This window comes from Microvirga guangxiensis (genome assembly GCF_900102135.1).
In the GTDB taxonomy this organism is placed as follows: Bacteria; Pseudomonadota; Alphaproteobacteria; order Rhizobiales; family Beijerinckiaceae; genus Microvirga; species Microvirga guangxiensis.
On the sequence record NZ_FMVJ01000005.1, the window covers coordinates 1 to 115,343 of the forward strand.

The 115,343-nt window shown below is 63.1% G+C and carries 97 protein-coding genes, 1 tRNA gene and 2 pseudogenes (1 of these 100 running past the window's edge); 41 read left to right on the forward strand and 59 right to left on the reverse strand.

What is annotated here, in order from left to right; genetic code table 11:
• The 10 genes from BLP10_RS08915 to BLP10_RS08960 form a co-directional block, all read right to left on the reverse strand.
• Nucleotides 1-497, reverse strand: a 497-nt coding sequence (locus tag BLP10_RS08915) for a YHS domain-containing protein (RefSeq protein WP_139165451.1), incomplete at its 3' end; no start/stop codon positions are given.
• A gap of 63 nt (nt 498-560) precedes the next feature.
• Nucleotides 561-2,843 (reverse strand): DUF3141 domain-containing protein, encoded by a 2,283-nt coding sequence (locus BLP10_RS08920; protein ID WP_091133555.1) that lies wholly within the window; start codon nt 2,841-2,843, stop codon nt 561-563.
• Nucleotides 2,844-2,889: 46 nt separating this feature from the next.
• The gene (locus BLP10_RS23935) at nt 2,890-3,597 is read right to left on the reverse strand and encodes a copper-binding protein (RefSeq protein WP_091133557.1); all 708 of its coding nucleotides are present in this window, start codon (nt 3,595-3,597) and stop codon (nt 2,890-2,892) included.
• Between the two features lie 79 nt (nt 3,598-3,676).
• A complete protein-coding gene (locus tag BLP10_RS08930; RefSeq protein WP_091133559.1) occupies nt 3,677-3,967 on the reverse strand; it encodes a copper-binding protein in 291 nt (96 codons plus the stop codon).
• Between the two features lie 44 nt (nt 3,968-4,011).
• Nucleotides 4,012-4,503: a cupredoxin domain-containing protein gene (locus BLP10_RS08935; RefSeq protein ID WP_091133561.1), complete on the reverse strand. Its 492-nt coding sequence runs from the start codon at nt 4,501-4,503 to the stop codon at nt 4,012-4,014.
• Nucleotides 4,504-4,538: 35 nt separating this feature from the next.
• A complete protein-coding gene (locus BLP10_RS08940) occupies nt 4,539-5,951 on the reverse strand; it encodes a multicopper oxidase family protein (RefSeq protein WP_091133563.1) in 1,413 nt (470 codons plus the stop codon).
• Between the two features lie 18 nt (nt 5,952-5,969).
• Nucleotides 5,970-7,478, reverse strand: coding sequence for a TolC family protein (locus BLP10_RS08945; protein WP_091133565.1), 1,509 nt, complete (start codon nt 7,476-7,478; stop codon nt 5,970-5,972).
• A gap of 3 nt (nt 7,479-7,481) precedes the next feature.
• Entirely contained in the window at nt 7,482-7,739 is a 258-nt protein-coding gene (locus BLP10_RS08950; protein WP_091134251.1) for a hypothetical protein, read from the reverse strand.
• 201 nt (nt 7,740-7,940) lie between these two features.
• Nucleotides 7,941-8,348 (reverse strand): hypothetical protein, encoded by a 408-nt coding sequence (locus tag BLP10_RS08955; RefSeq protein WP_139165452.1) that lies wholly within the window; start codon nt 8,346-8,348, stop codon nt 7,941-7,943.
• Between the two features lie 106 nt (nt 8,349-8,454).
• Complete coding sequence (locus BLP10_RS08960) at nt 8,455-8,718, reverse strand: heavy-metal-associated domain-containing protein (RefSeq protein WP_091133569.1); 264 nt, start codon at nt 8,716-8,718, stop codon at nt 8,455-8,457.
• Nucleotides 8,719-8,856: 138 nt separating this feature from the next.
• Between BLP10_RS08960 and BLP10_RS08965 the strand changes: the two genes are divergently transcribed.
• Nucleotides 8,857-9,135, forward strand: a complete 279-nt coding sequence (locus BLP10_RS08965; protein ID WP_091133570.1) for a metal/formaldehyde-sensitive transcriptional repressor — start codon at nt 8,857-8,859, stop codon at nt 9,133-9,135.
• A 94-nt stretch (nt 9,136-9,229) separates the two neighbouring features.
• On the opposite strand, the gene BLP10_RS08970 is transcribed toward BLP10_RS08965, so the two are convergent.
• A complete protein-coding gene (locus BLP10_RS08970) occupies nt 9,230-9,826 on the reverse strand; it encodes a TetR/AcrR family transcriptional regulator (protein WP_091133572.1) in 597 nt (198 codons plus the stop codon).
• 78 nt (nt 9,827-9,904) lie between these two features.
• Between BLP10_RS08970 and BLP10_RS08975 the strand changes: the two genes are divergently transcribed.
• The 3 genes from BLP10_RS08975 to BLP10_RS08985 all read left to right on the forward strand — a co-directional run bounded on the left by BLP10_RS08975 (nt 9,905) and on the right by BLP10_RS08985 (nt 13,313).
• Nucleotides 9,905-11,095 (forward strand): thiolase family protein, encoded by a 1,191-nt coding sequence (locus tag BLP10_RS08975; protein WP_091133574.1) that lies wholly within the window; start codon nt 9,905-9,907, stop codon nt 11,093-11,095.
• 30 nt (nt 11,096-11,125) lie between these two features.
• The gene (gene fabF, locus BLP10_RS08980; protein WP_091133576.1) at nt 11,126-12,391 is read left to right on the forward strand and encodes a beta-ketoacyl-ACP synthase II; all 1,266 of its coding nucleotides are present in this window, start codon (nt 11,126-11,128) and stop codon (nt 12,389-12,391) included.
• A gap of 283 nt (nt 12,392-12,674) precedes the next feature.
• Entirely contained in the window at nt 12,675-13,313 is a 639-nt protein-coding gene (locus BLP10_RS08985; RefSeq protein WP_091133577.1) for a class I SAM-dependent methyltransferase, read from the forward strand.
• A gap of 93 nt (nt 13,314-13,406) precedes the next feature.
• Here the strand turns inward: BLP10_RS08985 and BLP10_RS08990 are convergent, their stop codons facing one another.
• The 5 genes from BLP10_RS08990 to BLP10_RS09010 form a co-directional block, all read right to left on the reverse strand.
• Nucleotides 13,407-14,780, reverse strand: a complete 1,374-nt coding sequence (locus BLP10_RS08990) for an adenylate/guanylate cyclase domain-containing protein (RefSeq protein WP_091133579.1) — start codon at nt 14,778-14,780, stop codon at nt 13,407-13,409.
• A 63-nt stretch (nt 14,781-14,843) separates the two neighbouring features.
• On the reverse strand, nt 14,844-15,332 hold the full coding sequence (gene cueR, locus BLP10_RS08995; protein ID WP_091133581.1) for a Cu(I)-responsive transcriptional regulator: 489 nt from the start codon (nt 15,330-15,332) through the stop codon (nt 14,844-14,846).
• Between the two features lie 33 nt (nt 15,333-15,365).
• The gene (locus BLP10_RS09000; protein ID WP_091134253.1) at nt 15,366-15,626 is read right to left on the reverse strand and encodes a glutaredoxin family protein; all 261 of its coding nucleotides are present in this window, start codon (nt 15,624-15,626) and stop codon (nt 15,366-15,368) included.
• Between the two features lie 55 nt (nt 15,627-15,681).
• Entirely contained in the window at nt 15,682-18,222 is a 2,541-nt protein-coding gene (locus BLP10_RS09005; RefSeq protein WP_091133583.1) for a heavy metal translocating P-type ATPase, read from the reverse strand.
• Between the two features lie 217 nt (nt 18,223-18,439).
• Complete coding sequence (locus BLP10_RS09010; protein ID WP_091133584.1) at nt 18,440-19,333, reverse strand: DMT family transporter; 894 nt, start codon at nt 19,331-19,333, stop codon at nt 18,440-18,442.
• A 90-nt stretch (nt 19,334-19,423) separates the two neighbouring features.
• On the opposite strand from BLP10_RS09010, the gene BLP10_RS09015 reads away from it, so the two are divergent.
• Nucleotides 19,424-20,344 (forward strand): LysR substrate-binding domain-containing protein, encoded by a 921-nt coding sequence (locus BLP10_RS09015; RefSeq protein WP_091133587.1) that lies wholly within the window; start codon nt 19,424-19,426, stop codon nt 20,342-20,344.
• Nucleotides 20,345-20,435: 91 nt separating this feature from the next.
• Here BLP10_RS09015 and copM read toward each other — a convergent pair whose 3' ends face one another.
• Both copM and BLP10_RS09025 read right to left on the reverse strand, forming a co-directional pair.
• A complete protein-coding gene (gene copM / locus BLP10_RS09020; protein ID WP_091133588.1) occupies nt 20,436-20,828 on the reverse strand; it encodes a CopM family metallochaperone in 393 nt (130 codons plus the stop codon).
• Between the two features lie 14 nt (nt 20,829-20,842).
• Nucleotides 20,843-21,037: a heavy-metal-associated domain-containing protein gene (locus tag BLP10_RS09025; protein WP_091133590.1), complete on the reverse strand. Its 195-nt coding sequence runs from the start codon at nt 21,035-21,037 to the stop codon at nt 20,843-20,845.
• A 122-nt stretch (nt 21,038-21,159) separates the two neighbouring features.
• Between BLP10_RS09025 and BLP10_RS23510 the strand changes: the two are divergent.
• Together BLP10_RS23510 and BLP10_RS23840 are read left to right on the forward strand one after the other, a co-directional pair.
• Nucleotides 21,160-21,378, forward strand: a pseudogene (locus tag BLP10_RS23510) (hypothetical protein); the annotation flags it as partial.
• Between the two features lie 36 nt (nt 21,379-21,414).
• A complete protein-coding gene (locus BLP10_RS23840; RefSeq protein ID WP_280141095.1) occupies nt 21,415-21,540 on the forward strand; it encodes a hypothetical protein in 126 nt (41 codons plus the stop codon).
• On the opposite strand, the gene BLP10_RS09035 is transcribed toward BLP10_RS23840, so the two are convergent.
• The 4 genes from BLP10_RS09035 to BLP10_RS09050 all read right to left on the reverse strand — a co-directional run bounded on the left by BLP10_RS09035 (nt 21,537) and on the right by BLP10_RS09050 (nt 27,538).
• Nucleotides 21,537-22,556 carry a 2Fe-2S iron-sulfur cluster-binding protein gene (locus BLP10_RS09035; protein ID WP_091133592.1) on the reverse strand — a complete coding sequence of 340 codons (1,020 nt, stop codon included), beginning with the start codon at nt 22,554-22,556 and terminating at the stop codon, nt 21,537-21,539. The two genes, BLP10_RS23840 and BLP10_RS09035, sit on opposite strands and share 4 nt — an antisense overlap.
• 10 nt (nt 22,557-22,566) lie before the next feature.
• Nucleotides 22,567-22,806 carry a glutaredoxin domain-containing protein gene (locus BLP10_RS09040; RefSeq protein WP_091133593.1) on the reverse strand — a complete coding sequence of 80 codons (240 nt, stop codon included), beginning with the start codon at nt 22,804-22,806 and terminating at the stop codon, nt 22,567-22,569.
• 416 nt (nt 22,807-23,222) lie between these two features.
• Nucleotides 23,223-26,375, reverse strand: a complete 3,153-nt coding sequence (locus tag BLP10_RS09045; RefSeq protein WP_091133595.1) for an efflux RND transporter permease subunit — start codon at nt 26,373-26,375, stop codon at nt 23,223-23,225.
• The gene (locus BLP10_RS09050) at nt 26,372-27,538 is read right to left on the reverse strand and encodes an efflux RND transporter periplasmic adaptor subunit (RefSeq protein ID WP_175493846.1); all 1,167 of its coding nucleotides are present in this window, start codon (nt 27,536-27,538) and stop codon (nt 26,372-26,374) included. Before BLP10_RS09050 ends, BLP10_RS09045 begins: the two co-directional genes overlap by 4 nt.
• 151 nt (nt 27,539-27,689) lie before the next feature.
• Here BLP10_RS09050 and BLP10_RS23145 point away from each other — a divergent pair, with 151 nt between their 5' ends.
• From BLP10_RS23145 to BLP10_RS09075, 4 genes and pseudogenes are all read left to right on the forward strand, one after another.
• Nucleotides 27,690-27,845, forward strand: a complete 156-nt coding sequence (locus tag BLP10_RS23145) for a cyclic nucleotide-binding domain-containing protein (RefSeq protein ID WP_175493847.1) — start codon at nt 27,690-27,692, stop codon at nt 27,843-27,845.
• A 446-nt stretch (nt 27,846-28,291) separates the two neighbouring features.
• Nucleotides 28,292-28,753 carry a DUF411 domain-containing protein gene (locus tag BLP10_RS09065; RefSeq protein WP_091133601.1) on the forward strand — a complete coding sequence of 154 codons (462 nt, stop codon included), beginning with the start codon at nt 28,292-28,294 and terminating at the stop codon, nt 28,751-28,753.
• A 41-nt stretch (nt 28,754-28,794) separates the two neighbouring features.
• Nucleotides 28,795-29,408: pseudogene (locus BLP10_RS09070) on the forward strand (class I SAM-dependent methyltransferase).
• Nucleotides 29,409-29,531: 123 nt separating this feature from the next.
• Nucleotides 29,532-29,999 (forward strand): EF-hand domain-containing protein, encoded by a 468-nt coding sequence (locus tag BLP10_RS09075; RefSeq protein ID WP_091133603.1) that lies wholly within the window; start codon nt 29,532-29,534, stop codon nt 29,997-29,999.
• A 63-nt stretch (nt 30,000-30,062) separates the two neighbouring features.
• Here the strand turns inward: BLP10_RS09075 and arsH are convergent, their stop codons facing one another.
• The 5 genes from arsH to BLP10_RS09100 are packed head-to-tail and all read right to left on the reverse strand — an operon-like array spanning nt 30,063 to nt 33,207.
• Nucleotides 30,063-30,830, reverse strand: coding sequence for an arsenical resistance protein ArsH (gene arsH, locus BLP10_RS09080; protein ID WP_175493848.1), 768 nt, complete (start codon nt 30,828-30,830; stop codon nt 30,063-30,065).
• Nucleotides 30,790-31,869: an ACR3 family arsenite efflux transporter gene (gene arsB / locus BLP10_RS09085; protein WP_091133605.1), complete on the reverse strand. Its 1,080-nt coding sequence runs from the start codon at nt 31,867-31,869 to the stop codon at nt 30,790-30,792. Before arsB ends, arsH begins: the two co-directional genes overlap by 41 nt.
• A gap of 10 nt (nt 31,870-31,879) precedes the next feature.
• A complete protein-coding gene (gene arsC / locus BLP10_RS09090; protein WP_091133606.1) occupies nt 31,880-32,305 on the reverse strand; it encodes an arsenate reductase (glutaredoxin) in 426 nt (141 codons plus the stop codon).
• A gap of 10 nt (nt 32,306-32,315) precedes the next feature.
• Entirely contained in the window at nt 32,316-32,858 is a 543-nt protein-coding gene (locus BLP10_RS09095) for an arsenate reductase ArsC (RefSeq protein WP_091133607.1), read from the reverse strand.
• Nucleotides 32,851-33,207 carry an ArsR/SmtB family transcription factor gene (locus BLP10_RS09100; protein ID WP_091133609.1) on the reverse strand — a complete coding sequence of 119 codons (357 nt, stop codon included), beginning with the start codon at nt 33,205-33,207 and terminating at the stop codon, nt 32,851-32,853. Before BLP10_RS09100 ends, BLP10_RS09095 begins: the two co-directional genes overlap by 8 nt.
• Before the next feature lie 295 nt (nt 33,208-33,502).
• Between BLP10_RS09100 and BLP10_RS09105 the strand changes: the two genes are divergently transcribed.
• The 3 genes from BLP10_RS09105 to BLP10_RS09115 all read left to right on the forward strand — a co-directional run bounded on the left by BLP10_RS09105 (nt 33,503) and on the right by BLP10_RS09115 (nt 44,135).
• Nucleotides 33,503-39,094: a DUF3320 domain-containing protein gene (locus BLP10_RS09105; RefSeq protein ID WP_091133611.1), complete on the forward strand. Its 5,592-nt coding sequence runs from the start codon at nt 33,503-33,505 to the stop codon at nt 39,092-39,094.
• Nucleotides 39,095-39,338: 244 nt separating this feature from the next.
• Entirely contained in the window at nt 39,339-40,610 is a 1,272-nt protein-coding gene (locus BLP10_RS09110) for a metallophosphoesterase family protein (protein WP_091133614.1), read from the forward strand.
• Nucleotides 40,611-40,613: 3 nt separating this feature from the next.
• A complete protein-coding gene (locus BLP10_RS09115) occupies nt 40,614-44,135 on the forward strand; it encodes an ATP-binding protein (protein WP_091133615.1) in 3,522 nt (1,173 codons plus the stop codon).
• 255 nt (nt 44,136-44,390) lie between these two features.
• Here BLP10_RS09115 and BLP10_RS09120 read toward each other — a convergent pair whose 3' ends face one another.
• On the reverse strand, nt 44,391-44,612 hold the full coding sequence (locus tag BLP10_RS09120) for a hypothetical protein (RefSeq protein WP_139165453.1): 222 nt from the start codon (nt 44,610-44,612) through the stop codon (nt 44,391-44,393).
• A 1,154-nt stretch (nt 44,613-45,766) separates the two neighbouring features.
• On the opposite strand from BLP10_RS09120, the gene BLP10_RS09130 reads away from it, so the two are divergent.
• Together BLP10_RS09130 and BLP10_RS09135 are read left to right on the forward strand one after the other, a co-directional pair.
• Entirely contained in the window at nt 45,767-47,416 is a 1,650-nt protein-coding gene (locus BLP10_RS09130) for an SIR2 family protein (RefSeq protein WP_175493849.1), read from the forward strand.
• Entirely contained in the window at nt 47,406-48,827 is a 1,422-nt protein-coding gene (locus BLP10_RS09135) for an argonaute/piwi family protein (protein WP_091133620.1), read from the forward strand. Before BLP10_RS09130 ends, BLP10_RS09135 begins: the two co-directional genes overlap by 11 nt.
• 295 nt (nt 48,828-49,122) lie before the next feature.
• Here BLP10_RS09135 and BLP10_RS09140 read toward each other — a convergent pair whose 3' ends face one another.
• Nucleotides 49,123-49,431, reverse strand: a complete 309-nt coding sequence (locus BLP10_RS09140) for a helix-turn-helix domain-containing protein (protein WP_091133622.1) — start codon at nt 49,429-49,431, stop codon at nt 49,123-49,125.
• A 151-nt stretch (nt 49,432-49,582) separates the two neighbouring features.
• Between BLP10_RS09140 and BLP10_RS09145 the strand changes: the two genes are divergently transcribed.
• The 9 genes from BLP10_RS09145 to BLP10_RS09185 all read left to right on the forward strand — a co-directional run bounded on the left by BLP10_RS09145 (nt 49,583) and on the right by BLP10_RS09185 (nt 63,016).
• Nucleotides 49,583-50,290: a hypothetical protein gene (locus tag BLP10_RS09145; RefSeq protein ID WP_091133624.1), complete on the forward strand. Its 708-nt coding sequence runs from the start codon at nt 49,583-49,585 to the stop codon at nt 50,288-50,290.
• 251 nt (nt 50,291-50,541) lie between these two features.
• Complete coding sequence (locus tag BLP10_RS23940; protein WP_091133625.1) at nt 50,542-50,883, forward strand: DUF6634 family protein; 342 nt, start codon at nt 50,542-50,544, stop codon at nt 50,881-50,883.
• Nucleotides 50,884-50,898: 15 nt separating this feature from the next.
• Entirely contained in the window at nt 50,899-52,488 is a 1,590-nt protein-coding gene (locus BLP10_RS09155) for an AAA family ATPase (protein ID WP_091133627.1), read from the forward strand.
• 387 nt (nt 52,489-52,875) lie between these two features.
• The gene (locus BLP10_RS09160; protein WP_139165455.1) at nt 52,876-53,253 is read left to right on the forward strand and encodes a hypothetical protein; all 378 of its coding nucleotides are present in this window, start codon (nt 52,876-52,878) and stop codon (nt 53,251-53,253) included.
• 640 nt (nt 53,254-53,893) lie between these two features.
• Nucleotides 53,894-55,324 (forward strand): tyrosine-type recombinase/integrase, encoded by a 1,431-nt coding sequence (locus tag BLP10_RS09165; RefSeq protein WP_091133631.1) that lies wholly within the window; start codon nt 53,894-53,896, stop codon nt 55,322-55,324.
• A 746-nt stretch (nt 55,325-56,070) separates the two neighbouring features.
• On the forward strand, nt 56,071-59,532 hold the full coding sequence (locus tag BLP10_RS09170) for a hypothetical protein (RefSeq protein ID WP_091133633.1): 3,462 nt from the start codon (nt 56,071-56,073) through the stop codon (nt 59,530-59,532).
• Nucleotides 59,533-59,619: 87 nt separating this feature from the next.
• Complete coding sequence (locus tag BLP10_RS09175; RefSeq protein ID WP_210183610.1) at nt 59,620-60,177, forward strand: hypothetical protein; 558 nt, start codon at nt 59,620-59,622, stop codon at nt 60,175-60,177.
• A 14-nt stretch (nt 60,178-60,191) separates the two neighbouring features.
• Nucleotides 60,192-60,722, forward strand: a complete 531-nt coding sequence (locus tag BLP10_RS09180; protein ID WP_091133637.1) for a hypothetical protein — start codon at nt 60,192-60,194, stop codon at nt 60,720-60,722.
• A 227-nt stretch (nt 60,723-60,949) separates the two neighbouring features.
• Entirely contained in the window at nt 60,950-63,016 is a 2,067-nt protein-coding gene (locus BLP10_RS09185) for an AAA family ATPase (protein WP_210183611.1), read from the forward strand.
• A gap of 239 nt (nt 63,017-63,255) precedes the next feature.
• Here BLP10_RS09185 and BLP10_RS09190 read toward each other — a convergent pair whose 3' ends face one another.
• From BLP10_RS09190 to BLP10_RS09205, 4 genes are all read right to left on the reverse strand, one after another.
• Complete coding sequence (locus tag BLP10_RS09190) at nt 63,256-65,280, reverse strand: AAA family ATPase (RefSeq protein WP_091134258.1); 2,025 nt, start codon at nt 65,278-65,280, stop codon at nt 63,256-63,258.
• Nucleotides 65,281-65,423: 143 nt separating this feature from the next.
• Nucleotides 65,424-66,428 carry a thioredoxin-disulfide reductase gene (gene trxB, locus BLP10_RS09195; RefSeq protein WP_091133640.1) on the reverse strand — a complete coding sequence of 335 codons (1,005 nt, stop codon included), beginning with the start codon at nt 66,426-66,428 and terminating at the stop codon, nt 65,424-65,426.
• Between the two features lie 43 nt (nt 66,429-66,471).
• Entirely contained in the window at nt 66,472-67,407 is a 936-nt protein-coding gene (gene trxB / locus BLP10_RS09200; protein ID WP_091133642.1) for a thioredoxin-disulfide reductase, read from the reverse strand.
• 27 nt (nt 67,408-67,434) lie between these two features.
• Complete coding sequence (locus BLP10_RS09205; protein ID WP_091133644.1) at nt 67,435-68,436, reverse strand: mitochondrial fission ELM1 family protein; 1,002 nt, start codon at nt 68,434-68,436, stop codon at nt 67,435-67,437.
• A gap of 119 nt (nt 68,437-68,555) precedes the next feature.
• On the opposite strand from BLP10_RS09205, the gene BLP10_RS09210 reads away from it, so the two are divergent.
• A complete protein-coding gene (locus BLP10_RS09210) occupies nt 68,556-69,086 on the forward strand; it encodes an Lrp/AsnC family transcriptional regulator (protein ID WP_425286944.1) in 531 nt (176 codons plus the stop codon).
• An 11-nt stretch (nt 69,087-69,097) separates the two neighbouring features.
• Here the strand turns inward: BLP10_RS09210 and BLP10_RS09215 are convergent, their stop codons facing one another.
• The 3 genes from BLP10_RS09215 to carB all read right to left on the reverse strand — a co-directional run bounded on the left by BLP10_RS09215 (nt 69,098) and on the right by carB (nt 73,692).
• The gene (locus BLP10_RS09215; RefSeq protein ID WP_091133646.1) at nt 69,098-69,619 is read right to left on the reverse strand and encodes a hypothetical protein; all 522 of its coding nucleotides are present in this window, start codon (nt 69,617-69,619) and stop codon (nt 69,098-69,100) included.
• Nucleotides 69,620-69,637: 18 nt separating this feature from the next.
• The gene (gene greA / locus BLP10_RS09220) at nt 69,638-70,114 is read right to left on the reverse strand and encodes a transcription elongation factor GreA (protein WP_091133648.1); all 477 of its coding nucleotides are present in this window, start codon (nt 70,112-70,114) and stop codon (nt 69,638-69,640) included.
• A 107-nt stretch (nt 70,115-70,221) separates the two neighbouring features.
• Nucleotides 70,222-73,692 (reverse strand): carbamoyl-phosphate synthase large subunit, encoded by a 3,471-nt coding sequence (gene carB / locus BLP10_RS09225; protein WP_091133650.1) that lies wholly within the window; start codon nt 73,690-73,692, stop codon nt 70,222-70,224.
• A 190-nt stretch (nt 73,693-73,882) separates the two neighbouring features.
• On the opposite strand from carB, the gene BLP10_RS09230 reads away from it, so the two are divergent.
• Nucleotides 73,883-74,704, forward strand: a complete 822-nt coding sequence (locus BLP10_RS09230; protein ID WP_091134263.1) for an SDR family NAD(P)-dependent oxidoreductase — start codon at nt 73,883-73,885, stop codon at nt 74,702-74,704.
• Nucleotides 74,701-75,096, forward strand: a complete 396-nt coding sequence (locus BLP10_RS09235; RefSeq protein ID WP_091133652.1) for a GtrA family protein — start codon at nt 74,701-74,703, stop codon at nt 75,094-75,096. The genes BLP10_RS09230 and BLP10_RS09235 overlap by 4 nt, the downstream gene beginning before the upstream one ends.
• Before the next feature lie 101 nt (nt 75,097-75,197).
• Here the strand turns inward: BLP10_RS09235 and BLP10_RS09240 are convergent, their stop codons facing one another.
• From BLP10_RS09240 to carA, 4 genes are all read right to left on the reverse strand, one after another.
• Nucleotides 75,198-75,893, reverse strand: coding sequence for a class I SAM-dependent methyltransferase (locus BLP10_RS09240; protein ID WP_091133654.1), 696 nt, complete (start codon nt 75,891-75,893; stop codon nt 75,198-75,200).
• Between the two features lie 41 nt (nt 75,894-75,934).
• Entirely contained in the window at nt 75,935-76,483 is a 549-nt protein-coding gene (locus BLP10_RS09245; protein ID WP_091133656.1) for a cupin domain-containing protein, read from the reverse strand.
• 79 nt (nt 76,484-76,562) lie between these two features.
• Nucleotides 76,563-76,937, reverse strand: coding sequence for a hypothetical protein (locus tag BLP10_RS09250; protein WP_091134265.1), 375 nt, complete (start codon nt 76,935-76,937; stop codon nt 76,563-76,565).
• 203 nt (nt 76,938-77,140) lie between these two features.
• Nucleotides 77,141-78,352 carry a glutamine-hydrolyzing carbamoyl-phosphate synthase small subunit gene (gene carA, locus BLP10_RS09255; protein WP_091134267.1) on the reverse strand — a complete coding sequence of 404 codons (1,212 nt, stop codon included), beginning with the start codon at nt 78,350-78,352 and terminating at the stop codon, nt 77,141-77,143.
• 143 nt (nt 78,353-78,495) lie between these two features.
• On the opposite strand from carA, the gene BLP10_RS09260 reads away from it, so the two are divergent.
• Nucleotides 78,496-78,954: a GatB/YqeY domain-containing protein gene (locus BLP10_RS09260; RefSeq protein WP_091134269.1), complete on the forward strand. Its 459-nt coding sequence runs from the start codon at nt 78,496-78,498 to the stop codon at nt 78,952-78,954.
• Nucleotides 78,955-79,256: 302 nt separating this feature from the next.
• On the opposite strand, the gene BLP10_RS22800 is transcribed toward BLP10_RS09260, so the two are convergent.
• The 3 genes from BLP10_RS22800 to BLP10_RS09275 form a co-directional block, all read right to left on the reverse strand.
• Nucleotides 79,257-79,547, reverse strand: coding sequence for a hypothetical protein (locus tag BLP10_RS22800; protein ID WP_139165456.1), 291 nt, complete (start codon nt 79,545-79,547; stop codon nt 79,257-79,259).
• A gap of 619 nt (nt 79,548-80,166) precedes the next feature.
• Nucleotides 80,167-80,676 (reverse strand): DUF421 domain-containing protein, encoded by a 510-nt coding sequence (locus BLP10_RS09270; RefSeq protein WP_091133659.1) that lies wholly within the window; start codon nt 80,674-80,676, stop codon nt 80,167-80,169.
• A complete protein-coding gene (locus BLP10_RS09275) occupies nt 80,666-81,994 on the reverse strand; it encodes a DUF2254 domain-containing protein (protein ID WP_175493851.1) in 1,329 nt (442 codons plus the stop codon). The genes BLP10_RS09270 and BLP10_RS09275 overlap by 11 nt, the downstream gene beginning before the upstream one ends.
• 543 nt (nt 81,995-82,537) lie before the next feature.
• Here BLP10_RS09275 and BLP10_RS09280 point away from each other — a divergent pair.
• Nucleotides 82,538-84,940, forward strand: coding sequence for a bifunctional diguanylate cyclase/phosphodiesterase (locus BLP10_RS09280; RefSeq protein WP_091133663.1), 2,403 nt, complete (start codon nt 82,538-82,540; stop codon nt 84,938-84,940).
• A 95-nt stretch (nt 84,941-85,035) separates the two neighbouring features.
• On the opposite strand, the gene BLP10_RS09285 is transcribed toward BLP10_RS09280, so the two are convergent.
• Nucleotides 85,036-85,512, reverse strand: a complete 477-nt coding sequence (locus BLP10_RS09285; protein WP_091133665.1) for a hypothetical protein — start codon at nt 85,510-85,512, stop codon at nt 85,036-85,038.
• A 289-nt stretch (nt 85,513-85,801) separates the two neighbouring features.
• Between BLP10_RS09285 and dnaG the strand changes: the two genes are divergently transcribed.
• The 3 genes from dnaG (at nt 85,802) to BLP10_RS09300 (ending at nt 90,400) form a co-directional block, all read left to right on the forward strand.
• Nucleotides 85,802-87,700 (forward strand): DNA primase, encoded by a 1,899-nt coding sequence (dnaG, locus tag BLP10_RS09290; RefSeq protein WP_091133667.1) that lies wholly within the window; start codon nt 85,802-85,804, stop codon nt 87,698-87,700.
• Between the two features lie 171 nt (nt 87,701-87,871).
• Complete coding sequence (gene rpoD / locus BLP10_RS09295) at nt 87,872-89,869, forward strand: RNA polymerase sigma factor RpoD (RefSeq protein WP_091133668.1); 1,998 nt, start codon at nt 87,872-87,874, stop codon at nt 89,867-89,869.
• Nucleotides 89,870-89,968: 99 nt separating this feature from the next.
• Nucleotides 89,969-90,400 carry a nucleotidyltransferase family protein gene (locus tag BLP10_RS09300; protein ID WP_091133670.1) on the forward strand — a complete coding sequence of 144 codons (432 nt, stop codon included), beginning with the start codon at nt 89,969-89,971 and terminating at the stop codon, nt 90,398-90,400.
• Here BLP10_RS09300 and BLP10_RS09305 read toward each other — a convergent pair.
• From BLP10_RS09305 to BLP10_RS23845, 3 genes are all read right to left on the reverse strand, one after another.
• The gene (locus tag BLP10_RS09305) at nt 90,363-91,619 is read right to left on the reverse strand and encodes an MgtC/SapB family protein (protein WP_091133672.1); all 1,257 of its coding nucleotides are present in this window, start codon (nt 91,617-91,619) and stop codon (nt 90,363-90,365) included. The two genes, BLP10_RS09300 and BLP10_RS09305, sit on opposite strands and share 38 nt — an antisense overlap.
• Before the next feature lie 137 nt (nt 91,620-91,756).
• Nucleotides 91,757-92,860 carry a serine hydrolase domain-containing protein gene (locus BLP10_RS09310; protein WP_091133674.1) on the reverse strand — a complete coding sequence of 368 codons (1,104 nt, stop codon included), beginning with the start codon at nt 92,858-92,860 and terminating at the stop codon, nt 91,757-91,759.
• A gap of 119 nt (nt 92,861-92,979) precedes the next feature.
• The gene (locus BLP10_RS23845; RefSeq protein WP_091133676.1) at nt 92,980-94,146 is read right to left on the reverse strand and encodes a CAP domain-containing protein; all 1,167 of its coding nucleotides are present in this window, start codon (nt 94,144-94,146) and stop codon (nt 92,980-92,982) included.
• Between the two features lie 238 nt (nt 94,147-94,384).
• Between BLP10_RS23845 and BLP10_RS09320 the strand changes: the two genes are divergently transcribed.
• Entirely contained in the window at nt 94,385-94,855 is a 471-nt protein-coding gene (locus tag BLP10_RS09320; protein ID WP_091133677.1) for a YkgJ family cysteine cluster protein, read from the forward strand.
• A 138-nt stretch (nt 94,856-94,993) separates the two neighbouring features.
• Nucleotides 94,994-96,214 (forward strand): MFS transporter, encoded by a 1,221-nt coding sequence (locus tag BLP10_RS09325; RefSeq protein ID WP_091133679.1) that lies wholly within the window; start codon nt 94,994-94,996, stop codon nt 96,212-96,214.
• A gap of 6 nt (nt 96,215-96,220) precedes the next feature.
• Here the strand turns inward: BLP10_RS09325 and BLP10_RS09330 are convergent, their stop codons facing one another.
• Nucleotides 96,221-97,309: a bifunctional transcriptional activator/DNA repair enzyme AdaA gene (locus BLP10_RS09330; protein ID WP_091133681.1), complete on the reverse strand. Its 1,089-nt coding sequence runs from the start codon at nt 97,307-97,309 to the stop codon at nt 96,221-96,223.
• 799 nt (nt 97,310-98,108) lie between these two features.
• On the opposite strand from BLP10_RS09330, the gene BLP10_RS09335 reads away from it, so the two are divergent.
• The gene (locus BLP10_RS09335; RefSeq protein WP_175493853.1) at nt 98,109-99,290 is read left to right on the forward strand and encodes an acyltransferase family protein; all 1,182 of its coding nucleotides are present in this window, start codon (nt 98,109-98,111) and stop codon (nt 99,288-99,290) included.
• Nucleotides 99,291-99,452: 162 nt separating this feature from the next.
• Here BLP10_RS09335 and BLP10_RS09340 read toward each other — a convergent pair whose 3' ends face one another.
• Nucleotides 99,453-100,073, reverse strand: coding sequence for a TIGR02466 family protein (locus tag BLP10_RS09340; protein ID WP_091133685.1), 621 nt, complete (start codon nt 100,071-100,073; stop codon nt 99,453-99,455).
• A gap of 167 nt (nt 100,074-100,240) precedes the next feature.
• Here BLP10_RS09340 and BLP10_RS09345 point away from each other — a divergent pair, with 167 nt between their 5' ends.
• Nucleotides 100,241-101,422, forward strand: a complete 1,182-nt coding sequence (locus BLP10_RS09345) for an adenylate/guanylate cyclase domain-containing protein (RefSeq protein WP_244510482.1) — start codon at nt 100,241-100,243, stop codon at nt 101,420-101,422.
• Here BLP10_RS09345 and BLP10_RS09350 read toward each other — a convergent pair.
• A complete protein-coding gene (locus BLP10_RS09350; RefSeq protein ID WP_091133689.1) occupies nt 101,410-102,396 on the reverse strand; it encodes a glutathione S-transferase family protein in 987 nt (328 codons plus the stop codon). The two genes, BLP10_RS09345 and BLP10_RS09350, sit on opposite strands and share 13 nt — an antisense overlap.
• A 339-nt stretch (nt 102,397-102,735) precedes the next feature.
• Between BLP10_RS09350 and BLP10_RS09355 the strand changes: the two genes are divergently transcribed.
• Nucleotides 102,736-104,577, forward strand: coding sequence for a heavy metal translocating P-type ATPase (locus BLP10_RS09355; RefSeq protein ID WP_091133691.1), 1,842 nt, complete (start codon nt 102,736-102,738; stop codon nt 104,575-104,577).
• A gap of 175 nt (nt 104,578-104,752) precedes the next feature.
• Nucleotides 104,753-104,828: transfer RNA gene (locus BLP10_RS09360), tRNA-Ile, on the forward strand.
• Nucleotides 104,829-105,339: 511 nt separating this feature from the next.
• On the opposite strand, the gene BLP10_RS09365 is transcribed toward BLP10_RS09360, so the two are convergent.
• Nucleotides 105,340-105,582, reverse strand: a complete 243-nt coding sequence (locus BLP10_RS09365) for a hypothetical protein (RefSeq protein WP_091133693.1) — start codon at nt 105,580-105,582, stop codon at nt 105,340-105,342.
• Nucleotides 105,579-106,322 carry a Crp/Fnr family transcriptional regulator gene (locus tag BLP10_RS09370; protein WP_091133695.1) on the reverse strand — a complete coding sequence of 248 codons (744 nt, stop codon included), beginning with the start codon at nt 106,320-106,322 and terminating at the stop codon, nt 105,579-105,581. Before BLP10_RS09370 ends, BLP10_RS09365 begins: the two co-directional genes overlap by 4 nt.
• 190 nt (nt 106,323-106,512) lie before the next feature.
• On the opposite strand from BLP10_RS09370, the gene BLP10_RS09375 reads away from it, so the two are divergent.
• Nucleotides 106,513-106,773: a DUF6894 family protein gene (locus BLP10_RS09375; RefSeq protein WP_139165457.1), complete on the forward strand. Its 261-nt coding sequence runs from the start codon at nt 106,513-106,515 to the stop codon at nt 106,771-106,773.
• Nucleotides 106,774-106,977: 204 nt separating this feature from the next.
• On the opposite strand, the gene BLP10_RS09380 is transcribed toward BLP10_RS09375, so the two are convergent.
• Nucleotides 106,978-107,580, reverse strand: coding sequence for a PAS domain-containing protein (locus BLP10_RS09380; RefSeq protein ID WP_175493854.1), 603 nt, complete (start codon nt 107,578-107,580; stop codon nt 106,978-106,980).
• A 168-nt stretch (nt 107,581-107,748) separates the two neighbouring features.
• On the reverse strand, nt 107,749-108,321 hold the full coding sequence (locus tag BLP10_RS09385; protein WP_091133701.1) for a peroxidase-related enzyme: 573 nt from the start codon (nt 108,319-108,321) through the stop codon (nt 107,749-107,751).
• Nucleotides 108,322-108,426: 105 nt separating this feature from the next.
• On the opposite strand from BLP10_RS09385, the gene BLP10_RS09390 reads away from it, so the two are divergent.
• The gene (locus tag BLP10_RS09390; RefSeq protein ID WP_091133703.1) at nt 108,427-109,227 is read left to right on the forward strand and encodes an enoyl-CoA hydratase; all 801 of its coding nucleotides are present in this window, start codon (nt 108,427-108,429) and stop codon (nt 109,225-109,227) included.
• Between the two features lie 12 nt (nt 109,228-109,239).
• Here BLP10_RS09390 and BLP10_RS09395 read toward each other — a convergent pair whose 3' ends face one another.
• The 5 genes from BLP10_RS09395 to BLP10_RS09415 form a co-directional block, all read right to left on the reverse strand.
• Complete coding sequence (locus BLP10_RS09395; RefSeq protein WP_175493855.1) at nt 109,240-110,880, reverse strand: acyl-CoA synthetase; 1,641 nt, start codon at nt 110,878-110,880, stop codon at nt 109,240-109,242.
• Nucleotides 110,881-111,029: 149 nt separating this feature from the next.
• Nucleotides 111,030-112,259, reverse strand: a complete 1,230-nt coding sequence (locus BLP10_RS09400; RefSeq protein ID WP_091133707.1) for an ABC transporter substrate-binding protein — start codon at nt 112,257-112,259, stop codon at nt 111,030-111,032.
• A 139-nt stretch (nt 112,260-112,398) separates the two neighbouring features.
• Entirely contained in the window at nt 112,399-113,595 is a 1,197-nt protein-coding gene (gene uxuA / locus BLP10_RS09405) for a mannonate dehydratase (protein ID WP_091133709.1), read from the reverse strand.
• A gap of 63 nt (nt 113,596-113,658) precedes the next feature.
• Nucleotides 113,659-115,191 carry a UxaA family hydrolase gene (locus tag BLP10_RS09410; RefSeq protein ID WP_091133711.1) on the reverse strand — a complete coding sequence of 511 codons (1,533 nt, stop codon included), beginning with the start codon at nt 115,189-115,191 and terminating at the stop codon, nt 113,659-113,661.
• A gap of 31 nt (nt 115,192-115,222) precedes the next feature.
• Nucleotides 115,223-115,343, reverse strand: partial view of a GntR family transcriptional regulator gene (locus BLP10_RS09415; protein WP_091133713.1) — the final stretch only. Its footprint extends 608 nt past the window's final position; 121 of the gene's 729 nt are visible here — the last part of the coding sequence; its start codon lies beyond the right edge, outside the window; the stop codon is at nt 115,223-115,225.

A 115,343-nucleotide genomic window follows, 5' to 3' on the forward strand; every position in this document is an offset into this window, starting at 1 on the left:
AGGCCCGTCAGGTGCCCGCCCATCTCGAGGATAAACACGGGAAGGGTCAGGACCAAGCCGATCCAGAACCGGCGCGTCATGTCGACGAGCTCGTGACTGGGACCCGTCTCTGCGGTGGCAACGACGGGCTCGAGCGCCATGCCGCAGATCGGGCACGAGCCTGGGCCGACCTGGCGGATCTCGGGGTGCATCGGGCAGGTGTAGATCGTGCCCTCCGGCACGGCCTCCGCGTTTCGGGCGGTAGCTGGCTCGACGTATTTCGCGGGCTCGGCCATGAACTTCGATTGGCAGCCGGACGAGCAGAAATAGTACGGCTTGCCCTGGTACTGCGCCCGGTGGGTGGTCGTATGCGGATCGACCGTCATCCCGCAGACAGGATCCTTCACCGTCCCGGCATCCGTTGCGGGTTCATGGTGGTGATGACCGTGTCCGGCGTGGGTACCATGGTCATGACGGGCGTGGCCCTCATGGGTCTTGGCGGCTTGCTTGTCATTCATCGCGGCTCTCCGCATGCGTCTTGTCGAAAAACGTGAAACCTAGGCCTTCCCACGGTGGGAAGGTCAAGCTTCGGTGGGCTGGCGTTTCCTGCGTGGACGCTTCGCCTGGCGCGCTGCCGCCTCCCTGCCGGCATCCCGGTCCGGTGCAACCACGCCGGTCCCCTGATGCGCGGCCTCATCGAACACCGCCTTGATCTCGCGCAACCGTCCCGCCGCAGCGGCATCGAGCGGACCGCTGGCGGTCAGGATCCTGTCGATCGTCTCGGCCCACAGCCTGATGCCTCCCGCATCGGCCCGCGCCAGCAGGCGGGGCAGGGCGGCAATGGCCGCCTCCGGGTCCAGCCTGATGAGGTCAGCCTGCTTGTGGATCGCCTGCTTGAGTTCCGCCGCCGACAGGTCGGTCACGCCGAGGCAGTGCTTGCACAGGCGCTGGATGAGATTGAACCCGCGCTCGTCGACGGAGCCGCGCAGGCTGCCGACATAGGCGGTGGCGCGAATGCCGGCCTCGAGCAGGCCGCCCTCGGCGATCTCGTCCCGCAGGCGCTCGTCCTTCTCGGCCAGGAAGGCCTGGTGCTCCGGCGTCTCGCCCGGGTGTTGGCGGGGCTCCTTCGCGTCGGTCGCGTTCAGTCCCGCCCAGGCCTGCACCCAGGGCGAGCCGTAGACGGCATTGAACGTCTGTTCCTGGACGGCATCCCGCCACAGCCGCCATTGATCGAGGGACGCCTCGACCGTGCGCGAGATCATCTCCTGCGCCTGGAGGAAGGGATTGTCGGCGGAAGCCGGCTTGCGGCTTTCCCGCGCTTTCCGCGCCTCGCCCGCGACCCAGCCCATCCACGGATTGCGGTCCGAGGCCAGTTCGTAGGACAGGCGCAGCGGATGCAGCCGTTCGAGCCACTGCGCGGATTGCGGCGTGACCGCGGCGCGGACCCAGGGCTGCACGAAGGTGCGGTAGAGGCTGAGATTGACCTCCGAAACCCGGGCGACGGCCGCAAAGCGCCGGTCGCTCCCGGGATCGGGTTTGACGATCCGGCGAACATCGTCGAGATCCCGCCGCTCGAGCGACAGGACGTAATCGCCGAACGCCAGTTCCGGGTGGAGGGTTTGCGGTCCCTTCTCCTGGAGCCTTGCCTCGTAGATGCCGGACGGAAGGGCATCGATGAGCTCGATGTTCGTCGCGAATTCCTGGTGCTCCTTGCGGCCGACGCTGCCCGACACGAAGATCCCCAGGTGCCCGATGCTGTCATGGAGCGCGTAGATGATGGTCTGGTCGTGCGCCCGCACGTCGCCGTCATCGAGATAGAGGTCGGTGATCCAGCCCAGCGCCTGCGGCGGCGGCGAGATGTTGTCGCCCATCGAGCAGAAGCACAGGATCGGCGAGCGGATGTTGCGCAGGTCGATCCGCAGCCCGTCGGAGGTGACCAGTTCCGCCGTCGCCAGCCCGTTGCCGATGAACAGGTTGTCGACGATGTACTGGATCTCGACATCGTTCAGGAAGACATGGCCGCCCCAGTACTTCTCGAAGCCGAGGTAGCGCTCGCGTTCGGTGTCGACTTTCGAGAAGAGGTTGTACTGCTTGGTCCAGAGCGTGTTGGCCGGGTTGAGGTTCTCGAAGTTCTGGACCAGCCAGGCCCCGTCGAAGCGCCCCGCACCGAGGTCGCTGGTCAGGGCGGTGAGCCAACTGCCGCCGAGCAGCCCGCCGGCGTAGCGCATCGGGTTCCGGCCCGGCCAGCCGGCCCAATAGGAGAGGGGCGTTCCCGCGACGATGATCGGCCCGAACAGCTCGGGGCGGACGGCGGCCGTCATCAGGATCTGCCAGCCCGCCTGGCAGTTGCCGATCACGACAGGCTTGCCCTCGCTGGCCGGATGCAGGGCAATGACCTTCTCCAGGAAGGCGGCCTCGGCCCGCATGACGTCCTCGACCGTCTGGCCCGGCACCGGGTCGGAGAGGAACCCGATGAGGTAGCAGGCATGGCCGGCCCGCAGCGCCACCCCGATCTCGCTCTCGGCCTTGAAGCCGCCGATGCCGGGACCGTGCCCGGCGCGCGGATCGACCACGACGAAAGGCCGCTTGCGCCCATCGATCTCGACGCCTTCCGGCGGAACGATGCGGACCAGTCCATAATTGACGGGGCGCTTCAGGTCGCGACCGGACATGACCCGTTCGAACCGGAAGCTCAGGACGTTGGGCGTCTCCTCCGCCAGGTGGGCCAGATACTGGTTGCCGCGCTCGCGCATGACGTCGGCGTAGAGCAGGCTGCGCTGCCAGGCGTCCACGGCGTACTCGCTGACCGAGGCGACGGTTGCGAAGCCGAGGGGCTCGAACTTGAAGGGTTCCTGTGCAGGCATGTGTCACCTCCTTGCCAACGGTTCGGCCCCGGCTGGGACCCGGCCGCTACTTGCCCTTCTGGATCCTCACGACCGAGATCTGGCCGTTCACGCGGTCCGCCTGGAACTGCACCTTGTCACCGGCCTTCACGCCTTGGAGCAGGACGGGGTCCTGAACCCGGAACACCATGGTCATGGCATCCATGTCGAGGTTCGGGATTGGCCCATGGTCGATCGTGATCTTGCCCGCGCCCGTATCGACTTTCTCGACCGTCCCGGACACGGTGGGGAGGTTCGCCGCGGCAGGTTGGGCAGCGGCTTGCGCCGGAGCGGCGGCCTGGACCTGCGGGGCCGGGGCGGAAGCGCCCTTCTGGTCGAGCGGTCCCGATCCATGCGGCGGCTGGTCCGCCTTGGCGCGGTAGTCCGCCTGGCGGTTGCGGACCTGCCACTCCTTCAGTTCGTTGATCTGCTTCTGCTGCTCGTCGATGATTTTTTGCGCAACCCGGCGGAGTTGCTCGTCGGCGCCATGCTCGAGTTGCGTCCGCGCGAGGAAGATCAGGTCCTCGTGGTGGGCGATGAGCAGGGCCGCGAAGTCCTTGTCGGGGTCACCAACGAGCTTCATGTCCTTGAAGCGCTCGTCCATGACCTCGCGAACGCGCTCGTAGGCGGCGGGCGCCCCCTTGGCGGGCTGCGCCTGTGCAAGACGGTCCGGGCCAATGGCGGCGATGGCCAGCAGGGCCCCGACGGCGGTGAGGGTGGTGGTCAGGAGTTTCATGGCAGTCTCTCGCTGGACAGAGGGAGGGGCCGCCCCGCAACAGTGGGTCTCGGGCACATGTTGCGGGGCGGCTGGGGCGTTATTTGCCCTTCTTGATCGAGGTGACGGAGATCTGGCCGTTCACGCGGTCGGCGGTGAACTCGACCTTGTCCCCGGCTTTGACCTGCTTCAGCAGGGCGGGATCCTGGGCACGGAACACCATCGTCATGGAATCCATGTTCAGGTTGGGGATCGGACCGTGGTCGATGGTGATCTTGCCTGCGGATTCGTCGACCTTCTCGACGGTGCCGGACACGGACGGCAGGCTCTGCGCGAGGGCGGCGCCCGACAGGCTCAGGGCGGCGATCAGGCTGATGGCGAAACGCTTCATGGGAAACTCCTTTTCGTGGCTCGAAGGCGAGGGGATCGGGTCCGTCACTTGACGACGACGGTACCCTTCATGCCGGACTCGTAGTGGCCGGGGATCAGGCAGGCGAACTCGAAGGTGCCGGCCTTGGTGAAGCGCCAGACGATCTCGTTGGAGCCGTCCGGTGCGAGCCGCTTCCCGTTCGGGTCGTCGTGCTCCATGTCCGGGTTCTTCTCCATCTGGATCTTGTGCTTGGCGTTGTTCTCGATCGAGTCGAGCATGAACTCGTGGTCGACCTGGCCGGCGTTCCTGAGCACGAACTTCACCTGCTCGCCGCGCTTGATCTCGACCTTGTTGGGTTCGAACAGCATCTTGGCGTCGTCGGTCTCCTTCATGGTGACCTCGATGGTGCGGGCGACGGGCTTCTTCGGGTCGCCCGGCTCGCCGGCCGCGAACGACCTGTGGCTGTGACCGGCCTCGCCGGGGCCGGCCAGCGCCACGGCCGTCGAGAGTGCAAGGGCAGCAAGTGCCCCTGCGAGAGGTTTGACTGTACGAACCATCGTTGTTGCTCCTTTGGCATCGGTTCCTGTCGGGATCAGTGATTGCCGTGACCGCCAGCCGCGCGGACCGGGCGCTTGCGCGGGTCGATGGCGCGGAATTCCGCCGCCTTCACGCCGCTGTCGGGCGGGGACGCGCGGGCGGGCTCGGCGAGCTGCTCGCCCGTCCACTCGTAGGCGACCGTGCCCTCCGGGTGCTTGTACCAGCCCGGATCCTTGTAATCGTCGGCCGCCAAGCCTGGCCGCACCTTCACGACCGAGAACATGCCGCCCATCTCGACGGGGCCGAACTGGGCGAAGCCCGTCATCATCGGCAGCGTGTTGTCGGGCAGCGGCATCTCCATCGAGCCCATCTCGCCCATGCCGGCACCGCCCATCGGCATGTAGCCCGGCGCGACCTTCTTGATGGCCGGGGCCGTCTTGTTCATGTTGACGCCGATGTAGGTCTTCACGTCATGGCCCATGGCGTTCATGGTGTGGTGCGACTTGTGGCAGTGGATCGCCCAGTCGCCGGGTGCATCGGCCACGAACTCGAAGGCACGCATCTGCCCGACCGCCACGTCGACCGAGACCTCCGGCCACGCCGCCCCTTCCGGCACCCAGCCGCCGTCGGTGCCCGTGACCTTGAAGTCGTAGCCGTGCATGTGGATCGGGTGGTTGGTCATGGTCAGGTTGCCGAACCGGACGCGGACCTTGTCGCCCTGGCGCACCACGAGCGGGTCGATGCCGGGGAAGACGCGCGAGTTCCAGCACCAGAGATTGAAGTCGAGCATCGTGTTGACCTTCGGCACGTAGCTTCCGGCCTCAATGTCGAAGGCGTTGAGCAGGAACACGAAGTCGCGGTCGACGCGGCGTTCGGCCGGGTCGCGCGGGTGCACGACGAAGAAGCCCATCATGCCCATTGCCATCTGGACCATCTCGTCGGAGTGCGGGTGGTACATGAAGGTGCCGGATTTCTGGCAGATGAACTCGTACACGAAGGTTTTGCCCGGCGGGATATGCGGTTGGGTGAGGCCACCGACCCCATCCATGCCGTTGGGCAGAAGCTGGCCGTGCCAGTGCACGGCCGTGTTCTCGGGCAGCCTGTTGGTGACGAAGATGCGCACCTTGTCGCCCTGCACGGCTTCGATGGTCGGACCCGGCGACTGGCCGTTGTAGCCCCACAGGTGGGCCTTCATGCCGGGCGCGAGCTCGCGCACGACGGGTTCGGCGACGAGATGGAACTCCTTCCAGGCGCCTTTCTGGCGCCACGGCAGCGTCCAGCCGTTGAGCGTCACGACGGGCTGGTAGTCCGGCCCGCTGGTCGGGTAGAGCGGCGGCTGCATGGTGGCCTCGGTCATGGTGGGCGCCTCGGGCAGGCCCGCGGCCTGCGTGCGCCCGCTGATCATGGAGGCGCCGGCGAGAGCCAGGCCCCCGGCGCCGAGGAAGTTCCTGCGCGATAGGTCGGTCATGTGGTCTCTCCGTTGTTGTCAGTGCGCGGCCGCGCCGCCGCCGGCGGCAGCAGCCACGGCCTCCCCGCCACCGCCTTCCGCACCGCCGCCGGCCCCGCCGCCCACGAGGGCGGCCTTGAGGTCCGTGGCGGCGACCCAGAAGTCGCGGCGGGCGTTGATGGCGTCGACGTTGCTGAGGATGCGGCCACGGGCGTCGAGGATGAGCTGGCTCACGTCGACGAGCATGCCGCTGTACTGGAGCAGGGCCTCGTCCTGGATGGTCTTCTGCAAGGGCAGGACGCGTCCCTGGTAGTGCCGGGCGAGGTCGAAGTTGCCGCGATAGCGGGCATACGCCTCCCGCGCCTCGGAGCGGACGTTGACGGCCCGCTCGGCCAGGCGGTTCGCGGCCGCCATGTAGGCTTCCTGCGCGCCGCGCGTCGCCGTGGCCCCGAAGTCGAAGATCGGGATGGTGAACTCCACCTCGAGGCCGCGACGGTTGATCTTCTCCTTCTCGACCTCGACCTCGCCGTGGTCCTCCGTGAAGGACTTCGTGCGCTCGTAGCTCGAGAGGCCGGCGAGCTCGATGTCGGTGACGTAGCGGGTGGCACTGGTCAGGCCGTACTGTCCCGCGACCGCGTTCAGGTCATGGCGCAGTGCCTGAAGGTCGACGCGGCTCTCCAGGGCACGGCGCTCGATGTCCCTGGCAGTCGCGATGCGGGCCGGGAGCGGCGGCAGGGAGTTCGGCAGGCGGAAGTCGACGTCCCGTCCCCAGACGCCGAGCTGCCGGATCAGGCGTTCGCGCTCGACCTTCTGATCGATCCGGGCGCGGGCGAGCTGGGCCCCGAGTTCCTGGTAGAACGCGTGCTCGCGGGCCTGCTCGAGCTTGTTCAGGGCGCCGCTCTCGCCGAGCTGCTTGGTGAGTTCCGAGGCCGTCTCGGCGGTCGCCAGCGCCTGCTGCATGAAGGCGACCTGCTGGTTGGCGGCGATCGTGCGGTAGTATTGACGCCGGGTTTCCGCGGCCAGCCTCAGTACGGCCTCGGCGGTCCGGAACTGGGCCGCGCGGAAGCGCTGCTCGGCCACGGCCGCCCGGGCCGGCAAGGTGGCAAGCTCGAACAGCCCGATCAGGACCTGGCGTTCGATCTCCAGTTCCAGGCTGCCGCCAAGACGGGACAGGGCCACCGTCGGATTGGGCGGCAGCGTCGCCTGGACGTACTCGGCCTCGGAGATGCCGAGGTCGTTGAACGCGGCTTGCAGGCCCCGGTTCTTGAGCAGGGCAATCTGGACGGCGCTGTCCGGGGTCAGAGGACGCTTGAGCAGGGCCTCGGCCTGCTGCTGCGTCGCGAGGGCATCGGCCTCGCTGGCAACCTTCACGACGTCCTTGTCCAGCTCCGCGTAGGCGACCGTCCGGGCGGTCGACAGCCCGCCGTCGGCCGAGAACGAGACGCAGCCGCCCAGCATCAGGGCAGCGGCGACGCCCCCGAGCAGCCGCAGCCGGCGCGCAGGTCCCGCATGGTCATTGTGGGTCATCTTTGTGGTGTCCTTGCGCATGGGTCATCGGCCGCGTCGGGCGGCATCGTCGCTGTCGCCGCGTTCCGGATCGGCCCCGGGCGCGACGCGTCGGTTGAGCTCCCGCCAGTCGAGGGGATCGACGACGTCGTAGGCGCGCACGCCTGCCGTGACGGAGGAGTAGGCCGGCGGGCGGGTGCCCACGGCGGGATCCGCGGCCGCGACGAGGTAGGCGGGATGTTGGGTCGGCACGCAGGCAGCCAGGCCGAGGCCGAGCGCCGCCAGTGGAATCAGTTTCAGCATGGGATCCGTCTCCGGACGGACCTCCACGGCAGGATCGACGCGGTGATGACGGCGTGACGGGCGGCGTGTCCGCCCCTCGTCACGGGTCTGGCGTTCGATCATTGGCGCGGGAGGTTGACCGTCCTGGGTGTCAGGTCGGGCATGGCTGGCGGTGGCAGCAGCCATGCCGATGGGTGCGGGCGCAGATCGCCCGCTCCTGGGTCAGGCGGTTCGCGGTGGCCTGTCGGGTCCGCCCGGGACGATGCCTTCGACCTGCTGGTCGCCAACCACGGCAAGGACGGCCGCGGAGGCGCAGGGCACGTGAAGCACGGGAGCCGCAAGCGCCTGGACGGCGTGGCAGGCGCCCATGTTGCAGCAGTCCGTCCCTCCGCTGCCGTGATCTCCCGACGTGGGGTCGCCGCAGTCGTTCCGGGTCGAGGCATGATCGTGGGCCGACGCAGGCTCCACGTCGACCGCGCGCTCGTGCGAGTGCGTTGCGTGATCATGCCCGAGGACGGTCGCCGCCGACGCGGGACGCTCACCCGACGCAGCCGCATGCGGCGCGGAAATCACGAGGATTCCCGCGGTGACCGCAAGCAGGACAGCGATGATGAGGCCCACGAGCCGCAAGGGAAGTCTCCCGTCCGTCAGGATTGCATGTGTGTCACGATAGGTCTGCTTCGGCAAGGCGGTCCAGAAGGCGGCATGCCCTCCGGACCGCCTCGTCCGTGCCGCGTCAGGCCGCCTCGGAGGGCGTGTAGCCAGCCTCGGTGACGATGGCCTTCACCGCCGCCAGGTCGGCCGTGCCGCGGATCGACACGAGCCTCGAGGCGGGCTCCGCGTCGACCTGCGTTCCGGGCAGGGCCGCCTCGACGGCCTTCTTGATCGTGCCGGCGCAGTGTCCGCAGGTCATGTCCTCGACGCGCAGGGTCAGGCTGCCGTCCTTGGGCATCGTCGTCTGTCCGGCGTTTTCGGTTTGGTGGGTTGAGCATCCGCACATGTCTTGTCGCTCCTTTGCGATGGTGAGGATTCGGATGCTGCGGGTTCCAACGCTGGCAAGGTCAAGGGCAGTCTCGCACTTGCCGGCGTGCTATCTGCATGACATTCCCCCTACGTTATTCATTGCCGTACGGCGACCATGTCCCACACCAGCAGGGTCAAGGCGAAGCTGCTGGCGCGGGGGCGCCGGATCCGGGGCCAGGTCGAGGCGGTCGAGCGCGCCCTGGAGGCGGAGATCGGCTGCGCCGACGTGCTGATGCTCGTGGCCTCCGTGCGCGGGGCGGTCAACGGGCTGACCGCGGAGTTGACGGAGGAGCACATCCGCCATCATGTGGTCGCCCCAGACGATGAGCCGGATGCCGACCGTGCCTGTGGAACCCGGGAGCTGATCGACGTGGTCCGCACTTGCCTGAAATGAGCCGCGGCAAGCGATCCGCCATGGATAGCCTCCCTTCCTCGCCTGGGCTTTACCGGGTTGCGTTCCGGCGCCAACCGAAACATGCGGCTGTCATCTACGGCCCCTGACGGGCAAGGCGCAGAGCGGCATCCTGACCGGATTGCAAGATCGCATCCGAGAGAGATTTGTCCGTGGTGACCCGGGCCAGTTGCAGTGTCCCGATCATAAGACCAAAGATTGCATAAGCCGTTTCCCGCGCCTTCTCCTCCGGCAGGGAGGAGGTCAGCTCGGACGCGATGATCGCCACGATCCCGTCCGCCGCGCGGGCCATGACCTCGCGGGTCCTGGGATCGTTGCGAGCAACCTCCTGGGCGAGCGCCGCCACGGAGCAGCCGGCCTCCGGCCTGTCGCGATGGGCAGTTCTTAGGTACCGGCGGACGATGGTCTCCAACCCGTCCTTTCCCTGTTCCTTGGCGGCTTTTACTTCCTCTGCCCAGGTCTCACAGTTGCGCGCATGAGCTTCGGAGATGGCTTCGCGAACGAGGTCGTCTTTCGACTTGAAGTGCGCATAGAAGCCCCCGTGCGTGAGACCGGCATCGGCCATGAGGCCAGCAAGGCCCGTCGCCTCAATGCCCTTCGCTCGAAAGCGTGCAGCCGCCACATCCACCACCCGCTTCCGTGTCTGGTCCTTGTGTCCCTTCTCGTAACGCATGCTCGCACCTTTCCGCGGTTAAGCCTTTACATTATGAACACCATATTATATGTCAACCATCATATAAAGGAGGTGCCCATGTCGCCGAACGATCCAGTCGTCATCGTCTCCGCTGTCCGCACGCCGCTCGGGCGCTTCCAGGGCGGCCTCTCCGGCGTGCCGGCTCCTGCCCTTGGCAGCCACGTCATTCGGGCCGCGCTGAAGCACGCCCGGCTCGAGGCCGGGACGGTGAGCGAGGCGGTCATGGGCTGCGTGCTGTCGGCCGGGCAGGGGCAGGCCCCGGCGCGGCAGGCCGCCCGCCTGGCGGGGCTGCCGGATGCCGTCGGCGCCACGACCATCAACAAGGTGTGCGGCTCCGGCATGAAGGCGACCATGCTGGCGCACGATCTCATCCTGGCAGGCTCGGCCGAGATCGTGGTGTCGGGCGGCATGGAATCCATGTCCAACGCTCCGTACCTGTTGGCAAAGGCACGGAGCGGCTACAGGGCCGGGCACGGCCGACTCATCGACCACATGATGATGGATGGCCTGGAGGATGCCTATGAGGGTGGCAGGCCTATGGGCGATTTCGGAGAGGCGACAGCCGAGGCCTATCAGTTCAGCCGGGCTGATCAGGACGCCTACGCGGTCGAGACGCTCACCCGTGCCCGCAAGGCTATTGAGGAAGGCGCATTCGCGGGCGAAATCACGCCGGTGGTGGTCGCCGGAAGAACCGGAGACACCATTGTCGAGACGGATGAGAACCCGCTCAAGGTCTCGCCGGAGAAGATCCCATCGCTCAGGCCCGCGTTCCGGCCCGACGGCACCATCACGGCCGCAAGCTCCTCCGCCAATGCGGACGGAGCGGCGGCTCTCGTGCTGACCCGCCGCTCGATAGCGGAGCGCGAGGGCACCCCGATCCTGGCCGTGATCAAGGGACACGCCACCCATTCGCAGGATCCGGCCTGGTTCACCACGGCGCCGATCCCGGCGATCCGCAAGCTCCTCGACAAGGTGGGCTGGAGCATTGGGGATGTGGATCTGTTCGAGATCAACGAGGCGTTCGCGGTTGTGGCGATGGCGGCGCAGCGGGACCTCGGCATCCCGCGCGACGTGCTCAACGTGAATGGCGGCGCCTGCGCCCTTGGCCATCCCATCGGCGCCACCGGCGCCCGTCTGATCGTCACGCTGCTGTATGCGCTGGAGCGTCGGGGATTGTCGCGTGGAATCGCGTCCCTGTGCATCGGAGGCGGCGAGGCCACCGCCATTGCAGTAGAGCGTGTGGCTTGAATACAAGGCTGACATTCTGGAGATTTCGATATGCGTAGAGTGGTCGTGACAGGCATGGGGATGGTTTCGCCCCTTGGATCAGGGGTGGAGATCAACTGGAAACGACTGCTTGACGGACAATCTGGTATTCGCGCGTTGCCCGGCGAGATGGTCGCCGATCTTCCCGCCAAGATCGGTGGTGTCGTTCCTGACCGCATTCAGGACGAGGATGGTGGCTTCGATCCGGATCTCGTGGTTCCACCCAAGGATCAACGGAAGATGGATCGCTTCATCCTCTTTGCCCTTGCGGCCGCGCGGGAGGCCCTGTCGATGGCAGGGTGGCAGCCCGCGGATAAACAGGCCTTGGAGCGTACGGCCACAATCGTTGCTTCGGGGATCGGCGGTTTCCCGGCGATTGCCGACGCGGTGCGGACGGCGGATTCGCGCGGCGTAAGACGGCTCTCGCCGTTCACCGTTCCGTCCTTTCTTGCAAATCTCGCTGCCGGCCACATCACGATCAGGCATGGCTTCACGGGTCCCATCGGCACTCCTGTGACAGCCTGCGCTGCAAGCGTGCAGGCCATCGGTGATGGATTGCGCATGATTCTATCCGGAGAGGCGGACGTGGCCATCGGCGGCGGCGCGGAAGCATGCATCGATCGGGTGAGCCTCGGTGGCTTTTGTGCGGCGCGCGCCCTTTCAAGCTCGTTTAACGGCACGCCGGATCAGGCGTCTCGTCCCTTCGATAGGGACCGCGACGGCTTTGTCATGGGGGAGGGGGCAGGCATCCTGGTCATCGAGGAGCTGGAGCACGCGCTTGCACGTGGCGCACAGCCGATTGCTGAAGTCGTCGGTTATGGCACGACAGCAGATGCATACCACATGACGGCGGGCCCTGAGGATGGCAGAGGTGCCGCGCGTGCCATGGATCTGGCCCTCAAACGCGCGGGATTGAGCCCGATCGACATCCAGCATCTCAATGCCCATTCAACCTCAACGCCAGTCGGTGATCGGGGCGAGATTGCCGCCATCCAATCAACCTTTGGGCGGGATGGAACCGTGGCGGTCAGTGCGACAAAGTCGGCGACGGGCCACTTGCTGGGAGCAGCAGGTGGCGTGGAGGCTATCTTCACCGTTCTCGCGCTCCGGGACCAAGTCGTGCCGGCCACTCTCAATCTGGTGAATCCCGATGCACTCGCCGATGGGATCGACCTCGTGCGCGGGTCGGCCCGTCGCCAAGGGATTGAGCATGCCATGTCAAATGGGTTCGGGTTCGGGGGCGTCAACGCGAGCGTCGTGTTTCGGCGCCTGACGTGATCTGTGACATCCGAATAGGGTCGAGCTGACGCGGACATGGCCGTCGCTCACGTCACGCGACCATCGCCATTCCGACGCTTGTCATCCATGGGTCTGATGACCCGCTCATCCATCCGGCTTGTGGCCGGGACACTGCGGCTTCGATCCCGAAGGCGGACCCCATGCCGATCGGCGGAATGGGGTATGATCTGCCGCGTGCACTGGATCGCACGGTCATTGAACCCAACGGCGGGACGGCTCGGCGGTCATTGCCACTCGGGACGTTTGGGAGGAGACATCGATCATGAGCATGGCGGGCGACACCCATTTCTGGGATCGGATCTCACGAAAGTATGCCATGTCCGCCATTGCGGATCAGGCCGGCTATGAGCGTACGCTGGACCGAACCCGGGCCTTGCTGGGACCAAGTGACAGGGTGTTGGAACTGGGCTGCGGAACAGGAACGACAGCCCTTCGGCTCGCGGGCGCCGTTCGAGACTATCTTGCGACGGACCTGTCCGCCGGAATGATCGCGATCGCCAATGAGAAGCACGCCGCCGGCCTCGTCCCGACCCTTGCCTTCCGGATCGCGACCGTAGAGGCGCTTGCGCCTGACGCAGGACGGTTCAGCGTGGTTCTGGGATTCAACTATCTTCATTTGGTCCGTGATCTGCCCGGTACGCTGCGCCGCATCCACGCCTTGCTCGAACCGAGAGGACTGTTCATCTCCAAGACGCCCTGCCTGGGGCACATGAACCCGCTCATTCGGTCCGCCTTGTTGCCTGCGATGCGGGCCATCGGGAAGGCACCCTATGCGGGCGTCTTTCGGGCCGCGGACCTGAGCCAGCGAATCCGGGCTGCGGGATTCGATATCCTTGCCGCCGAAAGCCACGCCACGAAGGGCAATGACAATCGTCCTTACATCGTGGCCCGCAAGAGATGACAGGGGCGGCCGGTGCCGTGCGGGATCGACTGGCTTGCATCGGGTTCATTTCAGGTAGGTGCGGACCACCTCGATGAGCTCGGCGGCGCCCGCTTATGCGCGCCAGATCTCGATGGGGGCACTGCGGCCCCTCAAGGCCCGAGAACCGACGGAACGGAATGCATCGACGACGGACAGGTCGCCCGCCGCCGCCTCGCGGACTCTTGCCATGAAGGCCTCACTGGCGATGACCCCGCAGCCCAGCTCACGCGTGAGGCCCTGGAGCCGGCTGGCCGTGTTGACCGTGTCGCCCACCACCGTGAACGCCATCGAACGCTCCGAGCCGAGGTCGCCCATGACCACCGGGCCGTAGTGAAGGCCGATGCCGATCCCGATGGCGTCCTGGCCGCTGCGCGCACGCTCGTCGTTCCACCGCTCGACCTCGGCCAGCATGGCTTGGGCGCAGGACAGCGCCCGGACGGCGTCGTCCGACGCGGGATCGGGAACCCCGAACGTGACCAGGAGGGCATCGCCGATGAACTTCTCGAGCGTCCCGCCGTGCGCGAAGACGATCTCCTCCATCCGGGCATGGAACCCGCGCAGGAGTTGCATGACCTCCTCGGGAGCAAGCCGCTCGGACAGCGTCGTGAAGCCCTTGATGTCGGCGAAGAGCACGGCCACCTCCTGCCGCCGGTCCCCGCCGAACGGCTGGTCGGACCGGGCAAGCCGTTCCACGACCCGGGGCGAGAAGTAGCGTGCGAGGTTGGCTTGCCGACGCTCGGCGCTGGCTCGGGTGAGCGCCAGACGGCGTGAGCGTTGGACCGCCGCCGCGAGCGCCGCCGACACCAGGAGCAGCACGAGGGCCTCGGTGTACCACTGCCCGATATGCACGAAGGTGACATCGCGGAACGCCTCGACGGCGTTCGCGGCGAGGCTCCCGGACATGCTCGGGACGCCAATGCGAATCTCGGGGTCGAGGGCGGCAACGGCGAGGGGAATGGACCAGCCCAGCACCGCACAGACCCCGGACCACAGCAGCAGGAGGGGATCGAGGGCAAAGGCGCGCAGGGCCAGCAGGAATACGAACCAGAGCACCAGGCCGCCCTTGAGGGTCACGGTGACCGGGATCGTGCCGTCGAGCCAGGGGTTGGGCAGGGCCAGGACGGCGCCGAGGATCACGCTGTCGAGCAGGGCGAACGCCATGGCGATGCCACGCGGATGGCGGTGTCGCTTCAGGATCGCGAACTCGGCCAGGCCGGAGGCGAGGACGCCTCCCACCGCCGCGAGGTTGAACACGGCGGCCCAGCCGACGTGGAGCAGGTCGTGCCCGAGCCAAACGAAGGCCACCGCGAGAAGCACGATGCGGACCTTGGCGGCAAGGCGCAGCCCTTCCTGCTCCTCGCGGCGCAGGGAGGCGGCCACGCGATCCGGCAGGGGCGCGGCTCCGAACGTGCCCAGGAAGGGCACCGCACTGGCGAGCTTGATCATACGGACGTCCTCACCTCGTTCGCCTCCAGGGTCATGGAGTCCCGGGCGACGTGAGGCAGCGTGCTAGTTGCGAACCCTCTTCGGCGCCGTGCCACGACGTGCCGAGCGAAGGCCGACCGTCCCGAACTGCGGCGACGAGTGGATGTCGATCGATCCCACCTCATGGCCGCTCTGAAGGCCCTCGATGATCGGGCACTCCGGCCGCTCGTTGCCGTGGCAATGCTTCGCGAGGTGCTTGAGCGTCGCGGCCATCTCCTGCAACTCGCGCGCCTTCCGCTCCAGGATCTCCACGTGCTCGAGCGCGATCCGCTTCACGTCCGTGCTGGCACGTTGCCGGTCCCGCCACAAGGTGACGAGTTCCGAGATCTGCTCGACCGAGAAGCCGAGGTCACGGGCCCGCCGGATGAAGCCGAGGGTGTTGACGTCGTTCTCGGAGTACACCCGGTACCCGGCTTCGGTGCGAACCGTCTTCGGGATCAGCCCGATCGACTCGTAGTAGCGGATCATCTTGGCCGAGACGCCCGAGGCGTCTGCTGCCTGTCCGATGTTCATGGTCTGCTTCTCCGTTCTTGCTTGAAATCTTGATCAGCCGATTGCGACGGGGGCAAGCGCCTCGGCAATGCGGGGCTTCTGCGATTGGAAGGTCCCATAGAAGACCTGGTCGCCGATGACGGTGATCGGTGCAACGCGTACCCCTGTGCGGGCCTTGGCCTCGGCCATGATCACCGGATCCGTCAGGTCACGTTCCTCGAAGGATAGTCCGAGGCGGGTCAGCCACGCCTTGAGGGCATGGCAGTCGGGGCAGGTCGGGGTCGTGTAGACGATGATGGTGGGCCGGGAGGGCATCGTTTCGCTCCATGGAAGAAAGCCGGGTCCGCCGTCGTTGGCGGACCCGGTCCGATCAGCGGGTGGCAAGGGCAGCAGGCGCTGCATCCAGGCCCGTTTCGAGGGCGTCATTCGTCATGGCAGGCTGGAATCCCCTCAGCCGCAGGGCATTGCCGAGGACGAACACGCTCGAGAGCGCCATGGCTCCGGCCGCCACGACCGGCGACAGCAGGGTGCCGTCGATCGGGTAGAGGACGCCGGCGGCCACGGGGATCAGCAGTACGTTGTAGGCGAAGGCCCAGAACAGGTTCTGCTTGATGTTGCGGATCGTGGCCTTCGACAGCGCGATGGCGTTCGCGACGCCGCGCAGGTCGCCGGACATGAGCACCACGTCGGCGCTCTCGATGGCGATGTCGGTGCCGGTGCCGATGGCGAGGCCGACATCCGCCTCGGCCAGGGCCGGGGCGTCGTTGATGCCGTCGCCGACGAAGGCCACCTGGCGGCCACCGTCGCGCAGCCGCTTCACGACCTCGACCTTGCCGTCCGGGAGGACCTCGGCCACGACCTGGTCGATGCCGACCTGGCGGGCGATGGCCTCTGCCGTGCGACGGTTGTCGCCCGTGATCATCGCCACCTTCAGGCCGAGGGCATGAAGGGCCGCAATCGCCTGAGGAGTCGAGGGCTTGATCGGGTCGGCGACCGCGATGATGGCCGCAAGCCGGCCGTCGACGGCGGCGTAGAGCGGGCTCTTGCCTTCGTCACCGAGCCGGGCCGCGGCTGCGGCGAAGTCCGCGACCGGATAACCGAGCCGCTGCATGTAGCGGTCGGCGCCGACCTCGATCCTTCGACCCTGAACCCCGGCGGAGACGCCGTATCCCGGGACCGCGTCGAACCCGTCCACGGGGGCAAGGCCCAGGCCACGAGCCTTGGCGGCCTCGACGATGGCTTCCGCGATCGGGTGCTCCGAGCGGGTCTCCACCGCCGCCACGAGACCAAGAACCTCCGCGTCGCTGAAGCCGGGAGCAACGATGAGGTCGGTGAGCTCGGGACGGCCCTTGGTGAGGGTTCCGGTCTTGTCGAGCGCCACCACCTCGACGCCCTTCAAGCTCTGGAGCGCCTCGCCCTTGCGGAAGAGCACGCCGAGCTCGGCGCCGCGACCCGTGCCGACCATGATCGAGGTCGGCGTGGCAAGGCCCATGGCGCACGGGCAGGCGATGATCAGCACGGCGACCGCATTGACGAGCGCGAAGGTCATGGCGGGCTCAGGGCCGAAGACCAGCCAGACCAGGAAGGTGAGGGCGGCCGCCGCCATGACGGCCGGCACGAACCACATGGTCACCTTGTCGACCAGGGCCTGGATCGGCAGCTTGGAGCCCTGCGCCTGCTCGACCATGCGGATGATCTGGGCCAGCACCGTGTCGGCCCCGACCTTGGTCGCCCGGAAGGTGAAGCTGCCGGTCTTGTTGATCGTGCCGCCGACGACGGCTGCGCCGGCCGCCTTCTGCACGGGAACGGGCTCGCCCGTGATCATCGACTCGTCGACGAAGGAGGAGCCCTCGGTCACCTCACCGTCGACCGGCACCTTCTCGCCGGGGCGAACCTGGACCAGGTCGCCTGCGCGAACCTGATCGAGCGGGACTTCGACCGTCTCCCCATTGCGGACGACGCGGGCCGTCTTGGCCTGCAAGCCCATCAGCCGCTTGATCGCCTCGGAGGTGCGGCCCTTGGCCTTGGCCTCAAGCGTGCGGCCGAGGAGGATCAGCGTGACGATCACCGCCGCAGCCTCGTAGTAGACGTTCACGGTGCCGGCGGGCAGGACCCAGGAGGCGAAGGTCGCCACCACCGAGTAGCCGTAGGCGGCGGCCGTGCCGAGTGCCACGAGGGAATTCATGTCGGGCGCAAGGCGCATCAGCGCCGGGATGCCCTTCCGGAAGAAGCGCAGGCCGGGGCCGAACAGGACCAGCGTCGTCAGGACGAACTGGAGGTACCAGCTCTCCCGGTGTCCGATCGTGTCCATGACCCATTCATGGACACCCGGGATGAGGTGAGAGCCCATCTCCAGGGCGAAGACGGGCAGGGTCAGGAGGGCTGCGAGACCAAGGGACCGCGTCAGGGCGCGGTACTCCCGCTGGCGGCCTTCGCGCTCGCGGTCGCCGACAGGCTCGTCGCCCACCCGGCGGGCCTCGTACCCGACGTTCCGGACGACCTCCTCGAGGACGGCCGGGGTCACCACGCCCGCCAGGTGGCGGATGGTGGCCTTCTCGGTTGCGAGGTTGACGGACGCCCCAAGCACCCCGGGGGCAGCCTTGAGGGCCTTCTCGACGCGGCCCACGCACGAGGCGCAGGTCATGCCCTCGATGGCAAGCTCCGTCGTGTCCTCGGGTACGGAGTAGCCTGCGGTCTCGACGGCCAGGGCTGCGCCGGCAGGATCCGCCGGTCCGCGGAAGGTGATCTCGGCACGCTCGGTCGCCAGGTTCACGTTCGCCGCCGTGACATGCGGCAGGCCCACCAGGACCTTCTCGACCCGTCCGACGCACGAGGCGCAGGTCATGCCCTCGATGGGCAGGGACAGGGTCTCCCCCGTGTTTTCCGTTCGCTTTGCAGTGCCGCTGGCCATCGCCGTTTCTCCTTGGTCATCTGACTTAGGAGAGGTGTAGTCCTTCCAACGATGGGAGGGTCAAGCGCCGAATGCAAGTCGGTGCGGACTTCGGATTCGGCGTTGCCTCCGACGGGCTTCGTGCATGAAGGGGAGGACTGAACGGATCGCGGGATGAGGCCTTCCGTCCCCTCAGGCAGCGGTGTTGAACGGAGCGGCGACGGCGCGCCGCTCCCTCCTATCGCCGCCAGTTGACGACCGCGACGCCGACCAGGGCGAAGGCACCGCCGATGGTACCGAGCAGGGTCGGCGTCTCCCCGAGCCAGGCGAAGCCGAGGAGAGTGGCGACGGGCGGCACGCAGTACATGAAGTTCGACGCCCGGCTCGCCGGCAGGCGCGACAGTGCGATGGACCAGGTGCCATAGGCGACGAGGCTCGGCACGAGCCCGAGGTAGATCGCGGCCTGAATGCCCGAAGGCGACGCGACTGCAAACTGCGAGGCGGCATTCGGCAGCCAGGGTGCGAGGACGAGGGCGCCGAGCACCATGTTCCAGGCCGAGACGGTCAATGGCTTGTGGCGGGCGAAGAGCGGCTTCTGCACCACGGTCGTCACCGAGTTGCAGAGGGCCGCGCCCAGGATGAGCAGTGCTCCGGTGTCGAGACGCATCCCGTCGCCCTCGCCAAAGGCGATCAGGCCGATACCCGCGAACGATAAGGCCGTCCCGGCCCAGGCGCGGGCACTGAAACGCTCGCCCAGCACGAGCATCGCAAGTCCGGCCGTCATGATCGGGTTCGTGTTGATGATGAAGCTCGCCGCCCCGGCCGAGACCGTCATCTCGCCCATGTTGAGCAACGCCGTATAGAGCGCCACGAAGAGGATCCCGCCTGCCGCCAGCCGGAGAAGGTCCGGCAGCGTCGGCCATGCCGGGCGCATGACGGCGAGGAAGAGCGCCGCCGGGATGGCCGCGATGGTGAACCGCAGGGATCCGAGCTCGACCGGGCCGAAGGACTCTAGCCCGGCGCGGATGGCCGGGAAGGCCGAGGCCCAGGCCAGGATCGTCACGACGACGGCGGCGGCGGTCACGCCGCCGATGGATCTGTGCCCGGAAGCCGGGGCGGCAGCGATGCTCATGGTGGTACCTCACGGAGGGAATGGCGAAGCTCGACATTCCCGTGAGGCGAGCTGATTGACAATCGAACAATTCGAGCATCACCTGTGAGCATGGATCACACCTCACCAGCCCTGCCACCGCTCGATGCCCTGCGCGCCTTCGAGGCCGCAGCCCGCCTCGGCAGCTTCTCGGCCGCCGCGAGCGACCTCCACCTCACGCATGGCGCCATCAGCCGGCAGGTGGCCAAACTCGAGCATTGGCTCGGCGAGAGGCTCTTCGACCGACGGGCCCGCGGCGTCGTGCTGACGCCCCAGGGGCAGCGCCTGCACCAGCGCACGAGCGAAGCTTTTGCGCTGATCGCCGACAGCTCCGACCGCTGGGTCGAGCGGCGCGGCGCGGCGATCGTACGCCTCACGACGATTCCTTCGATCAGCAGCTTGTGGCTGATGCCGCGCCTGAAGGCCTTTGAAAGCGGCAATCCGTCCCTGCGGATCGAGTTCGTGGTCGAGCATCGCAACACCGATCTCGAAGTGGAGGGTATCGATCTCGCCATCCGCTGCGGCCGCGGCAGCCTGCCGGGACGCGTTTCCGTGCGCTTGTTCGAGGAGCATTGCTTTCCGATCGCCTCGCCGGACCTGGCCGGTTCGCTCGGAACCGGGGCCCCGGAGCGGGTCCTGGAATACCCGCTCGTGCATGACTCGGACGCATCGGGATGGCGCGCCTGGTTTGCCGCCCAAGGAATGGACTACCGCCCCCGGCCCCAGGACCGCCGGTTCGAGGACTACAACCTCGTGCTCGATGCGGCAGCCCATGGTCTCGGTGTGGCACTGGCCCGTCCGCCGCTGGCCGGGGAGGCCCTGCGCAGCGGGCGCGTCGTTGCGGTTGATCGGCGGACGGCGCTCAATCCCGTCTCCTATTGGCTCGACAGACCCGCAAGCCGGTTGCGACCGTCCGCGGCGGAGCTGGCTCGAAGGATCATGGTGGAGGCGATGCTGTCCGATGCGATGGCAGAAACGTTCCTGAAAGCGTAGAGCCTCTCCGTACAGTGCCGGAAGCGTCCCTTGGCATCGCCGCCTGCCAAGATTCTCGCAATGAATGTATTCACGAACTGGGCCGCGCTGGCTACTTGCCGCGGTCGGCAAGCCACTTCTTCATCATCGCAATCTCACCTTCCTGGGCCTTGATCACCTCTTCGGCGAGTTTGCGGACCTCTGGATCATGGCCGTACTCGATCACGACTTTCGCCATGTCGATCGCGCCCTGATGGTGGGGGATCATGCCGCGCATGAAGTCGACGTCGGCATCGCCGGTGAACTCGACCATCATGCCCTTATGCATGCTGTCGTTGGCGACGATGTAGGCTTTCGTCGACGGGCTATCGGATGCCGGCATCGAATGGCCTGACATATCGTGATTTTGCATGGGATCATCCGTGTTCGTTTGGCCCTGTGCGGTCGCGAGGCCGGCGCTGACGGCGACCGAACCTGCGACGGGGATCAGGGCGAGCTTGTTCATGATGTCGATCGAGTTCAGTTCGTGGTTGCCGGATAGCCGGCTTCCTCGAGAACCCTTTGAAGGGCCGCCGAGGTGGCGGTCGTTTCGACCCTGACGGTGCGTGCGGCGGGATTGGTCTCGATCCTGGCGTCGGGATCGACCGACTGGATCGCCTTGGTGACGGATTGGGCGCACCCGCCGCAGGTCATGCCCTCGATTCTGAGTTCCATGGGGATTCTCCTTGGTTTCGGTTTCAAGACGCTCAAGGTCGGGCTTCCAACCGTCGCAAGGTCAAGGGGAGCGGGAAGGGAAAATTTGCTATTGACCTTCCCGTTGCCGGAGGCCGCGTGCTGGGCGGGCCGATCCCGCCCTCCTGATCCTCGACGAGCCGACCAACTATCCGGACATCGAGGCTGTCGAGGCGGGAGTTCGGGCATATGACGGCGCGCTTCCGATCGTCAGCCGCGATGAAGCATTCCTCGCGGCCATCGGGATCTCACGCAGGGTGGATTTCCGCAAATCGCACACGCGAGGTTCAAGACGCTGCGGCTTGCTCACTCTGGCCATGTGACATGCATCCCGGGCTCCCGTTGACCGGATGCCCGGGATGGATCTGATGGATGCCGGATGGCTGTTCGTTGAACTCGGCGTGGAACCTCCTGGCGCCTGCGACGGTGGCGTGGCCACGGGACCCAGCCGCTCCGGTGAACGTGCTACGGACGAGTGGCTCTAGGCCGCTGGCGCGAGTTCCGGGGTGAAGAACACGTCCGCATGCAGATCCCGCGATTGCAGCCCTCGCCGTTGCAGCACCTGGCCCGTCGCTTCCACCATTGCCGGCGGCCCTGCCACGTAGGCTTTCCAGCCATCAAGGTCGGTCAGGTCCGACGCGATCGCATCGGCGACAAGGCCCGTGCGATGTGCCGTGGGGGCATCGGGTTCCGACAGGACCGGAATGAAGGTCAGGTTCGGATGGGTGGAACTCAACGCCGTGAACCATTCGACGAGATAGAGGTCGCGTTCCGACCGCGCCCCGAAGTACACATGGATGGGCTGTTCCAGTCCGGCGACCGCGGCAGCCGCCACGATCGACTTGATCGGGGCCAGCCCGGAGCCTCCCGCCACGCAGAGGATCGGGCCCGCATACCGTTCGCGCAGGTAGGCGCTCCCGAAGGGACCTTCGACCTGAACGACGTCCCCGATCCTCAGGCCCGACGTCATGCGCGTGCTGGTGATGCCGTCCGGCACCCGCCGGACGAGGAACTCGAGGTGTTCCGGTCCCGGCAGGCTGGCCATGGAGTAGTCCCGCGGCGGCGCTCCGGGGAGCGTGATCCTGGCGTATTGCCCCGGCGAGTACGTGAAGGGACCTCCGCTTTCGACCGCAAGCCGAATGTGCCTGATGTCATGGGTGGCGGTCGATGTGGAGACGACCCGGCAGAGAAGGTTCCGACGCGGATGCTCCGGCGGCACCTCGTCCTGACCCGGCAGCAGGATCGATCCGCTCGTGCGGGGCACGGCCCTGCATGCGAGGATGTAGCCGTCCTGGCGCTCGGCGTCGGACAGGGCAAACCGCGTGTGTGCCAGCATCTCCACTTCGCCTTCGACCAGGCGCGTCTTGCATGCACCGCATCGTCCGGATCGGCAGCCGTGCGGATAGTCGATGCCGGAAGCGAGCGCGGCATCAAGGATCGTTTGGTCCGCCTGGACCTGGATGACACGGTTCGTGCCGTGAACGGACATGAGGTGAGCCATTCTGTCCTCCTCAGCCCAGAACCGTCATCGTGAGTGCTTCGAAGATGGCTCTCTTCTGCTCCCCGAGCGGACCGGAGATGGCGTGTCCATCCACGACGGTGAGTGGATCGGACCGACGGGTCCCCGTCGGGTACGACAGTCGCTGCTCGTCGAACGGGATCCCCATCTGCTTCAACCACCCCTTCAACGGGTTGCAGTCGGAGCATTCCGGGGTCGTGTAGAGTGTTACCGCTGAATTCATTCGTGTCATGACAGGTGTTCCTCCGATCTAAGGAAGGTGTGGGGCTTCCAACGCTGGCAGGGTCAAGGTGGATGAACGATTTCCTCTGCAAGGTACTGCATGCGGTGGTGCACGGCGGATGGATCGGTTCCCGGACGGCGCGGACGCGCAATGTCCCTGCTTCATGGGTCCGGGCTGAAAGCGACCTCAACCCGCCCCGGCTCGAGTGGCAGGCGCGCTTCGGTCGATGGTGGCCACTTGAGGAGATCCGGGTAGCGATCGAGTCCCACATTCCGATGGCGATCCTGAAGCGGACCGGCCTGCGGGAGGCGAGATCGAACCGCTGGAAGCGAAGACCGATCCGCTCTCCGCAGACCTACGGAGAGCGGTTGGGGTCCAACACATCGTTCCAGACGCTGCGCCGATGGGTGTGCACGTCGCGATCCCTAGGCCTCGAGCGGCGCGGAGGACGGCGCACGCGTCCGCCTGCCGCTCGTGATCACGTAGAACACGGGGGTGAGCACCAGGCCGAACAGCGTGACGCCGATCATCCCGAAGAAGACGGCGACACCCATCGCCTGGCGCATCTCCGCGCCTGCCCCGGTCGCGAGCACCAGGGGGACCACGCCCATGACGAAGGCGAGCGAGGTCATCAGGATCGGACGCAGGCGGAGGCGGGCCGCTTCGATCGCAGCCTCGACGGGCGTCAGCCCTTCGCCTTCCTTCGCACGGGCGAACTCGACGATCAGGATCGCGTTCTTCGCCGCGAGGCCGACGAGGACCAGCAGCCCGATCTGCGTGAACACGTTGTTGTCCCCACCGGTCCACCAGATGCCCGCGATCGCCGAGAGCAGCGCCATCGGGGCGATCAGCAGCACCGCGAGCGGCAGGGTGAAGCTGTTGTACTGCACCGCCAGGATCAGGTAGGCGAGCACCACGGCCAGCGGGAACACCCAGAGACCCGCATTGCCCGCAAGCTTCTCTTGCAGCGTCAGGTCGGTCCACTCGAAGCTCATGCCCGGGGGAAGCGTCTCCGCCGCGATCCTTTCCATGGCCGCCACGGCCTCACCGGAGCTGTATCCCGGGGCGGGCATGCCGCTCACGTCGGCCGCGGGATAGCCGTTGTAGCGGATCATGCGATCGGGCCCCGCGGCATCCCGCGCCGAGACGAACGTCGACAGCGGGACGGTCCTGCCCTCGCCATTGCGCGCATGGAGTCGCTCGATGGCACTGGCGTCGCCGCGGAAGGGTGCGTCCGCCTGGACGGTGACCCGGTACGTGCGGCCCTGAAGGTTGAAGTCGTTGACGTAAAGCGAGCCGAGGTAGACCTGGAGCGCCTCGAATGCGGCGTCGATGGGCACCCCGTGCGACTTCGCCTTCTCGCGATCGAGCTCGAGCGCGACCTGGGGAGCGTTCACGCCGAAGCTGGTCATGAGGCCCGTCACGCCGGACGTCTGTCCCGCCTTGGCCATCAGGGCCTGCGTTGCCTGCGCGAGAGCCTGGGTGCCGTGGCCCGCCCTGTCCTCGACGAGCATCTTGAAGCCGCCGGTCGGTCCGAGGCCCGGAACAGGCGGGGGCGGGAACACGCCCACGAAGCCATCTCGGATGCCGAAGAGTTTTGCCTGAAGCCGGCCGGCAATGGCCGTTGCCGCCAGCTCCGGTGTCTGGCGCACGTCGAACGGATCGAGCATCGCGAAGAACACGGCCGCGTTGGGCAGGTTCACGAAGCCGTTGATGGACAGACCCGGGAAGGCAACGACGCTCTCGACGCCGTCTTCGGCCAGCGCGAGCTCGGAGACCTTGCGTGTGACCTCGTCGGTACGGTCGAGCGACGCTCCGGCGGGAAGCTGGACGATGCCCACCAGGTAGTACTTGTCCTGGGAGGGCACGAACCCGGCCGGTACGGCCGAAAAGCCCACCCAGGTCGCTCCGAGCAAGGCACCGTAGACGATGACGACCAAGCTCCCGAAGCGCACGGCCCGCCGCGTCAGGCCGGCATACCCGGCGGACGCCGCATCGAAGCCGCGGTTGAACAGGCGGAAGAACCAGCCCAGCGCGGTGTCGAGAAGCCGGGTCGGGAGGTCCGGCCGGGCATGGTGATCCCTCAGGAGCAGGGCAGCCAATGCCGGGCTCAACGTCAGCGAGTTGACGGCCGACAGCACGGTCGAGACGGCGATCGTGAGCGCGAACTGGCTGTAGAACTCCCCGGTGAGGCCGGACAGGAAGGCCGTCGGGACGAAGACGGCCGCCAGCACGGACGTGATCGCGATGATCGGTCCGGTCACCTCGGCCATGGCCCTGTGGGCCGCCTCGCGCGGCGTGGCGCCGAGCCGCATATGACGCTCGACGTTCTCCACGACGACGATCGCATCGTCCACCACGATGCCGATGGACAGCACCAGGCCGAACAGGGACAGCGTGTTGAGCGACGAACCCATCAGGTGCATGACGGCGAACGTGCCGACCAGGGAGACCGGCACCGCCACGAGGGGGATGATCGCGGCCCGCCAGCTCTGGAGGAACACGACGACCACCAGCACGACGAGGAGGACGGCCTCCGCCAACGTCTTCAGCACGGCCTCGATCGATGCCCTGACGAAGATCGTGGGGTCGTACGCGATCCGGTGCTCGACGCCTGCCGGGAAGGTGCCGGCGAGCTCTGCCATCCTCGACCTCACGCCGGCCGTCGTGTCGAGCGCGTTGGCACCGGGCTGCTGCACGATCTGGATCCCGACGGCGGGCTTGCCGTCGAGCAGGCTGCGGAGGGAGTAGGCGTCCGCGCCGAGTTCGATGCGCGCGACTTCGCCGAGACGCGTCACCCGGCCGTCGGCCGTCGTGCGCACGACGATGTCGGCGAATTCCTGCTCGGTGACCAGGCGCCCCCGGGCGGAGAGCGTCACCTGGAGCGGAGCCGCCGCATGGGGCGGCGCACCGAGCGAGCCGGCCGCCACGTCCGCGTTCTGCTCCCGGATCGCCTCGACGACGTCGCCCGCCGTGAGGCCGCGGGAGGCAATCCTCTCGGGATCGAGCCAGACCCTCATGGAATACTCGCCGGCCCCCCAGACCACGACGTCGCCGACGCCGGGCAGCCGCCGCAGCTCATCGCGGATGTTGAGCGTGGCGTAGTTGGACATGAAGAGCGTGTCCCGGCTCGCATCCGGCGAGACGAGATGGACCACCATCAGCATGTCCGGCGAGGTCTTCTGGGTGACGACGCCGATCCGTTGCACGGTCTGCGGCAGCCGCGGGATGGCCCGCGTGACCCGGTTCTGGACCTGGATCTGGGCGGTGTCCGGGTCGACCCCGTGCTCGAAGGTGAGGGTCAGCGAAAGGCTGCCGTCGACCGTCGACTGCGACGACATGTAGACAAGGCCGTCGGTGCCGTTCAGCTCCTGCTCGATGGGAGACGCCACCGTCTCGGCAATGGTCTCGGGGCTCGCGCCCGGATAGCTGGCCCGGACCATGACGGTGGGTGGCGTCACCGCCGGATACTCGCTCAGCGGGAGCCCGCCGAGGCTCATCGCCCCCGCGAGCAAGATCAGGACGGACAGGACCGTCGCGACGATCGGACGGTCGATGAAGTACGATGGGAACCTCATGGCTTCCCTCCTTCGGCCGATGCCGTGACGGAGGCGACCGGAGACACCTTCATGCCGGGCCCCGCAAGGCCTTTCAGGATGACCCGCTCGTTCGGCGCGAGACCGGAGAGCACGACGCGCTTGCCCGGCTCGGGTGTCGCCCCGAGAACCACCGGCCGTGCCTCGACGGTGTTGTCGTTGCCGACCACAAGCACCATGCGCCCGCCCGCACCGGCGGCCACGGCGCGCTCGTCGACGAGCAGGACATCGCGGGGCTCGCCCAGGTCCAGGCGGACACGGGCGAACAGGCCCGGGGCAAGGCGCCCGTGCGGGTTCGGCAGGACCGCCCTGACCCGCACCGTTCCGGTGGTGCGATCGACCGTGTTGTCGACGAAGTCGACCTGGCCGCGATGGGGCCTGTCGGCGTCGGTGGTGAGGCCGACCGCAACCCCTAGCCTTTCCTGCCGGGCGCGGTCGGGCCGATCGGCCAGGAATCCCAGGTAACGCGCCTCGTCCACGTCGAACGTGACCTTCACCCGGTCGACCGCGACGATGCCGGCCAGCACCGTACCGCCCGTGGATGCCGCCACGACATGGTTGCCTCGCGTCAGGGCGGTTGCCCCGATCCGGCCGCTGATCGGCGCCCGGACCTCGGTGAACGTGAGATCGAGCTTCGCTGCCGCGGCGGCCGCTTCCGCCGCGGCGACCTCGGCCGCAAGCGTCCCCTCGTGGGCGACCGCGGCCTCGAGCGCATCGCGGGAGGCCGCCGCCCTTTCCATGAGCTCAGTGGTTCTGGCGCGGCGGCTCTGGGCCAGCTTCGACTGCTCCCTCTTCTGCCGGAGGGCCGCCTCGGCCTGCTCCAGGGCGATCCGGTACGGCCGCGGATCGATGCGGAAGAGAAGGTCGCCTTCCTTGACATGATCGCCGTCGCGGAATGCGACCTCGTCGATCACGCCACCCACGCGTGCCCTGATCCCGACCGTTTCGAAGGCCTCGATCCGGCCCAGGAACTCCGCGGTGTCCGTGAGTTTCCGCGTCTCCGGACTGACGACCTCGACCTGTGGCGCGGGAGGAGCCGCCTGAGCCGGAGCCGCGCCTGGCGAGGACGGTACGAGTTGCGGGGCGATGGCCACGGAAGCACCTGCCGCGCCAGCCCCGATCAGGGTAAGCCAGATTGACCTCATCACTGTCTCTCCATTGGAAGGCCCGCCCCAGACCAAATTCGGCGGCATCTGACGGAGAGTGTCGCGCTTCCAACGATTGGAGGGTCAAGCGCTTGTTTGCAGTGTTCCACGGAGGTCGATTGTCGATCCCAGGGTGGGTATGATGGGCCTCATGACCTCAGTCGATTGGATTCCCGAGAGCGTCCGTAAATCCGCTATCCGGCGGACGCTCGAACCTGGCGAGATGCTGTTCTGCCGGGAGGATCGGCCTGATGGGCTTTATCTGCTGGAGCGAGGCGAGATCCGGCTCTCCGGGCCAAGACGCTGACCATCCTGGTCGCGCTCGTGGCCCTGGCGGTCACCATCTGGCCGGCCCGCCAGCTCGGCTCGGAGGTCATGCAGCGCATCGCCGTTCCCATGACCGGGGCATTATCTCCTCGACCCTGCTGACCTTGATCGTGAGCCCGGCGATCTACGGACTGGCCAACGGCAGGGAACTGCCGCGTGAGGCGGAGGCCTCGCGTCCCGAGGAAGCGGCCGGTGCAACGGTGATCAAGCCTGCTGCGGAGTGACGACGTGAGGAGGACGCCATCATGCATGACTTGATGGGCGGGGGGATGATGTGGGGCATGGGCCTATTCGGGCTCGTAACCCTCGTCGTGGTGCTCCTGGCGAACGCCGCGCTCGTCAAATACGTTTTCTTCCGATGAGAAGTACCATGATCCACAAGCCCCGTTGCCGAACCCAGGAGACTCACATGAGCAACGCATTCGCATGGACCGGCGGGCCTTCGCGGCCGGACTGGCAGGGGCCGTCCTCGCGAGGCCCCTGCGCGCCAGCGAAGGATTGCCGAAGGTGGTGGTCACCAAGGATCCGAGCTGCGGCTGCTGCTCCGGGTGGGCCGACCACCTCAAGCAGGCCGGCTTCCCGGTCGAGATCGTCGAGACCGCCGAGATCAGCCGTGTGAAGACGCGCCTCGGCGTGCCGCGGGCGCTGGCGTCCTGCCATACGGGCGAGGTGGGCGGCTCCGTGATCGAGGGGCACGTACCGGCCGGATCGATCAAGCGCCTGCTCGCTGAGAAGCCGCAGGCGGTCGGGCTGGCCGTTCCCGGGATGCCCGTCGGATCGCCCGGCATGGAGGTCGAGGGCATCGAGGCCGACACCTACGAGGTGGTCCTGTTCGGGCCGGCGGGCCCGCGCACCTTTGCGCGCTACCGCGGTGCCCAGGAGGCCTGACGAATTCCAGGCTGCCGTGAAGGCAGCGCGGGAGAAGAGGGATGGGTTTCTACAACGACCTTGTGCTGCCCCGCCTGCTCGATCACGCGATGCGGAACGAGGAACTCGTCGGCTATCGTCGCCGGATCGTCGGGGCGGCCCAGGGCCGGGTGCTGGAGGTCGGCATCGGCTCGGGCTTGAACCTGCCGTTGTACGGCCCTGGCGTGACGGAGATCATCGGCCTTGACCCATCGGGCCCGCTCATCGGAATGGCATCGCGTCGGGCGGGAGTGCATGACCGGGCCGTGTCATTTCTGACGGCCTCGGCCGAGGCGATCCCGCTCGACACGGGCAGCGCGGACGCGGTCGTGACCACCTGGACTATGTGCTCGATCCCGGATGCCAGGGCGGCCCTGGCCGAGATGCGGCGGGTGCTCCGGCCCGGCGGTGATCTCCTGTTCGTCGAGCATGGCCGGGCGCCGGATCACTGGGTGGTCCGCTTTCAGGATTGGCTCACGCCCGTGTGCAGGCCGCTTGCCGGGGCTGTCATCTCAACCGGCCGATGGCGGATCTCATCATGGGGGCCGGGTTCAGGATGCAAGTCGTGCGGACGGGCTACGCGCCCGGGCCGAAGCCCTTCACCTTCCTCTACGAAGGGCGCGCGACAGGCGCCTGAGCGGATGCTGCCGGGAGGGCAGCGCAAGAAGAGGTCGAAGACCCGGTTGGTTGGGGGCGAAGCCGTACCACTGATGTCAGCGACGCGCTCCGTTGAGCGCCTGAAGACAAGGAGGAACCCACGATGTTGACCACACTGCCACGCACTGCCGCCTTGGCCATGATGATTGCCGCCAGCACGACGGCCGCGGCCACGGCGCAAACCCCCTCGACCGATACGCACCATCCTGGCATGACGCTCGCGCAGGCGATGCTGCCGTCCGGTACGATGGGATCGGGCATGATGGGCCAGAGCGAAGGGGCACAGCCCGCTCAGTCCACCATGCCGCCCGCTCAGTCGGGCATGATGTGCGGCATGATGCAGCCTGGGATGATGGGCCAAGGAATGCAGGGAATGAGGGGGCGCGGCATGATGGGCATGACCGGACCTGCGCCGATGAAGATCTTCTTTGCCATTGCCGATGCCAACGGCGACGGCGGGCTTTCCTTCGACGAGGTGACGGCCATCCACAAGCGGATCTTCGACCGAGTCGACGCCAACAAGGACGGCAGGGCGACGCCCGAGGAAATCCAGGCCTTCATGCGGGAGTAGCCCTTGTCAGGGCACGTTGCCGCGGCGACGGGGACGAAGACCGCCTCGCCGCCGCGGCGCGGCTTATTCGGCCGCCTTGACTTCTTGGCGCATGGCTTCCGCAGCAAGGCGCTTGGCTTCGTTCCCGGCGGCCTCCATGCGCTCGCTGTAGCGGTCGGTGAGGTAGTCGGAACGGTCGCGGGTCAACAGCGTGAACTTCACCAGTTCCTCCATCACGTCGACCACGCGGTCGTAGTAGGACGACGGCTTCATCCGCCCGGCCTCGTCGAACTCCTGGAATGCCTTGGCGACCGAGGACTGGTTCGGGATCGTCACCATCCGCATCCAGCGCCCGAGCACCCGCAGTTGGTTGACGGCGTTGAAGGACTGGGAGCCGCCGGATACCTGCATCACGGCCAGCGTACGCCCCTGCGTCGGACGGATTGACCCGACGGCCAACGGGATCCAGTCGATCTGCGCCTTCATCACCGCACTCATGGCGCCATGCCGTTCCGGGCTGCACCAGACTTGGCCCTCGGACCACAGGGAGAGCTCCCGCAGCTCCTGCACCTTGGGATGATCGCTGGCTGTTGCATCCGGTAGCGGCAGGCCGCGTGGATCGAAGACGCGGGTCTCGGCGCCGAAGTGCTTCAGCAACTGCTCCGCCTCGAGCGTCAGGAAGCGGCTGTAGGAGCGCTCCCGCAACGACCCATAGAGGAGGAGGATACGGGGAGCGTGCGTGGACACCCATCGCGGCTCGAGCTTGCCGAGATCTGGCACGTCGAGGGCGGAGAAGTCGACGTTGGGAAGATCACTCACCAGGCTGGACTCCCTGCTTCGGGGTGGCAGCATTCATCCTGTTCCGCACGGCGCCGCGCTCGTACCAGCCCTGGCTGCGGTTCACGATCCAGACGACCGACAGCATAACGGGCACCTCGATCAGCACGCCGACGACCGTCGCCAGCGCTGCGCCGGAGTTGAACCCGAACAGGGAGATCGCGGCGGCGACTGCGAGCTCGAAGAAATTCGAGGCGCCGATGAGGGCCGAGGGGCCGGCGACGCAGTGCTGCTCGCCCGCGACACGATTGAGCAGGTAGGCCAGTCCGGAGTTGAAATAGACCTGGATCAGGATCGGCACCGCCAGCATGGCGATGATCAGCGGCTGGGCCAGGATCTGCTCGCCCTGGAAGCCGAACAAAAGCACCAGGGTGGCGAGCAGGGACACCAACGACAGCGGTTGGAGGATTCGCAGGAGCCCCGTCAATGCGGCCTCGCCACCGCTGGCCAACAGGCGCGAGCGCAGGAACTGGGCCAGAACCACGGGGATGACGATGTAGAGCACGACCGAGAGCAGCAGGGTGTCCCACGGCACCGTGATCGCCGACAGGCCGAGCAGCAGGCCCACAATCGGGGCAAAAGCCACCACCATGATCACGTCGTTGAGCGCCACCTGCGACAGGGTGAAGTGCGGCTCGCCCTTCGTCAGGTGGCTCCACACGAACACCATCGCTGTGCAGGGTGCCGCCGCCAGGATGATCAGGCCGGCGATGTACGAGTTGATCTGGTCCGCGGGTAGGTAGGGCTTGAACACGTAGCCGATGAAGAGCCAGCCGAGCGCCGCCATCGAGAACGGCTTGACGGCCCAGTTGATGAACAGGGTCACGCCGATGCCGCGCCAGTGCTCGCGCACCCTCCCGAGCGAGGCGAAGTCGATCTTGATCAGCATCGGGATGATCATGAGCCAGATCAGGGCCGCCACGGGCAGGTTGACCTTGGCGACCTCAAGCGCGCCGACGGCCTGGAAGAACCCGGGGAAGACATGGCCGAGGGCAATGCCGGCCACGATGCACAGGGCGACCCAAAGGGTCAGGTAGCGTTCGAAGATGGACATGCTGAATCCTTCAGGCGGTCGCCACGCGGCTTCCGTGCTCGTCGACGACCCGCTCGCCGTCCTCCTTGACGAACTCGCCCTGCTGCTGCGGCAGGAGGTCGAGGACGGCCTCGGACGGACGGCACAGGCGCACGCCCTTGGGCGTGACGACGATCGGGCGGTTGATCAGGATCGGGTGGGCCATCATGGCGTCGAGGAGCTGGTCGTCGGTCAGGGACGGGTCGTCGAGGCCGAGTTCCCGGTACGGGGTGCCCTTACCGCGGACGACGTCGCGGACCGGGACGCCCATCCGGTCGATGAGCTGGCGCAACAGGAGCCGGGTCGGCGGCGTCTTCAGGTACTCGATGACGTGCGGCTCGATCCCAGCGTTGCGGATCATGGCCAGGGTGTTGCGGGACGTGCCGCAGTCCGGGTTGTGGTAGATGATGACGTCCATGGCGGTAACCTCAGGCCGAGCGGCGGTCGAAGGGGAGAACGGTGCCGGAGGTGGCGCCCTCGAGGCGGCCGATCTCCCGCAGGTGATGGGTCAGCGAGACCTGGTCAAGGCTGTGCATGGGGAGGGCCAGGAAGGCCGAAATGCGGTTCTTGAGGTATTTGGCAGCCTGCACGAAGGCGCGTTCCTTTTCGATGTCGGTGCCCGTGACGGCGGCGGGATCCTCAATGCCCCAATGGGCTGTTGCCGGGTGGCCCAGCCAGACCGGGCAGGCTTCGCCCGCGGCGCTGTCGCAGACGGTGAAGATGAAGTCCATCACGGGCGCATCCGGTCCGGCGAACTCGTCCCAGCTCTTGGAGCGGAACCCGTCGGTCGGGTAGCCGAGACTGTCGAGCACCTTCAGGGCGAACGGATTGACCGTGCCCTTCGGCTGGCTGCCTGCGGAGAAGGCGTTGAAGCGGCCCGCGCCGTCCTTGCGCAGGATGCCCTCGGCCAGGACCGAGCGGGCGGTGTTGCCCGTGCACAGGAACAGCACGTTGTAGGGACGGTCAGCCATCGAGGGTCTCCTTCGGAGGGCAGCAGGGGGCAAGGGCATCGATCAGGGGAGCGCACAGGTCCGGGTGCCCGCCGCAGCAGTCCTTGAGCAGGAAGGTGACGACCTCGCGCAGGCGATCCAGGTCAGCGCGGTAGATGATGGAGCGGCTGCGGCGTTCGGAACGGACCAGCCCCGCCCGGGAGAGAATGCCGAGATGGCTCGACATGGTGTTGTGGGGGACGGCCAGCTCCCGGGCGACGTCGCCGGCCGGCAACCCGTCAGGTTCGTGGTGCACCAGCAGACGGAACACGTCGAGGCGCGTGGACTGGGCCAAGGCCGCAAGGGCCAGGATAACGTTGTCAGGTTCCATATGTCGAGATATATGGACACATTGAATCTTGTCAAGTCAATGAATCCGGAAGGCTTTGTCGATCAGCCGCGGGGGAGGTCGCCGGTTCCACCCGCCGATAATGCCCTCAATGGTCGCGTGACGTAGCCTGCTAAGAGGTGGCGGCCGCCGGGGGGGATCCGGGGTGATACGGGGATGAACACGCAGTTCCGGTCTACTTTAGAAGGATTCCGCCCCAAATGCGCAGTCCCCCGGTTGAAGCGGGGCCTCAGTTGGGATTTAGTTCTGGCAATTCCATGTTGTATTGTGGCTCCCAATGTCAGTTGTAGAAGAGGTTTCGGTCTTCCAGAGCAATCTGCCTCTTGAGACGAAGCTTGATCGGGCGAGGATGGAACTCCTGGATCTCTCAGCCCGGAACCGCCTCCTGAACATCCCGCGGTTTTCCAAGAGTGCGAAGACGATCGAGATCGTCGACGAGAAAACCTCCGAGATCTTTCGTTTGTTGGTGCGTGAGGGGAAGGCCTTCACCTTTGTCCCTGGGCGGGAGGATCGCGACGGGGTCGAGGACGAGGATGTGACCTCGGTTGAGCTGACCCAGCCGGAAGAGACGGGTGAGGTCGACGAGCGTGGGGTCTCGCGGCGGCACGCCGATACGAGGCTTCAGACGCGGATGACGCCAAAGGGACTTCAGAAGCGGCTGCTTGATCTCTACTACGATGCGCGGACGCTGGAGGAGGAGCAGGGCGTCAACATCCTCTTCCTAGCGTTGGGAACGCTGAAGTGGATCGATCCCAACAACAAGGACAACATCCGGTACGCTCCTCTGATCCTCCTTCCGGTCAGCCTCGATCGCGGCACGGCAGGCGAGAAGTTCCGCTTGAGGTGGCGCCAGGAGGATCCGGCCTCGAACCTGTCCCTCGAAGCCTACCTCGATCGGGTGCACGCCCTGAAGCTCCCGGAGTTCGAGCCAGGGGACGACTTCGACCCGGCAGCGTACATGGCCGAGGTCGCCGACGCGGTGTCGACAAAGCAGGAATGGTCGGTCAACCCGGATGAAGCCGTCCTCGGCTTCTTTTCCTTTGCCAAGTTCCTGATGTACCGGGACCTCGATCCCGAAAACTGGCCGGCGGACGGCAAGCTGACGGAGCAGCCCCTCATCCGCGGCCTGCTTGCGGACGGGTTCTCGGCGCGCGATGAGTTGCTCTCCGAGGACGTGAACATCGATGCTCACATCCCACCATCGGAGATGTTGCACATCGTCGACAGCGATGGCTCTCAGACGTTGGCCGTCCACGACGTGCGCAAGGGCCGCAACCTCGTCATCCAGGGACCGCCCGGGACCGGCAAGTCACAGACCATCGCGAACGCAATTGCCTCTGCCGTCGCGGACGGAAAGACGGTGCTCTTCGTCGCGGAGAAGATGGCCGCCCTGGAGGTCGTGAAGCGCCGCCTCGACCAAGCCGGTGTCGGCGACGCCTGCCTAGAACTCCACAGCAACAAGGCAAACAAGCGAGCCCTCCTTGAGGAACTGCGACGGACATGGGACCTTGGCTCGCCCCGGGGCGAGTTCCCCGGGTCGCTGACTGGCAGGCTGGTCGAGGCCCGGGATGTCCTGAATGGGCACGCCGCTCGATTGCACCGTCGCCACGCTCCCTCAGGGCTCAGCCCGTACCAGGTCCTCGGGCATCTCGTACGCTTGAGACAGGCGGGCCAGCGTCCCGTCGATCTGACGTTGGACGAACCGACGAAGTGGTCGCCGGACGATCTTGGCGAGCGCCGCCGCATCCTGCACGAGCTGGTTCAACGGATCGAGGACATCGGGTTGCCCGCGCGCCATCCATGGAACGGGGTCGGTCTCGACATGATCCTCCCGACCACGCTCGAGCGGCTGGTTCCCAGGATCGAAGGATTGAAGGCGCGGGTCGAAGCATTGCGGGTCGAACTCGGCGAACTTGCCCACACGCTGGAGCATGCAGATCCCAGCACTTTCGACGACATCGTGCCGCTTCGCGACTTGGCGGATAGACTGGCAGCCGCGCCGAGCCTATCCGCCGACGCACTTGCAGCAGCGGTATGGGTCGAACACGCAGATCGAATTCGAGGACTCGTGGCCCTCGGCTTCGATTTCGAACGGCAGGCGAAAGAGCTTGCAGCGTTCGTCTCCGCCGAGGCCCTCCAGACCTCGGTCGACGGCCTGGAGGAGCAACTCGCATGGCTCCCGCACGATTTTCCGGCTGGCGCATTCGACAGGGTTCGCACGTTGGCGGATCTGTTGCCGCGCCTGCGGGCCGATGCGGAGCGGCTGAAGCGGGAATTGGGAGCGACGGGCGAGGTCGACACCTTTGCCGCCGTTTCGCGTCTCGTATCGATGGGCGAGCGGGTTGCCGCCGCGCCGGACGCCAGTCCAGAGGCCTTCGCAGCCGCCGTGTGGGATCAAGGTGTCGACCAGGCCGGGGACCTTGCCGAGGCCGTTGAGGTGCTTGAGACCGTTCGTTCCCAGGTCGGTGATCGTCTCCTCGACGCAGCGTGGAATACCGATGTCGCCGCCGCGCGGCAGGCGCTCGCGATGCACACCGGGCTGTTCCGATACCTCAATGGCGAGTGGCGCAAGGCGAGGGCGCTGGTCCGGACGATCATCCGGGCGCCGGACGTACCAGCATCGGAACTGGTCGAATTGCTCGACCAGCTCATGAAGGGACAGGCCGCCGCGAAAGCAATCAAGGATGGCGATGCATTCGGCCGGTCGGCCTTCGGCGCTGATTGGCGTGGCGAGCGGTCGGCGTCCGCACCCTTGGGCGCCCTCGTTGCATGGATGAGGACATTGCGCGGTCTCGGCGCCGAGCCGCGGCTGATCGCAGGCCGGCTTGCGGAGCGGTCCGAGGTGCGGGAGCGCGCGGCACAGCTTCGGCGGGTGCTCGATGAGATTTCGCCCCTGCTGAGGTCACTCTGGTCGGATCTCGGCTCGATCGCCTCGGCAGCCTTCGACGGTGCGGCATCGATCGAGCACGCGAACCTCGGGCTCGCAGATGGTCGTGCGCGGGCGCTCGTGGCGGCCGACGACCTGAGCCGGGAGGTTCTGCGCACCGTACCCGAGCGCTTGCCCGAGCGCCTCCAGCTAATCCACAGGCTGTTTGCCTGGCAGCAAGTGGCTCGCGCGGTCAACGAGCAGGGTGACCTGGGACAGTCCGCGTTCGGGGAGGCATGGAATGGGCTCCCATCTGACTGGGAAAACTTGTCAGCCGCCGTCGACTGGATCGTGCGCCACGGAACCTTGCGCTTCCTCGCGGCACGGCTCCCTGGCCGACAGGCAGTCGCCGAGCGGGCGCATCGCGCCCAGGCGGATGCGGACGGCATCGCCTCCGACATCCTGGAACTCTTCTCCACCTTGAAGACCGACTCGACCGCGCTGTTCGGGAGCGCCTCCGACGGTGCCGTGCCCCTGTCGGGCCTGTCGGAACGCCTCGGGCTATGGCTCGCGAACACCGAACAGCTTTCCAAATGGGTGTCGTACCGCGAGCGCGCTGACCGCGGCCACTCGTTAGGCCTCGGCAACATCATCGACCACCTTGCGGACGGCAGGCTCGAGACTGCCGCGGCACACGCGACCTTCGAGATGGCGTACTACGAGGCGATGCTGGCGGAATTCGTCACGAAGGAGCCGGATCTCGGACGGTTTGACGGCAATCTACATGGCCGGCTTGCCCGGGAGTTCGCGAACCTCGATCGGGAGCGCATCAAGGCGGCAAGCCTGGAGGTCGTGCGAGCCCATCATCGCCGGATACCTTCGCGTGACGGTGGCGTTGGCCCCGTCGGGGTGCTCCGGGCGGAGATGGCGCGGCGGCGCGGCCACATGCCCATCCGCCAACTCATGCAGAGGGCCGGGCCCGCGATCCAGGCATTGAAGCCTGTCTTGATGATGAGCCCACTCTCGGTGGCGCAATTCCTGACGCCCGGACGCATGGCGTTCGACCTCCTCGTCATGGACGAGGCCAGTCAGATCCAGCCCGTCGACGCGCTCGGCGCCATCGCACGTTGCCGGCAAGTCGTTGTCGTCGGTGACGAGCGGCAGCTTCCGCCGACCAAGTTCTTCTCGAAGATGACGGGGGGGCAAGCTGAGGATGATGACGACGAGGGCGCCCAAGTCGCGGACATCGAGAGCATCCTCGGCCTGTTCTCAGCTCGGGGCCTTCCGCAGCGCATGCTTCGCTGGCACTACCGTAGCCGGCATCAGTCCCTCATCGCGGTCTCAAACAGCCAGTTCTACGAGAACAAGCTATTCATCGTGCCCAGCCCCTACACCCAGGAAGCCGGCATGGGATTGCGGTTCCACCACGTTCCCAACGGTGTGTTTGACTCCGGAGGCGCCGGGACGAATGTCATTGAGGCTCGGACCGTCGCCGAGGCGATCATTCGGCACGCGAAGACCTACCCTGGACTCTCCCTTGGCGTCGCAACCTTCTCGGTTTCCCAGCGCCGAGCCATCCAGGACGAGCTTGAGGTTCTCAGACGCCTCAATCCGGACACTGAGGACTTCTTCCACGCTCACCCGAGCGAGCCGTTCTTCGTCAAGAACCTCGAAAACGTGCAGGGTGACGAGCGCGACGTGATCATGATCTCGGTTGGCTACGCCAAGAATGCCCAAGGCTACATGGCCATGCGCTTCGGCCCGCTCGGTGCCGACGGCGGCGAGCGTCGACTAAACGTGCTCATCAGCCGCGCAAAGCGGCGCTGCGAGGTGTTCTCCTCCATAACGGACGAGGACATCGACCTTGAGCGCGCGAAGGGCAAGGGCGTCTTCGCGTTCAAGCTCTTCCTGCATTATGCTCGTACGGGACGTCTCTCGGTTGCACAGGCGAGCGGGCGAGAGGCGGACAGCGTCTTTGAGGAGCAGGTGGCGAGCGCGCTCCAGGAACGCGGCTATCAAGTTCATCCTCAGGTCGGCATCGCGGGCTTCTTCATCGATCTCGCCATCGCGGATCCGGAGCGACCCGGCAGATACCTCATCGGCATCGAGTGCGACGGCGCAGCCTACCACAGCTCGAGGTCAGCCCGGGATCGTGACAGACTGCGCCAGGCGGTTCTGGAGGATCACGGATGGATCATTCACCGGATCTGGAGCACTGACTGGTTCCAGCGGCCGCAGGAGCAGTTGGAGCGCACCATTGCGGCAATCGAGGCGGCCAAGGCCGAACTGGACGAACGTATCGAACTCGGCGCCCATCGGCATCGGGCGGTACCTGTCGAAGTCGTGACAGTCGAGAGGGCGGACGTCACCGAAATCGGTCTCGTAGACGTTGTGGAGGACGGACTCTCCGAGCGGCTCTACATCGAAGCCACGCCTTCCCGACCCGGCACCTACGAATTGCACGAGACACCTGTTGGCGTCATGGCCAGCTTGGTCGAGCAGGTCGTCAAGGTGGAGACACCCGTCCACTTCGATGAGGTGGTCGCTCGACTGAGAGGCGCCTGGAACCTGCAACGAGCCGGAGGAAGGATCCAATCCGCTGTCGAGGAAGGCGTCAAGCTAGCCGTCTCAAGGGGACAGATCGAGCGGTCGGGACCGTTCCTGATCTTCCCGCAAGCAGAGACAAGACTTCGGGACCGACGCAACGTGATGTCCCTGGGTCTGCGCAAGCCGGAGATGATTCCGCCAGGCGAGATCGCCATCGGGGTTGTCCAGGTCGTGACCACGAACCTAGGGGCAACCGATGATGAGGTCGCCCTGAGCGTTTCGCGCCTTCTCGGCTTCAAGGCAACCAGCGCACAGCTCAGGGGTGTCATCAGCCAAGTGGTTGATGGTCTTCTAGCTGAGGGACGTCTGATCCGGGATGGGGCGATGTTGACCGTGGGAGCTTCCGCATCGGACGGAGTGGCTGCGAGAGCCGCCGAGAAATCGGTACGCGGGTAAGTATCATGCGGAAAGGATCAGCAGGATCGAGAGCACTGGCGCTGTTCGTTGCTTTCGTCGGGGGCGGCACCAGCACCTCCCGCTGCCCCGATCCGAGGATACTTCGACCTTTCGGGCCATAAGCGGATTGGCCGGCTGGGGTGTCAGATTGACTGGAGCCGTTTGATTCATCCGACTAATGCCGGGGGTGTGAACAATGGGGACAAGTAGTGGCCTAGGTTGCTCAGCGGAACATTGAACCGCCATGGTTGACTCCCCTTCGGAGCACCACGGGTCCAACGTGAATTTCTCGTTTCTGCATGCCGCCGACCTTCACCTCGGCAGTCCTCTGCTCGGCCTTTCAGTCAAGGATCCGGAGATTGCACGGCGCTTCGCCACCGCTAGCCGGGAGGCATTTCGTGCCCTGATCGACCGGGCGATCAGCGCGAAGGTAGCTTTCGCCGTGATTGCAGGGGACATCTACGACGGCGAGTGGAAAGACAACACTGTTGGCCTGTTCTTCAATCGGGAGATCTCCCGACTGACCCGCGAAGGCGTTCCCGTCTATATCATCAAGGGCAACCACGATGCGGAAAGCGTCGTCACCAAGACGGTGCCGAAACCCGACGGCGTGACGGTCTTCGGCACCCGGAAGGCGGAAACCCACCGCATCGAGCACCTAAAGGTCGCTGTTCACGGCTGGAGCTACGAGGACCGCGCGACCGCGGCCGACTTCAGCCTCAGCTACCCGGCTGCGGTGCCAGGCTGGTTCAACATCGGTGTCCTGCATTCCTCCTGCGAGGGAAAGTCGGCTCACGCCACGTACGCTCCGTGCTCAGTCCAGGAGTTGTCCTCACACGAGTACCAGTACTGGGCGCTCGGTCACATCCATGAGCACAAGGTGCTCAGCCGAGACCCCTGGATTGTCTACCCGGGGAACCTACAAGGCAGGAGCGTCCGTGAATGCGGAGCCAAGGGCGCTGTGATCGTGGAGGTCAGGGACGGCGAGGTCCGCGCAGTCGAACGGGCGATCGTGGACAGCGCTAGGTGGGCTGCCATCACTGTCGATGTTTCGAGCCTTACTACAGAAACCGAAGTTACGGCTGCCGTCCGCAAGGAAGCGGAAAGCACCATTGCTGACCTCGGCGAACGCCTTCTTGCCCTGCGCGTCACGCTCACGGGGGAAACGTCCCTGCATGACCGTCTGCGGGCTGCGGCCAGCACGTTGCGCGATGAGGTGCAGGCGGTGCTCCATCACGTCCACGAGGATACATGGCTTGAGAAGCTTGAGGTCCGGACCTCGGCTCCACTGGAACCGCAGGAGAGAGCATTGGGCGGTCTTGACCCGATCGCGATGCTCGCAGGCCTCACGGATGACATCGAACTGCGTCAGTCTGCCGGCGAGATTGTCGGCACGTTGCTGGAGAAGCTTCCACAGTCGTTCTCGGAGGTTCCGGAACTGAACGATATCGACATGCTGATGGCCGAAGCACGCAGCCTCGTCGTGGCACGCGCCACGGCGGGAAAGGCGGTATGATCGATGCGCCTGCGCAGCCTTGATCTCGAACGATATGGCTCCTTCACCAGCAAGCGCCTGACCTTCAAGACAGACGCACGCCTGCATGTGGTCTATGGGCCAAACGAGGCAGGCAAGAGCACGTGCCTGTCCGCGATTGCGGACCTGCTGTTCGGCTTCGAGAAGAGCACCGCCTTCGACTTCCTGCACGACAGCAAGGACCTTCGCATCGGAGCTACCTTGGCGCGGGAGGACGGCACTGCACTGACATTCCGGCGCCGTAAAGGATATAAGCGCACGCTCATCGACGAAAACGACAAGGACCTCTCAGACGATGCCCTCGTGCCGTTTCTTGGCGGCATTGGCCGTGAGGTTTTCCTGCGCGCCTTCGGACTGAATGCGGGGACGCTCCGCGCAAGCGCGAAGGAGTTAGGGAACAGTGACGGCGATCTTGCGACCGCGTTGTTTACCGCAGCTTCCGGCCTGCGTGGGTTCTCCGACCTTCGCGCCGACTTGGAGGCGGACGCCTCCAAAATATTCGCGCCCCGTGCCAGGGATCGCCGATTGCACCAGGTGCTGGCCCAATACGAAGCTGCCCGCAAGACGATTAGGGAGAGGGAGCTTCGCAGCAGCGACTACAAAGCCATCCTCTCGGAAATTGCCGTCGCCGAGGCGCGCTTGCACGAGATCAGTGAACTGAAAGCCTACGGCATTGCTGAAATGGCCCGGATCAAGCGGCTGAAGGCTGCGCAACCTCTCGTGCGGCTGATCGATGCCGAGATCGAACGGTTGGAAGGCTACAGGTCGCTCCCGCGGATCGGCGATGTTGCATTGCAGGAACTCGAAACGGCTCTTGACCACGATGTCGCGGCGACCCGCGACTTGGAGAAGTCACGGCTCGAAGAACGGGAAATCGAGCTGGAGCGTGATGGCATACGCGTCGACGACGGGCTTGTTGCCCAGTCGGCCAGGATTGACGGCCTGTATTCCCGCGTCGAGGCTTATCGTCTGGCGTTGCGCGATCGTCCGAGGGTGCAGGCAGAGGCAGCCGACCTGGAAGCGGATCTTGCCGATCTTGCCACCAGGCTCGGCTGCAATCCCGGGGAGGGCTTCGCTCAGAAGCGCCCAACCGATGCCGAGCTGGCTCGGGTCCAGGAACTCATGGACCAGGGGCGCTCCTTGCTGGAGCGGCTCGCCACCAGCCGAGACACTTTGGGTTCTGAGCAGGCCGCTCTCAAGGCTCATCTAGGCCGCCGCACCCAAGGTGATGCGCCGGTCGACCCAACCCCGTTTCGGAGCCGCCTGACCGCTCTCAAACCTGATCTCAAGAGGGTTGAGGGCGGCAGGGCAGCGGCTGAGACGATTGCTAGGGACATCCGCGCTCTCCGTGAAGAAGCGGCTCGTCTGAGGCCTTCGATTGGCGATTTGGAGGAACTTGCCGCCGTTCCGCTACCTCCCGCCGAGCTGATCGAGGGGTATCGCTCCGCTCTGGACGAACTCGCGGCCCGCTCGACGCAGGAAGTCGATCGGTTCAGGTCCTGCGAGGAAGGAATTGAACAACTCCGGACCCAACTCACCGCGCTCCGTCGCGAGGGGGCTGTGCCCACGCGGGAGCAACTGGATGCCGCGCGGACGCAGCGCGGGGAGGCATGGAGCCTGATCCGCTCCGCACTATTCGGCGAGAGGACACTCCAGCCAGAGGAAGTTGCCGAGGGCGTCTCCCGGTTTGAGCAGCTCGTATCCGGCGCCGATCGCCTAGCGGATGACATCGCCGCAGATGCCGAGCGGGTCTTTACGATAGCTGACCTCGACCGCAGGCTGAAGCAGGAGACCGCAAGGGGCGCCGAACTCGCCCGCTGTCTGGAAGAGGTCGAGCGCGCACGCACAGCCACGCTGGTCGAGTGGGAGGGGCTCTGGTCTTCCGTTGGCGTCGTTCCACTCGAGCCTAGGGACATGAAGTCCTGGTGCAGCGCGGTGGCCTCGCTCCTGGACCGGCGCGATGCCTTACGTGCAAGACAGGACGAGCAAACGGCTATCGAGGAGCAGGGTCGAACGTTGCTGGTGCCGCTGAAGGGCCTCGCGAACGAACTGCGGCTCGCCCCCTACGAGGGCGCAGATGTCTTGATCATGGCCCGGTATGTGGAGGAGGCGATCGAGGCCACAGCCAGGAACTGGACGGAGGCGCGAGAGGACGAAGCGCTCCTTGCGGAGGCCCGCAGGCGAATAGGCGATCTCCAGCAGGCTCAGGAGCAGGGCGAACGGGCTGTCGTGGAATGGCGCGCCCGCTTCGACGCGGCGGTTGCAGCTATGGGTTTGAAGCCAGGTGCATCGTTGATCGAAGCCGGGGCCGCAAGCACGGGATGGCAGCGGCTGCCCAGCCTTCAAAAGGAACTCGACAGCCTCCGCAAGCGCGTCCGTGGCATGGAACGGGATACGATCAACCCCTTCGAGACTGAGGCCCGGACGGTCGTCGCGGACCTGGCGCCGGATCTGACCTCTCTTCCACTCGATGGCGCGGTGAAGGAGCTCCATTCACGGGTCGGCGATGCGAAAAAAGCGAGAGTTCTCCAAGAGGACTTGGCCATGCGTCTCACCCGTGCGCGCGCCAAGGTTCGCACTGCTGCCGAGGTCCAAGAGCGCGCGCGGAAAGCGGTGGTGGATTCAGCATCTGCGATGGAACAGCCAGCCGATACGGACCTGAGGTCCCTGATTGCCAGCATCAGGACCCGTTCGGAGATCGAGGCCTCGCTCCGGGGGCTTCGCCGGCAGCTAGGCGCCGCCACGGAGCAGCACGACGAGATAGAGTTGCGGGGGGCGCTTGCCGATTTCGATCCTGATCGCGCCGAAGCCGAACTCATTCGGCTTGCCGAAGCCAACACCCAGCTAGATCAAGAGGGCAAGGAGGCCTACGCCGCCAGGGATCGGCACCAAACACGCTTGGCCGAGATCGAGGGGGGCGTCGGCGCCGAGGAGGCTCACCAGATGCGCCATGGTGCCGAGGTTCAGATCTCGGAGACCGCGAGAGAGTACCTGATCCACAAGCTGGGCTCGCTCCTGATCGGTGCTGCCCTTGCTCGGCACCGCGCGCAGAACCAGAGCCCGTTGATGACTAGAGCGGGTATCCTCTTCAACGCGCTGACCGGCGGAGCCTTCACGGGCCTGGAGCAGGCAATCGGCGACGATGACGCTCCTCGCCTCATTGCACGACGGGCTTCCGGCACGACACTCGCTACAAGTGAGATGAGCGAGGGGACCGTCGACCAGTTGTATCTCGCACTGCGTCTCGCCTACCTACAGGACTACGCATCGAGAGCCGAGGCTGTTCCCTTCATCGGTGACGACCTGTTCGCAACGTTTGACGATGAACGGGCAGGTCATGGTCTGGAGACCTTGGCCAGCTTCGGTCTCGTTGTGCAGCCGATCCTCTTCACCCACCATTCCCATATCGTTGAGATCGCACGCAGCCGACTTGGGGCGAAGGTCGACATTCTGGATCTCAGCGAGGTTCAGCTAGCCTCGCCGGAACGGCTCGCTCTCGCAGTCTGAGGAGCCGCAGGAAGATCAATTCAGCAGCAGTATCCCACGTGGGCCGATCGGGCGAAACTGGCGGGGCAGATGTCCCGCCAAATCCAGTTCGCCGGGAATCCAACGCTGAGGGCGCGGCGGCACCCCGGATGGGCGGGGCGACCCGACGGGCCATGCCCCGGACGATAACCGGACCTTCGTAGTGCCGGTTGATCTGCCTGACGCCCAATCGGGTACATGTCATCGCGCCCCTCGCTGGGCGTTCGAAGCAAGGTGTCAGTCTTGGTGGAAATGGATCACGTCGCCAATCAGGAACTCGGCAAGCCCATCGATCTCGTGCACAACACGATCGATCTGGCGGTACTCCGGGCTGCCGATCGGGAAGCCGGCCAGCGTCCGCGTGAGGAGATGCCGGGTCGGTCGCAGGGACTCCAATATCCTGCCGGCGACCTCCGGCGTCATGAGGCGCCGGGACTTTCTCGAACGACCGTAACGCATGGGACCACTTCCTCGAGAATCCTCATTGCTCAAGGCGATGATGGCGTGTTGACAACGGCGCCATTTCAGGAGGAGGGACCATCAGGTGAATTCACCATGGCTGGAACCAGTTTGGATCGGTCGTCATCGATCCGCCCGCGGACGTAACCGAACGACAGTGATGCAGCCAAGCGTTCGATCCGTTGCTCTTGGATAAAGTTTTCGGCGAGGAGGGCCCTGATGGCAGTTCGAGGATCCCCGCCGCAGGCCTCGATTACAGCGGTGACGTCCATCTCCATTATGTCCGTGTCACACGCGGGCTGAGTCTGATCGGTCATCATCACCTCCGTTGAGACGGGCGACGTTACTGATTCGCTCCTGGGAACGCCACAGGAATGTTCTCTATTTGTTCATGGGTTGTGGAATGTGGGGAAATCCTTTGGACGCCTTGAGCCTCTCCGTCCGACTTGCACAAAGGCTTGGCAGGGACGGCGATCAAGGTATTGGCTATGCGTGTCAGATACGGAGGCGTGGCTTCGGCCCTGTTACGAAACGCTCGGAAGTTGGCACAAACATTAAATCGACTGATTCTAGCATTTCTGCCGCCGTGCATGCGTGCCGCACGGGAAGAATTATACGGAGTTTATCCGAGTTTATCAGATTACGATAAACTCGGATAAACTCCGTATAACTGGCCTAGGCAGCTACTGCTTAGTGAGCAGCGCCAGCGTCTGCCCCCATTCGAGGGGCAGACGATGCGGTTTCGGCTTCCGCCCTTGTCTCGTTCGATTGGCATCCCCGTCACGATGATCTGGGTCAAGGTGGCCCCGACAGTATCTTCGCCTGGAACACTGCTGGAGACCTCAGGTCACAGCTCAGATGCGTGGTAGCACGGAGGCGGAAAGCTCTTTACCTGGGGGTGGTGCAAGAGTTGGCGAACTTACCTTGCACGCACGTAGGGCGCGCATCCGGAATCTGTGGGCCGTACGAATTTGGATCTTGTTTCGGAGCCGCATGCCGTTGAAGCTGTGCCGTTGTCGTTCAGATGCTCACGGAGCTTCAAAAGCCCCATGGAGGCCAGGGAAATAGAGTTCGAAGATCTGGTTTCGACATACACCGCTCGGCCTGGACACATGATGTGGTTCCTGGGAGCGGGTGCGTCACGGACCGCCGGAATGCCCACGGCCACCGACTTGGTCCGAGAGCTCAAGCTCCGCCAATATTGTCGCGAGGAAAATCAGGACCCGCATTCGCTCGACATGAACAGCCCCGCATTGCGTGAGCGCATCCAGAGCTACTTCGACAGCAAGGGAGCGCCGCCGGAGTACGACAATGCGGAGTATTCATACTTCTTCGAGTGCGCTTTCGGGGACGACTATGCGGCCCAACAGCGCTTCCTCCAGGAGAAGCTGAACCCGCAGCGGGTATCCCTCAACGTTGGACACCGAGTGCTTGGCGCCCTTATCGCGATAGGGGCGGCCAGGGTTGTCTTCACGACGAACTTCGACAACGTCGTCGAGGAGGCCGTCGCTTCGGTGTCGGGCAAGTCGCTGGTCCCATTCCACTTGGAGGGTTCCTACGCGGCGCTCGAAGCCCTGAACACCGAAGAGTTTCCGATTTACGCGAAGTTGCACGGGGACTTTCGATTCAAGAGCGTGAAGAACCTCTCGGCCGATCTGGTGTCGAATGACGAGCAGATCCAGCGATGCTTCCTCTCGGCGGCAAGCCGCTTCGGCATGGTCGTTTCCGGTTACAGTGGCAGGGACGCAAATGTCATGGCGATGCTCCGGCGCGCTCTGGATTATCCCAATGCCTTTCCCGCCGGCCTGTTCTGGACAGTGCCACGACGCTCAGATGCATCCGGCGAGGTGATAGGCCTGATTGATGAGGCCAAGGGCAAGGGCGTCCGTGCCGGGATCGTCGAAACGGGGACTTTCGATATCCTGATGTCGAGGATTTGGCGCCAGATCCCTGGCAAGACCCCGGAGCTCATAGCGAAGGTGCGTCCGACCTACGCACAGGCGGTCTCCATTCCATTGCCCATGCCGGGAGGGCAGTTCCCGATCCTGCGCACGAACGCCTTGCCGATCACGTCCCTGCCGACACAGTGCGGCCACATCGTGTGCCGCAAGGTCCCGACCTACGACGAGATTCGTTCGAGGCGGGGTGGGGACATCCCTATCTCGGCCTTCGCTATCGACGATGGCCTCCTTTATTGGGGCAGCCGATCCGAGGTCGAGACGTTCGTCCCCACGCAAACGATCGTAGAGCGAACGATCAAGAGGTTTCATGATCCCGTTGCGGCGATCAAGGACTCCATGGTCACCAAGGCTCTGTTCGAGGAAGCCTTGGCCAAGGCCCTCTGCACAACGAGACCCGTTGTCCTGAGAAAGAAAGGACGCGAGTTGTTTGCGGTCGCAAGCAACCGATCTCAGGATGCAGCGCCTCTTACCGCTCTCAGGAGGGCAATCGGCGGCCCCATCTTTGGAAATGTGCCAGGGCGAGCCGCTACGTGGTCCGAGGCCGTCTCCATCCGTCTCGAGGAGCGAAACGGCATGACGTGGCTCCTGCTCCGACCCGATATTTGGATCTCCCCGGTACCCAAGAGGGACGAGGCAAGGGAATTCATCCGGGCACGAAAACTCAGACGGTGGAACAGCCAAGCCAACGAGCTTTTGGACGCATGGATCAGGGTTCTGCTGGGAGAGGCCGGAGGAGGCGAGAATGTCACTGTGACGGCCTTCGCCAACGACGATCAGCCCGTGAGTTTTCGGATCAACACACGCACCGCTTACAGCGCCGGGAGGCGGACCGATGTCCGGTAAGCCATACGTCCTGCCGGCCCATACTATCCTGCCGGAACCCAAACTGCTGTTTTCATCGACACGGACCGATCTCCACCCGCTCAGGGGACTCACGGAGTTTGGTCCGTACAGCGCTGATCTCGGGTATCCCGAGATGGTGCGCCTAGCTTACTTCTGCCCGCCGGAGTTCACCCGCAAGCTCGATGGCCTGGTAGCCGAACTCAACGGCCGCGCAATGCCTCGGGAGGCAACCAATTACTATGTCGAGTATCCAGGGTTCGAGCGGACCTTTCGGGCGCGGCTCGTCCCGGCTTCGGAGACCCTGCGAATTCCCGCGCCTGGAGATTGCGCCCGGCTCGCAGAGGCTGGGGACGGCGATGGTCTCGCCCAGGCCATCATCCAGGCACTGGCGCCCCTGTCGAGAGTGCGAAGCTCTTTCGATGTGCTCCTGATCCATCTGCCGAAAGCCTGGAGCCACGCATTCGAGTACGAAGGATTCAACCTGCACGACATCATCAAGGCGCGGCTCGCTCCACGCAATATCCCGGTCCAGATCGTAAACGACGCGACCTGGGAGCGAAGATGTCGGGCTCAGGTCATGTGGGGCATCTCCGTTGCACTGTACGCGAAAGCGGGCGGAATCCCGTGGAAGCTCGCCGATCATGACCGTGACGAGGCCTACATCGGCCTGAGCTACGCGATCAAGAGGCACCGCGACGGACACGATTACGCCACGTGTTGCAGTCAGGTCTTTGATCCGGATGGGACCGGTTTCGAGTTCGTCGCCTTCGACGCGCGCGAGATCACAACCGATCGCAAGGGCAATCCCTTCCTGAGTTATGCCGAGATGCAGGCCGTTCTCTCCAAGAGTCTGCTCCTGTACCAGAACGGCCATCGTGGGCGAATACCACGCAAGCTCTTCATCCATAAGTCATCGCATTTCACCGACGACGAGATCCTTGGTGCGCACGATGCTTTCGGCGGGAGAACGGAACTCGAACTCATCCAGGTCGTGCGCAAGACGGGTTGGTACGGAATCAAGATCGAGGGGCCGCGTCACGGAGCGAAGGCTGCGCCCGCGGCGTATTCCGTGGATCGTGGCGTCTACCAGCCGGTAAGCCCGACGGAGTGCCTGCTCTGGACCCAGGGAAGCGTTGTCGGCGTGAATCCGTCGTCAAGCCATAAGCCGGTGTTCAAGGAGGCACCCCTCAAGCCGCTTCCGGACCCGATCCTCCTACGGCGCTTCTCAGGTGCGGGAGGATGGCATGATACCTGCGCGAGCATCCTGTCGCTCACCAAGGTCGACTGGAACAACAACACCCTCTACAAGACGCTGCCAGCGACCCTCGTCTATTCGAGCCTCTTCGCAAATGTGGTCAAGCACGCTCCCGATATCGTGGACGAGGTCTACGACTACCGCTTTTTCATGTAGGTTACATCGGTAGGCTGTGGCGCACTTTCGAAACCGCCGTCCGGCTAGCGATCATTTCAGAGCCTTCCGGATCTTCGATCGGTACGTGGAATCCTGAACCCAAGGTTTCGTTCTACCCAAGGTACACGACACTCCGGCTTAAACCGCCCAATGAGACCCGGCGAATGGCTCGGGCTTGGCAGGTCTGCGTGGCTCGTTCGCTTCGTAAGCGTACCGCAACCGTGCGACTTTGAGCAGATATCGGAAAATCGATCCGCACGAGGTAATGCATGGATCGACGCTTTGCAGCATGATCTCAGTCCGGCCTTGTCGCTTCAAGCGCCGCAGGCCTCGCCGGATCAGGTGGCAAGAGCACGCCACCTGCCGAATCCTTCGAGGCGCCGATGAACCGGACGCCCCGGGCCTCCAAGGCTCTCTGCACCGCATCTCGGGTACGGGTTTTACCCTCCATGCCCCTCTCAAGCCGATTGATCGACGCGCGGCCAACGCCTGATTCCTCGGCCAACTCCTCCTGAGTGATGCCGAGCATCAGCCGCGCCCCCTTCAAAAGCTTCCAAGACGTTGTCATGGCACGACATTGGCCGGGCCGTTCGTGCCGCGCCATCCCTTGTCAACAATTGATGCTGTTAGCATCGTGCGTGATGCGCGTAGCATCAAAATTGATAGATCTTTAAGCTGTGAATCCTTATGGTGCCCGTGCCGGCTGGACGTGGGACAGCACATTGATTCGGCCTCAAGGCAACGGAGTTTGAGGAATGGACATTTTCGTCTTTGTGGGCTCGACAGGTGCAGCGACACGCACGAGCTCAAGCATCATGCTCGCGGCAGGGGCGCGGGGGTTGGGGTTCGAGCCCCTCCACATCCAGGTGCTGGTCGAGGGAGGCCAGTCAGCCCTCGCCGATGTCAGGGAAGTGCCTTTTGCCACGGCCACGATCAAGGCCGAGCGCGGGGAGCGCATCACCGATCGCATTCGCGCACGCAGGCGGGGTCGACTGAGACGCTCCCCCGTGATCTTGGACATGCCTGCCCAGGATGTCCTTGAGACACTGCTGATGCTGAGCGGCATGCAGGCACGGCTCCTGGTGCCGATGCCCGAGTGGGCGCCCGATCCCGAGCGCGCGGTGCAGGACTACAAGAGGCTCCGGGATCACTGGGAACACTGGGACGAACTCAACAGGCAAGGCGGGCGTCAAGTGGTTCGAGATGCCGGGCAGCCGCTTGCATGGATCTTCCCGGTCGGCTGGCCGATGGTCATGGCACCCACTGATCTGACGACGCTCCTGCGGGACCGCGGCCTTCTACCGGGCAGCGATCCCCAATATCAAATCCTTTATCCGGGGCTGCCCAGCTTCGACGCCAGGGACTTGGAGTTCACCGACGCAGACGGTCGTTTTGCACTGACCGAGCGGCAGCTTGATGCATCAGCACGCATCGCGTGGCCCCTTTGCGGCGACCTCGACTGAGCGTGATAGCAAGCGGGGCACACCCAAGGTCCGGCCGCCGTACCAAACTGCCTGTCGCGGCGGGACTGGGCGGTCGCAAGCGCCGCGGCGCCGCCAGGAATACCCGCTTCATGCCGTGTGGACCACCCTCACGTCGGCACAGATGCTCCACCTCCCGGGATCTACGTCCGCCACCTGACAGTCGGGATTGCCACCGCGAAGACCAAGTGGGCCCAGTCCGATGCCGTTCAACTCCAAGGATAGAAGTTCCAATGATCGTAGTGACCAACAGCCAAGGCGTGAATGAAGCCTTGGTGTCCCACGAAATCGACCGCTTATTGCGCTTGGCTGCCGACCTTCAGTCTATCCGGGACGGCAGAGGCCCGACCGCGACAGATCTTCGGGGTGCACCGGTCCTTGGCAACTGGAGGCATCGGTTCAGGCCCGCGGCGTGCTTGGTCGGAGACGTGCGCCACCATCCGATGCTGCCCGGGATGGACCGCCCGATAGTCACCTCGGACATTTGGGTCTTGGCTCCTGACCGGGGATGGGCCCGCACCCTTTCGAGATGGTATCGGCTCGGCCGGCCGAGTGGCGTCAGTTCGACTTCGTGACGAAGGAGCACGTCCGTGGCCGTTGACGATACGCTCCGGGAGGTCCGGCGTGCCAGAAGGGTGCGCAGGCACTTCGAACGCCGCAAGGAGGCGGCAATCGCAGGCCTTCACTTGCCCACCGAGTACGAATTGCTCGCCGGGATGCCATTCCTCGGGAACGACATCCAGGAGGACATGCGGACTTTCGCGGAGAGATTACTGCCTCGGCTCCGAAGGAAGGTGGAGAACCTCCACTTCGAGGCGGTTGTGTACTGCCTGGAACAACTCACCGTCAGTGCCGGCTCGGACGAGGTGAAGGCGCTCGCAGATATTCTCGAGGTAGCTAGGACGAGCCTCCCAGATGGTGTCCGCTCTTGGCGGTTGCGGTGCCGGATTTATCTCGCGCATCTCGGCGACCATGGCGCAGCCACCGACCTCGCACGTGAGGCGCTCACCGCGGCGATCGGCTTGGAGCATTATCCCGATGACTGGGCAGCCGGCGTCACGATGATCACCGCAGCGCTGGGTTGGTTGGCCTATTCAGCATCCAATCCGGATTTCGCCCACTTGGGGACCGGTGCAAGGGTATCTTGCGGACGGAACCCTGCAAGAGCCGTGGACCGCACCGGGAGTTCGTTGATTGAACTTGTCGAAAACCAATCCCTGCTCGTTCGAGCGTCAGAGGCACTGGCAACAAGTGAAGTGCCTGTTGGAAACGGAGCCGGCGGAAAGCCGCAAGGTCACGGTCCAGAGCCCTCCTGCACAGCAGCGTCAGTGTCGGTAATTGTCTTCGACCATGTCGGGAATGCTAATACCGGGGAAGGGAAGAAGGTTGCTAAGGAACTCGAAGGACTTGCTGGAAAGGCTCTGCCCTTGGTGCCGGTCCCCGATCTCAAGGTGGCTCGCGCAGCGTTAAGGACGGAGTTCCCGTATGCGGCAGACGTGATCGACGACATCCTTCGGGATGTTGCGCTCCGATCCCATGTGCAGATCCGCCCGACCATCCTTGTCGGCTCTCCGGGGTGCGGCAAGTCCCGCTTTGCGACGCGCCTCCTGAAGGTTCTCAATCTGCCGCACGACATGATTCCATGCGGCGGGGTTTCGGATGGCGCCTTCGCGGGCACTCCTCGACGGTGGTCGACTGGCGAACCGTCCCTCCCGGTTGCCCTCATCACCCGCTACAAGGCCGCGGGACCCGGTGCGATCCTGGACGAGGTAGAGAAGGTCGGGACTTCCCGCCACAACGGTCAGGCCCATGACGCGCTTCTCGCATTCCTGGAGCGGGAGACCGCGTCCCGCTTTCACGACCCCTATGTACAGGCGCCGTGTGACCTGTCGCATGTCACATGGCTGATGACAGCCAACTCCCTCGAGGGACTTTCGGCCCCGCTCCGGGACCGCTGCCGGGTCATTCCGTTTCCCGTGCCCGGATGCGAGCACCTCCCGATCCTCTCCCGCCAGATCATCTCCGATATCCTGGCCGAGCAAGGCCTGGATTGTCGCTGGGCCACCCCTCTCGACGAGGTCGAGACGGCGGCCGTCGTGTCGGCATGGCCGGGAGGATCCTTGCGCAAGCTGCGAAGATTGGTCGAGGCAGTGCTGATGTCCCGGGATGTACGGCACTGATCCAGGGCAAAGAGAGGTAGATGCGATGACGGACCCAACGGCTGAAATCCGTGCCTACAATGCCCGCCAGGACGAGGTCCTGGGCAGACGGGCCCTCCCGTCTGCCGGCTAACTGCTGCGCCTCATGTCCTTCTTCGAGGGCACCATCCGTCTGGATGTCACTGTCTGAGTCAAGGGCAAGATCGCCCGCGTTGAGCGGGTAGATACACCGGAGCGCCAGGCGCTCCTCCCGTTTCGGAGGCTGCTCAACGCCTTGGAAGAGCCCTAGATTGTTGGCGGAAAGCTAGCCCAGCGCATCCACATGCTGATGCTTGCGCTGCCCGAGGACGACCGGGATGGGAGGCTGCGGTGCAGCGTCTACCAGGCAGCCCTCGGGCAGTGGCCAGCATGATCACACTCGCCTGCAATGCGGCGACATCCCTCGCGGCGTCCGCCGGGACGTCACCAGAGCTGACGCTGGTGGATCTCAGGCTCACCTGGGCGGCGCTGGGCTGGCTCGCTGTGCTGGCCACCGACGACGGGTTCGTTCCGCTGTCGGACCATCCCCGGCCGGAACGCCTGCATTCGTCCGTCGACACAGCCCTGTGGCACGGCCGGGCGATGGCAAGGTTCCTGGTCAGAGAGGCGCCACCGAAGGTGCTGCTGCCGCAGAACCGCCGCGGCGATGCAATCCAGCATGCTGACGTTGCCAAGCGCAAGCAGTCGCTGATCCGGAGGCCGGTGGCGTTTTGGAGGAGGAGTTGGTGGCCGACTGGCTCGATATGAGTCTTCCAGAGTTGCGGCGGTACACGGAGGCGGGCGATCTGATCGCCGTCGTCATGGACGGCCGTACGGTCTACCCGGCGTTTCAGTTAAAAACCCGACGACAATCTTGCACATGCGCAAGATCCTCTCTGTTATGCCGATTATGGCGTCCTGGATGAGACTGGAATGGTTCCTGACACCGGACAGCGTGCTGGACGGCGACACTCCGTGGGAGGCTCTCCAGGCGAGGCGGCCCGAGGCTGTTCTTGACTGTGCAAGAAGCCACGGTGCTGATTCATGAAGGTTGGGGCGGTGGTCCGCCGTTTACATGCAAGGCAGGACAACAGAAAGGCAGCCCTCCCACAGGGCATCGCCGGGCAGGGTTGTCACTGACCAGGTGCCCAAAGCTGCACACGCTGCATTGGCAGATCAATCCAATGCAGCAGAGCCAAAGTGTCCGGATTCCTCTTAGGTCCGTCGCCACGAGCAGACGGTATAAACTTTCCTCCCGCACGGAGCCGCATTGCTCGGTCTGAGTATCAGACATCGAGCATTGAAAGTGGGATGTCGTTAACCGCTTCACCATCAAAAGGAGAATACCTTTGGGCAACGACAGAAATCTCTCATGACGTGTAGGCCGTGACACATCTGACGGAATGCTATGGCTCTCAAACATCTGACACGGATCGGCGACATCTACATCGATGACGATGGTAACGAAGTAGAGCCGTTAAGTCGCTTTAAGCAGTTCCTGGATCAACGAGGTAACAGTGGGACGTCGAAGAAGCGCTACCTGTATGCCGCCGCTAGGTTTGTTGATTACCTGATCGAGTGCCGGGTGTTCGGCGAGGCGGCCTTACCAGCTCGTATCTCTGACGCTATGAATGTTTATCCGCTGTTTCTGAGGGATGGAGTTCGTATAGAGGCACCTGAATTCACCAGCCTTTCTGCCTATGCAGCCGAGATTGGTTTCGTCCATGGACTCGCGAAGAGGAGTTTCGCACCGACCATTGCTGCGGTGAATCTCTTCCTGCGACTTGCCCACGATGAGGGATTGAAGGCGATCTCGGCTCTTGCTCAGGAGGGAATTTGGGTTGACTTGCTGAACCTAGAGATGACCTTCTCCGCTATAGAGGGGGTGGTCCGGTGGTCCCGCAATGAAAAGGACCGCTTTCGGCAGCAGGCCATGATCGGCGGGGTCGTACGGATCCAGGACGAGCTGGTTCGTCCCAGGGGATTGAGGAATCCGAAGCATAGCGGCGTACAACGCGATCTCGAGAGCAAGGAGTTTCCGCTCGCTCATCTCGCAGATCTTCTTGCCGCCGCCAATACGAGTCGCGATCGGGCATTGTGGGCGCTGCTGGCGGGCGGTGGTCTGCGTCTGCATGAGGCGCTCAATATCCAGCTCTCCGATTTTGACGTGGAAACGGGAACCGTTTGGGTCATAGATCCTGACATGCGTCGCTTTGCAGGCCAGATGGAGGATGAAGACAAGAAGCGATTCAAGGGTCGTTTAGTGAGCAGGGTGTATCTCTACGAACCGCTGCGAACGATCTTCTGGGAGGCACTGCGCGACTACCTTCGCAATGAGTTCATTCCGTCCGGCACGGGAAATCAAGATTACCTGTTCAAGATCCTGGGTGGATCCCGGCGCGGAAAACCCCTGAAGGACGCCAGTGACACCGCACACGGGAAGCAATTCAAGGCGGCGGTCCGCCGGGCGAAGGTGCCTGGACCTCCCGAGGCACCAGACCATGTCTGGACCCTTCACTCGCTTCGCCACAGTTACGGTGTCTATATGCACAACTATATTCCCGTCCCGGGCGGGCCGGGTCTCCGGCTCACGGAAGTTCAGATGCTGATGGGACATGCAGATCCGCGCAGCACGGCCATCTATGCGCGCAAGGATCGTTTGATCGTCGAAGCCATGATCGAGGCCGCCGACGACATCGTCTTCAACGGAAAAGACCCTGCGATGGCGGAGCTGGACAGGCTGCCGGCGACGATCGCGGCGCGCCTCCGCCGCGCGGCCGAGGAAATCGAAGCCCGGATGCAGGGCAAGACCGGGCGAGTGCAGTGTCACTTGCCATAGGGTGCCGACTGCTTCCGTCGGACTGATGGCATCCCCCCTAGAACAGGAGACGGCGGAGTCCAGGGCACGAGACTGAGGGTGATCCGGCAGGCAAGCAGGAGGGCAGCGCCTGCGTGTAGCAGGCATGGGGCGGCAGGGGAGGTTTCATGCAGAGCCAGCCCCGAATCTTGCTGCTTCCCGGCAAGCCGTTGGGACTCCGCAACTCCCCAACGGCGCTCAGGCGCCGGAGGCCCGACGCCTCAACGACAGAGACAGTGGTGCCGGGTGCCTCCGGGGCCTTCACCCCAGCCCCGCCCGAGCCCGCCATGCTGCCCTCCCATTCCGGCCCGCCGGAGTCTGAGCCCTGCCGGCCTCGAAAACCTGTTGATAACCGATGGATGCGGGTAAGAGCTTGGACTTGCGTCAAGAGGATTCAATCCTTGTCAACAATTGTCAAAAGTACATACGCGGGAAAGCGCCGGATTCGAAGCAGCATAGGCGCTCCCATGGATTCAATTGAGGCGTGAACCGATTGCTGAATTGTGCGGCGAATCCTTTCGCTTGTCTTTAGCAGTCATAGCGCGACGCCGTATTTACATTGCCGCTCACCTGGAACAGCCTGCGGCGTCTTCAGGCGGGAAGGGATCATGCGGGCAGCGGCAAAATCGAACGAACCTTGGGCTCATGGAGAAGCCCCCTCGGATCCGAACTCGGTCCCTGCCGAGGGCCGTCCGCGGGAATGGGGGAGGACGAGCGCCCTGGCTGTTATGGCGAACCGTTCCGGCGGCTTCCAGGCCGACGGGCATGATGCGGTTATCAACGCATCGCCAGAGCTGTTGCTGACCGCACCGATCGAGGAGCTGCGGCTGTTGTTCGCGCAATCGGTGCACGAGGCCGTCAGCGTCGATCGGCAATTTCGGGACATGGGTAAGACGGGTACGCGGCACCCGCCACTGGACAAGGTACTGGCCGAGCGCCTGGCAAACATCGATACGCTTTCCGAGGAGGATCTCCGGACGGCGTTCACGTTCTTTGAGGGATACACCCAGGACAACAAGAACGAGCGGGTGTTGCCCCGAGCCCGAGCGGCACTGAGGATGGCGAACAGCCCGGTCAGCCACGACGTGATCGTCAACCGCTGGCTGAAGTACGTCTACTTCCAGCTCTGGAACCATCGGGCCGTGCAGTTCCCGCTGCACTTCAAGGTGGGGACGTCATTCAGCAAGGATGAGCTGAGGCTCCTTCTCCCGCCGGTCGTCACGTGCCATCTGGAGACCCCCCAGCGGGACATGGCGTCATTTGGCTTTCGGTTCACCCTGACCACGCCGTGGCACGACTTCTGCGAAGTGGACATCGATGCCTTTGGACTGCATTGCCTGAGTCTCGGCCAAGATCCGTTGAGGCGCGAGATGCTCGGCTTTCGCACACGGCAGCCCTACACGCCCTTTACGACCACCCTGTGGACCTGGCACGGATATGGGGCATCCCGAGGGTTCCAGTACACCGAGCAGGATATCGAGGGTTATCTTTATTGGGCCAATCGTGCGCGGTGCGGGGCCACCGACCTAAAGCCCACGGAATTCATCCCCAACGCTGCCGAGCTGAAATTACGGACGAAGAGGAACGTCCGGGCACGCTACGAGAGACGCCGCGACTCGGCGCAGGTTGAACTTCTCGACGGTGATAACCACGAGGAGCTCAAGAAGCAGATCCTCGACGGTGAGAAGACACTTAGCCAAGTCAAGTTGGAACTCGTCGCGGACAGAGCGAACGATCCGGACGACATCATCGAATACATGAAGATGATGCGAAGAGGGTCAGGCCCGCGCCGAACGGAGTATTTTTCCCGTACTCACACCATTCCCACCGCAATATGGCGCACCTGGGATGCCATATTCGATCGCTACTTCGACAACCGACGGCGCGCAGGGTTTGAGGAGACTGGCGAGTGGCGCACCTTGCGCCTGTTATTTCAGGATTATATTTGCTGCTACCTGCCCTGGTGGCTCGAGCTTCACCCGGGCATCGAGCACGCCATTCCGCTTGATCCATCGGTTTTGCACCGCTTTGGTGGCTGGACAGACGCAAGCGATGATGGGACGGCGCCGCTTCCGCTGCTTCGTTTCTTCGATAAGGTGCGTCTGGGTTCCGATCGGGACGGCTTCAATGGTTTCATCCACAGCGTTCACTCGTTTCTCGAGTTCTGCCGGGGCAATGCTCGCGTGCTGGAACTCCGGCATCAGGACTTCCAGAACCCGGTGGTCAAGGAGGTAGACCGGGTCGTCAAGCGGGGTGCCTCCAAGACAAACAAGGATCCCATTCCGAAAGCGGTTGTCCCTTACCTTCTGCGTTTTGCCTACGCTATCGAGGGATTTTTCATCACCCTTATGGAAAGGTCGCTCAAGGTCGGCTTGGGCGAGGACGAGAAAAGGCTCTTGTGGAATAACAGGCGCGGGGCAAAGGGCTACGTTCCCAGTGAGTGGGGCGTCGACGTCGGCTTCGAGTTCAACGGAACTCAATACCGGATCGACTTCATCCCGGCACTTGCGACTTGGGACTATCGGTTCATTAGCGGGCGAGGGGAGTCTGGGGGCAAGGTACTCCTGCCGCAGATCTCCGCGCTTCGTATGGTGATCGTTGCCCTGGAAACGGGGATCCGGTTCCAGGGGATCCAGTGGCTTTGCCAGAAGACGTTCAATTCATTAAATGGCCCTCACTTGGAAGGTGCGGAACTCGTTCCTCTGGTCGTCAACACGGACAAGGTCAAGGATGAGCCGTGGAAGACGATAATCGTGCGGCGCGCTCATGATGTCCTCTTGCGTGAGGAGGCATACCAGTCCCTCATGGCTGAGTCCGTCATAGAGCGCTTGGTTCCGTATGAGCGCCGCGAGCATACCCGGTTCGCCCCGATCCTGCCCCTGTTCCGCGCCGCCTTCTCCGACTACCCCATAGTTGACAACACCTATGCGACTGCGTGGGAGAGGCTCATCGTCGGTTTCGGTCATTGGTATGCGGGGGCGGTGCCGGGAAGCGAACCACTCCGGATGTGGCGGTTCGAAGCTGACACCGACCCGATCACGCGGAAGCCGCGCGAGGAGATCCACATTGATGGCACCGAGCGTCGTCTCTGCTGTCCGATAAAGCTGCGTCTCAAGCACACGCCCCACTCCGCCCGCTCTACATTCATTAGTTCGCGGTCCGGGATCCTGTCGGTCGAGGTGACGGGTGCGCTCGTGGGGCAATCCAACGCGGCAACGGTTCACCACTACACGGTAGAGCCGGAAAGCGAGGCCGCGGCAAGGATTCTCGCTGCTGCCAACAGCCTTTGGGAGCCGGATCCAGGTAACCCGGTACATATTCGCGCGGACAGGGTCAACAGCGCCCTGCGGCGGAGCTTCGAGGCCGACCGTCTTGGAACCGAGAAGGCCTTCGGGTTCCATACCCTGTCGCTGCTGAACGAGAGCACGTCGGACACCCAGGGAATCACGCTGCTGCGCTCGAGCGGGATGGCGCAGATCGCGTTCCGCGAGACGCATATCTGCCCGGTCGGGGAACTGTGCCCAAGGGACGTCCTGGAGATCATCGTCACGCCCCGGCGCTGCGGGATTTGCCCGATCGCCGTCAAGTGCATCGACCACGTGACCGCGATCGGCGCCAAGAGGCGCCTGCTGCTCGAGCAAGTGAGGGAAGCGGAGACCATACTCAGGATCATGCAGGAACGAGGCGAGCCCGATGCCGCGATGGCCGACGTGCAGGAGCGCCGCAAGCTGGACATGCTGGAGGCCGAGGGCTGGCGGACGACGCTTCTCATCCTCGAGGAGGCGCGCAGGAAGCTTGCCGCATCAACCCCGGACTTCTTCGTCACGGGAATGCCGGATGCCGTACGGCTGCACCTGAGCCTGGTTTCCAAGCACGCGGGCCCCGCCGATTTCATCATGCACCGCCTCGTCGACAGCCATGCCTATACCTCGTTCGAGACCCCCATCACACGGGCTCAGGCCGCACGGCTCCGGCAAAGGCTCCTGTCATCAAGCGAGGCACTCAGCGCGGAAATCAGCAAGCTGGACGGCGATCCGGTCAGGACATTCCTCTCGAGCCTCGGCGTCACACTGAAAGCGCATGGTGTTGCACCCACCTTCAAGGCGGCCCTGGCGGCGATCAAGGCGGACCTTCCACCGCTGGCGAATTCGGGCAGTCCCGATCTGCTGGAAGGCAGCCACGGGGACTGAGCGATGGGGGCCCGCAAAGGACAGAACAATTTCAAGGCGCACCAGTCGGATGTAATCAATGCCGGCTTGAAGCGGGTGAGACTTGCCTTGAAGGCCGTCCCGAGGCGCACGCGCTTCGAGGACTTCAATGCATTGGCGCGCTACGTCGCTAACGCCGCCGGCATGCACCCGACCACGATGGCGAGAAACCCCCGGTACAGGAAAGTCGTCTGGGACTATATCCAATCCAGGCCAGGGATTGTCTCAGGAGGGGCAGAGCAGATCCAAGCATCCATGGGGCTTGAGATCTCGCGGTTAGATGTCGCCCTGCTGAAGCGCGACAATGAGCGGCTTCGAAAGATGCTGTCGAACCGGCTGTCCCATGGTTCGGAGGCAACCGAACCGATTTCCCACATAGGTAATGAGGAGGCGAGGACAAATGACCTGAGGCGATCGTTTGAACTCACCGCGACCGTACTTGCGCGCCTGCTGAATTGGGCGGCAGAGAAGGAGATTGGGATCATCACTGACATTAACCGAGGCGAAATCCTGGATGCCGCTGAGATCAGCGGCGATCGCTTGGTCGCCGCGCGGCCCGATACGACACCCTTCTTTGATTGGCTGAGGCAGCATTCCGGTCACGCCTATGGCTCCGACCGATCCTGAAAAGGAAGGTATGCATGGCTCGCCCCTCAAAGATTGGCGCTTTTCAGGAGCTTTTAGAGAGCTATCTCGACGGAAAGGATGCCGCGTGGACACAACAGGACACTTCAAAGGAAAGACGAGTTCCAACACTGCCTCAGACATCTGACGGCAAAGTCAACGTACGGGCACTTGCGCGGGAGCTCCAGGAATTCGCGATTGAGCGCGGTGAGGACGCAAACCGCGTTCCGGACTCGGCATGGCAATACTTCTACAAGCACGAACCCTTGGCGGAGATGGTCGATCTCATAGCCAGCGAGCAAGGACTGGCGAAGATTGCATCTCGGACGCGCGATGATGCCAAGGACGACGCCTCGTCCGAAAAGATCTCCCGCCTGAATAAGTGCCTAAAGGGACAGGCCGAGGGACATGCGCAATCCAGGGTTCGTGTCACCCAACTCGAACGCGATCTGGCTAATGCTCGAGCCGAAAATGATCGCCTGAGAGAGCGCCTCGGAATCATGCAGCGAACTGGGCTCATAGTCCGCACGGGGGACACAACGCATTGACCGCGCCGACAATCACGCCATTGGAGCGCCTTAAGGTCCAAGTAGCCTCGATCCTGTGGTCAGGGGACACAGCTACAGCCTTCACGGGGCGGGTCTCGAGAGCTGAATCCATAAGGATTGTCGGAAGGGGGCGACTCTTCCAGCCAGCTATTGGGGAGGTCTATGAAGTCATCGGCGAATGGTACGACAGTCCAAAATATGGCCGACAGTTGTATGGCGATGGTGCCGTGTTCCGGCGTCACCTACCGTCTGGGGCTCTCGTTGTGCCATGGCTCCAGAGCCTCGATGGCGTCGGGCCAACGCGTGCCAAAAGGATCGTGAAGGCGTTCAAGGGCAATCTCGAGGGTGTGTTCGAAGGTGGCGTGGCGCTCGACAGGCTGGCCGACATCATCGATCCGGAGCGCCCCAACCTTGCGGCCCGGGTGGCGGTTGCGGTCACCCGCCGTTGGCAGGAAATCAAGGACGAGTACGAAACCATCCGGTGGCTTGAGGACCAAGGGGTCGAAGACGTTCACATCGCCAAACAGGCTGCACGCCTGCTTGGGCCGGGTGCTGTGAAGATACTGAGCCGAAACCCTTACGTCCTGGCTACGATCCTGCCGTGGGCTCGGCTCGACCAGATGGCCAAGCGAGTGCTCCGTCGGCGGCCGGATATCGACGATCACATCCGATGCCCTGAACGACTGGTTGGAGCGATCGACGTTGTCGTCCAGGAGCACGTTTCCGAAGGCCATACGGCCTTTCCGAAAGCCGACTTCACGGCATCAGTCGCTCGCAAGCTCGATCTCGACGAGACGCCCGATCTCGCAGCCCGTATCAGGCACATCGGGGAGGCAAATCGGGCCGTCGTTGATGGGGATATTCTCTGGCGGGCCCCTGGTTGCGCTATCATGGAGGATGAGATCCGGGCCCGCTTTGCCGAGATGGCCTCTGGTACCAAGAAGGGCGGCGTTAAAATCCCAGGCGAGGTTGATCTACGACGGATCCTGGCCATGGTCGAACGCCGGGGCAGGTCGCTTCACCAGGAGCAGCGTGAGGCGGTTCTGAAGGTCATTCGGAATCCTATCGCATGCCTGACGGGTGGAGCAGGAACCGGAAAAACAACCACCTGCCGGGCCATCGTGGACCTCTGGGAAATCCTCGGGGGCCATGTCGAACTCGCCGCCCTATCCGGAAAGGCTGCGTTCCGCCTGACGATCGGTGCAGGCCGTGATGCTCCCGGGCGGCGGCCCGCGCTGACAATCCACCGGCTGCTTCTGGGCCTCAAGAAACGCGGCGAAGGGCGAACTCATTGGGGACAGATCACGGGCGACGGCGAGCCGCCTGACCCAGCTCGTGAGCTTCCCCAACTCACTGACCGCACGCTGCTTGTCATCGACGAGGCCTCGATGGTCGACCTCGGGCAGATGCATCAACTCGTCGAGATCATGCCGCCCGGCTGTCGCTTGCTCCTGGTTGGCGATGCATTCCAACTGCCTCCGATCGGATTCGGCTTGGTGTTCCATCGTCTTGTCTCTGAGCCGAAGATCTCGGCCACTCTGGAGACGATCAGGCGACAGGAGGACGGGACCGGAATCCCGGAGATCTCCCGGATCATTCGCTGCGGACAAAAACTTGACCTCGCTCCCTATCGACCCGGGCAGGGCGGGGTCTCTTTCGTCCGAGCAGTGGAGGGGCAGATCAGCGAGGCAATCGAGGCGGTCGTTCGCGATCTTGGAGGCTTCTCTGCCGGATCGCAGAACCTGATGGTTCTGGCACCGGTGAACCATCGTTCTAATCGCCCCGACGGCACAGTCCGTGACCTCAATCGACGTTTTCATCTCCGAAACCTCGGCGATCGAGACCTGTCAGAGGAGGAACTCGAGACCTGCTCGGTCCGCGGTTACATCGGGAATGCATTCGCGGAGGGAGATCCCGTTACCTTCCTTCGCAACGATTATGATGTTGGCTTGAGAAACGGGAGCCTCGGCCGGGTTATCGCCATCAACCCGAAGGCCGGCACGGTGACCTGCGACTTCGAGAGTGACGAGAAGGAGTTCGGCAACAAGGATCTCATTGACCTGTCGCTGGCCTATGCCCTTTCGTGCCATCGAGCCCAGGGAAGCCAAGCAAAAGCCGTTGTTATCTCCTTGCTCGATGCTCCGAACGTGGACCCGAGCTGGATCTACACTGCCGTAACGCGGGCTGAGGAAAATGCCGTTCTGGTCGGAGATCTGGCCGTCCTTGAGCGCACTTTAGCCCGTACGCCAGCCTTTGATCGCCGGCTTACTGGAAGCGCCATGCGGCTGTCGTAGTGATCAGTGGGGGCAGGGGGCAGGTGCGCCTGCCCCCCCTGCCTGTCCGGCGAGGACCGGGGGTAGCAAATGCCAGGGCGAAGAACCGGGAGGGGGATCTCCCGGTCTGCACGGAGCGAAGCGAAGGAAGATCGGGGAGACCCGGTCCTTCGGCGGCTAGGCCGCAAACCCTGGCATGCGCGAGGGGCGGAGCCCCGTAGCTGACAGGCTGGCCCGACATTTCTGGCTTCTAGCCAAGCCTACTTCAAGGCGGAATTGATGGCGCTGATCAGGCCGGTCCACTGGCGACGTTCGGTCTCTGATAGATCTCCAGCAATATGATCCCGTGACCACCGCATGAAAGCCTTGGCCAGTTTATACTTCGAGAAATCCCTGCTGGCCTTCGAGAGAAGGTCAACGATCGGTCTTTCTGGCTGAGCTGCGGCCTGGCTGGTAACATCGATCCCGAGGGCGTCCTTAGCAATAATCACGAGTGTGTCGCGAAGGAGATCCTCAACCTCCGGCTTGGTGACATTGCCCTCGATGTAATCCTTCGTGCGCAGGATCGCCTTCTGCCCAAGAGAATGAACGAGAACCTCTTGGTTGGCGGCTTGATCCCCGGCGCTGTCCGAATCGAGAAGGGCTGCCACCTTCAGGTTGTGTGCATGGAGGATGGTCGCGAAGTAGACAACCTTGCTCGCCGTGTTTGAGGGGATAAGGGCGATCTTATCGTTGAGTTTGGCGGACCCGGCCTCGGCGAGGAGATCTGCGACAGCCTCCAAATACCAGTAATCGGTCAATCCCTCGAGCAGGAGGTTCCGCTGTTGTGCGAACAAGCTCTGGGCGAGGTCGTAGCCGAGCGCCTCTTGGAGGGGGAGGAGCGCCGCGGGATCGCTCGATGTCACCGAAGTATGAACCTTTGTACCGGTCGTGCGGTCTGTCATTTCGACAACTCGCACGAGGTCGAGTTCGTCTGGCCCAACCAGGAAGGGCGAATGGGTCGTGTAGATGGTCTGGTTCTTCGCAGCCAAACGCGAGATCGTATCGCGAAAATCCCGCTGCTTCAGCGCGTGCAGACTGAGCCCAGGCTCATCCAGAAGAAGGATGGCATTCTCATGCCGATCGGCCGCCTCCGCGAAGAAGACGATGAAGAAGGACACCAGCCACTGAAAGCCCTCCGAACGCTGGTCGAGCTCAATCTCAACCCCGAGATCGTCTTCGACGGCAACCTTGAGGTACTGCCCATCGGCCTGAACTCGCAATCTGTCGGCCTCGGCCCGGTCGGGGTTAGGGTTCCAGACCGACCGGATCTCGTTGGTCAGGCGAACACTCGCAGCGTTGAGCTGGTATGTTCTCTTGTCGAGTTGATCACGGTACGCTTGCAGGGCGGCTGGGTTGTTCGCGTCCGGTTCAGGCGCACGCCCAAGATCCGAAAGGGCTTTGGCAGTGAAACCGAGCAACTTCAGCAGACAGGCATTGCCATAATCGTACTGCTCGTCATCGAGCACCTTGGTCGCGAGCCTTTGGGCCAAGTGCGCGAGATGGATGACCGGGCGCACCCGGAAGTAGTTGCTGAACAGAACGAAGACTGGGATTCGCTTGTCGAGAGTCTTGAGGACTTTGTCTCGTTTGGTAGCAATCTCGACCTGCGAGAGAAGCCCATCGAGGCGCTTCTCCTCCTTTTCATCCTCTTCATCCACGAGGGTCACAACCGATTGCAACCACTTCTTTAGCGGTTCAACCGTGGTCTCGTCGAGCTTTGTATCGTCAGCCCACTTGGACGTAATCGCAATAAGGCCTGCACTCGGATTATTCGCAGACGGCTGCCCATCGGCGGGCGGTGCAACCCGGCTGTCGACATGAGAAGCCAGACGCAAAAGATCCTTCTTAACGCTCCCATAGGTCGGGATCTGGGGCCCATTGGTAAGCCAATGCGTCGCGCTGTTATCGAGATAACGCGTGACATGATATTCGCAGCTACGGAACTCCTCCGGGAGGAGAGCTTTGTCGCTATCCTCAAGTTCGAAGGTCACTGTTGTGACAGGCACGTTTTCAGGATTAACCTTGCCTGTCGTAACATCATTGTAGAGCGCCCTCGGATAATCCCTCAAGGCGTCAAACCCTTTGACATCCTGGGGGGCGTGGATCTGTTGAAGAGCCTGGAGGATTGCAGATTTTCCGGCCTCGTTCGGGCCGACCATGATCGTCTTGGTTGACTCGATCTCGAACTCGCCTGTGTCGCGAATGCTGCGATAATTTTGGACGCGTGCCTTTTTAAGTCTCACAATCCACCCCTTGGACATTTGGACCTGAACATGTCAGTCAGGTCTCGTTTTGTTCCCATGTTGGAGATGGGCCACGCTGGCCCATCTTCCCTGTTGCTGTGGCGATGCGGTTCTCGCCTTACTTGGCTTACACGTGCTCGACGTTAATCCCATGCACCAATCATCTGATCCTCACGCTTCTCGATTGAGCGGGTGACCGGATCAGGTGAATGCTCGGCCAGGAATTTCTCGGCTTCCAGAGCCGCCATGCACCCCATGCCGGCGGAGCTAATGGCCTGCCGGAATACCGGATCGATTACATCGCCGGCGGCCATGCACCCGGGGACCGATGTTTTCGTCGACCAGGAGCCGACCTTAATGTAGCCGGACTCATCCATATCGAGCTGTCCACGGAACAGCTTGGTTGCGGGATCATGACCGATGGCGACGAAAAGGCCGTCTGCGGGGAGTTCCCTCGTCTCGCCTGTGTTCGCATCACGGATCCGAACGCCAGTCACCGATTTCATCGGCTCCTGCTTGCCGATAACCTCGTCGATGACATGGTTCCAGACCACCTCAACGTTCGGCTTGGCTAGGAGACGGTCCTGAAGGATTGGTTCTGCCCGGAAGCGATCACGGCGATGGATTACAGTGACCTTGGCGGCAATGTTTGAAAGATAGAGAGCTTCTTCGACGGCTGTATTACCGCCGCCCACAACTACAACTTTTTTGTTGCGGTAGAAGAACCCATCACAGGTTGCACAGGCTGAAACCCCGTACCCATTAAAGAACTCTTCCGAGGGCAGCCCCAGCCAACGGGCTTGAGCTCCCGTTGCGATAATAAGAGCGTCGGCTATGTAGACGTCGCCGGAGTCACCCTCAGCCCGGAACGGACGCTTGGAGAGGTCAACATTGACGATTGTGTCGTACACCAGATTTGCGCCGACATTTTCAGCCTGCTGCTTCATCTGCTCCATCAGCCACGGTCCCTGAACGGGCTCCGCGAACCCGGGATAGTTCTCGACATCCGTCGTGATGGTGAGCTGGCCGCCGGGTTGCAGACCGGTCACGAGGAGCGGCTTCAGGTTGGCACGAGCAGCGTAGATGGCGGCGGTATATCCAGCCGGTCCGGCCCCGATGATCAAGACCTTGGTGTGATGCGTGTTCATAGTGAGATCTCAGGAATCTAAAGGGATATTGGATGAATGTGCATTACGCTGCGTGTTTATTCTCAGCGCCTGAAGCGTTGTCGTTCAAGGCAAACAGGTTTGAATACACACACTCGGGGATGTCATCTGGTTTAGAGAAGGCCGCGAAAACGCCGGGAATGTTGGTGCCGGTGGAGCCCGGCTGCACCTGCAGGTAACCTCCCGGCTTCATGTCGAGCTGGCCGACGAAGAGCTCAGTCGAAGGCTTGTGGCCGATAGCGATGAACACGCCGTCGGTCTTGAAATCCGAGACCTCACCGGAGACGAGGTTCTTGAGTTTCACATGGGTCACTGAAGAAGGGTTCTCAGTTCCGCAGATCTCCTCGACACCGCTGTTCCAAAGCACCTCGATCTTAGGATGCTTGAACAGACGGTCTTGGAGGATGCGCTCGGCGCGCAGGGAGTCGCGGCGATGAACCAGAGTGACCTTGGAAGCAAGATTGGCGAGGTAGAGTGCCTCCTCGACGGCGGTGTTGCCGCCGCCCACCACGACCACCTCCTTGTTGCGGTAGAAGAAGCCGTCGCATGTGGCGCAGGCGGAGACGCCGAAGCCCTGGAACAGGCCCTCGGAGGGCAGGCCCAGCCACTTGGCCTGGGCGCCGGTCGCAATGATCAGGGCGTCACAGGTATAGGTGTCGCCAGAATCGCCTTCCAGGCGGAAGGGGCGCTGCTTCAGGTCCACCTTGGTGATGTGATCCGAGATCATCTTGGTGCCCACGTGCTCGGCCTGGAGGCGCATCTGCTCCATCAGCCACGGCCCCTGAATGACCTCGGCAAAGCCGGGATAGTTTTCCACATCCGTGGTGATCATGAGCTGACCGCCGGGTTGGAAACCCGAGATCATGACGGGCTCAAGCAAGGCGCGCGCCGCATAGATCGCCGCCGTATAGCCTGCAGGGCCCGAGCCGATGATGATGAGCTTGGCGTGAGAATGGGCCATCAGGGGAACTCCAGAGAAAAAGCCAGGTCAGACAAAATTCAAATCCGGCAAGCCGAACGAGCGGCGGTGAAGGCTGAAGCCCCGGATAATGGCAGCAGCAATCTTAAGGGTAGAATTTAAGGGTTCATAGGCCTGACCTACAAGTCGGCCTTCGAACGGATGCACAATTCCATGAGCCTTCAGGGCCGCCATGTAAACATCGAGCTTGGGGTGTCCACCGGACGGCTCGAAGACCAGGATGGGCCGTCCGCTGACAGCAGCTTCGCCGATCATGTTGAAGGAATCGGCCGTAGCGACGATGAAATCGGCAAGCGCCAGAAGGGCTATATAAGGGTTCTCGCCTGTGCCGTCCCAGAAGAAGGCTCCATGCCGGACGGACAGGGCAATCAGGGCGTCTCGCAAGGCTTTCGGCGTGCGGCGAGAGGCCGTAATCATCAGTCCGGCGCCCGATCCAGCAAGGGCTGTCAGGCCCTCGATGAAACGGGCGATATCGCGATCCATGAAACGATGATGGCGGCTGTCGCCTCCGACCAGCACCGCGACCCGAGGATGGGGCAGGGAGGCGAGGCGCGGGTCTGGATGCGCCCGTGCGGTCTCGATCTTGCTGAGCGAAACCCGATGCGGCGGCGTCAGCGTGGTCAGCACGTTTGGGCCGCGCAGCCGGTCATATTCCGGTGACCAAATGAAATCCGCCGTGTTTGGGCCGGTGCGCGGGTCCTTGAGGAAGGCCGTGTAGGTGCGCCCACCCGAGGCTCGTTTGACGAAGCGCAGGTATGGTACGGCTCTGCGGCCTGAGCCGATGAGAAGGTCCGGAAAGGGTGGGGCGATAGGGCTGTTCGGTGCGCCGGGCCTCTCTCGTGGATCGATAGGTCCCCAGGGCATAGCCCAGGTAAAGGGCGCACGCGGCTTGACCCGGCGAATCTCCGGCTGAATTCCGAGAGCCTCGGCCACGCTCAGGCACTGAAGCTCGTCTCCGGCCTTGCCATCGCTCAGAACCCAGGTGATAAGGCCGGACGTATCGCGCAACATTCGATCAATGAGCTTGTGGAGTTCATATGGTTCGTTGCGACTTAATCGCCCGTCCCGCTTGTGCTGACCCTTTACACGGTCTACTCAGCCAAGACGAGTTTTTTGACTGAAAGTGCAGCATGGCCCGAGTCTCCAAGAGCTTGGCATGCGCCTATGGAGTGACCGTGCGCGGACGCCTCGATTCTATCGACTGGGCCATCCTGAAGGAACTGCAAGCCGACGGCAGCATCACGAATGTGGAGCTGGCGCGTCGTGTCGGCCTGTCGGCCCCACCATGCCTGCGCCGGGTGCGTGCCCTCGAAAGCGCCGGCATCATCAAGGCTTATCGCGCCATTCTCGACCCAAAGGGTTTGGGTTTCGAGATCGTGTGCTTCGCCATGGTGCAGCTCGATATCCAGGGCAAGAAGGAGCTTCAGGAATTCGAGCAGCGGGTGAAGGACTGGTCCATGGTGCGTGAGTGCTGGACCCTGTCGGGCGACATCGATTTCATCCTGAAATGCGTGGCGCCGAACCTAGGCTCGTTCCAGGGGCTCGTCTCAGAGCTCACTTCCCTTCCCAATGTCCGCAACGTCCGTACCGCGCTGACCCTCGACCTGATCAAGGACGAGCCTCTGGTGCCGATCGAGGATATCGCCGAAGTCACGGAATAAGGCGGGCTCGATCAGAGCCTGCGGCGCAGCCAACGCACGTAGTGCTGCGCGAGAGCGGCCGCGCGGCCCGGCTCGTCCGGCTCGGTGCTTCTCCGGGCCACATCGAGCACCGCATGCTGTGGATGCCGAGCCAGGATCTGGCCCTTGGGGCCGACCGCCAGAGCTTCCCCATCCATGCCGTCGTGGCCACCACCGCCGCCGCCGCGTCCTCGCCATGAGCCTCCATCCGTGAAGGCTGTCATGGATACATCCGTAATCACGAGAACGAAGCGCGGGCCGCGCCGGTCAATCCGGTCGGCGAAGGAGCGGTGCAGTTCGTCGAGCGCCGCTTGGGCGACGAGATCGGCGAAAGGCCCGAGGCCTTTGGCCTTGAGCGGCGTCACATCGACGGAAAACGAGGAAAAGGCTTGAGGAAAGGCTTGAGCCTGAGCCGGGGCATGCGTCATCGCGCCCACGCCGGCAAGGCCGGTGCAGGTGAGGCCCAAGAGAAAAGAGCGGCGGGATAAGGGGCACATGATCTGATTTTTCATCATATGCCCTCTCACCGTTCCTTAGACGCGGAACTGAACGCCGACGACTTCGTAGGATTTGCCGCCGCTCGGGGTCGACACTTCCACCGTATCGCCGATGGTCTTGCCCATGAGGGCCCGGGCGATGGGAGAGGAGACGGAGACCCGGCCCGAGCGGACGTCAGCCTCGGGCTCGCCTACGATCTGGTAGGTCTTCTCTTCCTCGGTGTCTTCGTCCACCAGCTTCACGGTGGCGCCGAACTTGATCCGATCGCCCGAAAGCTTGGCGATATCGATGACTTCCGCACGGGAAATCATGCTCTCCAGCTCGAGGATGCGGCCCTCGTTGAGGGACTGCGCTTCCTTGGCGGCATGATACTCGGCGTTTTCCGACAAGTCGCCAAGCGCGCGGGCTTCCGCGATCGCCTGGATGATCCGAGGGCGCTCAACCTGTTGCCGGTGCTTGAGTTCTTCCTCTAGCGCCGCAAAACCCTTGATCGTCAGAGGGACCTTGTCCATCGTTTGTCTCGTCTAAAAAGAGGTACGAGGCCGCTGTTTCCAGCGCCCTCGCATGTCAACGAAAACTCCATTGAAGCTTCGCAGTTCCAATATGTAGGCAGAATGCCTCAGGCAAAATAGTCCTGAAGCGCTCTGACCTCGAGATCGCCGTCGAGATAGGCCTTGATGCCCTCGGCTGCAGCGATCGCTCCTGCAAGAGTGGTGTAGTAAGGTATCTTATGCAAGAGGGCAGCCTGCCGAAGGCTGCGAGAATCTGACAGGGCGCCTGCACCTTCAGTGGTATTGAAGACCAGCTGGATGTCGCCGTTCTTGATGGCATCCACCACATGCGGCCTGCCTTCCAGTACCTTGTTGATCCGGGAGACCTTGACGCCGTTCTCCACCAGGAATTTCTGGGTTCCGGCCGTGGCGACGATATTGAAGCCCAGCTCTTCGAGCATTTTCACTGTCGGCAGGATGCGCTCCTTGTCCGAGTCGCGAACCGATACGAAGAGGGTGCCGGTCTTCGGAACCTGGCTGCCTGCGCCGAGCTGGCTCTTAGCGAAGGCCACGCCGAAGCCCCGGTCGAGGCCGATGACCTCGCCTGTGGAGCGCATCTCAGGCCCCAGCAGGACGTCCACGCCCGGGAAGCGGGCGAAGGGGAACACGGCTTCCTTGACAGCAATGTGGGGCAGTTCCTTCGGCGTCAGGCCGAATCTCGAAAGAGACTCTCCTGCCATCACGCGGGCCGCGATCTTGGCGATGGGCTCGCCGATGACCTTGGCGACGAAGGGCACGGTGCGCGACGCGCGGGGGTTCACTTCCAGAACGTATATCGTGCCGTCCTTGATGGCGTATTGCACGTTCATCAGGCCGCCCACGTCCAGCGCGAGAGCCATGGCCCTCGTCTGGCGCTCCAGCTCGGCAATGATCTCATCCGAGAGTGAACGGGGCGGGAGCGAGCAGGCAGAATCGCCGGAGTGAATGCCTGCTTCCTCGATGTGCTCCATGATTCCTGCGATGAAGGTGTCCTTGCCGTCGCAGAGGCAATCCACGTCCACTTCGATCGCGTCCGACAGATAACGGTCGAAGAGAAGCGGGTTTTTGCCGAGCACAGTGTTGATCTGGCCGGTCTTGTCGTTCGGATAGCGTGCCTTGACATCCGACGGGATCAGGCTCGGCAGGGTGCCAAGCAGGTAATCCTCGAACTGGGCCTCGTCGCGGATGATCGCCATGGCGCGACCGCCGAGCACATAGGACGGGCGCACCACGAAGGGCAGGCCGAGATCGGCAGCGATCAGGCGCGCCTGCTCCACCGAATAGGCGATGCCGTTCTTCGGCTGCTTCAGGTGCAGCTTGTCGAGGAGGCGCTTGAACCGATCGCGATCCTCGGCGAGGTCGATGGCGTCCGGCGAGGTGCCTAGGATCGGCACATCCGCCTCTTCGAGAGCACGGGCGAGCTTGAGCGGCGTCTGGCCGCCAAACTGCACGATCACGCCATGGAGCGTGCCTTTGGTGCGCTCGGTCTCGATGATCTCCAGAACATCTTCCTGCGTCAGCGGCTCGAAGTAGAGGCGGTCGGAGGTGTCGTAGTCCGTCGAGACCGTCTCCGGATTGCAGTTGATCATGATCGTCTCGTAGCCTGCGTCTTTCAGCGCGAAGCAGGCATGGCAGCAGCAATAATCGAACTCGATGCCCTGACCGATGCGGTTCGGACCGCCGCCGAGAATGATAACCTTCTTGGCATCCGACGGATTGGCCTCATCCGCAGGCTGACCTGCGAACGGAGCGGTGTAGCTCGAATACATGTAAGCTGTGGGCGAAGCGAACTCCGCGGCGCAGGTGTCGATGCGCTTGAACACGGGACGCACATTGAGCGCGCGGCGCGCCTCACGCACTTCCGCTTCAGTCTTGCCCGTGAGCACGGCCAGACGCGCATCGGAGAAGCCGAGGGCCTTAATCTGGCGGAAAGCGCCAGGCGTCTTCGGGAGGCCGTTCGCCTTCACCTTCGCTTCCATGTCGACGATGTCCTGGAGCTGCTCCAGGAACCACGGATCGATCTTGCAGGATGCGTAAACTTCGTCATGGCTGATGCCGAGGCGAAGCGCCTGCGCGACCTTCAGGATGCGGTCCGGCGTCGGCGTGCCGATGGCGGCCTTGATGGCGTTGCGATCGTCGCCCTTGCCGAGACCCTCGATCTCGATCTCGTCGAGACCCGTCAGGCCTGTCTCAAGCGAGCGCAGAGCCTTCTGCAGCGATTCCGGGAAGGAGCGGCCGATAGCCATGGCCTCGCCGACGGACTTCATGGCCGTGGTGAGAGTAGGCTCTGCTCCGGGGAATTTCTCGAAGGCGAAACGCGGAATCTTCGTGACCACGTAGTCGATGGTGGGCTCGAAGGATGCAGGCGTCGCGCCGCCGGTGATGTCGTTGGCGATCTCGTCCAGGGTGTAGCCGACCGCGAGCTTCGCCGCGACCTTCGCAATCGGGAAGCCGGTGGCTTTCGAGGCAAGCGCGGAGGAGCGCGACACGCGCGGGTTCATCTCGATCACGATCATGCGCCCGTTTTCCGGGTTGATCGCGAACTGCACGTTCGAGCCGCCGGTCTCCACGCCGATCTCGCGCAGTACCGCCAGCGAGGCGTCGCGCATGATCTGGTATTCCTTGTCCGTGAGCGTCAGCGCCGGCGCGACGGTGATCGAGTCGCCCGTATGCACGCCCATCGGATCGAAATTCTCGATGGAGCAGATGATGATGCAGTTGTCCGCCTTGTCGCGGACGACCTCCATCTCGTACTCCTTCCAGCCGAGCACGCTTTCCTCGATCAGAACCTCGTTGGTGGGGGAGGCGTCGAGACCGCGCTCCACGATGTCGAGGAACTCTTCGCGGTTATAGGCAATGCCACCGCCGGTGCCACCCATGGTGAAAGACGGGCGGAGAATGGCAGGCAGACCCACTTCCGCGAGCGCGAGCAGGGCCTCGCCCATAGCGTGCTCCTGATAGCGCTTGCGGCGCTCGTTCTCGCCGGCATCCCACTTGAGCTTGTAGGCAGCGATCATGCGCTTCTTGTCGCCCGGATGGATGTCGAGCGCTTCCATGCGCGCGAGTTCGGCCAGATAGGCATCGCGGTCGGCCTTCTTGAGAGCCGAAGCGTTCGCAAGGCGGGACTTCGGGGTATCGAGGCCGATCTTGGTCATGGCCTCGCGGAACAGCTGCCGGTCCTCGGCCTTGTCGATGGCCTCAGCCGTCGCGCCGATCATCTCCACGTTGTACTTTTCGAGCACGCCCATCTTCTTGAGGGACAGGGCGCAGTTCAGCGCCGTCTGGCCACCCATGGTAGGCAGGATGGCGTCCGGCCTTTCCTTCTCGATGATCTTGGCGACGATCTCAGGGGTGATCGGCTCCACATAAGTAGCATCCGCGAGATCGGGATCGGTCATGATCGTCGCGGGGTTCGAGTTCACCAGGATGACTCGGTAGCCTTCCTCCTTCAGGGCCTTGACGGCCTGAGTGCCCGAATAATCGAACTCGCAAGCTTGACCGATGATGATCGGTCCAGCGCCGATGATGAGAATGGAGGAAATGTCTGTCCGCTTCGGCATAGGGCCACCCAGGCGTGTCCAGCCGCGCGGCCGCTCTTTGCGGCGCTTCTCGCGCAGCCGGGATGTGTCAGATTGAAGGTTGAGAGAGGCTCTTACACGGTGCTGTCACAAATTCAAAGGCCTGAGCCGTGATTTGCTGTCAGGTCTTCGAGATTGCATGATCTCCGTTCAGGACCAGAGGAGTGTCGAAATGTCTGAGGAGCCGCGCTGGGCCGTCATAACGGGTGCATCGAGCGGAATTGGTGCTGAATTGGCGCGGGTCTTCGCCTCGAAACGCTATTTCCTGGTTCTTGTGGCCAGACGGCATGAGCGGCTTGAGGCTTTGAGCGCTGAGATTCGGGCTGCCCACAATGTCGAGGTGGAGACCATAGCCTTGGACTTGGAGGATAGGGAAGCGCCTAAAGACCTTGCCGAGATGCTCCGCGACCGCGGCATCCGGGTTCATACTCTTGTGAACAATGCTGGCTTTGGCTTGAGAGGTAATTTTGCAACGCTGCCTTTCGAGCGGCAGCTGGCCATGATCGACCTCAATATAGGGGCACTCACGGCCTTATCGCGCCTCCTCTTGCCGGGCATGCTGGAGCGGAAGCGGGGCGGTATCCTGAATGTCGCCTCCACGGCAGCCTTCCAGGCCGGTCCCCATATGGCAGTCTATTATGCCACCAAGGCCTATGTGCTCTCACTCTCGGAGGCGCTGCACGAGGAAGCAAAATCCCATGGCCTGACGGTGACCGCTCTCTGCCCTGGATCGACGGAGAGTGAATTTTCCGCAACAGCCGACGTGGAATATTCCAGGGTCTACAGGCCGAGCATCATGACTGCGGCCGAGGTGGCGCGAATGGCTGTCGAGGGCTATGAGGCGGGCAGGGCCATCGTCGTCACGGGCCGCGCCAACTGGCTCGGAACCCTGGGAGCCAAGTTTCTTCCCCGTCGAATTGTCCGCCACATTGCCGGGCGGCTTCAGAGAGGTGAGGTGACGCGGCCTGAAGAAGAGGCTAACGGAAGAGCGTGATCGCACTTCGACCTCTTCATCGGCTCGGCCGCCAGCTTGTCATCTTCTTCGGAGCCGGTATTGCGGCAGCCATTGCTCATTATGGCTTGCTGATCGGCCTTGTCGAATGGGCAGGCGCCCATCCTGTTCCTGCGACGCTCGCTGGCTATGTCGCAGGTGGAATCATCTCCTACGCTCTTAACCGCAAGCACACTTATGAGAGTGTCCGGCCGCACCGGGAGGCCACTTGGCGCTTCACCGTGGTTGCGCTGGTGGGTTTCCTGCTGACCTGGGGATTCATGCATGCATTCGTGGAATGGCTCGACGCGCCTTATCTTCCTGCACAGTTGGTAACAACTGGGATCGTGATGCTGTGGAGCTTCATCGCTCACAGGACATGGACGTTCGCCTAAGAGGGCAAAACGTTCTTAAAGCATGCATCGATTCCAGTTCTTGCGTCCACAGCTTTGGATCTGCCCAGCGCTCTCTGCTCGTCTAACCCGCGATGTGGACTTCATGACTGGGGGCGAGCCGTAAAGGTCATGCGGGCTTGGTTGTGCCCAAAATTACGTGCGGCACGCTCAGGCACGAAACCGGCATCCTCGAGAATGTCGATGATCTCGTCCTCGCTGTACTGAGCAAGGCCGAGTTCTTCCCGGATCTTGCGGTATTCGGAGAAGGCTGTCCGTGCGAGGCCCGAAACGGCCGACCTCAGGAAGCCGCCATGCCATGCGAACGACAAAAGCGCTTTGGCGTCGGTGATCGGGCTTACATTGGGTGGGATCACGTCGGCGATGACAAGCCTGCCGCCGCTTTTCAACTTTGAGCGCCAGAGCTTCAGCAGACTGCGCAGTTCGTTAAGAGAGAGGTATTGCAGCAGCGAGTTGACTACCACGAGATCGAGCGATCCATCAGCGAGGCTGGCGACTTCCTCCGGGGCCAGAACCGCAATACGTTTGTTGCCGCTGAACTTATCCTGCAGCCGTTCCCGTACGAGAGGCGCGGCATCGCTCAAATAGAGCTTTCCGCATTTGGCTGCGACTTGATCAGCAAACAACGCTTCGCCGCAACCATAATCGAGGACGGTCGCATCTCCTGATGGGATGTAGCCGATGATGTCATTGGCCAAGAGTTTGTAATGTAAAAGCTTGTGCCGCTCCCCAGAATAGATCGGGGTGTCTTGGTTCCAGTAGTCTCGCCAGCTCGTCATGAGCCAGGTTCTAGCCCAAGCTTAAGCCGACGTCATCATGTTCAGGACCAGAGCTTGGTGAGGGGCCCCTCTGCGCCGTCGACAGGATCTGAGGAGGGCAGGGGAACTTGGGAAATACGTTGTTGGGACGAAGCCAGAGCTCCAGGGTCGTCCCTGATGGTCTCGTAGTCACGACCGTCCGGATAAGCACCTACAACGGCAAAATCGTCGCTTGCGTTGATAAGGGCATGCGCCACACCGGCCGGAATGATGACCACATCGCCTGCGGAAACGGCGACGAGTTCTCCGTCTTCTCCGCCGAAGCGCACGGAAGCCGAGCCTGACACGACGCCCAGCACTTCATGAGTGTTGGGATGATAGTGATGGTAATCATGGATGGTATCCATCCATGCATTGGTCCAGCCATTCTTGGCAAAAGTGGCTTTGAAGGCTTTTGGAGGATCATTCTGGTCGGGCGTGACGGCGCCGCGCCGGACGATCAGCGGCAGGGGCGAGTTCGGCACGATGCCATTGCTCTGAAGAATGTAAGTCTCGGTTCCGAGCGGCGCGTTGTACCCTCTCGGGTCGCCATATCCTTTTGCCTGAGCCATGCCGTTCTCCCTTTGCGAATGCGGTAGAGAGAACGCATGGGTCAGGCAAAAGATCGAGCTGGAGCGTTAGGCTTTGATCTCACATGCCGAGCAGCATCGCCGCAACAGCGCGGTCGATGGAGAGGTAGAACATCGCGAAGGCAACGGCTGCAGCAATGCCGAACTCGATGGCCTGATTCTTCAGAAGTCGGAACTTCGCGAAAATGTTCTGGCCGAAGATGGAGATCAGCCATGCCGTCGTGAGAACGACGGGAAAAATGAAGAGATACGACCAGGTGCTCTCGACGGGGCCTACATTGGCCGGATCGAGAAGCGGACGGATATTGCGCACCCATGGGGCGTAGACGGAGGCGTAAAGCGAGGTCAGCCACGCCAGCGTGACGGCTATGCCGAGATGAAAGGTGAACAGGTTATGCAGACGGCTGAATTCGCCGGAATCTTGATCGAAATCCATCGGAGGAACCCCCAAAATATAGCCCGGAAGCATTGATTTTTATGGTTAATCAACCGTTAACGTGATTTGGGGGAGTGAGGCAACGTTCGCGTTTGTCGCGGTTGCGCGGCGGGTGAGAAATCGCACGATGCTCAAAAAGAAAGCGTCGCCGCCCTGAGGGAGCGCCGACGCTGTTTCGAAAAATCGGTTGATGGCTTCGGCGCTCAAGCCTTCGCCTTGCCCTCGTCCATCATCTTCACGAAGCGGTCGAAGAGGTAGTGGCTGTCCTGCGGGCCGGGGGAGGCTTCCGGGTGGTACTGCACCGAGAAGGCCGGGCGGTCGGTGAGGGCGATGCCGCAATTCGAGCCGTCGAAGAGGGAGACGTGCGTCTCCGTCGCGTTGGCCGGAAGCGTTGCCGGATCCACGGCGAAGCCGTGATTCATGGAGGTGATCTCCACCTTGCCGGTGGTCTTGTCCTTCACCGGATGGTTCGCGCCGTGGTGGCCCTGGTGCATCTTCTGGGTCTTCGCGCCCACGGCGAGGCTCAGCATCTGGTGGCCGAGGCAGATGCCGAAGGTCGGGATCTTCTCTTCCAGCACCTTGCGGATCACCGGCACGGCATATTCGCCCGTGGCCGCCGGATCGCCGGGACCGTTGGAGAGGAACACGCCGTCGGGCTTGAGCGCCAGAACCTCATCCGCCGTGGCGGTGGCCGGCACGACGGTGACCTTGCAGCCGGCGCGGGCGAGAAGGCGCAGGATGTTGCGCTTCACGCCGTAATCGATGGCGACCACGTGGTGCCTGGGCTCGGCCTGCTGCTGGCCGTAGCCTTCGCCCACGGTCCAGGTGGTCTCATTCCAGTCGAAGCGCTGGGTGCTCGTGACGAGCGGCACGAGGTCGAGACCGTCCATGGAGGGGAGGGCCGCCGCCTTGGCCTTGAGCGCCGCGAGGTCGAACTCGCCCTTCGGGCTGTGGGCGATGACCGCGTTCGGCATGCCCTTGTCCCGGATGAGCGCGGTGAGCGCGCGGGTGTCGATGCCGGTAAGGCCGACGATCTGGCGAGCCTTGAGCCAGGCGTCGAGGTCGCGGGAGGCGCGCCAGTTCGACGGCTCGGTGATGGTGGCGGCCAACACGACGCCGCGCACGCCGGAGGACGAGGCGGCATTCACGCTCTCGATGTCCTCGTCGTTGGTGCCCACGTTGCCGATATGCGGGAAGGTGAAGGTGATGATCTGCCCGGCGTAAGAAGGGTCCGTCAGGATCTCCTGGTAGCCCGTCATCGCGGTGTTGAAGCAGACCTCGCCGGTGGCCTCGCCCTCGGCGCCGATGCCGAAACCTTCCAGCACCGTGCCGTCCTGGAGCACGAGAACGGCCGTCGCGCGTGGCTCTTCCCAGCCACCCGAGTGGAACCCGGTGGTGTCTTTGTCTTGCAGCATCGTCATGATCTCTTTAAGTCCGAGGCCAACAGGCCGTGCTTGAGCAGGCCCGTTCCGGGCCGACCGTGAACTGTCCTGCACGACTTAAGGGGCCGTTCGCGTCCCGTCAACGCTTGAAGCACCTTAAAACCAAGGAGATCCGCATGCTGCGCGAACGTTTCACCGCCGAGATGAAAGAGGCCATGAAGGCCGGCGACAAGGGCAAGCTCGGCGCGATCCGCCTGATCCAGGCCGCCTTGAAGGACAAGGACATCGAGGCGAGAGGCAACGGCAAGGAGCCGCTCTCCGACGAGGAAATCCTCGCTCTCCTCCAGAAAATGGTGAAGCAGCGCCAGGAATCGATCACCATGTACGAGCAGGGCGGACGCCAGGAACTCGCCGACCAGGAGAAGAACGAGGTCGCCGTCATCTCCTCCTACCTGCCGCAGCAGATGGACGAGGCCGCGACCAAGGCCGCCATCGAGGCCGCCATCGCCGAGACCGGCGCCGCCTCCATGAAGGACATGGGCAAGGTCGTGGCCGCGCTTCGCGCCAAGTATGTGGGCCAAATGGACTTCGCCAAGGCCAGCGGCCTCGTGAAGGACATGCTGCCGAAGGGCTAACGGAGCGCCCGTCCCGTTCTCAACAATCTCGTCTTCCCGGAGCCGCCAAGCGGAATCCGGGAACGCCTGACGAGAATGGCGCTTGAGCCAAGTTTTGTCTTCAGGGTGCTTGGCCGACCAACATATGAAGTGGGTTTCCCTCCCCCTTGTGGGGAGGGCCAGGGTGGGGGTGTCGGCGTTACGTCTTGAAGCAATGGCGCTTACACCCCCACCTCCAACTCCTCCCCACAAGGGGGAGGAGGGCTGACCGCGCTCTATGGGCCAGCCTTTCAGGTCGAGAGCGAGGCCGTTATACTTCTGCCTCACCGCCGCAGCGCCGCCTTTGCGGTCCGCCGCTGTGCGCTCCAATACTCCCGGTATTCGGGCATCTGCTCGCGCACGCCCGCCACGAAATCCCCATGGTTCTCGAAATAGCAGGGTGGCCCGTAGCCGCCCTGGCACTGGCCCGCGCGCCGGCAACGGTGATTCCGGCAGGTGAGGGGGATCTGCAGCACATCGGCGAGACGGCGCAGGGTGTCGTCGCAATCAGGGACGACGGGGAAGGGGAAGCTGGCACGGCTCATGAAAAGCTCCGGCAATGGTTCGTCTGGCAATGAATTCTCGTGGAAAATGACATGCGCCTTCGGGCTCCGGGCTGATTCAGCCCGAAGCCTGAGAAGTGATCGAGGGTGGCGCGACCTGCAGCCCGGCTCGACGATGTTTGTGTGTGAGAGCAGAGCTGCATCTCGCGCACGGTTTGTTTAGGCGTACACCGCATCTTTCAGCGATGGGCCTCCCATCCAGGCGCTGCGTCAGCGCCTGCACAGGACCGCCCCCAACCCCACACATGCGACGCCTCGCGAGCGCGCCCCTCAGCGGGTCGGGACAGGCAAGGATATAGCCCAGCTTAGGACTAAAGTCAAGAACAAAAAGAGAACAAAGCACTTCATGTGAACGTACTTCTACTCCACCACTCTTTGGAACAGGAATCCATGACCAGCGAGTATGCAAAATGAAAGGAGTGGCTGCGTGGCCCTCGTTCTAGCGCAGCCGCGGAGCCGGATCACCATCTGCGTCGGAATAGAAGCAGGATGGTTTGGACGCTTTGTCCGGCTCGCGCGATTTCCGCATTAATTCTGCAGAACTCGCTTGGAGTCCCGTCGAGAGGCAGACCTTCACCTTGCCGACTGGGGAAATACATCCCAGGCCCCCGTTTCATCCAAAGTGATTGGACTATGGATCCCGGACGCTCGATAGGGTGAAGGAGGCATTCCGATCCGCAGACTTGATAACGCTGATAGACCCATCTGGCTCCAAGACGACAGCCAACGCTTGAGCGACGTCCGGAACGCCGCTGCCGCGCAGCGCCTCCATGACCTCGTCGCGCGTGATCCGCTGTGCCCGCAGGGCGCGATCGAGAAACTGCCCCTGGTGTACAATTAGGGTTGGCTCACTCTTCATCAGATATGCAAACCTGGGCGAGCGAACCGATAGCCACGTGATTGCGAATTGAAGGAACACTAAAAGGGCCATAGCCAGTATGCCCTCTGCGAGCGCGACAGACCTGCTCAACAGAACTGTGGCGAGTATCGAACCGAGAGCAACGGTGACTACGAGATCGAAGGCACTCAACTTGGTGAGCGTACGCTTGCCGGAGATGCGAAGAATCGTCACGAGTGCGACATAGGCGAGCGTGCCCACCACCAGAACGCGTAACAGACCGAACCATGAATCAAATAACATGAATACGTCCGCTCTTGGGTTGCGATGAAATCAGGTCTGCCGCCTGCGCGATGCGGGACAGGATGGCTGTCCGGTCGCAGGAGGGAGCCGGTGACTGCTCCACAGTCTCTGCAAGCTTGCTGAGCTGGGACGTCACAGCCTGTCGTGCAGCCTCGTTCTGGAGAACGGGGGCGAGCTGACCCAGGACATCGGCGATCCGGATCAGGACGGACGGTGAGTCGCTCCCGGCTTGGCGAATCGCATCGAAGGCCGCGTCGACCAGTCCTTGCATGTCCGAGCGCTGAGCGATAACTCGCAGTTCACCAGCATCGTCTCGAAGGAAAACGGGCGGCAACGAGCACCGAAAGATCTCCTCGAGGGTCGCGCCAAGCTGATTGACGACCGCAATGGCCGTGTATGGATCATTGATGCCCGGCGACAAGGCTCGGAGCGCGATCTCGACGAGCTGACGCAGATTGTACTCCATGTCCTGTGCCGGACTGCGCTCCACGCCGATCACGAAAGCCGCTCTGATCGCATCGGACATATGGTCGTCCACGGGATGTCCGCCATGAACGACGACATGCGCGCCTTTGCGCAGCACGAAATGGCCGGCTCTTACATTGACTCGAAAGATCGATTTGGAGCTGCATGCAATCTCCACGAGGCGAGTGTAGTCGACCACCTGAACGTAGCCGGCCCGATCCAGGGCGATAGTCGCCGAAACCGCTTCGGCCATTTCCCGCGGCGCGCTTTCCTCCTTCGTGTTCCTCAGCATCCCGGCAATGTTGCTGTGAAGGTCCTCGGCCACACGCTCGACGACGTTGTCGGCAATGATCGAGCGGGCGATCTTGTGCACGTAGAACAGCAGCGCGAACAGGCAGACCATCGTGAGCGCGCTGCCGATCGTGACGGCGATGTGGGGCACGCCTTCGCGACCGAGGGTTTCGTCCAAGCTGCGCAGGACCAGCAGCACATACATGATCGTACCCATAAACAGGCCCAGCACAGCTTGGATCTGCCGGTCAGCCATGAAGGTCGAGATCAGACGAGGGCCAAGTTGATTGGCGGACAGAGTCAGGATGACGAAGGTTACCGAGACGATGAGCGAGGTCATTGTCATCAGGCCGGAGAGCAGGCTTGATAGGAGGCCGCGGGCAGACTCGGCATCACCTCCGTACAGCCACCAGAGCTTGCTGCCTTCGGTCCAGCCTTCAAGGAAAGAGCCCCCCGTGGTCAGAACCCAGTAGGCGAGAGCCAAGGCAAGCAGACTGAGCGCCAGCGGAATGATCCAGAGCTGCGCGCGCAGGAGGGCAAGCATGTTGCGGATGCGACTCATGGATGGACAACCTAGGGCAAGGCCGACTGGATCCATGAAGGCGCTTCATCGCCGTCCGTCGTCTCGTGACACACGTTGGCATGGTCTCCTCGCAGCCTGAGAGGTGATCGAGGGTGGCGCGACCTGCCCAGAACCGTTCCGGCTCCCCTCATTCCCGATGCTTCGCGAGTGTGCCTCTCACTGGAGCCGGAAACCCATACCTATAGCCAAGGTTAGGGCAAAACATAAGAACGAAACAAGAACATTGTCCGCGTTCGATAAAGCCGTTCCGCCGGCGGACCAACAATGCCGTTAACCTCGCCGCTATGATGATTCCCGAGGGCTGGCCGCGGATTGACTTGCAATAAGCGTTGCAGGATGCTCCAAGCGCTCGAAGTGCAAAGGAAATGGTGGATTGGACGTCGCTCAGACGATGGTCCAAAGGCATGATGCCGCTTCGCCATATCGGTGCAATCCCGGTTTCTCCCATTCCCCTCCTAGAACTAAGGCTTCCGTCCGGGTTGGCAGAGCCATAGTCGCGCTTATCGTGGACGAAGACTTGCCATGCTCACGGTCTACAACTGCATCGTTTCGGACCATGACCTGCGGCTCGTTGCCTTGGCTGCCCTGTTGTGCGGGCTCGCCTCTCTGTCAGCGATCCATCTTCTTCATCATGTCCGCCGATTGGAGGGGCCTCGCTACCGCGTCTGGCTCAGCATTGCCGCGATTTCCACCGGCTTCGGCATCTGGGCCACGCACTTCATCGCCATGCTGGCATTCTCTCCGGCCTTGCCAACGGGGTACAATATCGCGCTGACGGTCAGCTCCCTTGTGGCCGCCGTCCTGCTGACGGGCCTTGCTTTCCTCGTTGCCCTCGTCCCCGGCATCGCAGGCGCAACATGGCTCGGAGGAGCGATGGTCGGGGGCGGCATCGCCGTCATGCATTACACGGGGATGGCAGCCTTGGAGGTTGCCGGAAGCATCGCATGGGACTGGACCCTTGTGATGGCCTCTGTCGCCATGGGAGCTTTGTTCGGCGCCCTGGGCCTGGAGACCGGCATCAACACGCATCTGGTTCGCTGGAAGTTCATCGGAGCCTTGCTGCTGACGCTTGCGATCTGCAGTCACCATTTCACCGCGATGGCGGCTGTCACCATCGTCCCCGACAGCAATGTCGAGTTTTCGCCTTTGGCGATTTCACCGTACTGGCTGGCAATCGGGGTTGCCGTTGTCAGCGTGGGCATCCTCCTGCTGGCTCTGGCCGCATTGGTTCTGGATCTGAAGGAGCGCCGGCGCAGGCTTCTCGAGATGGAGCGGATGCGGGACCTCACCGATGCCGCAGTCGAAGGACTTGTGCTCTGCCGCGGGGAAACCATCGTTTCGGTCAATCAGAGCTTTGCGCGGCTGGCGGATGTCGACTTCGCGCAGATCCGAGGCAGGGACTTGGTGTCGTGCGTGCCTGACGCCACCAAGCTCAAGATGCTCTTCGATGACTTAGGGCAGGTGGTCGAAGCCGATCTTCGCGACCGTCACGGAACCTTGATCCCGGTCGAACTGATTGCCCGCCAAATTACGTATAACGGCGAGCCTCACAACGTCATCGCCTTTCGGGATTTGCGGGACCGCAGAAATGCCGAGACGCAGATCCGCTACCTGGCGCACCACGATTCCCTGACCGGGCTGGACAACCGCGCGAGCTTCGATGACCGGCTGGATCGCGAGATCAAGATCCACCAGAAAACTGGCCGGCAACTGGCTCTGATGTGCCTGGATCTCGATGGCTTCAAGGAGGTGAACGATCTCTACGGCCATGCCGCGGGCGATCAGTTGCTCAAGGATATCGCGGAAGAGTTCTCCCTGGTTCTGGCGAAGGATCAGATGCTGGCTCGCCTTGGCGGGGATGAGTTCGCGATCATCGTCCCTGATGTCATGGACACGGCTCAAGCCGGGCACTTGGCCGAGACGCTTCTGAAGGCGCTGAAGAGCCGGGACAAGAACAGATTGTCTGCCGGCATCATCTCCGTGAGCATCGGCATCGCCCTTTATCCAGCCAACGCAAAAGACCGCACGGAGCTTCTTTCCAATGCCGATATGGCTTTGTATCGCGCAAAGCAGGAGGGCAAAGGCACCTACCGTTTCTTCGAGCCGTCGATGAGCATTCAGATCCGGGAGCGTCGCAGCATCGAGCATGATCTGCATAGCGCCCTGAATAGCGGCGAACTGAGTTTGGTCTACCAGCCTCAGGCGCAGGTCGAGACGAGTGTGGTGTTCGGCTTTGAGGCTCTGCTGCGCTGGACCCATCCGGTGCGAGGCGCTGTTCCTCCCTCGGTCTTTATTCCGATTGCCGAGGAAAGCGGGTTGATCCTGACGATCGGCGAATGGGTCATGCGTCAGGCATGCCGGGAAGCGGCCAGCTGGTCTCGTCCGCTGAACATTTCGGTCAATGTCTCCGCGTTGCAGCTGGGCAGCGACGGCTTCCCGCACCTGGTCCAGTCCATCTTGGACGAAACCGGGCTCGCGCCCAATCGGTTGGAGATCGAGATCACCGAGACGGCCCTTGTCCGCGATCCTCATCGCGCCCTGCACTCCTTGCGAAAACTCAAGGAGCTCGGCGTCAACATCGCCATGGACGATTTCGGGACAGGCTACTCGTCCTTGTCGAACCTTCAGGCCTTTCCGTTCGACAAGATCAAAATCGACCGCTCCTTCGTGCAGGAGATCCATACGAAGCCGCACGCTGCCGCGATCGTCCGGGCGGTGCTGGGCCTCGGGCGGGGCTTGGGACTTCCCGTTATCGCCGAGGGTGTGGAGACGCTGGAGGAACTGAAATTCCTCGGCATGGAAGGATGCGTCGAGGCGCAAGGCTACCTGTTCGGCCGCCCCGTACCCATCAGCGAATTAGCTTCGTTGATCCGCGACAACGTCGCCGGGCCTCCAAGAGCGATGGTGACAGCTCCGGCAAACTAGGAGCCTCGCTCATCGTTCCTCGCAGGACGCGGGCTGCTGTCGGTTCGTGGCCTTGCGCGCATCTCCGCGCTTCACGCGAAGATCCCGTCGCCTCATCAGTCGTCCTGGGTGGCGAGATCGACGAAATCGAGCAGCAGGGCTTCGAGCCTGTCCTGGTCGACTTCGTCGATGCCGATGTCCAGGCGTCGGGTTTCCTTGGGCAGGTACATGTAAAGGTGAATGAGCCCGTACTCGTTCACGTCCATCTCCAGAATGCGCGTCGTGGGCGCGAAATCCCGGGCGAGATCGATGCGCAGCCGTCCGACCGACGGGTAATCGCGCACCGTATAGGCATGCGGCTTGATCGGGCTGATGTGGAGCTCGACATTGATGGCGGAAAGCTTGCGGTTGATGCCGGGCAGCGTCTCCACGATGCGCTCCCGCAGACGGAGCCACTTGGCGAGAGCGTCGGGCACGGTCCGCAAGTCCTGTTCCGGGGGCACAGGGCGCTGGCCTGCATACTCGCTCCTGCGCTCAAACGTCTCCCTGTAAAGGATGCGATTGAGATGCTTCTCATTCTCTTTGCTGATCACAGCTGTCCCCGTCACGTCGAACGTGCCTTGAAAAATCTTTCTGACGGTTGGGAAAATGCTCCGCGGCTTTGCGGAAGTCCTTGTTCTGGATCAAAGGGCGTGAGGGAAAGATACGAAGCGCTGGATGCCTTGCCCTTGGGTTCGCTCCCCAGCGCCTTGCCGGGGATCGCCTGAAAAGCGGAATGCCGGTCGGCCCTGTGAATTGTGGGCAAAGAATAGCTTGGCTTTGGGGTTTTTAACCCCATTCCCACCGCCCTAGTTTAAGGAGCAGGTTTGGAGTCAGCTGACCTTGCGCTACCCGCCCGAAATCCTCGAGGAAATCCGCGCCCGGCTGCCGGTTTCGGCTGTCGTGGGAAAGCGCGTGCGCTTGAAGAAGGCAGGGCGGGAATGGAAGGGGCTGTCGCCGTTCAACGCGGAGAAGACGCCGTCCTTCTACGTGAACGACCAGAAGCAGTTCTATCACTGCTTCTCCTCCGGCAAGCACGGCGACATCTTCACCTTTCTCATGGAGACGGAAGGGCTCTCCTTCCCCGAAGCAGTCGAGCGGCTGGCGGGGGAGGCGGGGGTTCCCCTGCCCAAGCTCACCCCCGAGGACCGTTTCGAGGAGGTCAAGCGCAAGACGCTCTATGACGCCATGGAGCTGGCGGCGGCGTTCTTCGAGGCGTCGCTGCAGGGCCGCTTCGGCCTGAAGGCGCGCGATTACTTGGCCGGACGCAGCTTAAGCCCTGAGACGCAGAAGCGCTTCCGCATCGGCTATGCGCCGCCGGAGCGCTTCGCCCTGCGCGATCACCTGGCCGAGAAGGGCATTTCCATCGAGATGATGGTGGAGGCGGGCCTCCTCTATTCCGGCGAAGATATCAAGATTCCTTACGACCGCTTCCGCGACCGGGTGATGTTCCCGATCTGCGACGTGCGCGGCCGCGTGATCGCCTTCGGCGGCCGCGCCATGAGCGCTGACGTGCCCGCCAAGTACCTGAACTCGCCCGATACGCCGCTCTTCAACAAGGGGCGGCTTCTCTACAATTATCATCACGCCCGCCAGCCCGCGCACGAGCGCGGCACGGTGATCGCGGTCGAGGGCTATGTGGACGTGATCTCGCTCTCCGTGGCGGGCTTCCCCAATGCGGTCGCGCCGCTGGGCACGGCCCTGACGGAGGATCAGCTCGCGCTGCTGTGGCGGCTCTCGGAGGAGCCGATCCTGTGCTTCGACGGCGACAAGGCCGGCCAGCGCGCCGCCTACCGCGCCCTCGACACGGCCCTGCCGAACCTCACCGCCGGCAAGGCCCTGCGCTTCGCCCTCCTGCCCGAGGGGCAGGATCCGGACGATCTCGCCCGTTCCGGCGGGCGCACCGCCATCGAGCGGGTGCTGTCCGCGGCCAAGCCCCTGGTGGACATTCTCTGGGCGCGCGAGACCGAGGGCGTGGCTTTCGAGACGCCGGAACAGAGAGCGGCCCTGGAGCGTCGCCTGCGCGAATCACTTGCACTGATTCGCGACGAAACCCTCAAGCGCTACTACCGGGAAGAGGTCGAAAGCCGCCTTGCGGCATTAAATCCCAACTCCCGCGCGAACCGTTTCAACCGCGGAGGCGGGGGTGGACGGCGCGACTTCCGGGGGCCTGCCCCAACGACGCCCAGCGCCCGCCTGAGCGTATCGCCGCTCCTGGCCAGGAACTCGCTTTTCATGGGCGGAACGGCGGAAAGTCCCCGCGAGGCGATGATCCTCTGCACCTTCCTGATGCACCCGGATCTTATCCAGAATCACGCAGAAACCCTTGCGGATCTTGAACTTGAGGGACGCAGCGCCCAGATGATGCGCAGTCTCCTGCTGGATTGCGCCGCCAGCGGCGAACCAGCCGATCCGACCGTGATGCAGGCCCGCCTGGAGCGGGCCGGCCTTGCCCAGGCGGCGGACAGGCTCAATGCAATGGTCCGTCCCGGTGACCGCTGGATGCTCGATCCGCATGCGGATCTCTTGCGGCTTGAAGACGCATTGAGGCAAGCGATCACCTTGCATCGCCGGGCACGCACGTTACATAGCGAACTTCGGGCCGCCGAGCGCGCGCTTGCCGAAGAGGACAACGAGGCCAATCTCGCCTGGCTGCGAGAGGTCCAAAACCAACTGTCCTCCGTCGAGGGTGCCGAGGCCGACTTGGACAAGAACGGGTCCGTTGGGGGAGCCGGTTTCTAAAGATGCGGAATTTCGCCCGTTGCAGGGCAGGAGATGGTTAACGGTTAGTCAATTGACTTGCTGTTTATTGGTCAGGAATTTTCGGGTGGCCGGGCCCAACAGCCTTGCTGCCCATTCGCGCATCATCGGTTTCGCTGGGGGAACCGACGAGGCGCTGGAGTAAGGCAGAGCATGGCGACGAAGGCAACCGAACGGGACGAAGGCGAGACGACGGCTCCGGAGCAAACAAGCGACGGTCCTCTGCTCGACCTGAGCGATGCCGCCGTTAAACGGATGATCAAGCTCGCGAAGAAGCGCGGCTATGTCACCTATGAGGAACTGAACGACGTTCTGCCTCCGGAGGAGTTCACCTCGGAGCAGATCGAGGACGTGCTCGGGCAATTGTCCGAGATGGGCATCAACGTCGTCGAGTCGGAAGAGGCGGACGAAGGCGAGAAGGCCGAAGCCGAGGAGGATGAGGCCGAGGGCGGCGATCTCGTCGAGGCTTCGCAGACCCGCGCCGTCGCGGTCCGCGAGACCACGGCCAAGGAGCCCACCGACCGCACGGACGATCCGGTGCGCATGTACCTGCGCGAGATGGGCTCGGTCGAGCTTCTCTCCCGCGAGGGCGAGATCGCGATCGCCAAGCGCATCGAGGCCGGTCGCGAGGCGATGATCGCAGGTCTCTGCGAAAGCCCGCTGACCTTCCAGGCCATCATCATCTGGCGCGACGAGCTCGTCGAAGGCCGGGTGCTGCTGCGCGACATCATCGATCTCGAAGCCACCTATGCCGGCCCCGACGGCAAGGGCGCGCCCAAGGTGGATGGCTTGGGTGAGGAAGGCGAGGAAGAGCCTGCCGCCGAGACCGAGGAGGGGATGACCCCGCCGGAAGGCGAGATGGACGACGACGACATGGAGAACAACGTGTCGCTCTCGGCCATGGAAGCCGAGCTGAAGCCGCGCGTTCTCGAAACCTTCGATTCCATCGCCGACAACTACAAGAAGCTGCGCCGCCTGCAGGTCGAGCATGTGGAACAGCGCATGCAGAACAAGCAGCTGACCCCGGCCCAGGAGCGCAAGTACCGCGAGCTGAAGTCGGACATCGTCACTTCGGTGAAGTCGCTGTCGCTGAACAACAACCGCATCGAGGCGCTCGTCGAGCAGCTCTACGACATCAACAAGCGCCTCATCTCCCATGAGGGCCGCCTGATGCGCCTGGCCGAGAGCCACGGCGTGGCGCGCGAGGAGTTCCTCAAGCACTACCAGGGCTGGGAACTCGACCCAAAATGGGTGCTGCGCGTGTCCAAGCTCGGCGGCAAGGGCTGGAAGGACTTCGTCGCCAAGGCGAAGGACGGCATCCACGACCTGCGCGAAAACATCCACAACCTCGCAAGCGAGACCGGCCTGGAGATCCAGGAGTTCCGCCGCATCGTCATGATGGTGCAGAAGGGCGAGCGCGAGGCCCGGCAGGCGAAGAAGGAAATGATCGAGGCGAACCTGCGTCTCGTGATCTCCATCGCCAAGAAGTACACGAACCGCGGCCTTCAGTTCCTGGACCTGATCCAGGAGGGCAATATCGGTCTCATGAAGGCGGTCGATAAGTTCGAGTACCGCCGCGGCTACAAGTTCTCGACCTACGCCACATGGTGGATCCGTCAGGCGATCACGCGCTCCATCGCTGATCAGGCCCGCACGATCCGTATTCCGGTGCACATGATCGAGACGATCAACAAGATCGTCCGCACCTCGCGCCAGATGCTGCACGAGATCGGCCGCGAGCCGACCCCGGAGGAGCTGGCCGAGAAGCTCGCCATGCCGCTGGAGAAGGTGCGCAAGGTTCTCAAGATCGCCAAGGAGCCGATCTCCCTCGAGACGCCCATCGGCGACGAGGAGGATTCACACCTCGGCGACTTCATCGAGGACAAGAACGCGATCCTGCCCATCGACGCGGCGATCCAGTCGAACCTGCGCGAGACCACCACGCGCGTTCTCGCCTCGCTCACGCCGCGCGAGGAGCGCGTGCTGCGCATGCGCTTCGGCATCGGCATGAACACCGACCACACCCTCGAAGAGGTGGGCCAGCAGTTCTCGGTCACCCGCGAGCGTATCCGCCAGATCGAGGCGAAGGCCCTGCGCAAGCTGAAGCACCCGTCGCGGAGCCGGAAGCTGCGGAGCTTCCTGGACAACTGAGCGAATTGAAAAGGCGGGCTCCGAGCCCGCCTTTTTCATGTTCTCTGCATCCTCATTCTAAAATTGTGGTCACTTGTGCCAAGCGCAAGAAAGTTAGCCATGAAGTATGAAGCGACTATATTGCAGAATGCGGTACTCAAAGAGGCGGCCGCATTCGGAGAAAAATTTCAATCACTCAAAACGATTGCAATCTTTGGTAGCGTTGCGCGTGGTGAAGAGAATCCTAACAGCGATATTGATATAGCATTTGAATGGCTAAAGGTTGAGGAGATCGCAACAAAGGGGCTGCTCGCTGACTTCCAAAAAGCACAGGCTGAGCTGGAGGTTTGGAAGTCCTATCTTGAGCAACAGTTCAGCAGACCAGTTTCGCTGCACCTTGACCATCCATATCAGCTTCAGAAGGATGCAGCTGAAGAAGCGATTCTAGCCGCGATAGCAGCTTCTCCGTTGAAGATCGGAAAAGCTGTCTTAGCTCCCACTGCATCGGTAAAATCTAGTGGAGCGCAAATGCTGCGCCCCCTGCTAAAATAGACGCAACGCTCGTTCCCGTCACGATCCACCCTGCCTTTGCCGTTCCGAGGCTGAAGGCCATCCCCGCCTTGACCGCCGTGTTGACGGCCGCCGCGATGCCGATGCCGAGTGCGGCGGTTCCGACGCCGATCCCGTTCTGCGACAGGCGCGCGAAGGAGAGCGTGATCGCGTCCACATCCGCGATGCCGGACAGAGCCGCCAGGACCGTCAGTCCCGCATTGCCGACGGTGTTGCCGATGATCTTGGTCAGCAGGCTGATGATCGCGATGAGGCCCGCCAGCTGAAGGGCCATGCCCAGATCGAAGGGGTTTTTGATCTGGAGATCAGGATGCTCCTTGCTGCCCTTCCCATGCATGAAGAAAAGGAAGCCCGCCGCTCCCAGGAGAACCGCTCCCGCCACGCCCAGCGGCCAGGCGAGGGGGAGAAGAAGGGCGTTGTTGAGGGCGCTCGCCACGACCAGAACGCGCGCCACCATGACGAAGCCGGCCAGGAGAATGCCGGCCGCGAGCAGGGGGCTGGCGGCTGGGTGCTCGCGCGCCATGCGCGCAAGCGTCATCGTGGTCGCGGTGGAGGATGCGAGGCCTCCGGCAAGCGCTGCCAGGGCGACGCCGGCCCGGCTGCCCATGATGCGGATCGCGATGTAGCCGGCGAACGAGATGGCGGCGATGATGATGGCGAGCAGCCAGATCTCAGCCGGATTGATGGCCTCCCATGGATCGACCGGTCTGTTCGGCAAGAGCGGCAGCGCCAGGAACGTCATGGCGAGCAGAATGAGAACCGACCTGATCTCCAGCCATGTCATGCGGCGCAGCCAGGAATGGAGCGGCTGCTTGAGCGCCAGGATGAGCGTGGCGGCCACGCCGGTTGCAATCGCAACCTGAAGATCGCCGAGGACCGCATAGGCGCCGAGTGAGAAGGTGATGAGGGCGGCGACCACGCTCGTGACGCTGAAGTTCCGTTCGGTTTTCGCCTCCAGCCAGGCGAAGGCCCCGAAGGCGAGGGCGAAGCCGAGAAAGGACAGCCCCAGGAAGACGGGGCTCGTATAGCCCGCAAGGATTGCCGACAAGGCGCCGAGCAGGGCCACCAGAGTATAGGTCCGCAGGCCGGCGGTGCGCTCGCCTTCAGCTTCTTCGCGCTGCTGCCATCCGCGCTCAAGGCCGATCAGGAGCCCGATGGCGATTGCCACAGCCAGACGCAGAAGAAGAGACGTGTCGTTCATAGTTTTCGCCTGCCGTGACGCTCAACATGGTCATGGGAGAGAGTGGCATCATGCATGCCCTCCCGACCTGTTAGCACGGTCAAGCTTGCGGAGGAAATTTCAGAGGCTTTTGCCCTCAGGCGCAGCTGATCGGGTGATCACGGTGCAGGCTCGACGGCGGGCGGCTGGCCTGTCGGAACCGTGCTGCTCGTGCTTTCGGGGTCGGGCTTGTCGGCCATGAGCGCCGGGATGATGCTGTCTGCCACGAGCGCATGGAGTTGGCCGATGTAATTATCCTCCCGCGAAGGCTCCGTCGGGTCCGAGGTCATCACCGCCGTCATGCCGAGGCTCGGTGCCACATAGATCATCTGACCGCCGAAGCCCCAGGCGTAATAGATCCTGTGCCCGCGCATGTCGCGCATGTACCAGCCATAGCCGTAGGAATCGCCGGTGAACGGTGATGAGGTGCGAGGCTCCCACGATTCCCTCACCCAGCTCTCCGGCACGATGCGTTTGCTGTCGATCATGCCGCCCTGGCGATACATCTCGCCGAAGCGCAGCAAGGCGCGGGGCGACATCGCCATCTCGTTGCCGCCGAGATAGATGCCCTGCGGATCGCGCGTCCATGGCGGCACCTGAACCTCGAGCGGTTCGCCGAGCCATTCACGCGCCAGTTCCAGCGTGCTGCGCTTCGATGCGCGCGTGAGGGCGGCCGAGAGCAGATGCGTGCTGCCCGTCGAGTAGAGCATGCGCCCGCCGGGCTCGTCCACGAAGGGACGCGTGAGAACATGGCGCACCCAGTTGCCGCTGCTCACCCATGAGCCGTAATTGCGGCCCGATGTGCGCTCCAGCCCGGCCTGCATGGAAAGGAGATGGCCGATGGTGATCTGCTTCACCCGCTCATCCGCATCGGATGGAAGGCTCGCGCCGAGCAGGTCCGCGACCGGTTGATCGACGCCCTTCAGAACGCCGCGCTCGATGGCGATGCCCACGAGGGCGGACAGGATGGTCTTGGAGGCCGATTTGATGTTGGTCGGGCGCTCCAGGTTGGCGCCTTTGAAGGCCTCTTCAACGACAGGCTTCCCGTCGTGGGCGATGATGAGGGAGCGAAGATTCTCCAGCTCCCTGGCGCGCTCGACCGTCGCCTCGAACGGGGAGGTCGCTGGCTTCGCGGTTTCGGGAGCCGGCTGCGCGGACAGGCTCAAAGGCCAAGCCAGAGCCAGGAGAAATGCTCCCGTTCGGAGGAGATGGGATTTTTGCATGGATGCCGAGTGTCATTCCGTTTCGACGGATAAACACTTCAGGGAAGGGGCGTTCCTTCCCGCGCGAATCCCTACACGGCATTGTGAGGCGGCCTTGGAAGGCCGCCTCACGAGGAGTGTCAGAACAGGAAGTCCGATGCGTCGATCAGGGCCTTCTGCAGATTCAGCAGCGTGATCGACTGGCCCTTGGCCGTGATGATCACGTCATCGGCAAGGCCGTCGCTGTCTCCATTCGCCTGTCTGATGGACAGGGCGCTGAAATCCAGGGAATTGCCGCGCAGGTCGATGAGGTCGAGACCGTCCTGGAAGTCGGCGATCTTGTCCTTGCCCCACTTGCCTCTGAAGCGGAACACGTCCGCATCCGCCCCGCCCTTGAGGATGTCGTTGCCGGCGCCGCCATCGAGCGTGTCGCGCCCGGCATCTCCATAGAGCCTGTCGTTTCCGCTTTCACCGCGCAGGGTATCGTTTCCTGAGCGGCCATAGAGCTTGTCGTTGCCCGCATTGCCCTTGATCAGATCGACCCGCGACGTGCCGCGAAGGGTATCCGCCTCCGCGGTGCCGTTGATCACCTTCACCATGGCGGGATCGATGAGATCGAGCTTCACGTTGCTCGCGCCGATGGTCGCCTGCTTCGTCACCGATACGATGCCGCCGCCAGAGTAGGTGACGGTGTAGGTGCCCGCCGGAAGCGCCAGGCTGTAGCCGCCCGCACTTTCCGACGTGGTGGAGAAGCTCGCGCCGGTGGAGCTCACGGCCGTGATCTTCACGCCCTTCAAGGCTTCGCCCACATCGTAGCGCCGGTCGCCGTCCTTGTCGTCCATGACGACGCCGGTGAGAAACACTTTCGAGCCGGATTGCGCGAAGTTCTGGGTGACGAATGCGCCGTCCCAGCTCTTGTAAAGACCTGTGTTGAAGCCGATGCCGATCTCACGGAACGCGCCGTTGAGGATGTTGGCCTTGTGGCCGGGACTGTTCATCAGGTTGGTGTGCAGAAGCTGCACCTCGTCCTGATAGCCCGGAGCGCCGCGTGTGCTGGCCCAGGCGATGTTCTCTGCCGTGGCCCAGGAGCCGGCGAGCGTATAACCCGCGCTCTTCATGCGGTCCGTCGGCGTCGAGCGATTTGCGCCCGAGTGAGAGAAGGCGTCCGTCCCGAGCATCCAGTTGGTGTGGGAATCGGCAGATGCGTTGAGCTTGCCGTTGAAGGCGAGCGGCTGCGCGCCGACCTTGGCGCGCGCCGCGTTCACCAGTTCGAGCATGAACTGCTCGTATGCCGTAGCCTGTGCCATGAAGAAGGCCCCTTGTTTGTTCTTGTCGGGCCCGCTTCTGCGTCCCTTCTTGAAGCCTGAGTAATTTTCAATTGGGAAAAACTTGTGGCGGTGGAGACATCCCGCTCAACCTTGGCCATAAGGGGCCTCTCACCCCATTGCATGTACGATGCACCGTGAGCGCATGATCGATGGACGGGTGCTGGATTGCCGGGGCTGCTCCTATAGATAAGTGCGCTGGTGCAGAGCAGGAGCCCCCATGTCCGAACGCGTCATCAAGGACGATCAGCCGCGGGTCTATTTCGATTGCAACAAGTGCCCGGCCTTCTGCTGCTCGATCTATGAGCGCGTGGTGGTCACAAAGCGCGACATCACGCGGCTGGCGAAGCATTTCGGCGTGTCCTTCGAAGAAGCCCGCGAACGCTACACGGCGGATTTCGAGGGCGAGCGCGTGCTGAAAAGGGTGAAGGACAAGATCTTCGAAAAGACCTGCATGTTCCTCGATCAGAAGACGCGCGGCTGCACGATCTATCACGGGCGTCCTGCTGTCTGCCGCTCCTATCCGGGGCGCTCGCGCTGCGCTTATTACGATGTGCTGCGCTTCGAGCGGAGCTCCCAGGGCGACGAGAGCGTGATCCCGCTCATCAAGATCACCTTCCACGAGGTGGAGGAGGAGACCGAGGAATATGCGGACGGACCGGAGCGGGTCTATGAATGGGACGAGAAGTAAAGCCGCGTTCCATTGTTCGCATAACAACCCTGCCTTGCAGGAACATAGGAGGTTTTGGGGCGAAGATCTGATATATAGCCAGCTTGGAAACGCCTTCTCAGGGCCCGGCGGAGCTTGGCCTCAATCATAAGAACGCCAATGGACACCAAGTCGCCTGCCTTCGCCGCCGCTCCGGTTCGTGCCTCCGTCGAGCGGGTGACCATCCCGATCCTGGCCGCGATCAGCGTCTCCCATCTTCTGAACGACCTGATCCAATCCCTGCTGCCGGCGATCTATCCGATCCTGAAAGAGAACTTCCGACTCGATTTCGGCCAGATCGGCCTCCTGACGCTCACCTTCCAGCTCACGGCCTCCCTGCTGCAGCCGCTCGTCGGCACCTTCACGGACAAGAGGCCGCAGCCCTTCTCCCTCGTCATCGGCATGGGCTTCACGCTCATCGGCCTGCTCACCCTCTCGCAGGCGAGCTCTTATCCTCTGCTGCTCCTGGGGGCTGCTCTGGTGGGCATGGGCTCATCCGTCTTCCACCCGGAATCCTCCCGCGTGGCCCGCATGGCCTCCGGCGGACGCCACGGACTTGCGCAATCGGTGTTCCAGGTCGGTGGCAATGCGGGCTCCGCGCTCGGGCCTCTGCTGGCGGCCTTCATCGTCGTGCCTTTTGGGCAGACGAGCATCGCCTGGTTCTCCGTCGTGGCTCTGCTCGCCATGATCATCCTGTTCAATGTGGGACGGTGGTATCGCGCAAAACTCGCCGATCTGAGATCGAAGCCGAAAGCTGCGGCTGCGGTGTCGATCCTGTCGCGAAAGCGCATCGCCGTATCGATCACGATCCTGATGCTGCTCGTGTTTTCCAAGAACTTCTACACAGCGAGCATTTCCAGCTACTTCACCTTCTATCTCATGTCCAAGTTCCAGGTGTCGGTGCAGGATTCGCAGCTCTATCTCTTCGTGTTCCTCGGCGCAGTGGCCGCAGGCACGGTGATCGGCGGTCCCATCGGCGACAGGATCGGACGGCGCTACGTGATCTGGATCTCGATCCTCGGCGTGCTGCCCTTCACCCTCATGCTGCCTTACGCCAACCTGTTCTGGACGGCGGTGCTCAGCGTCGTCATCGGCCTCGTGCTGGCCTCCGCCTTCTCGGCGATCCTGGTCTATGCCACGGAGCTGGTGCCCGGGCGCGTCGGCATGATCGCGGGCCTGTTCTTCGGTCTGTCCTTCGGCATGGGCGGGTTGGGCGCGGCGGTGCTCGGGCAGCTCGCCGACATGACGAGCATCGAGACGGTCTACAAGATCGTGTCGTTCCTGCCTGCCATCGGCTTGCTCACCTATTTCCTGCCGAAGATCGAGAAGACGCGGGCCTGAGGTCAGTCAGAGAGCAAGCGCCGCCTGCCTCGGTTCCAGCGAAGGCGACATGACCAGACCGGCCATGCGCCGCTCGTGCTCCAGCAGCCATTTCTTGCGCCAGAGCTTTCCTCCGTATCCGGTCAGCGATCCGTCCGCGCCGATCACGCGATGGCAGGGGATGATGATGGCGACCTGATTGGCGCCGTTGGCTCGCGCCACGGCACGCGGAGCGTCGGGACGTTCGATGAAGCGGGCGATCTCTCCATAGCTGCGCGTGCTTCCAGCCGGGATCTGCCGCAGGGCCTTCCACACACTCACTTCAAAGGCACTGCCCCGCTGCACGACAGGCACGTCGAAGCCGGGCGATTGACCATCGAAGTAGCGCGCGACCTGACGGGCCAGTTCATCGAGCATCGCATGGCTGCCGAAGCAGATCGGGCCGACATGCGTTGTCAGGCGCTTGATCTCCGTGGGAAGGGCCGTGCGATCCGCAAACTCAAGAAGGTGCACGCCTTCGTTGCTCACGATGGCGAGCATGGCGCCGATGGGCGTATCGAGCCATTGCGCGGTCAGTATGGGCCGACCTGTCGCCCGCGCCGGTGCATCGCCCACGAGCTTGGTGATCGCCTCGCGAAAACCGCTTCCGGATTCATATCCGGAATCCAGTTGCGCATCCATGACGGAACCTCCCTGCTGCAAGCGACTGACGGCAAGCCCCAAGCGCTGGGAGCGTGCATATTGAGCGAAGGTGACGCCGTATTCGCGCTGAAAAGCGCGGCGCACGGTAGAAGGGTCATAGCCCAAAGCCTTCAGATCCCCGGTGGTCCAGCGCCGCTCGGGCTCTGCCTTCAGTTTCTCGCGCAAGGCGTCGAGCGCTCCGCTCGTCGGGCGCCGCCGGTCAAGAGGCTTGCAACGCAGGCAAGGGCGAAAGCCTGCGCTTTGCGCATCCTCGCAAGAGCCGAAGAACACAACATTGTCGCGCTTTGGCTTGCGGGCCGCACAGGTGAGGCGGCAGAAGATGCCTGTCGTCTTCACGCCCACATAAGCAAACCCTTCATAGGAGGGATCGCGGGCGATCAGAGCGGCATAGAGAGTGTCATCATCACGGATCATGATTCTTTCTACCGTAGAACACGAAGCCATGCCGCCGGAAACGAGGCGTCGATTTTTCCCCATATGAATGGAGCGAGCAGAGGAGAGCAAAATCGGAATGCTTCGTTCATTCAGCGGGAGCAGCGGATATCAAGCCTTTGTCCTACCCCTGATGGAGGATGGGGGAGTTCTCTCACCGGATGCTCACCCTTCAACCGAGGCGTGTTCAGTCTCATCCTCACGTATATCCCTCGGATACATTACTCTCGTACCAATCAGGTTATTACCCATTGTAGTAGTAGACTGTAGCACCTCCACGGGTAAGCCTACCTGCCGAAATCCGCCGTCGCGTCTTGCAAGATCGACTGTGTTCTCAACGCGGAAGGATGGTGCGTTCCAACAAGAATAGACCAGGGAACGCTCAAGCGCGTTAGTTTCGGAGCCGGACCTCCTCTCTATGCGAGCTCTCGGTCTTATGCTGGCGCTTATCATCATCGCTCCGGGTCGGATGGATATTCTGACCTGAAGTTCTAGTCTCGTCAGGTGTATCAATCGCTCGCAGCTGTCAGATCAGCCGAGCGGTATCAAGAAAGTGCTGCGGCATCGCATTACGTGCCATGGCGCACAAGGTTCGGCGAACCGTCTCGAGTGGTCGGAGCGTCGCGCAGGAGAAGTGAGATCGGTTGGTCCGCGCATGCAAGCCTCGACTGGTGCTCCACTTGCCGGCCGCTTCAGCACCCATCTTGGAGCACCGTCCCGCTCAGGTGTGTAGCCTATGCGTCGAGGCGCATGGCTATGCAGAGAAACGAGGAGACACATCATGGAAGAAAGGCATCGGGACGCGATAAATTTTCTGCGCCTCCTTCTGGTGATCGGCCTCGTTTTCCTGCACTACGGCAACTTTCCCGGCTCGGTCGCCTCTCCCTTCGACGGGTTCTCCGGCTTCCACAAGGAGCACGCGCTCGCGACTTTCGTGAACATCTATTTCGTTTATCTTTTCTATAGTTCCGTGCCGCTCCTCGGCACGATATCGGGCTACCTGTTCTTCAGGAACTGGAAGCCGGGAATGGATTTCTACTGGAAGCGGATCAAGAGCCGGACGTTCTCGATCCTTCTTCCCATGATCTCCTGGTGCGCAATCGTCCTCGCGGTCTTTTATGTGATCCGGATGTTCTCACCCACATCCGGGTTTCTGGCGCTGATTGACAACTACGATCTGGATAACCTCGGACTTCGTCAACTCGTAAACGCACTTGCCGGCATCACTCGTCGCCCCGTCAATTTCCAGTTCTGGTTTCTGCGGGACCTTTTCCTGACGGTTCTCTGCACTCCTCTCCTGGGTCTCCTCATTCGAAGGATTCCATACATCGGGCTTGCCGCCATCGGACTGGTCTGGCTTTTCAATGTCGATGTGCCGGTCTTTTTCCGAAACGACGTGTTCTTCTTCTTCTATCTCGGCGGGTTGATTCAGGCTCGCGGTTGGAATCTCGATTTCATTCCTCCGCGGGCAGCCGTTGTGGCAATGGTGGTTTATCTGATCGTGGTCGGTCTGAGGACTGTCGCGCCGGCCTTCGTCACCGAGGACACCGCATTCGGCTATGTTGTGTTGGAACCCATGACGCGTTTGATGCGGCTGCTTGGCGTCTATGCCTTCTGGGGGTGCGCGCCGTTCCTGATGCGAACCTTCATCGGAAGACAGATCGTGACCTGGGGCGCGCTTGCATTCTTCCTGCACGCCATTCACTGGCCGCTGAATCATTTCGTCAAGGACGGCCTTGCTGCACTTCTGCCGCCTGAAGGAGATGCCGGTCTGATCATGAACTATTTCGGCACGACGTTCGTGACCATTGCCATATCGTTCGCGGCAGCTTGGCTGCTCAACAAAACTCTTCCGTCGCTCTTTTCACACCTGAGCGGCGGCCGCGAGTTCAACGCGCCGCAACATAGAAACTTGTCTCCGGCAGCAGTTTCCTCACCTCAGAACTCCGTTGCGAGCCCCTGAATGCGAACTCAAGATTTGGCGTCGGTTGCGCTCGACCCAGGCCGAAACGCACCGACGAGCCCTCTTCGGTGAGGCCTTGATTCAGGGTGGGTTGATCGAGGCATCGGAGTCGTGCGGCAGGAACAGATCGCGAAAGGCTCATCCTGCCTGGATTGCTGGGCCTTACTGCCAGGAATAGTTGAAGCTGATGCTGATGCGTTCGCTCTCGGCCTCGTTCAGCGGCACCTCGTGGCGCAGCCAGCTTTCCCAGAGCAGCACCGTTCCGGGCACGGGCTTCATATAGGCGAACTGGCGGTTCTCCGGCTTGGCCTTGGCCTTGCGCGGCGGGGCCGCCATCATGAAGCCGAGGCGCGGATCCTCAAGCTTGAGCGCGCTCGCGCCTTCCGGGATTGTCACGTAATAGGTGCCGCTGATCACCGAATGAGGGTGGATGTGGGACGTATGGATGCCGCCGGGCGGTAGGATGTTGATCCACAGGCTGTCCATCACCAGCTTGCGGCCCTGAAGGTCGAACTCGAGTTCCTTTGCGAAGGCCGCCACATGCTTGTCGAGATCCTTCAGAAGATCGCCGAACACCGGCACGCGCCAGGGCAGGTCGTTCAAGGAGGCATAGGACGTGTAGCCCGGATAGCCGTGCTTCTCGCACCAGCGCTGGCCGGCCTCGTCATCCTCGGCGATGGACAGGCAGGCGGCTTCGAGTTCCGCGTTGCGGCTCTCGGCTTTCGTGCCGGTCATTTCGGCCCGGTAGATCTTGGTGACGAACAGCGTATCGATGCTTGGCATGGTCCGGCTCTCTGACGACAGGGGCTCTTGTCAAATGATTGCCCTTTTGAGGCGCATAGCATCTTTTCTCAAGTCATGCGCCCCCGTGCCTTGCAGGAACCGTGGGGACAACACACCTTGGCCTTATGATGACGGTTTCTCCTTTGGCAGCTCTTCCGGACGACCTCCTGTCCCTCGCCCGCAGCCTCGATGCGGAGACGCTGCCGCGCGTCATCGCCCTGCGGGACTGGCTCGTGACCACGGCCGCCCGCATGGAGGATGCGAATGAGGTCTTGAGCGGATTCCTCTATCGGTTGATCGACCTTGGCATTCCCGTCGACCGGGCCGTCTCCGCCATCGAGGCGTTGCATTCGGAATATGCCGGGATCGGGCGGTTCTGGACCCGGGAGGAGGGGACGATCGTCCGCTATCTGCCCCATGGCGACCGCCGCGAGGCGATCTATCAGGCAAGCCCCTTCGCTCATGTGAACCGCACGGGCGAGTGGCTCTTCCTCGATCTTGCCGAGACGCCCGACGACCTCTTCCCGGTCATTCCCGAGTTGAAGGAAGCGGGATACCGGCATTATCTCACGATCCCGATCCGCTTCACCAACGGCGCGGAGAACGCGATCTCTTTCGCGACGCGCTCGCCTCAGGGATTCGGTTGGCAGGACCTGACGATCCTTCGGCTCGTCATCCCGTCCTTCGCCCTCGTGACCGAACTGCGCGCCACCAGCAACCGTCTCGACGAGGTGCTGCGGATCTATGTGGGCGACGATCCGCACAAGGCCATTCTCTCCGGTGCCATCCAGCGCGGTCAGGTCACGCGCATCCGCTCCGCGATTCTCTTTGCGGATATGCGTGAATATACGCGCATCTCCTCCTCGCTGAGCCCCGAGAGCGCGGTGGAACTGCTGAACAATTATTTCGACTGCCTCGTGCCTCCCATCGAGGATGAAGGCGGCGAGGTGCTGAAGTATCTGGGCGACGGGCTTCTCGCCATCATGCGCGACCGCGGCGACGATACGGGCGGCGCTGCGCAATCCGCCCTGACCGCGGCCACGAAGGCCCTGCGACGCATCGAAGCCGCCAACAGCGAAGGGCGGTTTCCGGTGCGGATCAATGTGGGCTTCGCGCTGCATCACGGCGATGCCGCCTACGGCAATGTGGGCTCGGGCCAGCGCCTCGACTTCACCGTGATCGGCCGGGACGTGAATCTTGCAAGCCGCATCGCCGATCTCAACAAGCGGCTCGGCGAGCCTCTGCTCATGTCCAAGCCTTTCGTGGAGCATCTGTGGGGCAACCCCCACACGCTCGGCGTACACGCCGTCGAAGGCTTTCAGGAAGAGATCGAAGTTTACCGGCCTTGAAGCGCGTCGCGCCCATGCGGCGCGTCGAGATCGAGAATGGGTCCGAGCGGCACGATGCCGGTTGGATTGATGTTCCTGTGGCTCTCGTAATAGTGGCCCTTGATGTGCAGCATGTTCACCGTCTCTGCGATGCCGCCCGTTTGATACACATCGCGTAAGTATCCCGACAGGTTCGGATAATCCTCGATCCGGCGAAGGTTGCATTTGAAGTGGCCCAAATAGACGGGGTCGAACCGCACCAGAGTGGTGAAGAGCCTGATATCCGCTTCGGTCAATGTGCTCCCGCAGAGATAGCGCCGTGAAGCAAGATGCGCATCGAGCGCATCCAGCGTCTCGAACAGCGGATGAATGGCCTCTTCATAGGCATGCTGCGTCGTGGCAAATCCCGCTTTGTAGACGCCATTGTTCACGTTGTCGTAGATGCGCGCATTCCAGGCGTCGATCTCGCCGCGCAGGCTTGGCGGATAGTAGTCACCGGACTTCGCGCCGATGGGGTCGAAGGCCGAGTTGAACATGCGGATGATCTCGGCGGATTCGTTGCTGACGATGGTGCCGTTCGCCTTGTCCCACAGCACCGGCACCGTCACGCGGCCCGTGTAGGAGGAATCCGCCGCCGTGTAGATCTGGTGCAGATATCGCGCGTCATGAATCGGATCGGGGATGACGCCGGGTCCATTCTCGAAGGTCCAGCCGTCCTCCATCATGCGCCAGTGCACGACGGACAGGCCGATCATCTCCTCCAGTCCCTTGAGCTTGCGCAGGATGAGAGTGCGATGCGCCCAGGGGCACGCGAGGGACACATAGAGATGGTAGCGCCCGGCCTCGGCCTTGAACCCTCCCGTACCCGTCGGCCCCGGCGAGCCATCGGCGGTGACCCAGTTCCGGAAGGCAGCGGACTTGCGCACGAAGCGTCCGCCGGTGCTCTTCGTGTCGTACCACTGGTCCTGCCAAACCCCATCCACCAGCAATCCCATCGCATTCCTCCTGCGGCATCGGCCAAGGCTCCGTGAGGGAGAGCAGGCCTTTCGCGTTCCCCCAGGGTATAGGGCGCCGAGCCAGGCTTTCTCCGGCGATGGGCAGACAATATCCCGCGTCGAAGCAGCGGGGCGCCAGTCTCTCCCTCGTCCATGCTGCGGGCGAGGTCGCGCTTCGCTTTATAGGCGGGCCTGGAATCCTCCGGGATTCTCCTTGGTTGATGTGCGCTGCGCATGACCCCACTATGCCTGCCACCCCATGGACTTCTGCTGATGCACGGCTCTGAGAGAACCCAGCCTTCGCCCTCCACCGGGCTTCGCCTTTCCGATGCTCCAGGCATGCCGTCCCTGCACAAGCTCCACAGGCTGGTGCGCCCGATCCTGGTGATCCTGCCCGCGTTGGGGCTGGTCGCGGGGTTCATCGCGCACCTTGCCGGATACGGGCCATGGTCCGGACCGATCTGGGCCGTGGCGACCGTGCCGGTCCTGGCGGCCCTTCTGATCGATATCGTAGCAAGCCTCAGGCGAGGGGATGTAGGGCTCGACATCGTCGCGGCGCTCTCGATGACCGGCGCGCTTGCGTTCGGGGAGCATCTCGCGGCCGTCGTGGTTGCGCTCATGTATGCGGGTGGACAATACCTGGAGAGCTTTGCCGAGCGCCGCGCCAATCGCGAGATGACGGCTCTTCTGTCCCGCGTGCCGCGAACCGCTATCCGCCACCGCAATGGCCGGCTTGAGGAGGTTCCTCTCGACGCCATTGCACCCCAGGATCTGCTGCTGGTTCGCCAGGGCGACGTGGTGCCCGTGGACGGAACGGTCGCCGATGGGGTGGCGGTGCTCGACCAGGCGGCGCTGACCGGGGAGTCGCTTCCCGTGCAACGGGGGGCTGGAGAGCCCGTTCTGAGCGGCGTGACGAATGTCGGCGGCGCTTTCGACCTGAAGGCCACCCATCGCGCCGCGGAGAGCACCTATGCCGGCATCGTTCGCCTGATCGAGGCGGCGCAGCGCTCAAAGGCGCCCATGGCGCGCATGGCCGACCGGTTCGCCATCTGGTTCCTGGCCTTGACCCTTCTGATCGCAGGCGGAGCCTGGCTCTGGAGCGGGGATCCCATACGGGCCCTGGCCGTGTTGGTGATCGCGACGCCGTGCCCGCTCATCCTCGCGGTGCCGGTCGCCATCGTCTCGGGCGTGTCGCGCGCGGCCAAGGCCGGTGTGCTGGTGAAGGGCGGCAAGGCGCTGGAGACGCTGGCCCGGGTGCGGGCCCTTGTCATCGACAAGACCGGCACCCTCACGCACGGGCAGGCCGAGGTGGTCGAGGTCCGGCCGCTCGCCGACCTGCCTCCCGATGAGGTCCTTCAACTCGCCGCGTCGCTGGATCAAGCCTCCAAGCACGTCATCGCCCATGCCCTTGTCCGGGAGGCGGAAGCGCGCAGCCTCGGTCTTTTCGTGCCCACGAATGTCGAGGAGGTCCCGGGTGAGGGGGTGGAGGGATGCGTCGAGGGGCGCCGGGTGGCGGTTGGCGGCATCCACTTTGTCGCCGCGCGCGCTCCAGGCGCCGGAGCAGCCTTTGCCAAAGGGGACCACCCGATGGGAGCGGTCTTGGTCGCGGTGGCTGTCGACGGGCGCGCGGCCGGACTTCTGGTCCTCGCCGACCGTCTGCGCTCGGGGACGGAGGACCTGATCCAGAACCTTCGGCAAGCGGGAATCGGGCGGATCGTCCTGGCGACGGGAGACCGCCGGGAGGTTGCCGACGAGGTCACGGCGGAACTCGGCCTCGATGCCGTCCACGCGGATCTGACGCCTGACCGGAAGATCGCCATCGTTCAGGCAGAACGGCGGCATGGGCCGGTAATGATGATCGGGGATGGGGTGAACGACGCTCCGGCCCTTGCCGCCGCCGACCTCGGAGTCGCCATGGGCGCCAAGGGAGCAGCGGCTTCCGCCGAGGCGGCCGACGTCGTGCTGCTCGTCGACCAGCTCGACAAGATCCTCGGAGCAGTCCAGACCGCACGCCGGTCGCGGCGGATCGCCCTCCAGAGCGTCTATGCCGGGATCGGCCTGTCCGTGGTGGGAATGATCGTGGCGGCGTTGGGGTATCTGACCCCCGTGGAGGGCGCCCTGATCCAAGAAGCCATCGACGTCGCAGTGATCCTCAATGCCCTAAGGGCGCTACGGGGATGAAACGCCCAGGACAGGGGAGGTAGGCCGTCACCGACGGTTCGTGCGATCTCACCCCATGTTCCGGATGCTCGCTCCCCGTTTTGGCCCAACGGAAGCAAACAGGCGTGAATTGGGCCAGAGAAGAGGGGTGACGAACGCCTCTCCCTCGGCTAGATGATGTCAAGCCTTCCCTGAAGGGCCTGTAGCTCAATGGTTAGAGCCGGCCGCTCATAACGGTCTGGTTGCAGGTTCGAGTCCTGCCGGGCCCACCATCTTACTTTTAAATATTTGATTTTTATTGCGGTTTGACATCCGCGGTTTTGGCTTTGTGCTCACGGGAGCCATGGCCTGTTGGGCCAAAAGGATCTGCCCAGCCTCCTTCGTGTAGCGCTCCACTTCGTCCAAGCTCTTGTGATTGGTGTCATGGGCTTATCGCGCCCTGGCGGCTGAATGTTCCATGAGCCTGATGAGTGCTGTGGGCAGAAGCAGGGCGTTCCCTGATACGCTTGGGCTTTTGCGCAGGACCAGCCCGTTTAGATCCGGCATGGCTGACGCTGGTAAACGTCATGATCATCAGAACGCAGAGGTGGACTGCGAACAGCACAGCCTCCTTATTAGGATGGTCCAAATGCTCCTACTATGGTCGCTCGGTGAAACCTGAAGTTCGGAGACATGGGCGGCAGCCGCGCTGGATAGGCCTCATTCTCCCTTTCCTCACGAGCAAGGGTCGAGAATGCTCCACGCGATTCCGCGAAAGGCCGTTTATTGAGCCGGAAGCGGCTACTATCCTTTCAGGAGGCGCTGGTTGATCCACTCCTGGGCGGCGTCCAGATCAGCAAAAGCGGGGTGGTCGATCCCATCCAATCGGCCAAAGCCTGCTTCCAGATACCACTGCCCCGGTGCCACCTCGTTCTCGTCTGAGATGTGCACCAGCACCGCCACCAGCCGCTGCTGCTCATCGAGGACCATCATGCCTTCCTCGTCAAAGCCGGTCGCAACGCCGATGGGCTGAAGAGTGAGCGTCATGCGGCGGCCTGATTGTTCTCCAAGTGCAGATAGGCGGGGTCGAACTCGCCCGCCTCCTTCAACCTGTCCCAGTCGGGAATGTTCAACCGGTCCCCCTTCAGCTTGATCAGGCCGTCGGCCCGAAGCTGCTGCAGGACACGATTGACGTGAACCGTCGTGACGCCGAGGGCATCGGCAAACTCGCTCTGGGTAATCGGCAAGTCGCAGGTATGGTCCTCCGCCAAACCCACCACTCTGAGGCGCACCAACAGCTCGCACAGCATATGAGCCATCCGGTTATAGCCTTCCCGGCGTCCGACATTGGTCACCCATTCCCGGAAGATAGCCCCCTCAACCAGGGTCTCGCGCCAGAAAGCGGCTGCGATGCGCGGATAACGGGTGCAGATGTCACGCAGGGCTTCATGGGTGATGAACCCAACCTGACACGGGGTGAGGGTGGTGAGGCTGATGTCGAGGACCTTCAGGTGCAGGCTCTGCAAATCCGGAATGTCACCGGCAATGCCGAAGGCGACGATCTGGCGCTTGCCGCCTGCAGTGATTTTGTAGGTCGCGGTAAAGCCGCTCAGGATCAGGCATGACCGGGAGGGGCAGTCGCCCTCCCGCACGATATCCTGATCGTCCTTGATCACGGCAACCTGCATCGGCAGGTTCTCAAGCGCCTGGCGCTCGTCCTCGGTAAGCTTGAAGATGCTCTCCAGCTTGCGGATCATCGGATTGTATCGGTGGAAAGAAGTGTGCATGTAACACTCCTCCTGTTGCAGGCGGGAGCGCACGTCTCTCTCAGGTATCAGCGCCAAGGTTCGATTGCTGATAATAATTTTCTTGTATCACATAAATCTATGCCTTGATATGATTTATGTGATGCGAGGCTTTAAACTTCGCATTCAGGTCTATAAGTCTAAATTCATCTTTGTTATTCAAGGAAGAACAATGCCTCGGTTCTACTTCGATGTGCGTGAAGGAGCGAGGTTCATCCCTGATGAGGAGGGGCTTGAGTTCGACGGTCTCGATGCTGCCGAGCACGAGGCGGCCTGCACGGCGGCTGAGATCGGGCGGGACCGGCTGCCAACAGGTGACGCTCGTGAGATCACTGTCGAGGTCAGGAACGAACACCGTCAGAGGGTGCTGACCATCACGGTGTCGATGCAAGTTGACCGGGTGGAACCTCCGCCGCAGCCCCCACGCACGTGAGACAATCGTTCGCGAGTTTCCGATAAGCAGAGGCTATAGAACTCAGCTTGGGTGCTCAATTCGGAAGATTTCTGGCTGCACCTTTCCAGTCCTCAACAGATGTTGCGCCGCATATGCCACAGACAGGAATCGTCGAGCGCATCATGCCCCTGCAGCGCATCCGGAACCATCCACATCATTGGGGCTTGGCGGGGCTTAGATTGCTCAGGCTCGCGCCCATTCGGTCCGGTCATGGCTCTCGATGAACAGGCCCGTTGCTTGTCCGGCCTCATTCACGATCGGCCTGTAGACGAAGTCGGTGATGTGCTCCTCCAGCGGGGCTCCTCTTCGCGACTGAAACAGGATCGGCATCATCAGCCCGAGAAACGACTTTCTGGTTTGAAAGACCTGATCCAGCAACTGGAGGTACCCCTGATCCTTCAATTCCGGAAACGCCTCATGAGCCGGTAGTCCCAGAAATCCTCCGCGGCCGGCCGCCTTGAAGAAAGCTTCGTTCGCGGCGCCGATCTTCATGTCGGGGCCATGCAGCACAACCCTGCATGTCTGCTGACCGGGAAGCGACAGGGCGCTCACATCCGGGGAGTACAGGAGAGCCTCTCGGGCGCTGACGATGTCCTGCGTGATGATGAGGGGAGGGATGTCGCCGGTGAAGGAAGGCTGCCGGTGCGCATCCAGGGTCTCTATGGCGGCGCGGGCGGTTTTGCGGAACTTGGCCTTGAGCAGATCGGGCTCACGCTCCCATCCTCGTGCGCATTCCTGAGCTTGGTACAAGGCATGGGCTACGGCTTCAATCGCATCCTCGGGCACAGGCTCTCTCCCGCCAGAATTCAACCTGAGCATCGTATACCAGCCCTATATCCTGCGAGAAGATGTTCTGAATGATAGTAAGACGAAAAGGACCGACAGAGTCGAAGCGATGCAGCGCAGTTGCTGCGACGTCTCGCTTTCTGTCGCTCCATGGGATTTCGCGCCTCTTCACGCCCTGCCAAGCATATAGAACTCGTCGTTGGGCCGCATGTTGGTGACGTTGGCCAGACGGTTCGACATGCCGAAGAAAGCGGCGATGGCAGTAATGTCCCAGGCATCCTCTTCGCTGAAGCCGTGGGCGCTCAAAGCGGCGAGATCGGCATCGCCAACGGCGTGGGCTTCGAAGGCGACCTTCATGGCGAAATCGAGCATCGCCTTCTGGCGGTCGGTGATGTCGGCCTTCCGGTAATTGATGGCCACCTGATCGGCGATCAGCGGGTTCTTGGCCCGGATGCGCAGGATCGCCCCATGAGCGACGACGCAGTATTGGCACTGGTTGGCGTTGCTCGTCGCCACCACGATCATCTCGCGCTCGGCCTTGGTGAGGTTGCCCGGCTTGTCCATCAGAGCGTCGTGATAGGCGAAGAACGCGCGGAATTCGTCCGGGCGACGGGCCAGAACAAGAAAGACGTTCGGAACGAAACCCGACTTCTCCTGTACCGCGAGAATGCGGGTGCGGATGTCGTCCGGCAGGTCGGAAATCTCCGGCGTCGGGAAGCGGCTGATGGGGGCGTCGGTCATGGAGCTTCCTTCTGTCGTTGAATGCGGCTTTTCTGCGGTGCAGCTTATTCGGCTTGGCACCGTCGGACAACGTGCCTAATTATGATAGGGCAGGAGAGATGACCCATGAGCGCACAGCAGATCGTTTCCGATGACCCCATCCTGATCCGCGAGGAGAACGAGGGCGTCGTCACTCTGACGTTGAACAGGCCGGGTCAGTACAACGCGTTGTCGGAAGAGATGCTGCACGCACTGCAGCAGAATCTGGACGAGCTTGCCGCCGACGAGAGCGTGCGCTGCCTCGTGATCGCAGCCGCGGGAAAAGCCTTCTGCGCGGGGCACGATCTCAAGCAGATGCGCGCGAACCCGCGTCAGGAATATTACGAGGACCTGTTCCAGCGCTGCGGTCGGGTGATGCAGAGCATCGTGAACTTTCCTGTACCAGTGATTGCCCGCGTGCATGGCATGGCAACTGCTGCGGGGTGTCAGCTTGTTGCATCCTGCGATCTCGCCGTTGCCGCACAGAGCGCGACATTCGCGGTCTCCGGCATCAATGTCGGCCTGTTCTGCTCCACGCCGGCGGTGGCGCTCTCCCGCAATGTCGCGCCCAAGCAGGCTTTCGAGATGCTGGTCACAGGGCGTTTCGTCTCGGCCAGCGATGCGCTCTCCTACGGCTTGATCAACCGCGTATCGCCGGATGCCGAACTCGATGCGGCTGTTGCTTCGCTGACATCGGATATCTGCTCCAAGAGTCCGGTCGCGATCCGCACAGGAAAGGCCATGTTCGCACGCCAGCGCAGCATGAGCCTGGAGGAGGCTTATGCCTATGCGGGGCAGGTGATGGCTTGCAACATGATGGCCGAGGATGCGGCCGAAGGCATCGACGCCTTTATCGGCAAGCGCAAGCCCGAGTGGAAGGGGCGCTGAGCTCGCCCGCTCTCAATCGGTTCCCGCGTGAGCGCGCGCCATCTCGCGCAGCTGGAATTTCTGGATCTTGCCGGTGGATGTTTTCGGCAGCTCGGTGAAGATCACCGTGCGCGGGCATTTGTAGGAGGCGAGGTGCTGACGGCACCATGCGATGAGTTCCTCTGCGGATGCCGATCGGTCGGGCCTCAGCTCCACGAAGGCGCAGGGCGTTTCGCCCCATTTCTCGTCCGGCTTCGCAACGACGGCGACGGCCTGGACCGCCGGATGCTTGTAGAGCGCATCCTCCACCTCGATGGAGGAGATGTTTTCGCCGCCTGAGATGATGATATCCTTCGAGCGGTCTTTGAGCTGAACATAACCGTCGGGATATTTCACGCCGAGATCGCCGGAATGGAACCAGCCTCCCGCGAAAGCCTTCTCGGTGGCGGTGGGGTTCTTGAGATAACCCTTCATCACCACGTTGCCGCGGAACATGACTTCGCCCAGTGACTTGCCGTCTGCCGGCACAGGCTGCATCGTGTCCGGGTCGAGCACGTCGAGAGCCTCCAGAACCGGATAGCGCACACCCTGACGGGCTTTCTTCGCCGCGTATTCCTCCGGCGACAGAGTGTTCCAATCCTCATGCCATTCGTTCACGACGGCAGGGCCATAGACTTCCGTGAGGCCATAGAGATGCGTGACGTCGAACCCGGCCGACTTCATGGCCGCCAGCACCGCTTCGGGCGGAGGAGCCGCCGCCGTCATGAAGCGGACCGTATGCGGCAGGCTGCGCTTTTCACCTGAAGGTGCGTTGAGCAGTGTCGACATGACGATGGGTGCGCCGCACAGATGAGTCACCTTGTGATCGGCGATCGCATCGTACATCGGCTTCGCACGCACGGCGCGAAGGCATACATGCGTTCCGGCGACAATCGACAGCGACCACGGAAAGCACCAGCCGTTGCAGTGGAACATGGGCAGCGTCCACAGATAGACGGGATGCTGGCTCATGGCGCTGGTGACGATGTTGCCCAGGGCGAGCAGATAAGCGCCGCGATGGTGATAGACCACGCCCTTCGGATCGCCCGTCGTGCCGGAGGTGTAGTTCAGGGTGATGGCGTTCCACTCGTCGTTCGGCAGGGTCCAGGCGAAATCAGGATCGCCCTCGGCGATGAAGTCCTCGTATTCGATTTCGCCCAGGCGCTCGCCCGCGCCGGAAAATTCCGGGTCGTCATAATCGATGACGAGCGGCTTCACGGCGGAGAGTTCGAGAGCAGCCTTCACGACGCTTGAGAACTCACGGTCCGTGATCAGAACCTTCGCCTCGCTATGCTCCAGGGAGAAAGCGATGATCTTCGCATCGAGGCGGGTGTTGAGCGTGTTGAGCACCGCTCCCGCCATCGGCACGCCGTAGTGACATTCGAGCATGGCCGGCGTGTTGGGCAGCACCACCGACACCGTGTCGCCGCGTCCGATGCCGCGCCGGCTCAAGGCTGAGGCAAGACGACGCGAACGGGCGTAGAAATCACGGTAGCTGCGCTTCAAGGAGCCATGGATGATGGCCGTCTGCTCAGGGTGAACATCTGCTGCGCGCTCCAGAAAGACGAGGGGCGTCAGCGGCTGGTAATTCGCCGGGTTCTTGTCGAGGTTCGTGTCGTAAGCGGTCGAAGTCACGAGCGTTTCCCCTGAAATCTGCCGATGGTTTTCTCAAGGCCCAATTCTAGCAAAAGCCAAGAGGCCCGTCTTGGGTGTTCGGGCTTAGCAATAAGATGGTCATCGAACGAGCGCAGGGCTGCCTTGCGAGACAGCCCTGCGCCATGTTGTTACTGACTGGCCTTCACGAGAGGGCACTCGCCTTCCGACAGAGGGCGGAAAGCCTGATCGCCCGGTATGGTGCGAACGAGCTTCAGGTAGTCCCAAGGCTCGCGTGACTCTTCCGGCTTCTTCACTTCGAACACATGGAGATCGTGGACCATGCGGCCATCTTCGCGAACCTTGCCGTTCTTGGCGAAGAAGTCGTTCACCGGAAGCTCCTTCATCTTCTTCGCGACAGCCTGCGCCTCGTCCGTGCCAGCTGCTTCGATGGCCTTGAAGTAGTGGATGAGCGACGAGTAGACGCCTGCCTGACCCATGGTCGGCATGGCCTTGTGACGCTCGTAGAAGCGCTTCGACCAAGCGCGCGTCTCGTCGTTGAGGTCCCAGTAAAAGGCCTGCGTCATCAGAAGGCCCTGCGCCTGCTCGAGGCCGATGGCGTGGACATCGGTGATGTGCATGTAGAGGCCCGCGAGCTGCACGCCCGAACTCGTGAGGCCGAATTCGTGCGCCTGCTTGATGGCGTTCACGGTGTCGGCGCCGGAATTGGCGATGCCGACGATTTTCGCGCCCGAGCTTTGCGCCTGAAGAAGGAACGAGGAGAAGTCGTGGTTGCCCTGCGGGTGCCTTACGCCACCGGCCACCTTGCCGCCCGCCTTGGTGACGGCTTCTGATGTGTCGCGCTCAAGAGCGTGGCCGAAGGCATAATCCGCGGTGAGGAAATACCATGGGCCGCGGCTCGCCAGAGGCTGGCCGGTGCCGACCGCGAGCCCATAGGTGTCATAGGTCCAGTGGATGCCGACCGGAGAGCAGAACTTGCCGGTGAAGTCCGACGAGCCGCCGGTGGAAGCGATGACGAGGCGGTTCTTCTGCCGTCCGATCTCCTGGATCGCCAGCATCACGGAGGAGGTCGGCAGGTCGACGATGGTGTCCACCTTGTCCACGTCGATCCAGCGGTTGGCGACGGCGGAGCCCACATCCGGCTTGTTCTGGTGATCGCCGGCCACGACCTCGATGGGCTTGCCGAGCACCTTGCCGCCGAAATCCTCCACGGCCATCTGGGCAGCGATGGTCGAGCCTGAGCCCGCCATGTCCGCATAGATGCCGGATTGATCGTTCAGCACGCCGATCTTGACGACGCCGTCGGAGATCGCGTCCGCATTCTGCGCGGAAGCGGGCAGGGTGGCCATGGACAGGGCGCCTATTCCCGCTGCCAGCGCAATCCGGTGCTTGTGAAGCATTGTTCTCTCTCCTCAGGTGAAATTCCTGGGCGAGAAGAAGCGCTCAATGCGTCCTTGTCAACGGAAAAGTTCGATATAAAGAACGAAATGTCTGTCTCATCGGCCGTTTCGATATGGCGCTCCGAAGAGCGCCATTCGCTTACAGCGGAAGATTTTTCAGTGACGACACAGCCGTCATCACGCCGCGCAGCTCGGCGAGCCCTTTGAGGCGTCCTATGGCCGGATATCCGGGGTGAGTGGGCTTGCCCACATCGTCTAGCAATTCGTGCCCATGGTCCGGCCGCATGGGGATGCGCCAGCGCGAGTCGCCCGCCTCCTTGCGCCGCTTCTGCTCCTCCAGCAGGGCGGTGACGACCGCCACCATGTCGGTGTCGCCGCCGAGGTGGTCCGCCTCCATGAAGGAGCCGTCCGGCTCCTTGGCGACATTGCGCAGATGCGCAAACCAGATGCGGTCCGCAAAGCGCCGCGCGATGGCCGGCACGTCGTTGGCGGGATTGGCGCCCAGAGAGCCGCTGCACAGCGTGACGCCGTTTGCAGGAGCATCGACAGCGCTGACGATGAAGGCGAGATCGTCCGCATTCGACACGATGCGCGGCAGTCCCATCAGCGAGCGCGGCGGATCGTCCGGATGGATGCACATGCGGATGCCCACTTCCTCGGCGACGGGAATCACCTCACGCAGGAAGCGCGCCAGATTTTCGCGCAGGCCAGCGGCATCGATGTCCTTGTAGCGCGCAAGCATGGCACGCAGGCCGGGAATGTCGTAGCGGTCGTAGGCGCCGGGCAGGCCAGCCATGATGTTGGACAGGAGCTTGTTGCGGTCTGCATCCGAGGAGCGGTCGAACCATTCCTTCGCGCGCGCCATGACTTCAGAGGATTGTTCGTCCTCCGCACCCGGCCGCTGCAGCATGAAGCAGTCGAATGCCGCATATTCATGCGCGTTGAACCGCAGGGCGGTTCCGCCTCCCGGAAGAGGGTGGGCGAGTTCGGTGCGTGTCCAATCGACCACCGGCATGAAGTTGTAGCACACCGTCGTGATGCCGCATTGTGCGAGATTGCGCAGCGACTGGCGGTAATTGTCGAAGAGGGGCGTGAGGTCGCCTTCGCCGATCTTGATGTTCTCATGGATCGGCAGGCTCTCGACAACGCTCCAGCGCAGTCCCAGCGAGGGATCCGCCGCGATTTCGGACTTGCGCTTTTCGATCTCGTCCACGCTCCACACGACGCCGTAGGGGATGTGGTGCAGGGCCGTGACGATCCCCGTCGCGCCTGTCTGACGAATATGCGGAAGCTGAACGACATCGTCGGGGCCGAACCAGCGCCAGGTCTGTTCCATGGGATCACCTTAAAAGAGGAGCCGAATTCGTGGGCCGGCTCTGACATTGAACGTTTGGGTTGCTTACATCACCGCGCCGATCTGCCAGGGCAGGAATTCGGCATCGCCATATCCGAGAAGTTCCGATTTCGAGCGCTCGCCCGAGGCGACCTTCAGGATCGTGTCGAAGATTTCCTGGCCCTTCTCGGCAATCGAAACGCCATCGAGGATGTCGCCGCAATTGATATCCATGTCGTCGATCATGCGGCGATAGATATCGGTGTTAGTGGCGAGCTTGATCGAAGGCGTGGGCTTGCAGCCATAGGCCGAGCCGCGTCCGGTGGTGAAGCACAGGATGTTCGCGCCGCCTGCCACCTGTCCTGTCGCGGAGACGGGATCGTAGCCGGGCGTATCCATGAACACGAAGCCCTTCGTGGTGACGGGTTCCGCATAGCGATAGACGTCGGTGAGCGTGGTCGTGCCGCCTTTGGCCGCGGCTCCCAGCGACTTCTCGAGGATCGTGGTGAGGCCGCCCGCCTTGTTCCCGGGCGAGGGATTGTTGTTCATCTCGCCCCTGTTGCGCGCGGTATATTCCTCCCACCAGCCGATGAGGTCGACGAGCTTCTCGCCGATCTCGCGCGTGGCCGCGCGGCGGGTGAGGAGATGCTCCGCGCCGTAGATCTCGGGCGTCTCCGACAGGATTGCGGTGCCGCCGTTCCGCACGAGAATATCGACGGCAGCGCCCAATGCCGGATTGGCCGTGATGCCAGAATATCCGTCCGATCCGCCGCATTGCAGGGCGAGCATCAGTTCGGAGGCGGGCACCGTCTCGCGCTCGAAGCGATTGGCGAGCGGGAGCATGTCGCGGATCGCGGCAACGCCCGCTTCGACGGATTTGCGCGTGCCGCCGGTATCCTGAATGGTGAGCGAGCGGAAGGTGTCGCTCTCCTGGATATTGTAGATCTCTTTCCACCGGCCGATCTGAAACACCTCGCATCCCAGGCCGACCATCAGCACGCCGGCCATGTTGGGATTGGAGGCATAACCCCATTGCGTGCGCTTGAGGATGTCGGCCCCTTCGCCTTTCTGGTCCATGCCGCATCCCGTGCCATGGACGAGCGGAATGACGCCGTCGATGTTGGGATAATCGTCGAGCATGCCGGAGCGCTCGACTTCCCGCGCGATGAAGCGGGCGACGGAGGCCGAGCAGTTCACGCTGGTGAGGATCGCAAGGTAATTGCGGGTGCCGACCGTTCCGTTCGCGCGCCGATAGCCCTGAAACGTCGCCTGCTGCTCGGCCGGCAGAAGGGGAGTGGGCCTCGCGTCCTCGGCAAAATGCCAGTCGCGGGCGAAGGCGTGCATCTCGATGTTGTGCTCATGCAGCCACTCGCCCGGTTCGACAGGCTTCGACGCGAAGCCGATGATCTGACCGAACTTGAAGATCGGCTCACCTACGGCAATCGGAGAAACCGCGATCTTATGGCCTTTCGGAATGCGCTCCCTGGCCGTCACGCCATGCACGACCGCGCCAGGCATGATGGCATCGACGGCGACGACGAGATTGTCGCGTTCATGAAGGCGCACGATCCGCGGTGCCTGTGTCGGCTTGTCCAGCATGGTCAGTCCTTCCGACGATGCACAGCTGTGCTCATGCGCTGAGAACTTCCGCTGAGGCTACGGTTTCAGGCTCGAAGAGGTGCGGATGCTGCTCGGCGAGCTCCGGCAGCGAGCGTAGGATTTCGCTCAGATGCTGATGCATCGCCGCCTCT

Coding starts and splice junctions, on each gene's coding strand:
- BLP10_RS08920 (WP_091133555.1), bottom strand. CDS start 2,843: ATGCCTGCACAGGAACCCTTCAAGTTCGAGCCCCTCGGCTTCGCAACC.
- BLP10_RS23935 (WP_091133557.1), bottom strand. CDS start 3,597: ATGAAACTCCTGACCACCACCCTCACCGCCGTCGGGGCCCTGCTGGCC.
- BLP10_RS08930 (WP_091133559.1), bottom strand. CDS start 3,967: ATGAAGCGTTTCGCCATCAGCCTGATCGCCGCCCTGAGCCTGTCGGGC.
- BLP10_RS08935 (WP_091133561.1), bottom strand. CDS start 4,503: ATGGTTCGTACAGTCAAACCTCTCGCAGGGGCACTTGCTGCCCTTGCA.
- BLP10_RS08940 (WP_091133563.1), bottom strand. CDS start 5,951: ATGACCGACCTATCGCGCAGGAACTTCCTCGGCGCCGGGGGCCTGGCT.
- BLP10_RS08945 (WP_091133565.1), bottom strand. CDS start 7,478: ATGCGCAAGGACACCACAAAGATGACCCACAATGACCATGCGGGACCT.
- BLP10_RS08950 (WP_091134251.1), bottom strand. CDS start 7,739: ATGCTGAAACTGATTCCACTGGCGGCGCTCGGCCTCGGCCTGGCTGCC.
- BLP10_RS08960 (WP_091133569.1), bottom strand. CDS start 8,718: ATGTGCGGATGCTCAACCCACCAAACCGAAAACGCCGGACAGACGACG.
- BLP10_RS08965 (WP_091133570.1), top strand. CDS start 8,857: ATGTCCCACACCAGCAGGGTCAAGGCGAAGCTGCTGGCGCGGGGGCGC.
- BLP10_RS08970 (WP_091133572.1), bottom strand. CDS start 9,826: ATGCGTTACGAGAAGGGACACAAGGACCAGACACGGAAGCGGGTGGTG.
- BLP10_RS08975 (WP_091133574.1), top strand. CDS start 9,905: ATGTCGCCGAACGATCCAGTCGTCATCGTCTCCGCTGTCCGCACGCCG.
- fabF (WP_091133576.1), top strand. CDS start 11,126: ATGCGTAGAGTGGTCGTGACAGGCATGGGGATGGTTTCGCCCCTTGGA.
- BLP10_RS08985 (WP_091133577.1), top strand. CDS start 12,675: ATGAGCATGGCGGGCGACACCCATTTCTGGGATCGGATCTCACGAAAG.
- BLP10_RS08990 (WP_091133579.1), bottom strand. CDS start 14,780: ATGATCAAGCTCGCCAGTGCGGTGCCCTTCCTGGGCACGTTCGGAGCC.
- cueR (WP_091133581.1), bottom strand. CDS start 15,332: ATGAACATCGGACAGGCAGCAGACGCCTCGGGCGTCTCGGCCAAGATG.
- BLP10_RS09000 (WP_091134253.1), bottom strand. CDS start 15,626: ATGCCCTCCCGGCCCACCATCATCGTCTACACGACCCCGACCTGCCCC.
- BLP10_RS09005 (WP_091133583.1), bottom strand. CDS start 18,222: ATGGCCAGCGGCACTGCAAAGCGAACGGAAAACACGGGGGAGACCCTG.
- BLP10_RS09010 (WP_091133584.1), bottom strand. CDS start 19,333: ATGAGCATCGCTGCCGCCCCGGCTTCCGGGCACAGATCCATCGGCGGC.
- BLP10_RS09015 (WP_091133587.1), top strand. CDS start 19,424: ATGGATCACACCTCACCAGCCCTGCCACCGCTCGATGCCCTGCGCGCC.
- copM (WP_091133588.1), bottom strand. CDS start 20,828: ATGAACAAGCTCGCCCTGATCCCCGTCGCAGGTTCGGTCGCCGTCAGC.
- BLP10_RS09025 (WP_091133590.1), bottom strand. CDS start 21,037: ATGGAACTCAGAATCGAGGGCATGACCTGCGGCGGGTGCGCCCAATCC.
- BLP10_RS23840 (WP_280141095.1), top strand. CDS start 21,415: ATGGATCTGATGGATGCCGGATGGCTGTTCGTTGAACTCGGCGTGGAA.
- BLP10_RS09035 (WP_091133592.1), bottom strand. CDS start 22,556: ATGGCTCACCTCATGTCCGTTCACGGCACGAACCGTGTCATCCAGGTC.
- BLP10_RS09040 (WP_091133593.1), bottom strand. CDS start 22,806: ATGACACGAATGAATTCAGCGGTAACACTCTACACGACCCCGGAATGC.
- BLP10_RS09045 (WP_091133595.1), bottom strand. CDS start 26,375: ATGAGGTTCCCATCGTACTTCATCGACCGTCCGATCGTCGCGACGGTC.
- BLP10_RS09050 (WP_175493846.1), bottom strand. CDS start 27,538: ATGAGGTCAATCTGGCTTACCCTGATCGGGGCTGGCGCGGCAGGTGCT.
- BLP10_RS23145 (WP_175493847.1), top strand. CDS start 27,690: ATGACCTCAGTCGATTGGATTCCCGAGAGCGTCCGTAAATCCGCTATC.
- BLP10_RS09065 (WP_091133601.1), top strand. CDS start 28,292: ATGGACCGGCGGGCCTTCGCGGCCGGACTGGCAGGGGCCGTCCTCGCG.
- BLP10_RS09075 (WP_091133603.1), top strand. CDS start 29,532: ATGTTGACCACACTGCCACGCACTGCCGCCTTGGCCATGATGATTGCC.
- arsH (WP_175493848.1), bottom strand. CDS start 30,830: ATGCTGCCACCCCGAAGCAGGGAGTCCAGCCTGGTGAGTGATCTTCCC.
- arsB (WP_091133605.1), bottom strand. CDS start 31,869: ATGTCCATCTTCGAACGCTACCTGACCCTTTGGGTCGCCCTGTGCATC.
- arsC (WP_091133606.1), bottom strand. CDS start 32,305: ATGGACGTCATCATCTACCACAACCCGGACTGCGGCACGTCCCGCAAC.
- BLP10_RS09095 (WP_091133607.1), bottom strand. CDS start 32,858: ATGGCTGACCGTCCCTACAACGTGCTGTTCCTGTGCACGGGCAACACC.
- BLP10_RS09100 (WP_091133609.1), bottom strand. CDS start 33,207: ATGGAACCTGACAACGTTATCCTGGCCCTTGCGGCCTTGGCCCAGTCC.
- BLP10_RS09105 (WP_091133611.1), top strand. CDS start 33,503: ATGTCAGTTGTAGAAGAGGTTTCGGTCTTCCAGAGCAATCTGCCTCTT.
- BLP10_RS09110 (WP_091133614.1), top strand. CDS start 39,339: ATGGTTGACTCCCCTTCGGAGCACCACGGGTCCAACGTGAATTTCTCG.
- BLP10_RS09115 (WP_091133615.1), top strand. CDS start 40,614: ATGCGCCTGCGCAGCCTTGATCTCGAACGATATGGCTCCTTCACCAGC.
- BLP10_RS09120 (WP_139165453.1), bottom strand. CDS start 44,612: ATGCGTTACGGTCGTTCGAGAAAGTCCCGGCGCCTCATGACGCCGGAG.
- BLP10_RS09130 (WP_175493849.1), top strand. CDS start 45,767: ATGCCCACGGCCACCGACTTGGTCCGAGAGCTCAAGCTCCGCCAATAT.
- BLP10_RS09135 (WP_091133620.1), top strand. CDS start 47,406: ATGTCCGGTAAGCCATACGTCCTGCCGGCCCATACTATCCTGCCGGAA.
- BLP10_RS09140 (WP_091133622.1), bottom strand. CDS start 49,431: ATGGCGCGGCACGAACGGCCCGGCCAATGTCGTGCCATGACAACGTCT.
- BLP10_RS09145 (WP_091133624.1), top strand. CDS start 49,583: ATGGACATTTTCGTCTTTGTGGGCTCGACAGGTGCAGCGACACGCACG.
- BLP10_RS23940 (WP_091133625.1), top strand. CDS start 50,542: ATGATCGTAGTGACCAACAGCCAAGGCGTGAATGAAGCCTTGGTGTCC.
- BLP10_RS09160 (WP_139165455.1), top strand. CDS start 52,876: ATGATCACACTCGCCTGCAATGCGGCGACATCCCTCGCGGCGTCCGCC.
- BLP10_RS09165 (WP_091133631.1), top strand. CDS start 53,894: ATGGCTCTCAAACATCTGACACGGATCGGCGACATCTACATCGATGAC.
- BLP10_RS09170 (WP_091133633.1), top strand. CDS start 56,071: ATGGCGAACCGTTCCGGCGGCTTCCAGGCCGACGGGCATGATGCGGTT.
- BLP10_RS09180 (WP_091133637.1), top strand. CDS start 60,192: ATGGCTCGCCCCTCAAAGATTGGCGCTTTTCAGGAGCTTTTAGAGAGC.
- trxB (WP_091133640.1), bottom strand. CDS start 66,428: ATGAACACGCATCACACCAAGGTCTTGATCATCGGGGCCGGACCGGCT.
- trxB (WP_091133642.1), bottom strand. CDS start 67,407: ATGGCCCATTCTCACGCCAAGCTCATCATCATCGGCTCGGGCCCTGCA.
- BLP10_RS09205 (WP_091133644.1), bottom strand. CDS start 68,436: ATGTTGCGCGATACGTCCGGCCTTATCACCTGGGTTCTGAGCGATGGC.
- BLP10_RS09210 (WP_425286944.1), top strand. CDS start 68,556: ATGGCCCGAGTCTCCAAGAGCTTGGCATGCGCCTATGGAGTGACCGTG.
- BLP10_RS09215 (WP_091133646.1), bottom strand. CDS start 69,619: ATGATGAAAAATCAGATCATGTGCCCCTTATCCCGCCGCTCTTTTCTC.
- greA (WP_091133648.1), bottom strand. CDS start 70,114: ATGGACAAGGTCCCTCTGACGATCAAGGGTTTTGCGGCGCTAGAGGAA.
- carB (WP_091133650.1), bottom strand. CDS start 73,692: ATGCCGAAGCGGACAGACATTTCCTCCATTCTCATCATCGGCGCTGGA.
- BLP10_RS09230 (WP_091134263.1), top strand. CDS start 73,883: ATGTCTGAGGAGCCGCGCTGGGCCGTCATAACGGGTGCATCGAGCGGA.
- BLP10_RS09240 (WP_091133654.1), bottom strand. CDS start 75,893: ATGACGAGCTGGCGAGACTACTGGAACCAAGACACCCCGATCTATTCT.
- BLP10_RS09245 (WP_091133656.1), bottom strand. CDS start 76,483: ATGGCTCAGGCAAAAGGATATGGCGACCCGAGAGGGTACAACGCGCCG.
- BLP10_RS09250 (WP_091134265.1), bottom strand. CDS start 76,937: ATGGATTTCGATCAAGATTCCGGCGAATTCAGCCGTCTGCATAACCTG.
- carA (WP_091134267.1), bottom strand. CDS start 78,352: ATGCTGCAAGACAAAGACACCACCGGGTTCCACTCGGGTGGCTGGGAA.
- BLP10_RS09260 (WP_091134269.1), top strand. CDS start 78,496: ATGCTGCGCGAACGTTTCACCGCCGAGATGAAAGAGGCCATGAAGGCC.
- BLP10_RS09270 (WP_091133659.1), bottom strand. CDS start 80,676: ATGTTATTTGATTCATGGTTCGGTCTGTTACGCGTTCTGGTGGTGGGC.
- BLP10_RS09275 (WP_175493851.1), bottom strand. CDS start 81,994: ATGAGTCGCATCCGCAACATGCTTGCCCTCCTGCGCGCGCAGCTCTGG.
- BLP10_RS09280 (WP_091133663.1), top strand. CDS start 82,538: ATGCTCACGGTCTACAACTGCATCGTTTCGGACCATGACCTGCGGCTC.
- rpoD (WP_091133668.1), top strand. CDS start 87,872: ATGGCGACGAAGGCAACCGAACGGGACGAAGGCGAGACGACGGCTCCG.
- BLP10_RS09300 (WP_091133670.1), top strand. CDS start 89,969: ATGAAGTATGAAGCGACTATATTGCAGAATGCGGTACTCAAAGAGGCG.
- BLP10_RS09305 (WP_091133672.1), bottom strand. CDS start 91,619: ATGAACGACACGTCTCTTCTTCTGCGTCTGGCTGTGGCAATCGCCATC.
- BLP10_RS09310 (WP_091133674.1), bottom strand. CDS start 92,860: ATGCAAAAATCCCATCTCCTCCGAACGGGAGCATTTCTCCTGGCTCTG.
- BLP10_RS23845 (WP_091133676.1), bottom strand. CDS start 94,146: ATGGCACAGGCTACGGCATACGAGCAGTTCATGCTCGAACTGGTGAAC.
- BLP10_RS09320 (WP_091133677.1), top strand. CDS start 94,385: ATGTCCGAACGCGTCATCAAGGACGATCAGCCGCGGGTCTATTTCGAT.
- BLP10_RS09325 (WP_091133679.1), top strand. CDS start 94,994: ATGGACACCAAGTCGCCTGCCTTCGCCGCCGCTCCGGTTCGTGCCTCC.
- BLP10_RS09330 (WP_091133681.1), bottom strand. CDS start 97,309: ATGATCCGTGATGATGACACTCTCTATGCCGCTCTGATCGCCCGCGAT.
- BLP10_RS09335 (WP_175493853.1), top strand. CDS start 98,109: ATGGAAGAAAGGCATCGGGACGCGATAAATTTTCTGCGCCTCCTTCTG.
- BLP10_RS09340 (WP_091133685.1), bottom strand. CDS start 100,073: ATGCCAAGCATCGATACGCTGTTCGTCACCAAGATCTACCGGGCCGAA.
- BLP10_RS09350 (WP_091133689.1), bottom strand. CDS start 102,396: ATGGGATTGCTGGTGGATGGGGTTTGGCAGGACCAGTGGTACGACACG.
- BLP10_RS09355 (WP_091133691.1), top strand. CDS start 102,736: ATGCCGTCCCTGCACAAGCTCCACAGGCTGGTGCGCCCGATCCTGGTG.
- BLP10_RS09365 (WP_091133693.1), bottom strand. CDS start 105,582: ATGACGCTCACTCTTCAGCCCATCGGCGTTGCGACCGGCTTTGACGAG.
- BLP10_RS09370 (WP_091133695.1), bottom strand. CDS start 106,322: ATGCACACTTCTTTCCACCGATACAATCCGATGATCCGCAAGCTGGAG.
- BLP10_RS09375 (WP_139165457.1), top strand. CDS start 106,513: ATGCCTCGGTTCTACTTCGATGTGCGTGAAGGAGCGAGGTTCATCCCT.
- BLP10_RS09385 (WP_091133701.1), bottom strand. CDS start 108,321: ATGACCGACGCCCCCATCAGCCGCTTCCCGACGCCGGAGATTTCCGAC.
- BLP10_RS09390 (WP_091133703.1), top strand. CDS start 108,427: ATGAGCGCACAGCAGATCGTTTCCGATGACCCCATCCTGATCCGCGAG.
- BLP10_RS09400 (WP_091133707.1), bottom strand. CDS start 112,259: ATGCTTCACAAGCACCGGATTGCGCTGGCAGCGGGAATAGGCGCCCTG.
- uxuA (WP_091133709.1), bottom strand. CDS start 113,595: ATGGAACAGACCTGGCGCTGGTTCGGCCCCGACGATGTCGTTCAGCTT.
- BLP10_RS09410 (WP_091133711.1), bottom strand. CDS start 115,191: ATGCTGGACAAGCCGACACAGGCACCGCGGATCGTGCGCCTTCATGAA.